At 75.0% G+C, this 112905-nt stretch carries 97 protein-coding genes and 1 pseudogene (1 of these 98 only partly in view); 50 read left to right on the top strand and 48 right to left on the bottom strand.

Annotated elements, in window-relative coordinates; all coding sequences use genetic code 11:
- Positions 1-115: 115 nt before the first annotated feature.
- The 4 genes from ACFY61_RS11620 to ACFY61_RS11635 all read right to left on the bottom strand — a co-directional run bounded on the left by ACFY61_RS11620 (position 116) and on the right by ACFY61_RS11635 (position 7265).
- On the bottom strand, positions 116-1897 hold the full coding sequence (locus tag ACFY61_RS11620) for an ABC transporter ATP-binding protein (protein ID WP_389470123.1): 1782 nt from the start codon (positions 1895-1897) through the stop codon (positions 116-118).
- Positions 1894-3735: an ABC transporter transmembrane domain-containing protein gene (locus ACFY61_RS11625; protein ID WP_389470125.1), complete on the bottom strand. Its 1842-nt coding sequence runs from the start codon at positions 3733-3735 to the stop codon at positions 1894-1896. Before ACFY61_RS11625 ends, ACFY61_RS11620 begins: the two co-directional genes overlap by 4 nt.
- A 122-nt stretch (positions 3736-3857) precedes the next feature.
- Positions 3858-6794, bottom strand: a complete 2937-nt coding sequence (locus ACFY61_RS11630; RefSeq protein WP_389470127.1) for an FAD-binding and (Fe-S)-binding domain-containing protein — start codon at positions 6792-6794, stop codon at positions 3858-3860.
- Positions 6795-6812: 18 nt separating this feature from the next.
- Positions 6813-7265, bottom strand: coding sequence for a MarR family winged helix-turn-helix transcriptional regulator (locus tag ACFY61_RS11635; RefSeq protein ID WP_389470130.1), 453 nt, complete (start codon positions 7263-7265; stop codon positions 6813-6815).
- Between the two features lie 129 nt (positions 7266-7394).
- On the opposite strand from ACFY61_RS11635, the gene ACFY61_RS11640 reads away from it, so the two are divergent.
- Entirely contained in the window at positions 7395-9233 is a 1839-nt protein-coding gene (locus ACFY61_RS11640) for an ABC transporter ATP-binding protein (RefSeq protein ID WP_389470131.1), read from the top strand.
- Positions 9234-9304: 71 nt separating this feature from the next.
- Complete coding sequence (gene mltG, locus ACFY61_RS11645) at positions 9305-10141, top strand: endolytic transglycosylase MltG (protein WP_389470133.1); 837 nt, start codon at positions 9305-9307, stop codon at positions 10139-10141.
- A gap of 15 nt (positions 10142-10156) precedes the next feature.
- Here mltG and ACFY61_RS11650 read toward each other — a convergent pair whose 3' ends face one another.
- The 3 genes from ACFY61_RS11650 to ACFY61_RS11660 are packed head-to-tail and all read right to left on the bottom strand — an operon-like array spanning position 10157 to position 12505.
- Positions 10157-11254: an FAD-dependent oxidoreductase gene (locus tag ACFY61_RS11650; protein ID WP_389470136.1), complete on the bottom strand. Its 1098-nt coding sequence runs from the start codon at positions 11252-11254 to the stop codon at positions 10157-10159.
- 47 nt (positions 11255-11301) lie between these two features.
- Positions 11302-11979 (bottom strand): HAD family hydrolase, encoded by a 678-nt coding sequence (locus ACFY61_RS11655; protein ID WP_389470138.1) that lies wholly within the window; start codon positions 11977-11979, stop codon positions 11302-11304.
- A 46-nt stretch (positions 11980-12025) separates the two neighbouring features.
- The gene (locus tag ACFY61_RS11660; RefSeq protein ID WP_389470429.1) at positions 12026-12505 is read right to left on the bottom strand and encodes an Lrp/AsnC family transcriptional regulator; all 480 of its coding nucleotides are present in this window, start codon (positions 12503-12505) and stop codon (positions 12026-12028) included.
- Between the two features lie 383 nt (positions 12506-12888).
- Here ACFY61_RS11660 and ACFY61_RS11665 point away from each other — a divergent pair, with 383 nt between their 5' ends.
- From ACFY61_RS11665 to ACFY61_RS11685, 5 genes are all read left to right on the top strand, one after another.
- Entirely contained in the window at positions 12889-14709 is a 1821-nt protein-coding gene (locus ACFY61_RS11665) for a S8 family serine peptidase (protein WP_389470141.1), read from the top strand.
- 229 nt (positions 14710-14938) lie between these two features.
- Positions 14939-17695, top strand: coding sequence for an AAA family ATPase (locus tag ACFY61_RS11670; RefSeq protein WP_389470143.1), 2757 nt, complete (start codon positions 14939-14941; stop codon positions 17693-17695).
- A gap of 270 nt (positions 17696-17965) precedes the next feature.
- Positions 17966-19816 (top strand): galactose oxidase-like domain-containing protein, encoded by a 1851-nt coding sequence (locus ACFY61_RS11675; protein WP_389470144.1) that lies wholly within the window; start codon positions 17966-17968, stop codon positions 19814-19816.
- Between the two features lie 29 nt (positions 19817-19845).
- Entirely contained in the window at positions 19846-20142 is a 297-nt protein-coding gene (locus tag ACFY61_RS11680; protein ID WP_389470146.1) for an EF-hand domain-containing protein, read from the top strand.
- A 36-nt stretch (positions 20143-20178) separates the two neighbouring features.
- The gene (locus tag ACFY61_RS11685) at positions 20179-20334 is read left to right on the top strand and encodes a DUF6131 family protein (protein ID WP_389470148.1); all 156 of its coding nucleotides are present in this window, start codon (positions 20179-20181) and stop codon (positions 20332-20334) included.
- 43 nt (positions 20335-20377) lie between these two features.
- On the opposite strand, the gene ACFY61_RS11690 is transcribed toward ACFY61_RS11685, so the two are convergent.
- Complete coding sequence (locus ACFY61_RS11690; protein ID WP_389470150.1) at positions 20378-21799, bottom strand: MFS transporter; 1422 nt, start codon at positions 21797-21799, stop codon at positions 20378-20380.
- Positions 21800-22041: 242 nt separating this feature from the next.
- Positions 22042-23268: a cytochrome P450 gene (locus ACFY61_RS11695; protein ID WP_389470154.1), complete on the bottom strand. Its 1227-nt coding sequence runs from the start codon at positions 23266-23268 to the stop codon at positions 22042-22044.
- A 399-nt stretch (positions 23269-23667) separates the two neighbouring features.
- On the opposite strand from ACFY61_RS11695, the gene ACFY61_RS11700 reads away from it, so the two are divergent.
- On the top strand, positions 23668-25164 hold the full coding sequence (locus ACFY61_RS11700) for an FUSC family protein (RefSeq protein WP_389470155.1): 1497 nt from the start codon (positions 23668-23670) through the stop codon (positions 25162-25164).
- A 22-nt stretch (positions 25165-25186) separates the two neighbouring features.
- On the opposite strand, the gene ACFY61_RS11705 is transcribed toward ACFY61_RS11700, so the two are convergent.
- Both ACFY61_RS11705 and ACFY61_RS11710 read right to left on the bottom strand, forming a co-directional pair.
- Positions 25187-26314, bottom strand: coding sequence for an agmatine deiminase family protein (locus tag ACFY61_RS11705; protein WP_389470157.1), 1128 nt, complete (start codon positions 26312-26314; stop codon positions 25187-25189).
- A 126-nt stretch (positions 26315-26440) separates the two neighbouring features.
- Positions 26441-28003 (bottom strand): APC family permease, encoded by a 1563-nt coding sequence (locus tag ACFY61_RS11710; protein WP_389470159.1) that lies wholly within the window; start codon positions 28001-28003, stop codon positions 26441-26443.
- 157 nt (positions 28004-28160) lie between these two features.
- Here ACFY61_RS11710 and ACFY61_RS11715 point away from each other — a divergent pair, with 157 nt between their 5' ends.
- Positions 28161-28823, top strand: coding sequence for a TetR/AcrR family transcriptional regulator (locus ACFY61_RS11715; RefSeq protein WP_389470161.1), 663 nt, complete (start codon positions 28161-28163; stop codon positions 28821-28823).
- 43 nt (positions 28824-28866) lie between these two features.
- Here ACFY61_RS11715 and ACFY61_RS11720 read toward each other — a convergent pair whose 3' ends face one another.
- A complete protein-coding gene (locus tag ACFY61_RS11720) occupies positions 28867-30909 on the bottom strand; it encodes a HelD family protein (RefSeq protein ID WP_389470163.1) in 2043 nt (680 codons plus the stop codon).
- Between the two features lie 54 nt (positions 30910-30963).
- Between ACFY61_RS11720 and ACFY61_RS11725 the strand changes: the two genes are divergently transcribed.
- From ACFY61_RS11725 to ACFY61_RS11740, 4 genes are all read left to right on the top strand, one after another.
- Positions 30964-31125, top strand: a complete 162-nt coding sequence (locus ACFY61_RS11725) for a hypothetical protein (protein ID WP_389470165.1) — start codon at positions 30964-30966, stop codon at positions 31123-31125.
- Between the two features lie 182 nt (positions 31126-31307).
- Positions 31308-31868 (top strand): GNAT family N-acetyltransferase, encoded by a 561-nt coding sequence (locus ACFY61_RS11730; RefSeq protein ID WP_389470168.1) that lies wholly within the window; start codon positions 31308-31310, stop codon positions 31866-31868.
- Between the two features lie 148 nt (positions 31869-32016).
- Positions 32017-33153, top strand: coding sequence for a nitric oxide synthase oxygenase (locus tag ACFY61_RS11735; protein WP_389470170.1), 1137 nt, complete (start codon positions 32017-32019; stop codon positions 33151-33153).
- 56 nt (positions 33154-33209) lie between these two features.
- A complete protein-coding gene (locus ACFY61_RS11740) occupies positions 33210-34259 on the top strand; it encodes a lactonase family protein (protein WP_389470172.1) in 1050 nt (349 codons plus the stop codon).
- An 84-nt stretch (positions 34260-34343) separates the two neighbouring features.
- Here the strand turns inward: ACFY61_RS11740 and ACFY61_RS11745 are convergent, their stop codons facing one another.
- The 3 genes from ACFY61_RS11745 to ACFY61_RS11755 all read right to left on the bottom strand — a co-directional run bounded on the left by ACFY61_RS11745 (position 34344) and on the right by ACFY61_RS11755 (position 37159).
- On the bottom strand, positions 34344-35273 hold the full coding sequence (locus tag ACFY61_RS11745; RefSeq protein ID WP_389470174.1) for a hypothetical protein: 930 nt from the start codon (positions 35271-35273) through the stop codon (positions 34344-34346).
- A 96-nt stretch (positions 35274-35369) separates the two neighbouring features.
- Positions 35370-36056, bottom strand: coding sequence for a uracil-DNA glycosylase (locus ACFY61_RS11750; protein WP_389470177.1), 687 nt, complete (start codon positions 36054-36056; stop codon positions 35370-35372).
- Between the two features lie 11 nt (positions 36057-36067).
- Complete coding sequence (locus tag ACFY61_RS11755) at positions 36068-37159, bottom strand: WD40/YVTN/BNR-like repeat-containing protein (protein ID WP_389470178.1); 1092 nt, start codon at positions 37157-37159, stop codon at positions 36068-36070.
- A 184-nt stretch (positions 37160-37343) separates the two neighbouring features.
- On the opposite strand from ACFY61_RS11755, the gene ACFY61_RS11760 reads away from it, so the two are divergent.
- Together ACFY61_RS11760 and ACFY61_RS11765 are read left to right on the top strand one after the other, a co-directional pair.
- Positions 37344-38423 (top strand): NADH:flavin oxidoreductase/NADH oxidase, encoded by a 1080-nt coding sequence (locus ACFY61_RS11760; RefSeq protein ID WP_389470180.1) that lies wholly within the window; start codon positions 37344-37346, stop codon positions 38421-38423.
- A gap of 171 nt (positions 38424-38594) precedes the next feature.
- Positions 38595-38942 (top strand): ArsR/SmtB family transcription factor, encoded by a 348-nt coding sequence (locus ACFY61_RS11765; protein WP_389470182.1) that lies wholly within the window; start codon positions 38595-38597, stop codon positions 38940-38942.
- Here ACFY61_RS11765 and ACFY61_RS11770 read toward each other — a convergent pair.
- On the bottom strand, positions 38932-40296 hold the full coding sequence (locus ACFY61_RS11770) for an FAD-dependent oxidoreductase (RefSeq protein WP_389470184.1): 1365 nt from the start codon (positions 40294-40296) through the stop codon (positions 38932-38934). The genes ACFY61_RS11765 and ACFY61_RS11770 overlap by 11 nt on opposite strands.
- A 54-nt stretch (positions 40297-40350) precedes the next feature.
- Positions 40351-41031 carry a DUF305 domain-containing protein gene (locus tag ACFY61_RS11775; protein ID WP_389470187.1) on the bottom strand — a complete coding sequence of 227 codons (681 nt, stop codon included), beginning with the start codon at positions 41029-41031 and terminating at the stop codon, positions 40351-40353.
- Positions 41032-41106: 75 nt separating this feature from the next.
- Between ACFY61_RS11775 and ACFY61_RS11780 the strand changes: the two genes are divergently transcribed.
- Complete coding sequence (locus ACFY61_RS11780; RefSeq protein WP_389470188.1) at positions 41107-42585, top strand: LVIVD repeat-containing protein; 1479 nt, start codon at positions 41107-41109, stop codon at positions 42583-42585.
- Positions 42586-42589: 4 nt separating this feature from the next.
- On the opposite strand, the gene ACFY61_RS11785 is transcribed toward ACFY61_RS11780, so the two are convergent.
- The 4 genes from ACFY61_RS11785 to ACFY61_RS11800 all read right to left on the bottom strand — a co-directional run bounded on the left by ACFY61_RS11785 (position 42590) and on the right by ACFY61_RS11800 (position 45607).
- Positions 42590-43225: a TetR/AcrR family transcriptional regulator gene (locus tag ACFY61_RS11785; protein ID WP_389470191.1), complete on the bottom strand. Its 636-nt coding sequence runs from the start codon at positions 43223-43225 to the stop codon at positions 42590-42592.
- Between the two features lie 128 nt (positions 43226-43353).
- A complete protein-coding gene (locus tag ACFY61_RS11790; RefSeq protein ID WP_389470193.1) occupies positions 43354-44088 on the bottom strand; it encodes a phosphatase PAP2 family protein in 735 nt (244 codons plus the stop codon).
- Positions 44089-44133: 45 nt separating this feature from the next.
- Positions 44134-45069 (bottom strand): M56 family metallopeptidase, encoded by a 936-nt coding sequence (locus ACFY61_RS11795; protein ID WP_389470196.1) that lies wholly within the window; start codon positions 45067-45069, stop codon positions 44134-44136.
- A gap of 85 nt (positions 45070-45154) precedes the next feature.
- Complete coding sequence (locus tag ACFY61_RS11800; protein ID WP_389470198.1) at positions 45155-45607, bottom strand: DUF5134 domain-containing protein; 453 nt, start codon at positions 45605-45607, stop codon at positions 45155-45157.
- A gap of 116 nt (positions 45608-45723) precedes the next feature.
- On the opposite strand from ACFY61_RS11800, the gene ACFY61_RS11805 reads away from it, so the two are divergent.
- Positions 45724-46257 carry a GNAT family N-acetyltransferase gene (locus ACFY61_RS11805; protein ID WP_389470200.1) on the top strand — a complete coding sequence of 178 codons (534 nt, stop codon included), beginning with the start codon at positions 45724-45726 and terminating at the stop codon, positions 46255-46257.
- Between the two features lie 43 nt (positions 46258-46300).
- Here the strand turns inward: ACFY61_RS11805 and ACFY61_RS11810 are convergent, their stop codons facing one another.
- Positions 46301-46984 carry a glycerophosphodiester phosphodiesterase gene (locus tag ACFY61_RS11810; RefSeq protein WP_389470202.1) on the bottom strand — a complete coding sequence of 228 codons (684 nt, stop codon included), beginning with the start codon at positions 46982-46984 and terminating at the stop codon, positions 46301-46303.
- Positions 46985-47163: 179 nt separating this feature from the next.
- Entirely contained in the window at positions 47164-47838 is a 675-nt protein-coding gene (locus tag ACFY61_RS11815) for a PadR family transcriptional regulator (RefSeq protein WP_389470205.1), read from the bottom strand.
- 49 nt (positions 47839-47887) lie between these two features.
- Between ACFY61_RS11815 and ACFY61_RS11820 the strand changes: the two genes are divergently transcribed.
- The 6 genes from ACFY61_RS11820 (at position 47888) to ACFY61_RS11845 (ending at position 54117) form a co-directional block, all read left to right on the top strand.
- On the top strand, positions 47888-49018 hold the full coding sequence (locus ACFY61_RS11820) for an LLM class flavin-dependent oxidoreductase (RefSeq protein ID WP_389470208.1): 1131 nt from the start codon (positions 47888-47890) through the stop codon (positions 49016-49018).
- A complete protein-coding gene (locus ACFY61_RS11825; RefSeq protein ID WP_389470211.1) occupies positions 49015-50064 on the top strand; it encodes an alpha/beta hydrolase in 1050 nt (349 codons plus the stop codon). Before ACFY61_RS11820 ends, ACFY61_RS11825 begins: the two co-directional genes overlap by 4 nt.
- A gap of 81 nt (positions 50065-50145) precedes the next feature.
- Complete coding sequence (locus ACFY61_RS11830; protein ID WP_389470214.1) at positions 50146-51549, top strand: DUF6421 family protein; 1404 nt, start codon at positions 50146-50148, stop codon at positions 51547-51549.
- 26 nt (positions 51550-51575) lie between these two features.
- On the top strand, positions 51576-52343 hold the full coding sequence (locus ACFY61_RS11835) for an SDR family NAD(P)-dependent oxidoreductase (protein WP_389470216.1): 768 nt from the start codon (positions 51576-51578) through the stop codon (positions 52341-52343).
- On the top strand, positions 52322-53401 hold the full coding sequence (locus ACFY61_RS11840; protein WP_389470218.1) for a threonine aldolase family protein: 1080 nt from the start codon (positions 52322-52324) through the stop codon (positions 53399-53401). The genes ACFY61_RS11835 and ACFY61_RS11840 overlap by 22 nt, the downstream gene beginning before the upstream one ends.
- Positions 53402-53517: 116 nt before the next feature.
- Complete coding sequence (locus tag ACFY61_RS11845) at positions 53518-54117, top strand: transglutaminase family protein (RefSeq protein WP_389470221.1); 600 nt, start codon at positions 53518-53520, stop codon at positions 54115-54117.
- Here ACFY61_RS11845 and ACFY61_RS11850 read toward each other — a convergent pair.
- Positions 54001-55299 carry an MFS transporter gene (locus ACFY61_RS11850; RefSeq protein ID WP_389470222.1) on the bottom strand — a complete coding sequence of 433 codons (1299 nt, stop codon included), beginning with the start codon at positions 55297-55299 and terminating at the stop codon, positions 54001-54003. The genes ACFY61_RS11845 and ACFY61_RS11850 overlap by 117 nt on opposite strands.
- A gap of 24 nt (positions 55300-55323) precedes the next feature.
- Between ACFY61_RS11850 and ACFY61_RS11855 the strand changes: the two genes are divergently transcribed.
- Complete coding sequence (locus ACFY61_RS11855; RefSeq protein WP_389470225.1) at positions 55324-55878, top strand: CGNR zinc finger domain-containing protein; 555 nt, start codon at positions 55324-55326, stop codon at positions 55876-55878.
- A 124-nt stretch (positions 55879-56002) separates the two neighbouring features.
- Here ACFY61_RS11855 and ACFY61_RS11860 read toward each other — a convergent pair whose 3' ends face one another.
- The gene (locus ACFY61_RS11860; protein ID WP_389470227.1) at positions 56003-56731 is read right to left on the bottom strand and encodes a lysophospholipid acyltransferase family protein; all 729 of its coding nucleotides are present in this window, start codon (positions 56729-56731) and stop codon (positions 56003-56005) included.
- A 205-nt stretch (positions 56732-56936) separates the two neighbouring features.
- Here ACFY61_RS11860 and ACFY61_RS11865 point away from each other — a divergent pair, with 205 nt between their 5' ends.
- From ACFY61_RS11865 to ACFY61_RS11890, 6 genes are all read left to right on the top strand, one after another.
- Entirely contained in the window at positions 56937-57263 is a 327-nt protein-coding gene (locus ACFY61_RS11865; protein WP_389470229.1) for a TlpA family protein disulfide reductase, read from the top strand.
- A gap of 161 nt (positions 57264-57424) precedes the next feature.
- Positions 57425-57934 (top strand): flavin reductase family protein, encoded by a 510-nt coding sequence (locus tag ACFY61_RS11870; RefSeq protein WP_389470232.1) that lies wholly within the window; start codon positions 57425-57427, stop codon positions 57932-57934.
- Positions 57935-58123: 189 nt separating this feature from the next.
- The gene (locus ACFY61_RS11875; protein WP_389470235.1) at positions 58124-58912 is read left to right on the top strand and encodes an electron transfer flavoprotein subunit beta/FixA family protein; all 789 of its coding nucleotides are present in this window, start codon (positions 58124-58126) and stop codon (positions 58910-58912) included.
- A 57-nt stretch (positions 58913-58969) separates the two neighbouring features.
- Positions 58970-59932, top strand: coding sequence for an electron transfer flavoprotein subunit alpha/FixB family protein (locus ACFY61_RS11880; protein ID WP_389470238.1), 963 nt, complete (start codon positions 58970-58972; stop codon positions 59930-59932).
- A 172-nt stretch (positions 59933-60104) separates the two neighbouring features.
- Entirely contained in the window at positions 60105-61403 is a 1299-nt protein-coding gene (locus ACFY61_RS11885) for a DUF6986 family protein (protein ID WP_389470239.1), read from the top strand.
- Between the two features lie 85 nt (positions 61404-61488).
- Positions 61489-61686, top strand: a complete 198-nt coding sequence (locus tag ACFY61_RS11890; protein WP_389470242.1) for a hypothetical protein — start codon at positions 61489-61491, stop codon at positions 61684-61686.
- A 4-nt stretch (positions 61687-61690) separates the two neighbouring features.
- Here the strand turns inward: ACFY61_RS11890 and ACFY61_RS11895 are convergent, their stop codons facing one another.
- Positions 61691-62782 (bottom strand): LacI family DNA-binding transcriptional regulator, encoded by a 1092-nt coding sequence (locus tag ACFY61_RS11895; protein ID WP_389470243.1) that lies wholly within the window; start codon positions 62780-62782, stop codon positions 61691-61693.
- A gap of 77 nt (positions 62783-62859) precedes the next feature.
- On the opposite strand from ACFY61_RS11895, the gene ACFY61_RS11900 reads away from it, so the two are divergent.
- Positions 62860-63900 (top strand): NUDIX domain-containing protein, encoded by a 1041-nt coding sequence (locus tag ACFY61_RS11900; protein ID WP_389470246.1) that lies wholly within the window; start codon positions 62860-62862, stop codon positions 63898-63900.
- Positions 63901-64247: 347 nt separating this feature from the next.
- On the opposite strand, the gene ACFY61_RS11905 is transcribed toward ACFY61_RS11900, so the two are convergent.
- The 3 genes from ACFY61_RS11905 to ACFY61_RS11915 all read right to left on the bottom strand — a co-directional run bounded on the left by ACFY61_RS11905 (position 64248) and on the right by ACFY61_RS11915 (position 67556).
- The gene (locus tag ACFY61_RS11905) at positions 64248-65237 is read right to left on the bottom strand and encodes an NAD(P)H-dependent oxidoreductase (RefSeq protein WP_389470248.1); all 990 of its coding nucleotides are present in this window, start codon (positions 65235-65237) and stop codon (positions 64248-64250) included.
- A 134-nt stretch (positions 65238-65371) separates the two neighbouring features.
- Positions 65372-66088 carry an MBL fold metallo-hydrolase gene (locus ACFY61_RS11910; RefSeq protein WP_389470250.1) on the bottom strand — a complete coding sequence of 239 codons (717 nt, stop codon included), beginning with the start codon at positions 66086-66088 and terminating at the stop codon, positions 65372-65374.
- A gap of 103 nt (positions 66089-66191) precedes the next feature.
- Positions 66192-67556, bottom strand: a complete 1365-nt coding sequence (locus ACFY61_RS11915) for a dipeptidase (RefSeq protein WP_389470251.1) — start codon at positions 67554-67556, stop codon at positions 66192-66194.
- Positions 67557-67816: 260 nt separating this feature from the next.
- Between ACFY61_RS11915 and ACFY61_RS11920 the strand changes: the two genes are divergently transcribed.
- Positions 67817-69199, top strand: coding sequence for a geranylgeranyl reductase family protein (locus ACFY61_RS11920; RefSeq protein WP_389470432.1), 1383 nt, complete (start codon positions 67817-67819; stop codon positions 69197-69199).
- Here the strand turns inward: ACFY61_RS11920 and ACFY61_RS11925 are convergent.
- A complete protein-coding gene (locus ACFY61_RS11925) occupies positions 69183-69644 on the bottom strand; it encodes a nitroreductase family deazaflavin-dependent oxidoreductase (protein WP_389470254.1) in 462 nt (153 codons plus the stop codon). The two genes, ACFY61_RS11920 and ACFY61_RS11925, sit on opposite strands and share 17 nt — an antisense overlap.
- A 147-nt stretch (positions 69645-69791) precedes the next feature.
- Here ACFY61_RS11925 and ACFY61_RS11930 point away from each other — a divergent pair, with 147 nt between their 5' ends.
- Genes ACFY61_RS11930 through ACFY61_RS11940 form a run of 3 tightly spaced genes read left to right on the top strand, consistent with a single transcriptional unit; the run spans position 69792 to position 72863 of the window.
- Entirely contained in the window at positions 69792-70502 is a 711-nt protein-coding gene (locus ACFY61_RS11930) for a TetR/AcrR family transcriptional regulator (RefSeq protein ID WP_389470256.1), read from the top strand.
- A 46-nt stretch (positions 70503-70548) separates the two neighbouring features.
- Positions 70549-72138, top strand: a complete 1590-nt coding sequence (locus ACFY61_RS11935) for a sensor histidine kinase (RefSeq protein WP_389470258.1) — start codon at positions 70549-70551, stop codon at positions 72136-72138.
- Positions 72135-72863 carry a response regulator gene (locus tag ACFY61_RS11940; RefSeq protein WP_389470261.1) on the top strand — a complete coding sequence of 243 codons (729 nt, stop codon included), beginning with the start codon at positions 72135-72137 and terminating at the stop codon, positions 72861-72863. Before ACFY61_RS11935 ends, ACFY61_RS11940 begins: the two co-directional genes overlap by 4 nt.
- 9 nt (positions 72864-72872) lie before the next feature.
- Here ACFY61_RS11940 and ACFY61_RS11945 read toward each other — a convergent pair.
- Both ACFY61_RS11945 and ACFY61_RS11950 read right to left on the bottom strand, forming a co-directional pair.
- Positions 72873-73475: pseudogene (locus tag ACFY61_RS11945) on the bottom strand (phosphatase PAP2 family protein); the annotation flags it as partial.
- Between the two features lie 355 nt (positions 73476-73830).
- Positions 73831-74568 carry a maleylpyruvate isomerase family mycothiol-dependent enzyme gene (locus ACFY61_RS11950; protein WP_389470262.1) on the bottom strand — a complete coding sequence of 246 codons (738 nt, stop codon included), beginning with the start codon at positions 74566-74568 and terminating at the stop codon, positions 73831-73833.
- Between the two features lie 30 nt (positions 74569-74598).
- On the opposite strand from ACFY61_RS11950, the gene ACFY61_RS11955 reads away from it, so the two are divergent.
- Together ACFY61_RS11955 and ACFY61_RS11960 are read left to right on the top strand one after the other, a co-directional pair.
- Complete coding sequence (locus ACFY61_RS11955) at positions 74599-75312, top strand: alpha-ketoglutarate-dependent dioxygenase AlkB family protein (protein WP_389470264.1); 714 nt, start codon at positions 74599-74601, stop codon at positions 75310-75312.
- Positions 75313-75363: 51 nt separating this feature from the next.
- Positions 75364-76611 carry an ROK family protein gene (locus ACFY61_RS11960; RefSeq protein ID WP_389470266.1) on the top strand — a complete coding sequence of 416 codons (1248 nt, stop codon included), beginning with the start codon at positions 75364-75366 and terminating at the stop codon, positions 76609-76611.
- A gap of 40 nt (positions 76612-76651) precedes the next feature.
- On the opposite strand, the gene ACFY61_RS11965 is transcribed toward ACFY61_RS11960, so the two are convergent.
- On the bottom strand, positions 76652-77137 hold the full coding sequence (locus tag ACFY61_RS11965) for an ATP-binding protein (protein ID WP_389470269.1): 486 nt from the start codon (positions 77135-77137) through the stop codon (positions 76652-76654).
- 240 nt (positions 77138-77377) lie between these two features.
- On the opposite strand from ACFY61_RS11965, the gene ACFY61_RS11970 reads away from it, so the two are divergent.
- Positions 77378-78496 (top strand): PLP-dependent cysteine synthase family protein, encoded by a 1119-nt coding sequence (locus ACFY61_RS11970; RefSeq protein ID WP_389470270.1) that lies wholly within the window; start codon positions 77378-77380, stop codon positions 78494-78496.
- A 42-nt stretch (positions 78497-78538) separates the two neighbouring features.
- On the opposite strand, the gene ACFY61_RS11975 is transcribed toward ACFY61_RS11970, so the two are convergent.
- From ACFY61_RS11975 to ACFY61_RS12000, 6 genes are all read right to left on the bottom strand, one after another.
- A complete protein-coding gene (locus ACFY61_RS11975; RefSeq protein WP_389470272.1) occupies positions 78539-79033 on the bottom strand; it encodes an SRPBCC family protein in 495 nt (164 codons plus the stop codon).
- 324 nt (positions 79034-79357) lie between these two features.
- Positions 79358-81937 carry a right-handed parallel beta-helix repeat-containing protein gene (locus tag ACFY61_RS11980; RefSeq protein WP_389470274.1) on the bottom strand — a complete coding sequence of 860 codons (2580 nt, stop codon included), beginning with the start codon at positions 81935-81937 and terminating at the stop codon, positions 79358-79360.
- 113 nt (positions 81938-82050) lie between these two features.
- On the bottom strand, positions 82051-82662 hold the full coding sequence (locus ACFY61_RS11985) for a hypothetical protein (RefSeq protein ID WP_389470276.1): 612 nt from the start codon (positions 82660-82662) through the stop codon (positions 82051-82053).
- Positions 82663-83042: 380 nt separating this feature from the next.
- Complete coding sequence (locus ACFY61_RS11990; protein ID WP_389470278.1) at positions 83043-83888, bottom strand: MOSC domain-containing protein; 846 nt, start codon at positions 83886-83888, stop codon at positions 83043-83045.
- A gap of 57 nt (positions 83889-83945) precedes the next feature.
- Entirely contained in the window at positions 83946-84485 is a 540-nt protein-coding gene (locus ACFY61_RS11995; RefSeq protein ID WP_389470279.1) for a DUF6643 family protein, read from the bottom strand.
- Between the two features lie 254 nt (positions 84486-84739).
- Positions 84740-85930 (bottom strand): glycosyltransferase, encoded by a 1191-nt coding sequence (locus ACFY61_RS12000; RefSeq protein WP_389470282.1) that lies wholly within the window; start codon positions 85928-85930, stop codon positions 84740-84742.
- Between the two features lie 179 nt (positions 85931-86109).
- Here ACFY61_RS12000 and ACFY61_RS12005 point away from each other — a divergent pair, with 179 nt between their 5' ends.
- From ACFY61_RS12005 to ACFY61_RS12035, 7 genes are all read left to right on the top strand, one after another.
- Positions 86110-87591 carry a 3' terminal RNA ribose 2'-O-methyltransferase Hen1 gene (locus tag ACFY61_RS12005; RefSeq protein WP_389470284.1) on the top strand — a complete coding sequence of 494 codons (1482 nt, stop codon included), beginning with the start codon at positions 86110-86112 and terminating at the stop codon, positions 87589-87591.
- 14 nt (positions 87592-87605) lie between these two features.
- A complete protein-coding gene (locus ACFY61_RS12010; protein WP_389470435.1) occupies positions 87606-90188 on the top strand; it encodes a polynucleotide kinase-phosphatase in 2583 nt (860 codons plus the stop codon).
- A 276-nt stretch (positions 90189-90464) separates the two neighbouring features.
- Positions 90465-91262, top strand: coding sequence for a glutamate racemase (locus tag ACFY61_RS12015; RefSeq protein WP_389470287.1), 798 nt, complete (start codon positions 90465-90467; stop codon positions 91260-91262).
- A gap of 629 nt (positions 91263-91891) precedes the next feature.
- Positions 91892-93043, top strand: a complete 1152-nt coding sequence (locus ACFY61_RS12020; RefSeq protein ID WP_389470290.1) for a YncE family protein — start codon at positions 91892-91894, stop codon at positions 93041-93043.
- A gap of 147 nt (positions 93044-93190) precedes the next feature.
- Positions 93191-93706 (top strand): hypothetical protein, encoded by a 516-nt coding sequence (locus ACFY61_RS12025; protein WP_389470292.1) that lies wholly within the window; start codon positions 93191-93193, stop codon positions 93704-93706.
- 523 nt (positions 93707-94229) lie between these two features.
- The gene (gene lnt / locus ACFY61_RS12030; protein WP_389470295.1) at positions 94230-95921 is read left to right on the top strand and encodes an apolipoprotein N-acyltransferase; all 1692 of its coding nucleotides are present in this window, start codon (positions 94230-94232) and stop codon (positions 95919-95921) included.
- The gene (locus ACFY61_RS12035; RefSeq protein WP_389470298.1) at positions 95918-96394 is read left to right on the top strand and encodes an NUDIX domain-containing protein; all 477 of its coding nucleotides are present in this window, start codon (positions 95918-95920) and stop codon (positions 96392-96394) included. The genes lnt and ACFY61_RS12035 overlap by 4 nt, the downstream gene beginning before the upstream one ends.
- 533 nt (positions 96395-96927) lie before the next feature.
- Here ACFY61_RS12035 and ACFY61_RS12040 read toward each other — a convergent pair.
- A complete protein-coding gene (locus tag ACFY61_RS12040; protein WP_389470299.1) occupies positions 96928-98436 on the bottom strand; it encodes a hypothetical protein in 1509 nt (502 codons plus the stop codon).
- A gap of 175 nt (positions 98437-98611) precedes the next feature.
- On the opposite strand from ACFY61_RS12040, the gene ACFY61_RS12045 reads away from it, so the two are divergent.
- Complete coding sequence (locus ACFY61_RS12045; protein WP_389470302.1) at positions 98612-99901, top strand: ATP-binding protein; 1290 nt, start codon at positions 98612-98614, stop codon at positions 99899-99901.
- A 304-nt stretch (positions 99902-100205) separates the two neighbouring features.
- Positions 100206-100370: a DUF6191 domain-containing protein gene (locus ACFY61_RS12050; protein WP_389470303.1), complete on the top strand. Its 165-nt coding sequence runs from the start codon at positions 100206-100208 to the stop codon at positions 100368-100370.
- Here the strand turns inward: ACFY61_RS12050 and ACFY61_RS12055 are convergent.
- The 5 genes from ACFY61_RS12055 to ACFY61_RS12075 form a co-directional block, all read right to left on the bottom strand.
- Positions 100367-101074, bottom strand: a complete 708-nt coding sequence (locus ACFY61_RS12055; RefSeq protein ID WP_389470306.1) for a hypothetical protein — start codon at positions 101072-101074, stop codon at positions 100367-100369. The genes ACFY61_RS12050 and ACFY61_RS12055 overlap by 4 nt on opposite strands.
- Positions 101071-102699 carry a serine/threonine-protein kinase gene (locus ACFY61_RS12060; RefSeq protein ID WP_389470309.1) on the bottom strand — a complete coding sequence of 543 codons (1629 nt, stop codon included), beginning with the start codon at positions 102697-102699 and terminating at the stop codon, positions 101071-101073. The genes ACFY61_RS12055 and ACFY61_RS12060 overlap by 4 nt, the downstream gene beginning before the upstream one ends.
- A 92-nt stretch (positions 102700-102791) precedes the next feature.
- Positions 102792-104051, bottom strand: coding sequence for a Tm-1-like ATP-binding domain-containing protein (locus tag ACFY61_RS12065; protein ID WP_389470311.1), 1260 nt, complete (start codon positions 104049-104051; stop codon positions 102792-102794).
- 57 nt (positions 104052-104108) lie between these two features.
- A complete protein-coding gene (locus tag ACFY61_RS12070; protein ID WP_389470314.1) occupies positions 104109-104585 on the bottom strand; it encodes an NUDIX domain-containing protein in 477 nt (158 codons plus the stop codon).
- A gap of 29 nt (positions 104586-104614) precedes the next feature.
- On the bottom strand, positions 104615-105703 hold the full coding sequence (locus ACFY61_RS12075) for a cation diffusion facilitator family transporter (RefSeq protein WP_389470316.1): 1089 nt from the start codon (positions 105701-105703) through the stop codon (positions 104615-104617).
- 152 nt (positions 105704-105855) lie between these two features.
- Between ACFY61_RS12075 and ACFY61_RS12080 the strand changes: the two genes are divergently transcribed.
- The gene (locus tag ACFY61_RS12080) at positions 105856-108417 is read left to right on the top strand and encodes an FHA domain-containing protein (protein WP_389470319.1); all 2562 of its coding nucleotides are present in this window, start codon (positions 105856-105858) and stop codon (positions 108415-108417) included.
- Positions 108418-108426: 9 nt separating this feature from the next.
- Positions 108427-109029 carry a hypothetical protein gene (locus tag ACFY61_RS12085; protein ID WP_389470321.1) on the top strand — a complete coding sequence of 201 codons (603 nt, stop codon included), beginning with the start codon at positions 108427-108429 and terminating at the stop codon, positions 109027-109029.
- Between the two features lie 402 nt (positions 109030-109431).
- On the opposite strand, the gene ACFY61_RS12090 is transcribed toward ACFY61_RS12085, so the two are convergent.
- Positions 109432-109632, bottom strand: a complete 201-nt coding sequence (locus ACFY61_RS12090) for a DUF5988 family protein (protein WP_389470324.1) — start codon at positions 109630-109632, stop codon at positions 109432-109434.
- Between the two features lie 50 nt (positions 109633-109682).
- The gene (locus ACFY61_RS12095) at positions 109683-110918 is read right to left on the bottom strand and encodes a streptophobe family protein (protein WP_389470327.1); all 1236 of its coding nucleotides are present in this window, start codon (positions 110916-110918) and stop codon (positions 109683-109685) included.
- A 440-nt stretch (positions 110919-111358) separates the two neighbouring features.
- Here ACFY61_RS12095 and ACFY61_RS12100 point away from each other — a divergent pair, with 440 nt between their 5' ends.
- Positions 111359-112558, top strand: coding sequence for a DUF6777 domain-containing protein (locus tag ACFY61_RS12100; RefSeq protein ID WP_389470330.1), 1200 nt, complete (start codon positions 111359-111361; stop codon positions 112556-112558).
- A 42-nt stretch (positions 112559-112600) separates the two neighbouring features.
- Here the strand turns inward: ACFY61_RS12100 and ACFY61_RS12105 are convergent, their stop codons facing one another.
- Positions 112601-112905, bottom strand: the 3' portion of a protein-coding gene (locus tag ACFY61_RS12105) for an SRPBCC family protein (protein ID WP_389470333.1). Its footprint extends 175 nt past the window's final position; 305 of the gene's 480 nt are visible here — the last part of the coding sequence; the start codon falls outside the window, past its right edge; the stop codon is at positions 112601-112603.

Below are 112905 nucleotides of genomic sequence, written 5' to 3' on the forward strand. Positions count from 1 at the left end.
GCCGGTTCTGGTCCAGCGCCCCCCCGGCCCCGCCCACCCCCCCCCCCCCGGGCCGGGCGGGGGCCGGGGCCCGGGGGGGGCCCCGGGCCCCCCACGGCCGCCGGCCGACGACGGCTCAGCCGTGCCAGGACCGCCAGAGCGCCGCGTACGCGCCGTCCGCCGCGACCAGTTCGTCATGGCTCCCCAGCTCGCTGATGCGGCCGTTCTCGACCACCGCGATCACGTCCGCGTCGTGCGCGGTGTGCAGCCGGTGCGCGATCGCGATGACCGTGCGGCCGTCCAGCACCCGGGCCAGCGACCGCTCCAGGTTGCGCGCGGCCCGCGGGTCCAGCAGCGAGGTCGCCTCGTCGAGCACCAGCGTGTGCGGGTCCGCCAGGACCAGCCGGGCCAGCGCGATCTGCTGGGCCTGCGCCGGGGTCAGCGCCGTACCGCCCGAACCGACCTCCGTGTCCAGGCCGTTCTCCAGAGCCCGGGCCCAGCCGTCCGCGTCCACCGCGCTGAGCGCCGCCCACAGCTCCGTGTCACCGGCGCCCGTCCGGGCCAGCCGCAGGTTGTCCCGCAGCGAGCCCACGAACACGTGGTGCTCCTGGTTGACCAGGGCCACGTGCTCGCGCACCCGCTCGGCCGTCATCTCCGACAGCCGCGCACCGCCCAGGGTGACCTCGCCGGCCCGCGGGGCGTAGACCCCCGCGAGCAGCCGCCCGAGCGTGGACTTCCCCGCACCGGACGGCCCCACCAGGGCCATCCGCGTACCCGGCGGCACCGCCATCGACACCCGGTGCAGCACGTCCACGCCCTCCCGGTAGCCGAACCGGACCTCCTGCGCCCGCACGTCCCGGCCGTCCGGCGAGACCGCCGCGTCACCGGCGTCCGGTTCGATCTCCCGCACGCCCACCAGCCGGGCCAGCGACACCTGGGCGATCTGCAGCTCGTCGTACCAGCGCAGGATGATCCCGATCGGGTCGACCATCATCTGCGCCAGCAGCGCCCCCGTGGTCAGCTGGCCCACCGTCAGCCAGCCCTGGAGCACGCACCAGCCGCCGATCAGCAGCACCGACCCGAGGATCGTCACGAAGGTGACGTTCAGCACCGGGAACAACACCGACCGGAGGAACAGCGTGTACCGCTCCCAGGCCGTCCACTCCTTGATCCGCTGCTCGGACAGGGCGATCCGGCGGTGCCCCAGCCGGTGCGCCTCGACGGTGCGGCCCGCGTCCACCGTCTCGGTGAGCGCCGCCGCGACCGCCGCGTAACCGGCGGCCTCCGAGCGGTACGCCGACGGAGCCCGCCGGAAGTACCAGCGGCAGCCGATCACCAGCACGGGCAGGGCGACCAGCGCCGCCAGCGCCAGTGGCGGAGCCGTCACCGCGAGCGCGCCGAACAGCAGGCCCGCCCACACCACGCCGACGCACAGCTGGGGCACGGCCTCCCGCATCGCGTTGGCCAGCCGGTCCACGTCGGTGGTGATCCGCGACAGCAGGTCGCCGGTCCCGGCGCGCTCCAGCACCCCCGGCGGCAGACCCACCGACCGCACCAGGAAGTCCTCGCGCAGGTCGGCCAGCATCTGCTCGCCCAGCATCGCCCCGCGCAGCCTGACCAGCCGCACGAACACCGTCTGCACCACCAGGGCCGCCGCGAACAACAGCCCCGTGCGCCACAGGTGCAGCTCCCGGGCGCCCGCGGCGAGGTCGTCCACCACCCGGCCCAGCAGCGTCGGCCCCACCATGGAGGCCACCACCGCCACGGCGTTGACGGTCACGAGCAGTACGAAGGCACGGCGGTGCCGCCGCAACAGCCCTCCCACGTACCCCCGCACCGTCGCGGACGAACCCACCGGCAGCGTGGCGGCGGTCTCCGGGGCCGCCGGGTCGTGCTCCGGCGCGGCCACCCCGATCATGCGGACTCCTCGATTTCCGTGAGTTCTTCTTCCAGGCGGGCGATCCGCTGTTCCTCGTCGGTCTCCCGGGTGACGACCGCCCGGTACCGCGGCTCGTCACGCAGCAGTTCGCGGTGCGTGCCGGTCGCCGCCACGGTGCCGTCGTGGACCAGCACCACCCGGTCGGCCCGGTCCAGCAGCAGCGGCGAGGCGGACAGCACCACCGTGGTGCGGCCGGCCCGCAGCCGGGCCAGACCGTCGGCGATCCGCGCCTCGGTGTGCGAGTCGACCGCCGAGGTCGGCTCGTCCAGGACCAGCACCCCGGGGTCCGTGACCAGCGAGCGGGCCAGCGCCAGGCGCTGCCGCTGGCCGCCCGACAGCGACCGCCCCCGCTCGGTGATGCGGGCGTCCATCGCGTCGTCCACCCCGTCCGGGGCCGACTGGAGCAGGGCCTCCAGCACGTCCCCGCACTGGGCCGCCGCCAGCGCCGCCGCGGCCGTCACGGCCCGCGAGGCCGGTACGTCCAGCAGCTCGCGCAGGGTCCCCGACAGCAGCACCGGGTCCTTGTCCTGAACGAGCACCAGCGTCCGCGCGGTCTCCAGCGGGAGCCCGTCCAGCGCCACCCCGCCCAGCAGCACCGAGGGGCCGCCCCCCGCGTCCTCCGCGGGATGGCCGCCCAACCGCTCGGCGAGCCGGCCCGCCAGGTCCGGGTCCCCGCACACCACGGCGGTGAACCGGCCGGCCGGGGCGAGCAGTCCGGTCCGCGGGTCGTACAGGTCGCCACCGGCGGCAGCGGCCTCGTCGGCGCCCTCCGGCCCGGCGCCCTCCGGCCCGGTCCCGTCCCGACCGTCCGGACCGGACCCGGTCCGGGACAGCGACAGCACCCGCGCCGCCCGCTTGGCCGAGGGACGGGAGAAGGAGTACGCCATCGCGATCTCCTCGAAGTGCCGCAGCGGGTACAGCATGGTGGCGACCGCGCTGAACACGGCGACCAGTTCGCCCACCGCGATGCGCCCGTCCAGCACCAGCGCGGCCCCGTACCAGACCACGACCACCATCAGGAGTCCCGGCAACAGCACCTGGACGGCCGAGATCAGGGCCCACATCCGGGCGCTGCGCACCGCGGCCCTGCGGACCTCCTGGGAGGCCTCCCGGTAGCGGCCCAGGAACAGTTCCTCGCCGCCGATGCCGCGCAGCACCCGCAGGCCGGCGACGGTGTCGGAGGCCAGCTCGGTGGCCTTGCCGGCCATCTCGCGCTGCACGTCGGCGCGTTTGGTGGCCCGGGGGAGCAGCGGCAGCACGGCCAGCGCCAGTACCGGCACCCCGACGGCGACGACCAGGCCTAGCGCGGGGGTGTACACCAGCAGCCCGACGCAGATCGCCAGCACCGCGAAGGCCGCGGCGAGGAACCGGGACACGGCCTCCACGAACCAGCCGATCTTCTCCACGTCACCGGTGGACACGGCCACGACCTCGCCGGCGGCCACCCGCCGGGTCAGAGCCGCGCCCAGTTCCGCGGTCTTCCGGGCGAGCAGCTGCTGCACCCGGGCGGCCGCGGTGATCCAGTTCGTGACGGCGGTGCGGTGCAGCATCGTGTCACCGAGGGCGATGGCGGTGCCGATGACCAGCAGCAGGCCGCCCACCAGCAGCAGCCCGGTGCCGTCGCGGTCCACCACGGCCTCGACGCCCAGCCCCACCGCGAACGGCAGCCCCGCGATGCCGCAGAAGTGCAGCAACCCCCAGCACAGGCTTCTGACCTGACCGGCCAGCTGGTTCCGTCCGAGCCACAGCAGGAACCTGGGGCCGGAACGCGTGTCCGGTACCCCGGGGTCCGGATACGGAAGGTCGCTGATCTGCATGACGCCCCATGACTCGGTGAGTGCTTCAAACCGTGCAAGGTTCGCCTTCCGGACCAGCCCCGGGCAACGGGTTTTCCGCGCTCACCGACCGTTTCCGGCCAGGCCTTCCGGTCGCCCCCGCGTCAGGGGCGGGTGGCGCGCTCCAGTTCCAGCAGCACCGAGCGGTAGCGGCGGCCGGTCGCCCGGTCCATGCCCACCTCGCACATCCGGTTCGCCGACAGGTGGACGTCGAACTCCCGCGCGCGTACCTCGGCCGCCTCCCGGGCGGTGGCCGAGGCGGTCAGTTCCGGGTGCAGCAGCCCCCGGTCCCCGGCGAACGCGCAGCAGCCAGCGTCGGCCGGGACGACCACCTCCTCGGCACAGGCCGAGGCGAGGGCGGCGAACCGGTCGGCCGTGCCCATCCGCAGCATCGAGCAGGTGGGGTGCAGCACCGCCGAGCCGACCGTACGGAACACCTCCAGCCGCGGCAGCAGCTCCTCGGCCGCCCACACCACCGCGTCCAGCACGGTCAGCGCGGCGTGCAACTCCCGGTTCGCGGCGGTCAGGTGGGGGACCACCTCGTGCGCCATGCCGAGCGCGCACGAGGAGGCGTCCACCACCAGCGGGATGCGGCCCCCGGCCGTCCAGCCCCAGGCGGCCTCCACGATCCGGTTGGCCATCAGCCGGTTGCCGGCCTCGTACCCCTTCGAGTGCCAGATGGTCGCGCAGCAGGTGCCGGCCGTGTCGCGCGGGATCCACACGGGTCTGCCGGCCCGCGCCGAGACGGCCACCACCGCCTCCGGCAGCGAGGGGCCCGTCCATCCGTCCGGTCCGGCGAAGACCCGGTTCACGCAGGCCGGGTAGTACACGGCCGCCGCTCCCGCACGCCGGGTGACCGGCAGCCGCCGTGCGGCCGCGCCGGGGATCTGCGGCAGCCATTCGGGCACCAGGTCCGGACGGACCGCCCTGCGCGCGGCGCGGGTCAGGGCGCGCAGCGGCCGGTCCCCGGTCAGGCCGGTGATGCGGTGCGCGGCGGCGACCGCCAGCCGGGCGGCCCGCTCCACCGGGGCGAACCCGCGGGCCGCCAGCTCCGCGGTCCGTTCCTCCAGCGGGCCGTGCCGGCGGTGCCGGAACTCCCTCATCAACGCGCCCGTGTCGATGCCGACCGGGCAGGCCAGCGCGCAGCCCGAGTCGGCCGCGCAGGTGTCGACGGCGTCGTGGCCGTAGGAGTCCAGCAGGCCTTCGAGCACCGCCGAACCCGGCTCCTGCCGCACCATCTCGCGGCGCAGCAGGATCCGCTGGCGCGGAGTGGTGGTCAGGTCCGCGCTGGGGCACACGGGTTCGCAGAAGCCGCACTCGATGCACGGGTCGGCGACCGGCTCGATCCGCGGGACGGTCTTCAGCCCGCGCAGGTGGGCCCGCGGGTCGCGGTCCAGGACCACGCGCGGCGCGAGCACCCCGCCCGGGTCGACGATCCGTTTGGTGCGCCACATCAGTTCGGTGGCGCGGGGCCCCCATTCGAGTTCCAGGAAGGGAGCGACGTTGCGGCCGGTGGCGTGCTCGGCCTTCAGGGAGCCGTCGAAGCGCTCCACGACGAGCCGGCAGAAGGCGTCCATGAAGGCGGCGTAGCGGGCGACGTCGGCGGGCCGCGCCGCATCGAACGCCAGGAGGAAGTGCAGGTTGCCGTGGGCGGCGTGGCCGGCGACCGCGGCGTCGAAACCGTGCTCGGCCTGGAGCTCCAGCAGGGCCGCGCAGGCCTCGGCGAGCCGGTCCGGGGGCACCGCGAAGTCCTCGGTGATCAGGGTGGTGCCGGCGGAGCGGGCGCCGCCGACGGCGGTGACGAACGCCTTGCGGGCCCTCCAGTACCCCGAGATGGCGGCGGGGTCCCGGGTGAAGGCGTTGGTGACGGAGGGCACCGGCGCCACGAGGTCCAGCCGGCCCAGCACCCCGGCGGCGCGCCGCTCGTACTCCGCCCGGCCGGCCTCGTCGGGGGCGCGGAACTCGACGAGCAGCGCGGTGGTGTCCCGGGGCAGGTCCGCCCAGTCCTGCGGCACCCCGGCCACGGCCACCGAGGCCCGCAGGGTGTTGCCGTCCATCAGCTCCACGGCGAGCGCCCCGGCCTCGTTGAACAGCGGCACGGCGGCGGCCGCGGCGGGCAGGCAGGGGAAGAAGAGCAGGGCTGTGCTGGGCAGGCGGTCCAGCGGCAGGGTGTCGAACACCGTCTCCGCGATGAAGCCGAGCGTGCCCTGGGACCCGACCATCAGCCCGCGCAGGATCTCCACCGGGGTCCCGCCGTCGAGGTAGGCGTCCAGCCGGTAGCCGTTGGTGTTCTTGATCCGGTGCTTGGCGCGGATCCGGGCCACCAGCTCGGGGTCGGACTCGATCTCCGCCTTGACGGCCAGCAGCGCGCGGCACAGCGCCGGTTCGGCGCGCAGGAGCTCCTCGTCGGCGAGCGGGTCGGCGGTGTCCACCACGGTGCCGCCGGGCAGCACGAACGTGAGGGAGGACAGGGTGCGGTAGGAGTTGCGGGTGGTGCCGGCCGTCATCCCCGAGGCGTTGTTGGCGACGACGCCCCCCAGGGTGCAGGCGACGGCGCTGGCCGGGTCGGGGCCGAGCACCCGGCCGTGCCGGGCGAGCGCCGCGTTGGCCCGGGCGACGGTGGTGCCCGGGCGGATCCGGGCCCGGCGGCCCCCGTCCAGGACCTCGACGCCGGCCCAGTGCCGGCGTACGTCCACGAGGATGTCCTCGCCCTGCGCCTGCCCGCCGAGGGAGGTGCCGGCCGCCCGGAAGACGACCTCCCGCCGCCTGCCGCGGGCGTAGGAGAGGACCGCCGAGACGTCGTCGAGGTCCTCGGCGACCACGACCACCTGGGGAACGAAGCGGTAGGGGGAGGCGTCGGAGGCGTACCGGACCAGGTCGGACACCCTCCACAGCACCTTGTCGGCGCCGAGCAGCGCCGTCAGTTCCGAGCGGAGCGGCCCGGGCGTGCCCGCCGCACGGTGGTCCGGGACCCGGTCGGGTGCGGGGCCGCCTGGGGAGAGGGGGCGCAGCGCTCCCGGGTCCGGCTCCAGCAGCGGCATGCGCCACACCTCGTTCCGTCAGCAGCCGGGCTCCGGGGGGACGTCCGACAGGGCACTCAGCAGACCGCCGAGCACCTCGCGCTGCTCCGGGGTCAGTGGGGCCAGGATCTCCTCCGCGGCGTCCGTGCGCGCGTTCCTCAGCCGCCTCAGCGTGGCGCGTCCCGTGTCGGTGAGCTCGATGCGGGTGACCCGCCGGTTGGCGGGGTCGGGCACCCGGCGGACGCAGTCCGCGGCCTCCAGCCCGTCCACCAGGGTGGTCACCGCCCGCGGGACCACTTCCAGACGGGCGGCGAGGTCCGCCATCCGCGGCGGCCGCTCCGGCTCGTAGTGCGCCACCACGCGCAGCAGCCGGCTCTGGGCCGGGGTGATTCCGACGGGCTCCATGTGCCGCTTCTGGATGCGGTGGAGCCGGCGGGTCAGACGGAGCAACTGCTCGGCGAGGAGGCGGTCGGTGTCGGAAGCGGTGCTCATGCCGGGAACGATATCAGGACCACGTTCATTGTGAGTATAGGTAACAATGAGCTATGCTCCACTGGACACAGTGGCCCGAACCGTCAGCCCGTGCCCTCAGCCTTCAGCCCCTACCTTCAGAGGGAGCCCATGCACCCGGAGGAACCCGACTGGACGCCCTCGAAGCGTCCCCTCGACCCCACCCGCCCCGAGCCCGCCGAGCAGCCGCGCGAGCTGCGGCGCATCGTGCGCCTCTTCCACCCCTACCGCGCCCGGCTCGCCGTGGTCGGCCTGCTGGTCTGCGCCTCCTCCCTGGTGGGAGTGGCCTCGCCCTTCCTGCTCAGGGAAATACTCGACACCGCGATCCCGCAGGGCCGGACCGGACTGCTCAGCCTGCTCGCCCTCGGCATGATCCTCATCGCCGTGGTCACCAGCGTCTTCGGCGTCCTCCAGACCCTCATCTCCACCACCGTGGGCCAGCGCGTCATGCACGACCTGCGCACCGCCGTCTACGCGCGGCTGCAGCGGATGCCGCTCGCCTTCTTCACCCGGACCAGGACCGGCGAGGTGCAGTCCCGCATCGCCAACGACATCGGCGGCATGCAGGCCACGGTCACGTCCACCGCGACCTCGCTGGTCTCCAACCTCACCGCGGTCATCGCGACCGTCGTCGCCATGCTCGCGCTGGACTGGCGGCTGACCGTGGTCTCCCTGCTCCTGCTGCCGGTCTTCGTGTGGATCAGCCGCCGGGTCGGCCGGGAACGCAAGAGGATCACCACGCAGCGGCAGAAGCAGATGGCGGCCATGGCGGCCACCGTCACCGAGTCGCTGTCCGTCAGCGGCATCCTGCTGGGCCGGACGATGGGCCGCTCCGACTCGCTCACCCGCTCCTTCGCCGAGGAGTCCGAACGGCTCGTCGGGCTGGAGGTCCGCTCCAGCATGGCCGGACGCTGGCGGATGTCCACCATCGGCATTGTCATGGCCGCCATGCCCGCCCTGATCTACTGGGCCGCCGGCCTCGCCCTCCAGTGGGGCTCGCCCTCGCTGTCCGTCGGCACCCTGGTCGCCTTCGTCACCCTCCAGCAGGGCCTGTTCCGCCCCGCCGTCAGCCTGCTGTCCACCGGGGTGCAGATCCAGACCTCGCTGGCGCTGTTCGCCCGCATCTTCGAGTACCTCGACCTGCCGGTGGACATCACCGAGCGGCCCGACCCCGTGCGGCTGGACCGGGCCAAGGGGGAGATCCGGCTGGAGGCGGTCGACTTCTCCTACGAGCCCCGCGCGGCGGGAGCCGGAGCCGGCACCCTCTCCGGCATCGACATCACCGTGCCGGCCGGAGGCTCCCTCGCGGTCGTCGGCCCCACCGGCTCGGGCAAGAGCACGCTCAGCTACCTGGTTCCCCGGCTCTACGACGTCACGGCCGGCCGGGTCACCCTCGACGGCATCGACGTACGCGACCTGGACTTCGACTCGCTGGCACGCTCGATCGGCGTGGTCTCCCAGGAGACCTACCTCTTCCACGCCTCCGTCGCCGAGAACCTCCGCTTCGCCAAGCCCGAGGCCACCGACGAGGAGATCGAGGAAGCGGCCCGCGCCGCCCAGATCCACGACCACATCGCCTCCCTCCCCGAGGGCTACGACACCGTGGTCGGCGAACGGGGCTACCGCTTCTCCGGCGGCGAGAAGCAGCGGCTCGCCATCGCCCGGACCATCCTGCGCGACCCGCCCGTGCTGATCCTGGACGAGGCGACCAGCGCCCTCGACACCCGCACGGAGCACGCCGTGCAACAGGCCATCGACGCCCTCTCCGCCGGCCGCACCACCATCACCATCGCGCACCGCCTGTCCACCGTGCGCGACGCCGACCAGATCGTGGTGCTGGACGGCGGCAGGGTGGCCGAACGCGGCACCCACGAGGAACTGCTGGCAGCCGAAGGACGGTACGCGGCCCTGGTCCGGCGGGATGCCGAGCTGGCACCCATCGCCCCTTGAAGTGTGATCGTATGACTGACATGCCGGTGCAATGTCCCGATATGGGTACCTCGTGGCGCTAGCGTGCCCTCATGCGTCCCGAGAACCGGAAGCCCCGAGGCCGCACCCGGCTCACCCGCCGCGGCCGGCTGACCGTCCTCATCGGCCTGCTCCTCGCGACCGTCGCGGCGCTCCTGGTGCCCTCCCTGCTGCCGGAGCCCCAGCCGGAGAGGGCACGCCTCCTGGTGATCCCGGAGGGCTGGCGGGCCTCCCAGGTCTACGCCGCCATCGACCGCGAACTCAAGGTGCCGCCCGGCACCGCGAAGGCGGCCGCGGCGTCCGCCCCCCTCGCCCTCCCGGCCGAGGCGAAGGGCAACCCCGAGGGCTACCTCTTCCCCGCCACGTACCCGGTGACCTCGAAGACCACAGCGGCCGACCTGCTCACCGCCATGGTCAGGACCGCCGGGGAGAAGCTCGCCACCCGCGCCGTGGCCGACGGCGGCCGCACCCACGGCATGACGCCGTACCAGACCGCCACCCTCGCCAGCATCGTCCAGGCCGAGGCGGCGACCCCCGCGGACATGGGCAAGGTGGCGCGCGTGGTCCACAACCGGCTGGCCCGCTCGATGCCGCTGCAGATGGACTCCACCATCAACTACGCCCTCGACCGCAGCACCGTGGACACCACCCTCGCCGACATCCGGATCGACAGCCCCTTCAACACCTACGTCCGCCAGGGCCTGCCGCCCACGCCCATCGCCGGGGCCGGCCTGCACGCCATGGCCGCCGCGGTCGCCCCGACCCCCGGCGACTGGCTCTTCTTCGTCACCGTGAAACCGGGGGACACCCGTTTCTCGGCGACCTACGAGGAACACAAGAGGCACGTGGCCGAGTTCAACCGCCACCGCGCGGCCGCCCGCGCCGCCTGACCCCCGGCCCGGCCGCTACGCCGTGGCCGGGGCGGCTGCCGGGACGCGCTCCGCGGGCGGGGGCGTGGCGAGGAGCCGGCGGAGGTCCCGTACCGCGGCGCGGCCGGCGCGGTTGGCGCCGATCGTGCTGGCCGAGGGCCCGTACCCGACGAGGTGCAGCCGGGGGTCGCGCACCGCGCGGGTGCCCTCGACGCGTATCCCGCCGCCCGGCTCGCGCAGCCGCAGCGGGGCCAGATGGTCGATCGCCGCCCGGAAGCCCGTGGCCCACAGGATCACGTCGGCGTCCACGGAGCCGCCGTCCGCCCAGGCCACGCCGGTCGGGGTGATCCGGTCGAACATCGGGCGCCTGGCCAGCACCCCCGACTCCAGTCCCGCCCGGACGGCCCCGGTCATCGGGAGCCCGGTCACCCGGACCACGCTCTGCGGCGGCAGCCCCTGCCGGACCCGTTCGTCGACCCGCGCCACCGCGGCCCGTCGCTCGTCCTCCCCGAACGGCCCCTCGCGGAACTCGGGCGGACGCCTGGTCACCCAGACCGTCTCCGCCGCCACCGGGGCGATCTCCAGCAGGTGCTGCACCCCGCTGGTCCCGCCGCCCACCACGACCACCCTCGCCCCGGCGAACGCCGCCGGCCCCGGATAGCCCGAGGTGTGCAACTGCCGTCCCCGGAAGGTCTCCTGCCCCGGGTAGCGGGGCCAGAAGGGCCGGTCCCAGGTGCCGGTGGCGTTGATCAGGGCCCGCGCCGACCAGTTCCCGGCCGAGGACTCGACCAGCAGCCGGCCGCCCTCGCCCTCGCGCACCGCCGTCACCGCCACCGGCCGGCGGACGTCCAGGCCGAAGGTCCGCTCGTACGCGTCGAAGTACTCGCCGATCACCTCGGACGAGGGCCGGGCGGGGTCCGCCCCGGTGAGCTCCATGCCCGGCAGCGCGTGCATCCCGTGCACCCGGCCGTAGGTCAGCGTGGGCCACCGGAACTGCCAGGCCCCGCCGGGCCGCGGCGCACGGTCCAGCACCACGTGGCCCAGGCCCGCACGCCCCAGGTGGTAGGCGCTCGACAGGCCGGCCTGCCCGGCGCCGACCACGACGACGTCCACGTCCCGCTCGAATTCGTTCACGGTTCTACCAACCGGGGCGGGCCGGGAGATCTTCCCGGGCGGCGGGCTCAGGCCGCGCGCAGCGCCGTCAGCCAGTCCCAGGCCGCTTCGGCGGTGAAGTCCTCCTGCCCGGCGGGGAAGAGCAGGCCCGCGGTGGCGAAGGCCGGGTCCCAGGCGGAGGCCCCCGCGTGCGGGACGGCCAGGCAGCTCATGCCCGCCGCGTGCGCGGCCCGGGCGCCCGGGGCTGCGTCCTCCATCACCACGCACTCGCCCGGCTCGGCGCCCAGCCGGCGGGCGGCCTCCAGGAAGACGTCCGGGGCGGGCTTGCCGTGCGGCACCTCCTCGGCCGAGACCACGGTGGTCAGCATGGCGTCCAGGCCGGTGCCCGCCAGCACCGCGTCGATCGCCTCCAGGGAGGAGCCCGAGGCCACCGCCATCGGCACGCCCTCCGCGTGCAGCCGCTCCACGAACCGCCGCATCTCCGGATAGGCCTCCGTGCGCGCCCGTGCGAGCTCCAGATACGCCGCGTTCTGCTCCGCCAGCAGCTGTTCCACCGGCGCCCCGATCCCGTACCGCCCCCGCAGGATCTCCAGCGTCTCCAGGGTGCCGATCCCGATGAACTCGGCGTGCTGCTCCCAGGTGAAGCCCACCACCCCGTGCCGCTCAAGGGTGCGGCGCCCCGACTCGTAGTAGTTCGGCTCGCTGTCGACGAGGGTGCCGTCGAGATCGAATATGACGGAGATCATCCGTTCTGCCCGTTCTGCCGGTCGTGCGGGTGTCGCCCCCATCCTGTCAGGGTTTACGGACGGACCGCCCCACCGACTCCACGAGCGGCAGCAGCCGGTGCGGCACCCGCTCGCGCAGGGCCACCTCGGTCCGGGTCCGCACCACCCCGGGCAGCCGGATGAGCTGCTGGATCACGTCCTCCAGGTGTGCGTTGTCGCGGGCCGCCACCCGGGTCAGCAGATCGCCGCCGCCGGTGATCGAGAACGCCTCGATGATCTCCGGTACACCGGCCAGCGCGTCCCCGACCTCGTCCAGCCGGCCCTGGGTCACCTCGATGTGCACGAAGGCGAGCACCGGGTGCCCGAGTGCCGCGGGGGAGAGGGCGGGGCCCGTCCCCGTGATCACCCCGGTCCGCTCCAGCCGGTCCAGGCGGGCCTGGAGGGTGCCGCGCGCGACGCCCAGCAGCCGGGCGTACTCGCGCACGCTGGTGCGCGGCCGTTCGATCAGCAGCCGCAGGATCCGGGTGTCGAGCTCGTCCACCGTCATGCCGGCCATGATGACAGCGCCGCCGGGGAAAGTGTCCGCATTGCGGACACGTGTGTCGTCCATGTGAACTCCTCACGGCGGGCGCTGCGGCCTCCATGATCGTCAACTCCTCTGTGCAACTAGGACAGTTGAGGGGACTCTGATGCCTTCCCGACCAGGTCCGAGGGGTGGACGCAGGGGCCGGACAAGGGTTTTCCCCGTATCGCGTTCATTCCGGGTTTGCCTACTGTCTGCCCACCGGCGATCACTTCCCGGCCGCCGTGACCGCCCCGCCTCCCCCACAGGTGGGGCGGTCACGGCGACGTATCGCCGGTACACCTCCCACACCGCACCAACCGGCTGCTCCGGTCCGTCCGGAGTCCGCCGCGAAGGGGAACACACACGTGCACGCACCCAAGCGAAGGCTGATATCCGTGGTGGCCGTCTCGGCCGCCCTGCTCGGCGGCACCGCCACCTCCGCGCTCGCGCTCGGCAACCCGGCCGCCCTCCCCGGCCAGGCCCCGCAGGCCGCCCCGGCCGCGGTCGCCGCCCAGCCGACCGCCCCGGTCGAGAACCTGATCGTCGGCTACAAGTCGTCCGCCTCCGAGGCCAGCTCCAACACCGCGGCCGCGGACGACGCCAAGGCCAAGGGCAAGAAGGCCGGCGAGAGCGTGGCGTTCGAGCGCCGCCTCGGCACCGGCGCCGCCCTCGTCGACCTCGGCGGCGCCCTGGCGCCGGCCGAAGCGGCCGACGTCATGGCGCAGTTCCGCGCCGACCCGGACGTGGCCTACGTCGAGCCCGACTCCCGCGCCTACGCGCTGGCCACCCCGAACGACACCGACTACGCCAAGCAGTGGGACCTCTTCGAGGCCACCGCCGGCATGAACGTTCCGGCGGCCTGGGACAAGACCACCGGCTCCGGCGTCACCGTCGCGGTCCTCGACACCGGCTACGTCGCGCACTCCGACCTCGCCTCCAACGTGGTCTCCGGCTACGACTTCATCACCAGCTCCAGCGCCGCCCGCGACGGCAACGGCCGCGACGCCAACCCGGCCGACGAGGGCGACTGGAGCGCCGCCGGCGAGTGCGGCACCGGCTCCAAGGCCTCCACCTCGTCCTGGCACGGCACCCACGTGGCCGGCACCATCGGCGCCTCCACCAACAACGCCAAGGGCATCGCCGGCATCTCGTACGGCGCCAAGATCCAGCCCGTGCGCGTGCTCGGCAAGTGCGGCGGCGCCACCTCGGACATCGTCGACGCCATCACCTGGGCCTCCGGCGGCTCCGTCCCGGGCGTCCCGGCCAACCCCACCCCCGCCAAGGTCATCAACATGAGCCTCGGCGGCTCGGGCACCTGCGGCACCAGCTACCAGAACGCCATCAACGCGGCCGTGGGCCGCGGCACCACCGTCGTGGTCGCCGCCGGCAACAGCAACGCCGACGCCGCCGGCTTCTCCCCGGCCAGCTGCAACAACGTCATCAACGTCGCGGCGAGCAACCGCACCGGTGACCGCTCCTACTACTCCAACTACGGTGCGATCATCGACATCGCCGCCCCGGGCGGTGAGACCCGCCGCGCCACCGACACGCCCGGCACCGTCACCACCCCCGAGAACGGCATCCTCTCCACCCTGAACGCCGGCACCAGCGTCCCGGCCGCGGAGAACTACAAGCCCTACCAGGGCACCAGCATGGCCGCCCCGCACGTCGCCGGTCTCGCCGCGCTGATGAAGTCCGCGAACTCCGCGCTGACCCCGGCCCAGATCGAGTCCGCGATCAAGGCCAACGCCCGCCCGCTGGCCGGCACCTGCACCGGCGGCTGCGGCGCCGGTCTCGCCGACGCGGCCAAGACGATCGACGCCGTCACCTCCGGCCCGGTCCCCGCGCCCTACGCGAACGCCACCGACGTCGCCATCCCGGACAACGGCGGCGCCGTCTCCTCCTCGATCACCGTCTCCGGCCGCACCGGCAACGCCCCGGCCGCCCTCAAGGTGAACGTGGACATCAAGCACAGCTACCGCGGTGACCTGGTCATCGACCTGGTCGGCCCGAACGGTGCCGTCAAGCGGCTGCAGAACTCCTCGGGCGACAGCGCCGACAACGTGATCACCACGTACACCGTCGACGCCTCCGCCTGGCCGGCCAACGGCACCTGGCAGCTGCGCGTCCAGGACGTCGCCGCCGCCGACACCGGCTACATCGACTCCTGGAGCCTCGGCTTCTAGTCGCACCGAACCGCCACCCCCCACAAAGGTCCGGACCAACCGACCGAGAAGTCCGGACCAACTCCGCCCGCGGGCCAGCCGATACGTCCCATACCGGCAGGCCCGCGGGTCTTTCCGTGCCCCGCCGCTGATTCATGCGTCACAATCGGGGTCCGCCGCGCGACAGTCCTCGTATCCTCGCGCTCACAGGTGAGGCACAGGTACGGGTGCGAGAGGCTGGTGGCTGTGCGTGGCGGCGACGGGGAACGCTGACGCGACCGTCGGACACGGCGAACTGATCGAGGCGGTCGACCGCGCGCTGACCACGCACGGCCGGGCCGTCCTCACCGGACCGGCCGGCGCCGGCAAGACCGCGCTGGCCACGGCCGTCGCGGCCGCCGCCGAGTCCCGCGGCGAGACCGTCCTCCGGCTCGCCCCCGAGGCCTGCGACCGGTTGCTGCCCGAGGCCGGCGCCGCTGCGCTGCTCGCCCTCGTCCCCTGCCGGGTCGTGGAAGGCCTGGCCGGACCCCAGCGCACGGCCGTCGCCCTGCTGCGCCGGGAGGCGGACGCCCCCCGCGCCGGCCGTGACCACGTCGCCCTCCGCCTCGCGCTCGTCGAGGTCCTGCGCGCCCTCGCCACCACCGAACCCGTACTCGTCGTCCTCGACAACGCCCAGTGGCTCGACCCGGAGAGCGCCGACCTGCTGCGCTTCGCCCTCCGCCTGACCCCGCCCGAGGTACGTCTGCTCGCCGCCGAACGCGTCCAGGGCGCGGCCCCCGCCGCCGAGTCCCTCTGCGGACCCGGCGCCCCGGCCGTCCGGGTCCCCCCGCTCGGCGCCGACGAACTCGCCGAACTCCTCGTCCGGCACGGCTTGCCCGCCCGGCTCGCCGGCCGCATCCACCAGGCCAGCGGCGGCAACCCCCGGCTCGCCCTCGCCCTCGGCCACTCCCTCGCCGACGCCCGCGAAGGCGCCGCCCACCACGCCGACAGCCTGCCCGTGCGCGGCCAGGCCCGCGACGTCGCCCGGCGGCTGCTCGCCGAAGCCCCCGGACACACCCGGCCCACCCTGCTGCTGGCCGCCCTCGCCGAACGCCCCACCACCGCCCTGCTGCGCCGGGCGGGCCGCCCCGACGCCGAAGCCGACCTCGCCGACGCGGAGCGGGCCGCGGTGGTCACCGTCGGCGACGACGGCACCGTGACGTTCACCGCCGGCGCCCTGCCCGCCGTACTCGCCGCCGACGCCGGCTGGGCCGAACGCGCCGCCGGCCACGCCGCCCTGGCCGGAGCCGTGGACGACCCCGTCCACGCCGTACGGCACCGGGCGCTGGCCGTGGACACCCCCGACGAGGCCCTCGCCCGCGAGATATCCGACGCGGCCGCCGCCTGCCGCCGCCGCGGCCGCCGCGACCTCGCCGCCGAGCTCGGCCTCCTCGCGGCCGAACGCACCCCCCTGGACCGGCCCGCCGACGGCACCGCCCGGCTCGTCGCGGCCGCCGAGGACGCCGGCTGGTCCGGCCGCGCCGACCTCGCCCGCCGCGCCGCCCGGGCCGTCCTCGCCCGCGACGCCACGCCCCGGGACCGGGTACGGGCCCGGCTCGCGGTCATCGACGCCGCCGGTCAGGCCCTCGCCGACCTCGACGAGACCTTCGCGCACGCCGCGCACGACGCCGCCGGCGACCCCGCCCTCCAGGCCGCCGTCCAGCTGCGGGTCGCCTGGAAGCTCAACCTCAGCGACGGCGACCCGGTGCGCTCCCGCGACGCCGCCGCCGAAGCCGGGGCCCTCGCCGCGGCCGGCGGCGACCCCGTCGCCGAAGCCATGGCCCTCACCGTGCGGGCCCGGATGGGGCGCATCCTGGGCGACCCCCGGGCCGAGGAGATCCTGGCCGAGGCGCTGGCCCTGCCCGCCCCCGAGATACCCCTGGGCATGCGCAACGCCCCCCAGTACCTCGCCGTCCGCCACGCCCTGTTCGACGACCGGCTCACCGACGCCCACACCCAGGCCCTCGCCCTGCTCCCCGCCGTCGAACGCACCGGCTCCGCCGAGGACGTCTTCGAGGTGCTGCGGAGCCTCACCGAAGTCGAACTCCGCCGCGGCCGCTGCGCCGCCGGATCCGCCCGCGCCCGGCGCGCCCTCGACCTCACCATCGACGCCGGCCTGTCACCCGGCCCCGCCTGGTACCTCGCCGCCACCGCCGAGGCCATGGGCGGCAGCTTCGCCCGCGCCGCCGGCTACGCCCGGCGCGGCGTCCGCGCCTCCGAGGAGGAACGCGACCAGGTCTTCCTCTCCCGCAGCCTGCACGCCCTGGGCCTGGTCGAACTCGCCACGGGCGAGACCGGCAAGGCCCTGGCCACCCTCCGCCGGGTGGCCGAACTGGAAGCCGCCCAGCGGGTGGCCGACCCGTCGATCCTGCGCTGGCACGGCGACCTGGCCGAGGCCCTGGTGGCCGCGGACGCGCACGACGCCGCCGAGACGCTGATCGACGAGGTGCGCGCCGCCGCGCGCGACCTCGGCCGCTCCGGGGTGGTCGCAGCGCTGGACCGGGCCCGGGGCCTGCTGCTGTCCGCCACCGGAGACGCCGACGCGGCGGTCGACCTGCTCCGGGCCACCTCGGACCGGTTCGCCGTCCTGGGCCTGCCGCTCGAACGGGGGCGGACGCTGCTGGCGCTGGCCCGGGTCGAACGCCGCCGGCGTCGGCGGGCCCCGGCCCGTACGGCCCTGGGGCAGGCGGCCGAGGTGTTCACCCGGGCCGGCGCGAAGCCCTGGGCGGAACTGGCCCGGGACCTGCCGGCGGGGGCGGCCCAGGCGGCGGTGGAGGACGGACCGGGTCTGCTCACGGAGGCCGAGACCCGGCTGGCGCTGCTGGTCAGCTCCGGTGCCAGCAACCAGGAGGCGGCGGCCAAGCTCTTCCTGAGCGTCAAGACGGTGGAAGCGCGGCTGACCCGGATCTACCAGAAGCTCGACGTGCGCTCCCGGGCGCAGCTGGCCACGGCGCTGCGGCGGCGCTGACCCGGGGCCCGCGCGCCGGCCGGCCGGGCAGCCGGGCGTTCCGAGCCGCGGCCGTCAGCCCCGCGGGCGTCCATGCCGGGCGTCCATGCCGGGCGTCCGGGCCGGGCGTCCGGGCCGGGCGTTCAGGCGTTCAGGTGCGGCGCCCCGGTGCGTCGCTGGGCCGTACGGCTGGGCCTGGGACGGCGACGGGCGGGGTACGGGACACCGGCGCACGCCGTGCCTATCTTCGGACCGTCCGATCATCCCCGTGTGTTCGTGCGAGGTGCGGCGGTGCGTGCAGAGCGGTGTCTGTGGAGCCTGGCGGCGGTACTCACGGCGATGGCCGCGCTGGCCCCTCCCGCCCTCGCCGCGGCCCCCCGCCATGCCGACGGCGGGACCGTCGCCGCCCCGGCCCGGCCGGGGGAGCCCGCCGCCCCCGCCGATCCGGGGGAGGCGGCCGTACTCGGCACCGCCCACGCCCGCGCGCACGCCGGCCTCCGGGCCGCCACCCGGGACGCCCGCGGCTACCCGCAGGACCGCCGCACCGACAGCCTGCTGCGCCTCACCGCCTCCCAGGCACGGGACAACACCGCCCACGACCCGGCGCTGACGGGCCGGTTCACCGAGTTCTTCCCCTCCCCGGACTTCGGGGTGCACACCGCCCTGCTGCCCACCGGCAAGGTGCTGCTGTTCTCCTTCGAGCGGGTGCAGACCGACCCCACCAAGGAGACCGGACCCACCGACGTCCTGGGACGCAACAACGCCGGCCGCGCCTACCTGTGGGACCCGGCCGCCGGCACCGGTGCCACCGCCTTCAAGAAGGTCGAACCACCGCACGTGCTGGTCGCAGACGGCACCGGGCTCCTCCGCCCCGCCCCCTTCTTCTGCGCCGGGCACGCCTTCCTGCCCAACGGGATGCTCGCCGTCTTCGGCGGCAACGCGGGGGGCAAGGGCGGCAGCGGCGCCCGGCTGTCCTTCGTCTTCGACCCGTGGACGGAGACCTGGTACCGCAACCGCGACATGGCCGTCGGCCGCTGGTACCCCTCCGTGGTCACCGGGGCGGACGGCCGCCAGCTGATCATGTCCGGCCAGTCCGAGCGCGGCACCGGAACGCCCACCCCCGTGGTGGAGCGCTTCCCGGCCCTGGGGTTGCCCGTCCCCCGCGAGCGGGACGAGGTCCCCTGGAACCTGCCCACCGACCGCTTCTGGTCGGCGGCGCCCTTCCGCAACGACTACCCGCACCTGTTCTCGCTGCGCGACGGCCGGATCTACGGCCTCGGCCGCGACGCCGACCAGCAGTGGGTCTTCGACACCTTCACCGAACTCCGCCACACGCTGCCCCGGCGCCCCGGGGACTTCCGGGGGTACGGCTCCGCGGTGCCGCTGCCCGCCGGGTTCCGCGGCCCTGACTCCGTCCTCGTCCTCGGCGGCGACCCCCACGACCCGCACACGTACCGGCTCTCCCGGCGCACCTGGACCACCGAGCAGCCGCGCGCCTTCGGCCGGACCCAGGACGACACGCTGATCCTCCCCGACGCCACGCTGCTCACCGTCAACGGCGCCCTGGACACCCGCGACTACGGCCACGGCCCCTTCAACCCGGCCGCCGACCTCAAGTACCGGCAGACGGAGCTGCGCGACGCGCGCGGCTGCTGGCGCCTGGGACCGGCCCAGCGGCTGCCACGCGGCTACCACTCCAACGCCCTGGTACTGCCCGACGGCCGGGTCATGGTCACCGGCGACGAGCTCCAGCAGATCGCCAACGACCCGGACATCGACGACGGCATGGACGGCAGCATCGAGCTGTACGAGCCGCCCTACCTGCACCGCGGCGGACCCCGGCCCGAGCTGGGGCCGTTGCCCGACCGGCCGGTCCGCTACGGCACCCGGCTGCGGGTGACCACCTCCACCCCGGGGTCCGCCGCCAGGGCGGTGCTGCTGGCCCCCACCACGGCCACCCACTCGGTGAACACGAGCCAGCGCCACCTGGAGCTCCGGATCGCCTCGCGCAGCGCGGACGGGACCACCCTGGACCTGGTGGCCCCGCCCGGCCCGGCCGACGCCCCGCCCGGGTACCACATGCTCTTCCTGCTCGACGGCCGCGGCGTGCCGAGCGTGGCACGATGGGTCCGGCTCGGCTGAAGCCCCCGCCCCGCCCGGAGGAGTATGCGATGAGCGAGCAGGCCAGACGGCTCTTCGACGCCCTCGACCTCGACCACGACGGGACCCTCACCCGCTTCGAGGTGATCAGCGCGCTCCGCTCGAAGGGACCGACGCTGGTGGCACAGGGCGTCATCCCGGCCTGGGCGGTGGGCGGTCCCGAGGAGTCCTCGGCCCTGTTCGACGCCGCCGACGCCGACGGGGACAGCGTGCTGACCTACGAGGAGTTCGCCCGTGTGGTCGACCGGCGCTTCGGCTGGCAGCCGCACGCAGAGCGGGAGCCGCCGACCGGACCTACCCTGGAGTGAGAGATCCTCAACCACTCCGCCGGAGCGGAGGAGAACATGATCATTCTCGGCATCATCCTGCTGGTCATCGGATACGTGGCGGGCATCTCCATCCTCTGGACCATCGGGATCATCCTCGTCGTCATCGGCGCGATCCTGTGGATCCTGGGGTCGATGGGCCACGCCCTGGGCGGCCGGAAGCACTACTGGTAACCCCCCGCGCCCACGCCCACCACCCCCACCGGGGCGGCTCGGGTCAGGCGCGGGCCGGTGCGGTCCCGCGACCGCCCGTGGCGGCACGCGGGGCCGGCACCGGGCGCCGTGCCAGTTCCGCGGCCAGCGCCTCCGCCTCGGCCACCGTGGAGACGGACGGCCCCGAGCCCGGCAGCGGCCGGCCCGCGGTCTCCGCCATCAGCACCGCCGCGACGAGCCCGACCAGGCCCGCCAGCATCGTGTAGTAGGCGGGCATGAGGTCGTTCCCGGTCGCGTCCACCAGCGCGGCCACCACCAGCGGGGTGGTGCCGCCGAACAGCGAGACCGAGACGTTGAACCCGAAGGAGAGCGAGGCGTAGCGGGTCCGCGTCGGGAAGAGCGCGGGCAGCGCCGAGGACATGGCGCCGAGGTAGGTGACCAGCGCCAGGCCCAGGACGAGCAGGCCGGTGAAGACCGCGACCGGGCCGCCCTGCCGGATCAGCAGGAAGCACGGCAGGGCCAGCACGACGAACGCGGCCGAACCGCCGATCAGCACCGGCCGTCGCCCGACCCGGTCGGAGAGCCGTCCCACCGCGTTCACCAGCGCCAGCAGCACCAGCATGACCAGGACGATCGCCATCAGGCCGCCGGTCTCGTCGAAGCCGATCGTCGACAGGTACGTCGGCATGTACGACAGCAGCATGTAGTCGGTGATGTTGAAGGCGGCGACCAGGGCCACGCACAGGCCCAGTGCCCGCGGGTCGGCGAACAGCGTCCTGCGCAGCGGCACCCGCTCGGCCGGCGCGTCGGCGGACCGTTCCTCCAGCGCGCGGAAGGCCGGCGACTCGTCCAGCTTGAGCCGCAGGTAGAGCCCGGCCAGGCCGAGCGGGCCCGCGATCAGGAACGGCAGCCGCCAGCCCCACTCCAGCATGGCGGTCTCGCCGAGCAGCAGGGTCAGTCCGGTGACCAGGCTCGCCGCGGCGATGTAGCCGACGAGCGTGCCGAACTCCAGGAAGCTGCCCCAGAAGCCGCGGCGCCGGTCGGGCGCGTACTCGGCGATGAAGGTCGCGGCGCCGCCGTACTCGCCGCCCGTGGAGAAGCCCTGCACCATGCGGCAGAGCACCAGCAGGGCCGGCGCCCACAGGCCGATCGTGGCGTAACCGGGGATGAGGCCGATGGCGAGGGTCGCCGCCGCCATCATGATCATCGTCAGGGCGAGGATCTTCTTCCGGCCGACACGGTCACCCAGCGGGCCGAAGAACATGCCGCCCAGCGGGCGCACCAGGAACGCCGCCGCGAAGGCGGCCAGCGAGGCGAGGATCTGCGCGGCCTCGTTCCCGGACGGGAAGAAGACCTTGCCGATGGTGACGGCGAGGTAGCTGTAGACCCCGAAGTCGAACCACTCCATCGCGTTCCCCAGGGCCGTGGCCTTGACGGCGCGCTTCACCGCCCGTTCGTCGGTCACCGTGATGTCGGCGCGTTGCACGAGGTTACCTTTCGTGACGACTGCAAAGCTTGCGTCGTACACCAAAGCCTCTCCGGAACGTCCTCCCGTGCGCCGAAGGTCCCGGATGGCGGGACTTCGGTCCCGGTCGTCCACAGGGCCGGAAGTCCCGCTCCGGACATCGCGGACATCGCACGTGACGACCGCCGCCGACCCGGGTACCCTCCCGCCTCCCCGACCCGCGACCCGCCCGCCCGTCACGCACCGTGACGGCGGCGGGGCCCTCACCAGGTGACGTACAGCGCCTCCGGCGAGCGGTGGAGCAGGGTCGGACGCATCGCCGGAACCGGGCGCGCCGGGTCCAGGCGCAGGTCCGGCAGCTCGCGCGCGAAGAGGTGCAGGGTCAGGCGCAGCTGCTCCCGGGCCAGCTGCGAACCCGGGCAGCCGTGGGGTCCGGCGCCGAACGCGAGGTGGCGCCGGCCCTCCGGCCGGGTGATGTCGAACTCCGCGGGCCGCTCGTACCGCTCCTCGTCCCGGTTGGCCGAGCCGTACGCCACCAGCACGTGCGCCCCGGCGGGCAGCTCCGTGCCGGCGAGGGTCACCGGCCGGGTGGTGGTCCGCCGGAACGCCTGTACGGACGGGTCGTGCCGCGCGGCCTCCTCCACCGCGGCCGGCACCAGCCCCGGGTCGGCGCAGAGGGTCCGCCACTGCCGGGGATCCCGCAGCAGGTGCAGCAAGGTGGTGGCGATCATCGCACTGGTGGTGAGGAATCCGGCTATCAGCACGTTCTGCAGTCCGGCCACCGCCTCGTGCCGCTGCTCCAGGGTGAGCTCGCCGTGGCCGGGCGCCAGCGCGGCCACCAGCGCCGAACACAGGTCGTCCCGGGGCCGCGCCCGCCGGTCCCGTACGTACCCGTCGAGCAGGTGCTGGAGCGCGACCACGTCCTCGGCGGCCGCCGCCTGCCCGGCCGGCGACAGCGGCCGGAACATCAGCTCCTCCGCCCGGTAACCGCCGTGCACGGCCGCGGGCACGTCCGCCGGATCGAGACCGATCAGCCCTCCGACCACCTGCCCCGGCAGGCGCCGCGCGTACGCGCCCACCAGCTCCGCCGAGCCGTCCGCCGCGAAGCGGTCCAGCAGCTCCTGCGCACACCCGCGGGCGTACGGCACCAGCGCGGCCACCCGCGCCGCGGACAGGCCCCGGTTCAGCGGGGCCCGGTGCCGCCGGTGGGCCGCGCCGTCCGTGTTGACCACGGTCGGCCGGGGCCCGAACCCCCGCGGCAGCACCCCCAGGGCCGCCTCGGACAGCGCGACGTCCGGCAGCAGGGCGTTCACGGACGAGAACTCCTCCGTCCGCAGCAGCACCTCGCGCACGTCCCGGTCGCGCGCCACCAGCCAGGCGCCGAACTCGGGCACGTACGTCAGCCCGCCGGCCCGGCGGGCACGGGCGTACAGCGGGTAGGGGTCGGCGTACAGCTCGTCGCGCCCCGCCTGGTCGTGCTCGTGCGCCACACGCGCCTCCGGATCGTGTCGGGACCGGGCACGGCCATGCTGCCCGAGCCCCGCCGCACCCGGAAGGGCGCCCGGGGGGAGCGCGGGGGCGGACGGACCCCGCCGGGCGAAAGGGGCGGGTGAGGCTTCGGGACGCTGAGCCGTTGGCAACACGTGGCCCACAAAAGCGGCGGCTGACCGGGCCACTGGCTCATTGCCGCTGACCCGGGTTGAGCCAGGGGCCCGGTGCCGGTTAATCTGTGCACTATCCAATTACTTTCGGCGCCGCAGCGCCGGACCGGCGACGGAGCCGGCCCGGACCGCGGTGCCTTCGTCGTGCCCGTCGGCCGCCCACCACCCCCGGGCGGCCCGCCGGACCCGACGCGCACCACTGAGGGGGCGGTCACCACCGTGAAGAGGATGTTCGTGGCTCCGGACCCGGGGCGCATGCGGTTGCGGAACTCGCTGCGCGCCGTCCTCGGCGTCGGCCTCGCCGTCGCCGTCGCCGAACTGTGCGGTCTCTCGCTGACCGCCTCCATCACCGGCGGCCTCGCGGCCCTGCTGGCCCTCTTCACCGTCACCGACGCCACCGTCCGGGCCCAGGTGGCCACCACGGCCCTGCTGCCCGCTGCCGGTTTCCCGGTCCTGGCCCTGGCCACCACCCTGCACGGGGTCCCGGCGGCCCGTGACGCGGTCTTCCTGGCCGTGGTCTTCTGTGGGGTCTACGCCCGCCGCTGGGGGCCGCGCGGACACGCCCTCGGCATCTTCGCCTTCATGCAGTTCTTCGTGACCCAGTTCCTGCACGCCGCCCCGGGTCAGCTCCCCGAGCTGTACGCCGCGGTCACCGTGGCCCTGCTCGCCTCCGGCGCGGTCCGCTTCCTGCTGTGGCCCATCGAGCGCCGCACCCCGCCGGCCCCCGCGCCCCCGCCGCTGCCCGGCACCGGGCTGGCCCGCGCCACCACCCGGCAGGCCGTCCAGGCCACGGCCGCCTGCGGCTTCGCCCTTGCCGTCGGCCAGGTCCTGTCCGAGGAGCGCTGGTACTGGGCCGTCGGCACCGCGTGGTGGATCTTCGTGAACACCGCCTCGCGGGGCGAGACCCTGGTCCGCGGCTTCCGGCGGGTCCTCGGCACGGTCGTGGGCGTGGCCGCCGGCGTACTGATCGCCGTACCGCTCGAGGGGGCCGCGCTGCCCACGGCGGCCCTGGTGGCCGTCTGCGTCTTCGCGATCTTCTACACGGCCCCCGTGTCCTACTCGTGGATGATCCTCGCGGTGACGCTCATGGCCGGTCTGCTCTACGGCCTGCTGGGCGTCCTCGACCACGGCCTGCTGGTGCTGCGCCTCGCCGAGACCGGCGTCGGAGCGCTGGCCGCCGCCCTCGCCGTGGTCCTGGTGCTGCCGGTCACCACGCACGCGACCAACGAGGCGTGGATCCAGCGCGCCCTGCGGTGCGTGCACGCCGCCACTGCCGAGTCCGCCGCGCGCCTCGCCGGTTCCCCGACGGCGGACCCGGCGCCGCACGTGACCGAGCTGGAGCTGCTGCTGGCCCGGGTCCGGCTGGCCCTGGCACCCCTGGTGCACCCGCTCAGCCCCTTCGCCGCGCGCAAGGCCAGGGCCCGCCGGGTGATCGCCCTGCTGGACGACTGCTCCCGCGAGGTGCGGGCGCTCGCGGCCGTCGCCGCCGACCCCGACGCCTCCCACGACGCCCGGCTGGCCGCCGCCTGCTGGCGCGTGGAGGCCGCGGTGGAGGGCCTCACCGCCGGCGGGCGGGCGCGGCCGGCGCCGCAGCCCGCCCCGGCCGCGGACCGGGACCAGCCCGCCGCTGCGCCGCTGGTCCACCTCCACGGCCTGGAGCGGGCCCTGGCCGATCTCGCCGGCCCGCTGCACGGCTCCCCGCGCGGCCCCCTCGTCAACGCCTGACGGGGCGGCCGGCCCGCGTCGTTCAGCCGGTCGTCGCCGGCACGTGCTGGGTGACGCAGTGGATGCCGCCGCCGCCCCAGGCGAGGGTGGTGGTGGGCACCCCGACGACCTCCCGCCCCGGGAACAGCCCCGCGAACCGGCTCAGCACGGCGGCGTCGTCCGCGGTCTGCGAGGTGGGGACGAGCACACTGCCGCGGGTCAGGTAGTAGTTCGTGTAGCTGAAGGTCTCCACCGTCGCGCCGTTGACCGTGAAGTGCGGCTGCTGGTGCAGCTCGACCAGCTCGAACCTGCGCCCGGCCGCGTCCGTGGAGGCCTGGAGCACCGCCTTGTTGGCGGCCATGCGGGCGTGGTTGGGGCTCGTGGTGTCCGGCTGGGTGTGCAGCAGGAGCCTGCCCGGGCCCAGGTAGGCGGCCACCAGGTCCACGTGCCCGTCGGTGATGGTGTCGTTGTGCAGCCCGTAGGGCAGCCAGACCACCTTGCTCGCCCCGTAGGCGGCGAGCAGCGCGGCCTCGATCTGCGCACGGGTCATCCCCGGGTTCCGGTTCGGGTTGAGCAGGCACTCCTCCGTGGTGATCACCGTGCCCTGGCCGTCGGTGATGACGGCGCCGCCCTCCAGGACGAGGTCGACGGCCCGGCGGGGCACCGACAGCGCCGCGCAGACCCCCACCGGCAGCAGGTCGTCCTTGTCGAACGGGTACTTGTTGCCCCAGCCGTTGAACCGGAAGTCGAGCCCGGTGATCCGGCTCCGGTCGGCGCTGCGGGTGAAGACGGGCCCGGTGTCGCGGGTCCAGCAGTCGTTGACCGGGTGCTCGATCACGGTGACCGAACTGCCGCACGCCTGCCGGGCCTCGGCGGCGGTGCCCGGCTCCGCCACCATCAGCACCGGCTCGAACCGGGCGATGCCGCGGGCGATCGCGGAGACCTCCCGCTGCACGTTCTTCAGCAGGCCGCCCCAGCCGACGTTCCGGTCCCAGGGCCAGGCCATGACGCAGCCGGCGTGCGCCTCCCACTCGGCGGGGACGGCGTCCGGTGCCGTCTGCCCGGCGGGCAGGGGTGCGGCGGTGGCCGTCCGGCCGCCCAGGAAGGCGGCCGCGGTGGCGGCGAGAGCGGTGGTGCAGAAGGTGCGGCGGGTACTGCGGGGGCGGTGCATGGCGGTGTCCCTTTCGTATCGCTGTGTCGCTGTGTCGCTGTGTGGCTTTGTGGCTGAGGCGCTGACGTCGCTGTGTCGCCGGAGCCCGTGTCGCCGGACCGGCCGGCCCGCGGGGGTGTGCCGCGGCTACTCCTGCTCCGGCCCCGCGGCCGGCCCGGCCCCGGCCCGGCGCAGCAGGTGGTGCGGGCGCTTGACGAGCAGGTAGACCAGTCCGCTCCCCAGGACCACGGCGATGCCCAGGACGGCGGCCCACACCTGGTACCAGGGGGCGCCGGGCGGGGCGAGGACCGCGCGCGGCCAGCACACGTTGACCACCTGGAAGCCGGTCCAGAGGACGGCCAGGACGTTCAGCACGGTGCCCTTGCGACCCAGCCGGATGTGCCCGGCGGGCACCCAGCTGCCCCGCACCCGGGCGATCAGCGCGGCCAGCGAGACCAGGAAGAACGGCAGGTACGTGGCGGCGGTGCCGAAGGTGATCAGGCTGCCGATGGCGGTGGCGTTCAGGCCCAGCGCGAGGGCGCTGCCGCTGATCAGGGTCGAGGCGACGAGCCCGCCGATGGGGGCCTTGCGCCCGTTGACCTTGCGCACCTGGCGGGAGAACGGGAACACCCCGTCCCGGGCCAGCGAGTACAGGCCGCGGGCCGCGCCGCCCTGGGAGGCCATCGCGCACGCCAGGAAGCCGATCAGGACCACGACCACGAACGGCTTGTCCGACCATGATCCGAACGAGTGCACCACGGCCGTGGTCACCGGGTCGATGTCCTCGCCGGCCACGACCGACGCCGGGTCGGGGTGGGCCATGGCGACCGCGATCGCGTTCAGGATGACCACGACGCCCACGCTCAGCAGCGCCCACCACATCGCCCGCGGCACCTGCCGGCCGGCGTCCTTGGTCTCCTCGGCGGTGGACACGCAGGCGTCGAACCCGATGAAGGCCCACCCGGCGACGGCGACGGCGGCGAGGAAGCCCGCGGCCACCGATCCGCCCGACAGCGCCTCCGCGCCCAGGGTCGCTGTGAACAGCGGGAAGCCGTGCTCCCGGAAGAAGAGCAGCAGCGCCAGGCCGACCAGCACGGAGGCGACGGCCTCGGCGGCGATGCCGAGGGAGACGAACCAGCGCAGCATGGTGATGCCGTACGCGTTGACCAGCATGCAGAGCAGCAGGATGCCGACGGCGACGGCCACCAGGCCGCCGGGGGTCGGGGTGGCGCCGAACAGCGCGTACACCCAGGGCGCGGCGAGGTACGCCACGGTCGTGTTGCCGAACATCACGGCGAACTGCCAGACCCAGCCGCCCAGCCAGCCGAAGGCCGGGCCGAGCAGGCGCCGGCCCCACTGGTACGGCCCGCCGGCCAGCGGCCACTGGGAGGTCAGCTCGGAGTAGACGTTGACCACCAGACACTGGCCGGCCAGCACCAGCGGCAGGGCCCACACCCAGAGCGGCCCGGCCACGGTGGTGCCCACCATCGAGACCGCGTACAGGGCGACGACCGGCGAGACCACGGCGAAGCCCATGGAGATGTTGCCGACGACGCCCAGGCTGCGGCGGAGCTCCTGCCGGTAGCCGAGGTCCTTCAGGCGGGCCGCGTCCGCGTCCGCGTCCGCAGCAGCGTCCGCGCCGGCGCCGGGGCCGGCGGGCACCGGGGGTGTTTCGTCCGTGACCGGGGTCCGGTCGGGCGCACTGTTCATGATCACCTCATCGAGGGGCGGCCCCGGGTGGGCCGGCGTCGAGCAATACCTAACCGTGTTAGGTAAACGGGTGGCGTGAATGTAGCCCCAAGACGGCCTGATTGTGAAGCGTTCCTGACAGGTAACCTTCGATTCCGACCGTCGAAGGAGCCGCGCGATGCCCCGCCCGAGTCAGTCCGTCCTCAGCCGTCCGGTGATCGCCCGGGCGGCCCTGGAGCTGCTGGAAGAGCAGGGGGTGGACGGCCTGAAGATGCGCACCATCGCCGACCGCCTCGGCGTCCGCGGGGCCTCCCTCTACCACCACGTCGCCTCGAAGGACGACCTGCTCGACGCGGCCGCGGAACTCGTCAACGACGAGATCGAACTGGGCCCCCTCGCCGAGCCCGGCGGACCGGCCGGCATCGCCCTGTACGCCCGCGGCTACCGCCGCGTCTACCTGCGCTACCCGCACATGATCCCGCTGGTCGCCCGCCACCGGGTCACCAGCCCCAAGGCGCTGCGCGGCTACGACGCCCTGCTGGAGGCCCTGACCGCGGCCGGCCACACCCCGGCCGGAGCGGCGGAGACCGCCGCCGCCCTCGACAACCTCGTCCTCGGCTCGGCCCTGGAGACCTTCACGGCCGGCTTCGACCGCACCCCCGCCGAGTACGCCCCCGACTACCCGCACCTCGCCGCGGGCCTGGACGCCTCCGCCCGGGCCGGGGGCGGCCTGGCCGGCCTCGACGAACGCGGCTTCGAGCGCGGCCTCCGGCTGCTCCTCGCCGGCCCGCGCCCCGACGACGCCCCTGCCGGTGCCGGTGCCGGGGCCGGACCGGCCTGAGCCGCCACCGGAGCCGGACCCGGCCCCTGGCGCCGGGCCCGGCTCAGCCCAGGCCCGCGGGCAGCCGCCCGGTGTGCAGCACCCCCAGCCGCTGGGTCGCCCGGGTGAGGGCCACGTACAGGTCGCTCGGCAGCTGGTCGGCCGGCTCGACCACCAGCACCGTGTCGAACTCCAGGCCCTTGGCCTGGCGCGGGTCCAGCAGCACCACCCGCCGCGTCAGGTCCACTTCCCCTCCCGCCGGTACGCCGCCGGGCAGCGCCCCGCCCAGTACGCCGTGCAGCGCCCGCGGCGCGATCACCGCGAGCCGGCCCTCCGCCGGCAGCTCCTCCGCCACCGCGGCGGCCACCGCCGACGGCAGGTCCTCCGCCCGCCGCACCCACGGCCGCACACCGGTGGAACGCACCGAGCGCGGCGGCTCGAACCCCGGCCGCCGGGCCCGCATCACACCCGCCGCCAGCTCCATCACCTCCGCGGGCGTGCGGTAGTTCACCCCCAGCCGGACCAACTCCCAGCGGTTCCCGACGAACGGTTCGAGGATCGCCTCCCAGGTACCCAGCCCGGCCTCGTCACCGGTCTGCGCCGGATCGCCGACCAGCGTCATGGACCGGGTCGGGCAGCGCCGCATCAGCAGCCGCCACGCCATCGCCGACAACTCCTGCGCCTCGTCCACGATCACGTGCCCGAAGGCCCAGGTGCGGTCCGCCGCCGCCCGCTCGGCGGTGCTCCGGTGGTCGGCCTCCTCGTGCCGCTCCGCCATCCGCTCGGCGTCGATGATGTCGTGCGCCGCCAGGTACTCGCTCTCCATGTCCTCGAACTCGTACGACTTCGAGCCCTCCGACAGGTCCAGCACGCCCTGCGCGTAGGCGATCCGCTCCTGCCGCTCCCGCTCGGCCGCGGCCCGTTCCGCGCTGTCGTCGTACCCCAGAAGCTCCGCCGCCTCGTCCAGCAGGGGCACGTCCGCCGGGGTCCACTCGCCCGCCGCGCGCCGGATCAGCGCGGCGTCCTCCGCCGGCACGTGGGTCGGGTCGGCGAGGAAGTCCGCGACCAGCCGCTGCGGCGTCAGCGGGGGCCACAGGTCGTCGATCGCGGCGTGCACCTCCGCGCTGGTGGCGATCTCCTTGCCCAGCTGGGCGACGTCGTCGGGCCCCAGCAGGTTGGGGCCGCCGTACGGGTCGGCACCCAGCCGGTCCGCGAGCTGTTCGGTGAGGGCGTCGATGATCCGGAAGGCGAAGTAGGGCCGGGCCAGGTTGTGCGGCAGCCCGGTGGCCCGCGCCCGGTCCCGCGCCTCGTACGCCATGGTCCGGTCCAGCAGCAGCGTGCCGTAGTCCTCGTGGTCGATCTCCAGCGCGGGTTCCGGCAGCACCTCGCTGTCCTCACCGGCACCCGCGGGCACCGTCTCCGGCAGCCGCTGCCGGTCCCGCACCACCGCCGCCAGCACCTCGGCCATCCCGGCGCGGCCCTTGACCGCGGCGGCCCCCGGCCGGTCCGTGCCGGTGGCCCGCACCCCCGGGAACAGCTCCGCGGGCGTGGCCAGCAGGACGCCCGTCTCGCCCAGGGACGGCAGCACCTCGCCGATGTAGCCGAGGAAGGCCGGGTTGGGGCCCACGATCAGCACGCCCCGCCGGGACAGCTGCTCCCGGTACGCGTACAGCAGGTAGGCCGCCCGGTGCAGGGCCACCGCGGTCTTGCCGGTCCCCGGACCGCCCTCCACCACCAGCACCCCGCGGTGCGGCGAGCGGATGATGCCGTCCTGCTCCGCCTGGATGGTCCGCACGATGTCGTGCATCCGGCCGGTGCGCGCCGCATCCAGGGCGGCCAGCAGCACGGCGTCCGCGTCGGCGCCCTCGTGGCCGGTGCGTTCGGCGTCGCTCAGGTCCAGGATCTCGTCGTGCAGGGCGGTGACCTCGCGGCCGCGCGTGGTCAGGTGGCGGCGCCGGCGCAGCCCCATGGGGGAGTAGCCGGTGGCGAGGTAGAACGGGCGCGCCACCTCCGCCCGCCAGTCCACGACGAGCGGGGTCCGCTCCGCGTCGTCCCGGCGGACACCGATCCGCCCGATGTGGTGGTCACGGCCGTCCGAATAGGTCACCCGGCCGAAACAGAGACCGTTTTCCCCCGCGTTCAGCGCCGAAAGCAGACCGGATTGCTCGGCGACCAGCACATCCCGTTCCAGGCGCGCCTGAAACCCCTCGCCCTCGCTCCGCAGAGCCTCCCGCACCGCGCGTTCTGCCTGGTCACGCAGGTCGTCGAGGCGTGCGTAGAGATCCGTGACGAACCGTTGTTCATTACGGAATTCCTCGGTTGACAATTCCACTCCCGCCGCGATACAGTGTCCTCGTGAGGTTTTCTCGCGACCGTCTCTCGGAGAAGTCGCGAAACAACCAATATACGCGGAACAATGCCCCGGTCGTCAAATGTCCCGGGGTTTTTTCATGCCGTCACCCGGCTTCCGTGGTGATCGCCCGCGGCGCCGCGTACGGTCGTACCGTGACCACCGCACCCGAAGGCATCACCATCCGCCTCGCCCGGCCCGGGGACGCGCCCGCCATCGAGGCGCTCGACGGCTCGTTCACCACCCCGACCGTGTTCGAGGCCGCCGCCACCGACGCCGGCTTCACCCTCCGCGAGGTCCCGGTCGACCCGCCCCTGCGCAAGTCGTTCCCGCCCGAGGAGCACGACGAGCAGGAGATCGGCGAGGACAACGAGGCCGACCACCGCACCTTCGTCGCCCTCGACGGCGAGGGGCTGTGCGGATTCGCCGCCGTCGCCTACGCCCCCTGGAACCGGCGGCTCACCGTCGAGGACATCGAGGTCGCCCCCGGCCACCGCGGCCGGGGCATCGGCCGGGCCCTGATGGAGCGTGCCGCCGGGTTCGGCCGCGAACGCGGCGCCCGCCACCTCTGGCTGGAAGTCTCCAGCGTCAACGCCCCCGCCGTCCACGCCTACCGGCGGATGGGCTTCGCTCTCTGCGGGCTCGACACCACCCTTTACGACGGGACCCCGGCCGCCGGGGAGCAGGCCCTCTACATGGCGCGCCCGCTGCACTGAAGAACGCCCGGACATCACTCGGACGGGTGTTCCGGGCGCCCACGACCAGCCGCACTGACCTGCGGCATGTACAACGGGTGATTGTTCGGTGCACATTCATCCGGCACGTACACGGTGGATCAGGCAGGACAGGGGGTAACGGCCCGGAATGGAAATACTGCAACGGCTTTTGACGGCCACTCAGGTGTGGGAGGAGGCCGCCCGGTTCATCCGGCTCTTCCACCGGGAGAACCCGCAGGCGGGTGACCCCGGCGAGCGGCTGGCCGCCGTGCGCGAGGAGCTCGCGGAGACCGGCACCTACCGGCACACCGCCGAGGAGCTCGCCCACGGCGCCCGCGTCGCCTGGCGCAACAGCAACCGCTGCATAGGCCGGCTCTACTGGAACTCGCTGCGGGTCCGCGACCGCAGGGAACTCACCTCCGGCGAGGACATAGCCGCGGAATGCTTCGAGCACCTGCGCGAGGCCACCAACGGCGGCCGCATCCGTCCCACCATCACCGTCTTCGCCCCCGACGCCCCGGACCGCCCCGGCCCGGTCGTCTGGAGCGAGCAGCTCATCCGCTACGCAGGCTACGGCGACCACCCCTCGGTCACCGTCGGCGACCCGCGCAACCGCGAACTCACCGGAGCCCTGCGCGAACGCGGCTGGCCCGGCGGCCCCGGCACCCCCTTCGACCTGCTCCCGCTGGTGGTGCAGGGCAGCGACGACAAGCCCCGCTGGTTCGACGTGCCGCCCGACGCGGTCCTCGAAGTGCCCATCGAGCACCCGGACCACGACCACTGGTCGGACTGGGGCCTGCGCTGGCACGCCGTGCCCGCCATCTCCAACATGTGCCTGGAGATCGGCGGCATCCACTACCCGGCCGCCCCGTTCAACGGCTGGTACATGGGCACCGAGATCGGCGCCCGCAACCTCGGCGACACCGACCGCTACAACCTGCTGCCCGTCGTGGCCCGCCGGATGGGCCTGGACACCTCCAGCGACCGCTCCCTGTGGAAGGACCGCGCCCTGGTCGAACTCAACCGCGCCGTCCTGCACTCCTTCGACCGGGCCGGGGTCACCATCGCCGACCACCACACCGAGTCCCGCCGCTTCCTCAGCCACATGGAGCGCGAGGAGCGCAGGGGACGGCAGGTCGGCGCCGACTGGTCCTGGATCGTGCCCCCGATCTCCGGCTCGGCCTGCCCGGTCTTCCACCGCACCTACCAGGACCGGCAGGAAAGCCCGGCCTACGTGCACCACCCCGGCGCGGGCGACCGCGCCCGCGGCCGCAACCTGGTCTAGACCTTCTGTTACCGTCGCCTGGCAGGCCGGGCAGCGGTGGAGAAGGGAACCGAGAAGTGACGCATACCCGTGAACTCCGGGTCAGGATCGGCTCGTTCACGTCGGCGGGCGGCCGCGGCATCACCACCGCGGCCGTCGACGGGCACACCGGGGAGCTGACCGTCCTCGGCCACACCGACGTCCTCGCCGACCCCTCCTACCTGGCCGCCGCCCCGGACGGCTCGGTGGTCTACGCCGTCAGCGAGGGCGAGCGCGGACTGGCCATGGCCTTCCGGCCCGACCCCCGCGGACTCGTGCCGCTCGGCGCCCCCGTGGAGACCGGCGGTGCCGGCCCCACCCACCTCGCCGTGGCCGGCCGGCTGCTGCTGACCGCCCACTACACCTCCGGCGGCATCGGCGCGCTGCCCCTCGGCCCCGACGGGGCCCCGCACGCCCCCGCCGCCGTACTGGCCCACCACGGCTCCGGACCCGACCCCGACCGCCAGCGCGGACCGCACGCCCACCAGGTGCTGCCCGACCCGTCCGGCCGCTGGGTGCTCGCCGTGGACCTCGGCACCGACTCCGTCCGGGTCTGCGCCGCCCCGGCCCCGGACGGCGCGGCGCCGGTCCCGCACGGCGAGACCGCGCTCCGCCCCGGCAGCGGCCCGCGCCACCTGGCCTTCCACCCCGCAGGCGGGCTGCTGTACGTACTGCACGAGCTGCGGCCGCAGCTGACCGTCTGCCGGTGGGACGGGGAGGCGGGGGAGGTGCGACCGGCCCGGGAGGTTCCGGCGCCCGCAGAGGGCGCCACAGGGGCCGTGCGGGCCTATCCCTCCGCGGTGGCGGTCTCACCCGACGGGCGGTTCCTCTGGGCGGCCGTGCGCGGCACCGACACCATCGCGGCGTACTCCCTCGCCGACCCGGCCGCTCCCGCACTCGCCGGCACCGTGGCCTGCGGCGGCCGCTGGCCCCGCGACCTGGTCCTCGACCCCTCGGGCCGCCGGCTGTACGCGGCCAACGAGCGCTCCGGCGACGTCACCTGGTTCGACGTGGACCCCGCGACCGGCGTCCCGCGCCGCGCGGGATCCGTGCCCGTCCCGGCCGCGACCTGCGTCCTCTTCGCCTGACGGGCACCCGCCCCGCCCGCGTACGGACGCGCCGGGGCCCGCCTCCCCGTGGAAGGCGGGCCCCGGTGGTGGAACGGACGGGCGTCAGCGCGCGGAGGCGCCCTGCGGGATGCCCAGGGCGGCCGCGTACTGGGCCACCGCCAGCTTGCCGAGCGCCGGGTAGGCCCCGAGCACCTCGGCCGCGGCGCAGTCGGCCTCCTTGGCGGCGGTGTCCAGCAGGCCGTCGGTGGCCTCCGGCCCGATCAGGTACGGGGCCAGCGCCAGCTGCGCCGAACCCGCGCCGCGCAGCTGCTCGGCGACCGCGGCCACCGAACCCTCCTGGTCCAGCGCGGCCGCGATCACCGGAACGGCGAGGCGCGCCGCCAGCAGCATGCCGGTGATGCCGGCCGCCTGCACGGCCTCCTCGCCACCGGTGGTGGCCAGGATGATGCCGTCGGCGGCGGTGGCCACGGTGAACAGCCGCGCCCGGTCCGCGCGGGCCAGCCCGGCCTCGGACAGGCGCACGTGCAGGGCCTCGGCGAGCAGCGGGTGCGGACCGAGCACGTCGGTCAGCTCGGCGGCGGCGGCCGAGTCCATCAGCGCCTGCCGAGTCCGGCGCAGCAGGTCGCCGTCGGGGCCGGCGAGCAGCGGCACCACCACGGCGTCCGGGCCGGTCGGCTCGGGCACCTCCTGCCCGGCTGCCCGGGCGAACTCGGCGCGCGCGGCCCGCTCGGCCACGACGGCGTCCAGGACGGTGGTCAGCGACGGGAACTCCGGGTTCCCCTCCTCGTCCGGCACCCCGCCGTCGAGGTAGCCGACCCGGGCGTCCAGACCGGGCAGCTCCGAGCGCCCGATGCTGAGGACTTCCTCCGCCAGCGCGCGCGAGGCGGACGACGGGACCCCGGGTACGGCGAGCACCAGCGCGGGCGCGTTCTCGGGCGCCACCGCGGGCTCAGGACGGCGGTGCCGTCCGCTCGGGCGGGGTCGCGGCATTCGTACGGGCAGGCCGTTCGCAGGCCCAGTGGGGGTGCTCATGCGGCCGCATGCTACTGGTTGTACCGGCCCGGCGGTTCGGCCAGGGTGAAGGCCGGAGGCATCTGTCCGTATTTATCCGGTGAATTTCAGATACGTTCAACTGACGCTGGGCAGCCGCCAGTCCACGGGCCGTGCCCCCTGCCGGGCGAGCAGGTCGTTGGTGCGGCTGAACGGCCGCGACCCGAAGAACCCGTAGTCGGCGGACTTGGGGGAGGGGTGGGAGGACTCCACCACGGGGAGCTCGCCGAGCAGCGGCCGCAGGTTGCGGGCGGCGCGCCCCCAGAGGATGGAGACCAGCGGCTTGCCGCGGGCGGCCAGCGCCCGGATGGCCTGCTCGGTGACGGCTTCCCAGCCCTTGCCCTGGTGGGCGTTGGAGCGGCGCGGGGCCGTGGTCAGCGAGCGGTTCAGCAGCAGCACCCCCTGCCGGGTCCAGGGGGTGAGGTCACCGTTGAGCGGGCGACCGGTGCCCAGGTCGCGGTGCATCTCCAGGAAGATGTTGTCCAGGCTGGGCGGGATCGGGTCCACCTCGGGCGCCACCGAGAAGGAAAGCCCCACCGCGTGCCCGGGCGTGGGGTAGGGGTCCTGTCCGACGATGAGGACCTTCACCTCGTCGAAGGGCTGCTGGAAGGCGCGCAGCACGTCGGCGCCGGCGGGGACGTACCGGCGGCCGGCCGCGATCTCGGCGCGCAGGAAGTCGCCCATCGCGGCGATGTGCCCGGCCACCGGTTCGAGGGCCTTGGCCCAGCCGGGTTCTACGATCTCGTGCAAGGGTCGTGGTGCCACGGACCGTCACTCTAGTGGCCGATCACCGCCGCCCGTACGCAGAGGACGTCCGGCAGGTGTTCGGCGAGCAGTCGCCAGCTGTCCCCGTCGTCCGCGCTGGCGTAGAGCTCGCCGTTGCGGTTGCCGAAGTACACGCCCGCCGGGTCGGCGTCGTCGGTGCACATGGCGTCGCGCAGCACGGTGCCGTAGTGGTCGCCGGAGGGCAGCCCCGAGGTCAGCGGTTCCCAGGTGGCGCCGGCGTCGGAGGTGCGGAAGACGCGGCAGCGGTGCCCGGCCGGCACCCGGTCGGAGTCGGCGTTGAGCGGGAAGACGTAGGCGGTGTCCGGGCGGTGGGGGTGGGCGGCCACGGCGAAGCCGAAGTCGGAGGGGAGCCCCGCGCCGATGTCGGTCCATGCGCGGCCGCCGTCGTCGCTGCGGTAGACGCCCCAGTGGTTCTGCAGGTAGAGCCGGCGGGGGTCGCCGGCGTCCCGGGCGAGCTTGTGCACGCACTGGCCGAACTCGGGCTGCGGGTCGGGCAGGAAGACCGCGGACACCCCGCTGTTGGACGGGGACCAGGCGGCCCCGCCGTCGGTGCTGCGGAACACCCCGGCCGCGGAGACCGCCACGGTCAGGGCGCCGGGGTCGGCCGGGTCGGTGAGCACCGTGTGCAGGCCCTCGCCGCCCCCGCCGGGCGCCCAGTCCCGGCGGCTGGGGTGCTCCCACAGCGGCCGGACCAGTTCGAAGGACTCGCCGCGGTCGGCCGAGCGGAACAGCGCGGCCGGCTCGGTGCCCGCGTACACGACGTCCGGGGCCTCCGGGCCGGCCGGGTGCAGCTGCCAGACCCGCTCCAGGGAGGCGCCGGTGTCCCCGGGGAACCGCACCGCGGGCCGGGCGGGCTCCTGCCAGGTCGCGCCGAGGTCGTCGGAGGTGAACACCGAAGGGCCCCAGTGCGAGCTGTCCCCGCCGACCAGGATCCGCGGGACGGGGCCGCGCCGGTCGACGGCGGCCGCGTAGACCGCCTGGGCGTTGAAGTGCGGACCGCCGAACTCCCACGGCCCGCCGTTGTTCCGGCGGCCGATGAAGAGGCCCTTGCGCGTGCCCACGAGCAGCAGCAGTTCGGTCATGGCGGCACCTCCGGGTGGCGAGTCCTCCTGGCATGGTGGTCCGGACGCCATTGGTACGAGAACTCTCGTACTACGATTGATTTCGTAGTACGGTGATCCTCGTACGAGCCGGGGACCGGTCCGGTCCTGCGGCATTCCGCAGCACGCTTCCGCGGCACCGACCCAGACCAGGGAGAGCCCGAACATGAGTGCCACCCTCTTCGAGCCGTACCGGCTGCGTTCGGTCACCGCACCCAACCGGGTGTGGATGGCCCCGATGTGCCAGTACTGCGCCGAACCCGCCGGAGAAGCGGCGGGAGTCGCCCACGACTGGCACTTCGCCCACTACGCGGCCCGCGCTGCCGGCGGCACCGGCCTGATCCTCCAGGAGGCCACCGCGGTCTCGCCGGAAGGCCGGATCTCGCCCTACGACCTGGGCCTGTGGAACGACACCCAGCTGCGGGCGCTCCGCCGGATCACCGGCTTCCTCAAGGAACAGGGCACCGTCCCGGGCATCCAGCTCGGCCACGCCGGCCGCAAGGCCTCCACCGGCCGCCTCTGGGAGGGCGGGGGACCGGTCGGCCCCGGGGAGCACGGCTGGCGCCCGGTCGCCCCCAGCCCGCTGGCGTTCGGCCCCGGCCACCAGGTGCCCCGCGAGCTGACGCCCGCCGAGATCCGCACGGTGGTGGGGGACTTCGCGGCCGCCGCCCGGCGGGCCCTGGCGGCCGGCTACGAGGTGGTGGAGATCCACGGCGCCCACGGCTACCTGATCGGCGAGTTCCTCTCCCCGCGCAGCAACCGACGCACCGACGCCTACGGCGGCTCCTTCGAGAACCGCACCCGTTTCGCCCTGGAGGTCGTCGACGCGGTCCGCGAGGTCTGGCCCGCCGGACTCCCCCTCTTCTTCCGCGTCTCCGCCACCGACTGGCTGGGCGCGGAGGGCTGGACGGCCGACGACACCGTCCGGCTGGCAGGGTTGCTCAAGGACCACGGCGTGGACCTGCTCGACGTCTCCAGCGGTGGCCTGGCACCCGATGCCCGGATCGAGACCGGACCCGGCTACCAGGTGCCGTTCGCCGCCCGTGTCCGGGCCGAGGCGGGCCTGGCCACCGCCGCCGTGGGCCTGATCACCGAGCCCGTCCAGGCCGAGAAGGTCCTGGCCGGGGGCGAGGCCGACGCCGTCCTGCTCGGCCGGGAGCTGCTGCGCGACCCGTACTGGGCCCGGCGCGCCGCCCGTGAGCTGGGCGCCGCGATCCGCACCCCCGGGCAGTACGCCCGGGCCTGACCGCGGGCGGCGCGGGCTCGGGGCCCCGGGCCCGCGGCTCCGGGTCCGCGGCTCCGGGTCCGGGCTCGGGGTCCGGGGCTCGGGGCTCCGGGGCCGGGGCTCGGGGCCCGGTTGGGCGCCTCGTAGGATGGACGGGCAGCAGTGGCGACGACCGAACGGAGTTGACGGGACATGACCGACCGCGACACCGGCCGTGCGCTCGCCCATCCCGAGCCGGGACAGATCCGCCTCGAAGAGGTGCTGCACGCCCTCTCCGACCCGGTGCGGCTGTCGATCGTGCGCGAACTGGCCACCGCCGCGTCGGAACTCGCCTGCTCCGACTTCGAGGTGCCCGTCACCAAGTCGACCACCACCCACCACTTCCGGGTGCTGCGCGAGAGCGGCGTGGTCCGGCAGGCCTACCGGGGCACCGCCAAGCTCAACGGCCTCCGCCGGGACGAGCTGGACGCCCTCTTCCCCGGCCTGCTGGACAGCGTGCTGTCCGCCGCCGACGCCGAACAGGGCCGCCTCACCGGCTGACCGGCACCCCGGCCGCGCCCAGCAGCCCCGGCCAGTCCGGGATCTTGACCGAACGGCGGCCCAGCGAACCGCCCAGCTCCTGTTCCGCCCGCTCGATCGCCTGCCAGCCCGTCCACTCCACCGGGTGCAGCAGCCCGGCCGCCCGCATGGCCGTCAGCGGATCGCCGGGGAGCTCCCGGCGGGCCAGGGCCGGCGCGTCCTGCAGCAGGGCCGACGCCGTCTCCTTGGCGCAGGGCCGGTTCGTGCCGATCACCCCGGTCGGGCCGCGCTTGATCCAGCCCGCCACGTACTCGCCCACCGAGGCCCGGCCCGCGCGCAGCACCCGGCCCGCGGCGTGCGGCACGGTGCCGCGGGCCGCGTCGAACGGCAGCCCCGGGAGCGCGACCCCCCGGTACCCCACCGAGCGGAGCACCAGCTGTGCCTCGACGTCCTCGTACGCGCCGGTGCCGGTGACGCCGCCGCGGCCGTCCGGCAGGGTCCGCTCGAACCGCACCCCGGCCGCCCGCCCGTCCGGCCCGGCCAGTACCTCCACCGGGCGCAGGAAGAACCGCAGCGCGATCCGCCGGCCGCCGCCCCCGGCGGGGGCGGCGGCCCAGCTCCGCAGCACCTCGACGTTGCGCCGGTTCACGGCGGGCAGGGGGGCCCGCGGATCGGCGTAGGCGGGGTCCAGGGCCAGCTCCGCCGGGTCGACCACCGGGTCCACGCCGGGCAGCGTGCCCAGCTCGCGCAGCTCCTTGGTGGTGAACTTGCCCTGTGAGGGCCCGCGCCGGGCCACCATCGCCACCTCGCGCACCCCGCTGCCGGCCAGCGCCCCCAGCGCCGGCTGCGGCATGTCGGTGGCCCGCAGCTCGGCCTCGCCCCGGGCCAGCATCCGGGTCACGTCCACCGCCACGTTGCCCGCTCCGACCACCACCGCCGAGCGGACCCCGGCCAGCGCGAAGTCCTCCGCCTCGGCGTCGGGGTGAGCGCTGTACCAGTTCACGAAGGCGGTGGCCGAGTGCACCCCGGGCAGATCCTCCCCGGGGACGTCCAGCATCCGGTCCCGGGCGGCGCCCACGCAGTAGACCACCGCGTGGTACAGCTCCAGCAGCCGGCCGGTCGGCAGCGCCGGCCCGCCGACCTCCACGTTGCCCAGGAAGCGGATCCGCTCGTCCTCCAGCACCGCGCGGAGGTTGCCCTGGAGGGACTTGATCTTCTCGTGGTCGGGGGCCACCCCGTATCTGACCAGGCCGTACGGTGCGGGCAGCCGGTCCAGTACGTCGACCAGCACGCCCGGTACCTCGCGCTGCTGGACCAGGGTCTGGGCGGCGTAGACCCCGCTCGGGCCGGAACCGACGACGGCGACTCGAAGCACGGCGGAACTCCTTTTCGGAGGTGAATCCCAGGATGCCACCGACGCCCCGGCGCGTCAGCCCGTCGACACGGCCCCGCCGGCGGCCGCCAGCGCCCGCATCCGCTCGATCTCGGAGGTCTGCTGGGCCACCACCTCGTTCGCCATCTCCTCCACGGCCACGTTGTTCCCACCGGAGAGGGCCTCGCCGGCCATGGTCACCGCCCCTTGGTGGTGGGCGGTCATCAGGCTCAGGAAGAGCCGGTCGAAGTCCGCGCCACGGGCCGCCCGGAGCTGGTCCAGCTGCGCCCCGGTGGCCATGCCGGGCATCGACGCGTGGTCGTGGCCGTGCCCGGCGCCGTGGCCGCCGCCGGGCGCGGGGTGACGGGCCAGCCAGGCCTCCATCGCCGCGATCTCCGGCCGCTGGGCCGCCGCGATCCGCTGCGCGAGCCGCTTCACCGGTTCGGCCGAGGCCCGGTCGGGGGCCAGCGCGCTCATGGTCAGCGCCTGCCGGTGGTGCTCGATCATCCGCTGCACGTAGGCGAAGTCGGCGCCGTTGGGGCTGTCGTCCGGACGCTCCCTGGCGGCCTGTTCGGGGGAGAGGGTGCGGTTGGGCTCGCCGGGCCTGCCGGGGGCGACGACCCGGGGTCCGCCGGCGTCGCTCCGCTCCTCCTCCTGGCACCCGGCGAGGACGAGGACGCACGCGGTGGCGACGGCCGCCCACCCGGAACGGCGATGAGACCCCTTTGCCATGTCCATGGAAAGGACGATACTGCCCGCGTCCAGGTTCCGTTCCCACCAGGAACGGCTGAACGGACCCATAGGGAGGGCAAGTTGACCTCGACGCACCACACCCGTGTGCGACCAGGGAGCCCGAGGGCGGTGGCAGCGGCAGCCGCCGCGGCAGTCGGCCTCCTCGCCGCGCTCCTGGCCGCCGGCCCGGCGGCCGCCACCCCGGACCCCGGAGACCTGCAACGATCCCCGGGCGCGCGGACCGCCGGCAGCGGCGCGCCCGCTGTCCCGGGCCAGGACGGGATCGTCCACAGCCCCAACATCAGGCACCTCGCGAACGTCCCCAGCACCAACCCCGACGGCATCGAGACCGACATCGCCTTCCAGGGCCGGTACGCCTACGCGGGCAGCTACGACGGCTTCACCATCTACGACATCGCCGACCCGGCGGCGCCCAGGACCGTCACCCAGGTCCGCTGCCCGGGCGGCCAGAACGACATCTCGGTCTCCGGCGACCTGCTCTTCCTCTCCACCGACTCCTCGCGCAGCGACGACTCGTGCAACAGCGTCTCGCAGCCCGCCACCGAGAAGTCCTCGTGGGAGGGCGTCAAGATCTTCGACATCAGCGACAAGGAGAACCCCAGGTACGTCAAGTCCGTGGAGACGGCCTGCGGTTCGCACACCCACACGCTGGTGCCGGGCGGCCGCGACATCTACGTGTACGTCTCCTCGTACTCGCCCAACGACGCATTCCCGGACTGCAAGCCGCCGCACGACGGCATCTCCGTGATCAAGGTCCCCAAGAAGGAACCCACCCGGGCCGCCGTGGTCGGCTTCCCCGTCCTCTTCCCGGACGGCGGCAACCCGGGCGCGCCCACCAACCCCGGGGTCACCCGGACCAGCGGCTGCCACGACATCACCGTGCTGCCCTCGAAGGACCTGGCGGCCGGCGCCTGCATGGGTGACGGCATCCTCTTCGACATCAGCCGGCCGGAGCGGCCGCGGGTCATCGACCGGGTCCAGGACAACGTCAACTTCGCGTTCTGGCACTCGGCCACCTTCAACGAGCGCGCGAACAAGGTGGTGTTCACCGACGAGCTCGGCGGTGGCGTCGGTGCCACCTGCAACGCGGCCACCGGCCCCGACCGCGGTGCCAACGGCATCTACGACATCACCGGCCGGGGCGACCAGCGCGAGCTGGTCTTCCGCAGCTACTTCAAGATCCCGCGGCACCAGGCCGACACCGAGAACTGCGTGGCCCACAACGGCTCGCTGATCCCCGTCGGCGGCGGCCGCGACATCATGGTCCAGGCCTGGTACCAGGGCGGCCTGTCGGTCTGGGACTTCACCGACTCCACCCGGCCCCACGAGATCGCCTTCTTCGAGCGCGGCCCGGTCGACCCGGCCGCACTCGACTTCGGCGGCGCCTGGTCCACCTACTACTACAACGGGCACATCTACTCGAACGACATCACCAAGGGCCTCGACGTGCTGCGGATCGACGACCGCCGCACCGACAGCGCCGCGCGGGTCCGGCTGGACCGGCTGAACGTCCAGACCCAGCCCGAGTACGACCGGTAGGGCGTCAGTCCCCGCTCAGGGGAACCGATCCGCCGGGCGGGCCCGCCCCGTCCGGCGGCACACCCATCCCCGGTTCCAGCCCGTAGCGCTGGAACAGCTCCTCCCGCAGCCGGGCGGCCGGCATCGGCGCCCCCGGCAGAAGCACCGCGAACACCGCGCCCATCAGCAGCGCCCGCAGCATCGGGTAGTCCGACTCCGGATCCGGCGACCCGTACCGCGCGACCGTGTCCCGCAGCAGCTCCGCCAGCCGCTGCTGCTCCGGGCACTGCACGAACCCCTCGGCCTGCAGGATGCCCGCCATGTGCGTGCGCATCAGCACGGGCTGGTCCCGGGCCAGCCCGAGGATCGCGTCGATCGCCCGGGCCAGCCGCTCCCGCCCGTCCTCCGTGCGCGGCTCGCGCTCCAGCGCCTCCTGCAGGGTCCGGTGCATCAGGCGGTGCACCGCGGACTGGAGCAGCTGCCGCTTGCCGGGGAAGTAGTACGAGATCAGCCCGCGGGCCGCGCCCGCCCGGTCGGCGATGGCGCCGAGGGTCGTCGCCTCGTACCCGCGTTCGGCCACGAGTTCGACCGTGGCCTGGAGCAAGCGCTCTTTGGAGCGTCTCCGCAATTCTTCATTGACCGATGCGCTGCGCGGGGACATGCTTGCTCCTGCGTTGACTGGCTCTGAGCCAATATACTCAGCGCACCGGCCCACCGGTGCTCGGCGACGCGGGGGATCGCCGAGCGCCGGTGCGCGCCGCCCTGCCCGCCGGCGCGTCCGGTCCCGGTTCAGCGGACCCGGCTCCGCTCCTGGCTGCGGCTCCGATCCTGGTCGCGCGCGGGCTCCGCGACCGGCGCCCGCCGGCTCGCCGCCAGCGCCACGAACGCGACCAGCACCGCGCCCAGCAGCCAGCCCGCGACCACGTCGGACGGCCAGTGCACACCCAGCAGCACCCGGGTGAACCCGACGCCGAGCACCGAGACCGCGGCCACCGCCCAGGCCGCCCCGGTCACCCAGCCCGCCCGGCCCGACCGGCCGGCCCGGCCCGCCCCCGACCCGCTCGCCAGCCACAGCAGCAGCCCGCAGACCACGGTCGCGGTCAGCGCGTGCCCGGAGGGGTAGGCGGCGTAGGACGCCGTGTCCACCGGGTCCGCCCACACCGGCCGCTCCCGGCCCACCGCGGCCTTCACCCCCTGGCTCACCACCGCCGCGGCCGCCACGGCCAGCAGGAACCATCCGGCGAGTCTCCGCTCGCCCCGCCACCACAGCCAGCCGCACGCCACCGCCAGCAGCGCCCGCATCGTCCACGGGTCCCACACCCAGTCGCTGAGCAGCCGGTTCAGCGCCGTCAGCTCCGGATGGGCGTGGGCCTGCGCGTGCAGGGCGCGGGCCACCAGACCGTCGTAGCGGAGCACCGGATGCCACCGGAGCGCCACCAGTACCGTCAGCAGGGCGGCCAGCAGCGCGCAGCCCACGCCGGCCCGCCACCACCGCCCTCCGTTCCGCAGATTCCGGATTTCCATACTCCGGATCCTTGCACCGATCGGCCGCCGTAACCGCCCGGACCCTCAGGACAGCGCCGACAGCCCGGGTACGAGGGCCACCAGCACGGGCACCGCCGGCACCAGCGCGGCCGTGGCCGTCAGGCCCAGCCGGCGGGTGGCGGGCAGCCGCGGCGTGGCCGCCAGCAGCCGCTGCACCCGCTGCGGTACGTGCGCCTGCGGGGCGGCGCCGGGCCCGAACACCCCGCGGTCCTCGTTCAGCCCGACCAGCGCCAGCGCGGTCGTCAGCCGCCCGAACCGGCGCGAGGCCACGTCGTCCGCGGCCAGCTCCACCAGATGGTGCATGCCGTCCCGGAACGCCGCGAACACCGGCACCCGGGGGAACGCCCCCGACAGGGCCGCCGAGAACTGCAGCAGCCAGTCGTGCCGGGCCGCCGCGTGCCCCTGCTCGTGCGCCAGCACGGCGTCCAGCTGCCGGCCCTTCAGGCGGCGCAGCGCGGCCGTGGTCACCACCAGCCGCGGCGCGGACCCGGGCAGCCACCACGCGTCGGGCCGCTCCCCCTCCAGCAGCACCAGCCGCACCCCGGCCGGATCCTCCCCGGGCAACAGCGGTGCCCGCAGCAGCAGTTCACCGTCCTGGGCCCGCCGCCGGGCGCGCGCCCGCAGCACCTCCCGGCCCAGCACCGCCGCCGTCCACAGCGCGCCGCCCGCCAGCAGCAGGGCCGTCACGGCGGCCCACGGGCCGCTGCCGCCCAGCGCGTACGCCTCCACCACCCCGCTCGGCGCGGGCGCGAACAGCCGCCCCCGCACCGCCTGCCAGGCGGCCGCGGCACTCAACACCATCGACAGGGCCAGGCACAGCAGCACCGAGGCCACCGCGCACTGCCACACCCACAAGGCCACCACGGGCTCGCGCTCGGACCATTCGGCCCGCCCCAGCAGACGCGGCGCCAGGACCGCGATGAGGGCGCCGAGCAGCAGCAGAACGGCGGGGACCATCATGGACGCCACCCTATGAGCGAGCGGCTACCTGCCGGTACGTCCCGGCCGTTTTGGTGACGCAGCCCACGTCCGCAGGACGCCCCCCTCACAGCAGCAGCATCGAGAACATCCCCAGCCCCATCGCCAGCCGGCACGCCCGCGTCAGCGCCGCCGGGCCCTCGGCCAGCCGCGCCCCGCCCCGCAGCACGTACCCGGCGTAGTACAGCAGCAGCGCCCCGGTCAGCCACGGCACCCCCGTCCACAGCGCCATGTACACCATGGCCAGCGAGCCCACCAGGTGGTGGGCGTGCCCCGGGCCGTCCCGCAGCAGCCACACCGCGTGCAGCGAGGCCGCCGCGAACACCACGCCCAGCACCGGCGCCAGCCGGTGCCCGCCCCCGGCGAGCGGCAGCGCCATCACCGCCATTCCCAGACCCATCACCGCGTCGGCCCGCCCCGCCGAGCCCCGCACTCTCAGCAGGCAGTACCCGCCGCTCACCGCGCACAACGCGACCAGGAGCCAGGGGAGCAGGGGCGTGACGGTGCCGGAGTGGTGCACGAGCGGACCTCCCGGTGCGACGGCGTCTGTCCGAAGAGATGCCCGTCCCGCCGGGCGGGCACGCCGCCCGGGTTAGGCTGCGGTCAGCCGTGCCGAACGCCCGAACGGAGCCGCCCATGTCCGCGCCCGCCGCACTCACCTTCCGCAACGCCGTCGAGGCGGACGTCCCGGCCCTGGTGGAGCTGGTGGAGTCGGCCTACCGCGGCGACGCCAGCCGGGCCGGCTGGACCACCGAGGCGGACTACCTCGACGGGCAGCGGACCGACCCCCAGGGCGTCCGCCAGGTGATCGGCACGCCCGACTCCGTGCTGCTGGTGGTGGAGCGGGAGGGCGAACTCGTCGCCTGCTGCCAGCTCGAACACCGCGGCGACCACGCCTACTTCGGCATGTTCGCCGTCCGGCCCGGACTCCAGGGCGCCGGCCTCGGCAAGGAGATCCTGGCCGAGGCCGAGCGCCGGGCCGGCGCCGACTGGGGCGCCAAGGAGATGCGGATGACCGTGATCAACGTCCGCGACGAGCTCATCGCCTACTACGAGCGGCGGGGCTACCGCCGCACCGGCGAACTCAGTCCCTTCCCGTACGGCGACGAGCGGTTCGGCAAGCCGCGCCGTGACGACCTGGCCTTCGAACTGCTCGTCAAGGACCTGTGAGCCGCCCCGGCGGAGCGCTCCGCCGGAGCGCCCCCGCTCCGGCTCAGGCCGTGAACCGGCCGGTGATCCGGATCTCGGGGAAGTCCGTGGCCGCCCCGTCCAGTTCGAGCGCGCGGACCAGCCGCAGCTGTTCCTGCGTGTTCACCGTCCAGCCGGTCACCCGCAGACCCGCGGTGTGCGCGGACTCCACCGTCTCCAGCGTCAGCCGGCGGATGTCCAGAGCGACCGTTTCCGCACCGACGGCCAGCGCCCGGTCCACGACGTCCTCGCCGTAACGGCCCGCGGTCAGCACGGTCCGCAGCCCCGGGGCCAGCCGGGCGGTCTCCGCGAGCACCGCGTCGTGGGCGGAGGCCACCTCCACCCGCCCGGTGAGGTCGCGGCGCAGCAGGAACCCGGTCAGCACCTCGGCGGTGGCCCGGTCCTGGATGCCGATCTGCAAGGGGGCCCGGACCGCGTCCAGTACCTCCTCCAGGACCGGCACGCGCTCTCCGAGCCCCGCGTCGAGCTCGCGGAGCTCGGCCAGGGTGAGGTCGGCGACCGCGCCCGATCCGTCCGTGGTGCGGTCCACCTCCGGGTCGTGCAGGACGACGAGCGCGCCGTCCTTGCTGAGCTGCGCGTCCAGCGCGATGACGTCCATGCCGGAACGTTCCGCGCGGACGAACGACCGGAGCGTGTTCTCCGGTTCGACACCCATGACCCCGCGGTGACCGATGGTGAGGAAAGTCAAGGTTCTCTCGCTTCCGTCGACGGCGGCTCCCGGCGACGGCCCGGTGTCCCGACCGAACCGCGCGGGTGAGGACGCATCGTAGTGCGCCGACCGCGCGATGTGACCGGTCGTGCAGGGCCCCGGAGGCCGTACGGCCGGTTCCCGCCGCGGCCCCGCGCGCCCCGGCGGCCTCCGCCGTGTCACCCGGGGGTGGGCGCGTCCCCACGGCCTTGACCCGCCCGTCCGCCGCCGCCCTCGACCTCGACCTCCGGTCCAGGGTGGTCCTTCGCGTCCGCGCCCACCGGCCCCAGGGCGTCGAGGTCCGCCAGCAGGGCCTCGGCCAGCTCCAGCTCCGCCAGGTGCTGACGTTCGCTCCAGCGCAGCGCCAGCGCGGGGAAGGCCCACTCCTCCACCGCGGCCGCCTGCGCCGAGGCCTCCCGTACGGCGGCCAGTTCGGCCCGGGTGCGCTGCTGGTGCTCCCGCACCATCTCCCGCAGCCGCTCCGGTTCGGCCAGGTGCCCCATCCAGACCCGGAGCAGCAGCCCGTGCTTGAGCACGACCGGCCCGGCGTCCGCTGTGCCCGCCGCCCACTCGGCCAGGGCCGCGCGGCCCTCGGCGGTGATGGAGTACCGCCGCTTGGCCCGCGCCTCCTCGGATCCGGACCGCTCGGAGCCGGCGTAGCCGAGCGCCTCCAGGCGGCGCAGTTCCGAGTAGATCTGGCTGATCGCCGGCGACCAGTAGAAGAAGCGGAGCGAGGAGTCCGCCCACTTCTTCAGCTCGTAACCGGTGCGGGCCCCGGGGAACGAGAGCAGGCCGAGCACCGCCCACGCGGTCGGCGGAAGGTCTTGCTTCTTCGGCATGTGACGACTAGTCATATTTCGAATTGAAGTGAGACCGGACCCGGGACGCAACCCTGGAGGCACCGTGAAATTCTCCGTGATCTTCGAGGCCCAGCTGGCCGACCCCACCGTCGAGCGCGAACACCAGGTCATCCGAGACTGCGTCGAGCAGGCCGTGCTGGCCGAGCGCATGGGCTTCGACCGCATCTGGGCCGTCGAACACCACTCGCTGAAGTGGTACAGCCACATGAGCGCCCCGGAAGTGTTCCTCAGCTTCGTGGCGGCCAGGACCACGACCATACGCATCGGCCACGGCGTCGTGTGCATGCCGTTCAACTTCAACCACCCCGTCCGCGTCGCCGAACGCGCAGCCATGCTCGACCTGCTCTCCGGCGGCCGGCTCGACCTCGGCGCCGGCCGCGGCGGCACCGAGCAGGAGACCTCCCTGTGCGGGGTGGACCGGGAACGCACCGCCCAGGAGGTCGAGGAGGCCCTGCGGATCATCGGCAGGGCCTGGCAGGAGGAGGAGCTGGAGCACCACGGAGAGCTCCTCGACATCGACCCGCACCCGATCCTTCCCCGGCCCGCCCAGACCCCGCACCCGCCGCTGTTCCTCGCCTGCAGCCGCGCCGAGACCCTCGTGCAGGCCGCCGAGTTCGGCATCGGCGCGCTCGTGATGGGCTTCGCCGGGCCCGAGTCCGTCGCCTCGATGCGGTCCGTCTACGACGCGGCGGTGGCCGGCCGGGACGGCAGCCGCTTCGTCTCCACCGCGGTCAACGACCACTTCTCGGTGCTCTGCCCCACCGTCGTCCTCGACGACCCGGAGGAGGCCCGCCGGATCGGCGTACGCGGCCAGCGCTTCTTCGCGCAGTCGATCGGCCACTGGTACGGGGGAGCGGGCGTCCCCGACGAGGCGGTGGTCGCCGGCGCCGACGAGGCGGCCGAGATGCGCCGCGCCGCCGAACAGGTGGTGGCCCGGCTGAACGAGCAGGCCATCCCGGTCCGGCCCACCTCCACCGCCACCTTCAACGCCGACCACGCCTACGGCGGCGCCGACGACGCGATCGCCCACGTCGAACGGCTCCGCGCGGCCGGCGCCGACGAGGTCATGTGCCTGGTCCAGATGGGCACCGTGCCCCAGGAGGCCTGCCTGGAGACGCTCCGGCAGTGGGGCGAGAAGGTCATCCCGCACTTCCGGGGCGGGGGCCCGTCGTGACCGCGGCCCACCCGGAGCGGGCGGGGACCGGCCCCCGCCGCCCCCTCGGCGAGGACCGCCTCCACCCCGCCGCACGGCTCTTCGCGGACGGCCTCGCCGCCGTCTTCCCCGACGTCGGCGGCAGCGTCACCGACGCCGCCGAGGCCCGGCGCATCCTGGCGGCCGCGCCCCGCACGCCGGGGGAGCCGCCCCCGGTCGGGGCGGTGGCGGACCGGACCGTGCCCGGCCCGCCGGGGGCGGCCCCGGTCCCGGTGCGGATCTACCGGCCCGACCCGGCGCGGTGGCCCGGCCCGCGGCCCACGGTGGTGTACTGCCACGGCGGCGGCTTCGTCCTCTGCGACCTCGACACCCACGACACCACCGTCCGCCACCTCGTGCGGGCCTCCGGCTCCGTCGCGGTGTCGGTGGACTACCGGCGGGCCCCGGAGCACCCCTTCCCCGCCGCCGTCGAGGACACGTACGCCGTACTGCGCTGGGCCGCGGCGCACGCGGGCGGCCTGGGCGGCGACCCCGGCGCGCTGGTCCTGGCCGGCGACAGCTCCGGCGGCAACCTCGCCGCGGCCGCCGCGCTGCTGGCCGTGCGGCGCGGGGGGCCGCGGGCCGCCCTCCAGGCGCTGGTCTACCCCGCGCTGAGCGCCGCCGCGGACTCCGCCTCGTACCGGCTGTACGCCGAGGGCTACTACCTCACCGCCGCCCACATGCGCTGGTTCTGGCGGCAGTACCTCGGCCCGTCGGGGGACGGCGCCGACCCGCTGGCCTCGCCGCCGAACGCCGCCAGGGAGGAGCTGGCACTGCTGCCGCCGGCCCATGTGGTGGTCGCCGGGTGCGACCCGCTGCACGACGAGGGCCGGGCGTACCACCTGCTGCTGCGGGCGTGCGGGGTCCCCTCCACCCTCGACGCGCACCCGGACGTCCCCCACGGGTTCCTCGCCGCCTCCCGGGCGCTGCCGCAGGCGCGGGCCGCACTGGCGCGACTGGGCGGAGCCATCGCTTCCACCGTGTCCGACGGGAAGAATTCCGGTGGACCGGGGGGTGTCGCAGGATAATTTCCTGACTCTCCTCTTGAGCAGGAGAGCCTCGCACGCATACGCTGTCTTGACGTGAGGTTCTCCTGTGGAGGAAGTGACATGACGGAAACTCTTGTGCCGGGCGTCGGCGGAACCGCAATAACCGCCGGGTCGCGGGTGGTGGACCACCCGGCGTGGCCCGCGCTCAAGGCCGCCGTGGAGGAGATCCGCGTCTGGCAGTCCGCCGACGGCTCGATCGACTTCGAGGCCGAGGGCGCCCCCGCGCGCACCGACGCCGCGGACGCCGTCCGGCGCGTGATCGACGCGGTCGAGGAGCTCTCCCCGCTGCTCCCGCACGCCACCGCCTACCACCAGGCCCTCGTCGGCGACCTGCGCAAGTGGGCCGAGGGCGGCTTCCAGGTGCCCGACTTCCTCGACTCCCTGCTGGCCTTCCAGCCCGCCGCGCAGCGCGAGGACGGCCTCCAGCACCTCGTCGTGTTCCCCATGTACACGCAGAACGGCAACCCGGACCGCAACCTGGAGGCCGTCGCCCTGCGCATGGTGTGGCCCGAGTGGCTCGCCGAGCTGGAGCGCACCCGCTACGACAACCCGCTGTTCCTGGGCATCACCTTCGAGGACTTCACCGCGGGCTACGACACCAACTCCGCGGTGCTCTTCCCGGAGACCATCGCCGTCCGCGAGGCCCCCGAGCGCTTCACCTGGGGCGGCATCTTCTGCGACCGCGAGGCCGCCCGCTTCCGCAAGGTCACCGAGGCCGCCGTGGAGACCCTGGGCATGCAGCTGCCCGAGGACATCGCCGCGATGATCACCGACCAGGACCGCTGCGAGAAGGCCTTCGTCCTGTGGGACATGGTCCACGACCGCACCCACAGCCACGGCGACCTGCCGTTCGACCCGTTCATGATCAAGCAGCGCCAGCCGTTCTGGATGTACGGCCTGGAGGAGCTCCGCTGCGACCTCACCGCCTTCAAGGAGGCCGTGAAGCTGGAGGCCGAGGGCAACGTCCACGGCCGCGACGTGCAGTACGCGGTGCTCTTCGACCGGATGTTCCGCTTCCCGCTCTCCGGCGACCGGGTCCGCAACTACGACGGCCTCGGCGGCCAGCTGCTCTTCGCCTACCTGCACAAGCACGACGTGGTGCGGTGGACCGACAACAAGCTGAAGATCGACTGGCAGCGCGCCCCGGAGATCACCAACCAGCTGTGCGCCGAGATCGAGAAGCTGTACCGCGACGGCATCGACCGCCCCAAGCTGGTCCACTGGTTCAAGGCCTACGAGCTGGTCTCCACCTACCTCGCCCCGCACCCGGGCTCCAAGTGGGCGAAGGGCCCCGACGCCCTCGACCTGACGCAGCCGCCGCGCAAGCTCGTGGACGACGTGCTTCCCGACGAGTTTCCGCTCAGCATGTTCTTTGAGGCGCTCGCCAAGAAGCTCAAGGGAGTGATCGCCTCCACCAAGGGGATCACCGCGCAGAACGCCGACACCGAGCGGGCTGCCGCGTGAGCCCTCGCCCTCAGGAGGCTTACGAGATGAACGGCTCCGGGAACGGCAACGGGAACGGGAACCTCAGCGGAGCGGTGGTGGCGGTGGCCGGGGCCGGAGGCCCGGCCGGCCACGCCACCCTGCTCCGCCTCGCGGAGGCGGGCGCCACCGTGGTCGCCGCGGACGCGGACCCGGCCCGGCTCGCCGAGGCCGTGGACGCGGCCCGCTACGCCCACGGCGGCGCGACCGTCACCGGCGACACCGTGGACCTGCTCGACCTGGACGCCACCAAGGAGTGGGCGGCCCGGACCGAGAAGGAGTACGGCCGCATCGACGGCCTGGTCCACCTGGTCGGCGGCTGGCGGGGCAGCAACTCCTTCACCGAGACCGACCTCGCGGACTGGGACTTCCTGGAGAAGCTGCTGATCCGTACGGTCCAGCACACCTCGATCGCCTTCCACGACGCCCTGATGCGCAGCGCCAACGGCCGCTACGTGCTGATCAGCCAGTCCGGCGCGCACAAGCCGGTGGCGAACAACGCCGCGTACAACGCCGGCAAGGCGGCCGCCGAGGCGTGGACGCTGGCGATGGCCGACTCCTTCCGCAAGGCCGGGGGCGAGGAGGGCCCCAGGGCCGCGGCTGCGATCATGGTCATCAAGGCACTGGTGCACGACGCCATGCGCGCCGAGCGTCCCAATGCGAAGTTCGCGGGCTTCACCGACGTCAAGGAGCTGGCCGAGGCCATCGCCGGCGTCTGGGAGCGGTCCGCCTCGGAAGTGAACGGAACGCGTCTGTGGCTCACCCCGCAACCGTAAGGACCGACGCCCGCCGGCACCACGATCCGGCGGTGCGCGGTTTCGCGAGCGACAACTACGCGGGAGCGCATCCGGAGGTCCTCGAAGCGATCGCCCTCGCCAACGGCGGCCACCAGGTCGCCTACGGCGAGGACGAGTACACCGAGCACCTGCAGAAGGTCATCCGCAGCCACTTCGGCCCGTACGCGGAGGCCTTCCCGGTGTTCAACGGCACCGGCGCGAACGTCACCGCCCTCCAGGCGATGACCGACCGCTGGGGCGCGGTGATCTGCGCGAAGACCGCCCACATCAACGTGGACGAGGGCGGCGCCCCGGAGCGCATGGCCGGCATCAAGCTGCTGGCCGTGCCTACCCCGGACGGCAAGCTCACCCCCGAGCTGATCGACCAGGAGGCCTGGGGCTTCGAGGACGAGCACCGGGCCATGCCCCAGGTCGTGTCGATCACCCAGAACACCGAGCTGGGCACGGTCTACACGGCGGACGAGATCCGGGCGATCTGCGAGCACGCCCACGGCCTCGGCATGAAGGTGCACCTCGACGGTGCCCGGATAGCCAACGCCGCGGCCTCCCTGGACGTGCCGATGCGGTCGTTCACCAACACGGTGGGCGTGGACGTGCTGTCGTACGGCGGCACCAAGAACGGCATGCTCTTCGGCGAGGCCGTGGTGGTCCTCAACCCGGACGCCGTCCGGCAGATGAAGCACGTCCGCAAGATGTCCATGCAGCTCGCCTCGAAGATGCGCTTCGTCTCGGTGCAGCTGGAGGCCCTGCTGGCCAAGGACCTGTGGCTGCGCAACGCCCGGCACGCCAACGAGATGGCGCAGCGGCTCGCGGCCGGCGTCCGTGAGGTCGACGGGGTGGAGATCCTCTACCCGGTCCAGGCGAACGCCGTCTTCGCGCGGCTGCCGCACGAGGTCTCCCGCCGCCTGCAGCAGCGCTACCGCTTCTACTTCTGGGACGAGGCGGCCGGCGACGTGCGCTGGATGTGCGGCTTCGACACGCAGATCGAGGACGTGGACGGCTTCCTCCAGGCGCTGAAGGAAGAGATCGCCCGCTGAGCCGGCCGGGTCGGTCCGGGTCGGTCCGAGTCGGTCCGAGTCGGTCCGAGTCGTGCGGTCGTGACTCCGCCAACTCGATAGTCATGCGTTAGGTCGCATAGGTATGCTCCTGGATCATGGAACTGATCCAGGAGCATTCCGACCTGTCCGCGTACCTCGCCGCCGACGAGGCCGTGGACCACGCGCACCCCCTGGTCCGCGAGACCGCCGAAGCCCTGTGGTTCGCCACCGGCGACGCGTACGCGTACGCCGAGGCCGCGTTCGAGTACGTCCGCGACACCGTCCGGCACTCCGCCGACACCGGCGACCCGCGGGTCAGCTGGCGCGCCTCCGACGTCCTCGCCACCCGCAACGGCATCTGCTACGCCAAGTCCCACGCCCTCGCCGCCCTGCTGCGGGCCCGCGGCATCCCCACCGCCCTGTGCTACCAGCGGCTCACCGAGGACGACGGCAGCGACCCCGCCGTCCACGGCCTGGTCGCCGTACTCCTGCCCGGCCGATCGGACTGGGCCCGGCTCGACCCCCGCGGCAACAAGCCCGGCGTCGACGCCCGATTCTCCCTCGACCGGGAACACCTGGCCTTCCCGGTGCGCCCCGAACTAGGAGAGGTCGACTACCCCGTCCTCCACGCCGCCCCGCACCCGGCCGCGCTCACCGCCCTCCAGCGGTCCGCGGACCGGGCCGAGCTCTGGCGGAACCTCCCCACCCGGCTCTGACCGCACCGCTGCGTACCCCGGGCGCACGGACAGGTGCAGCACGGCCGCCAGCAACTGGAGCACGGCCACGGCCAGCAGCAGCAGCCGGGGAGGGGCCTGCGCGGCCACACCCACCAGCGCCGCCCCGGCCGAGGCCGCCGTCAGCTTCAGGCCCGCCCCGAGCGTGAACACCTGGGCCCGCACCCGCTCCGGCGCGTAACCGGCGCGGATCCGCAGGGTCGCCGTCAGCAGCGGCCCGTCGCACAGCCCGGCCAGCGCGAACGCGGCCGCCGCCACGGGCAGCGCCGGGGCGGCCGCGGCCCCGGCCAGCGCCAGCCCCGTCGCCGCGAGCGACCAGCGCGCCAGCCGCCCCGGGTCGAACGCCCGGGTCCGCGAGAGCCGGGCCAGGCCCAGCGAGCCGCACAGCGCGCCGAGGGCGAAGGCGGTCATCAGCAGGCCGCCGGCGCCGGGGCTGCCCAGCCGCGTCGCGAACAGCACGGCCACCGTCGTCAACGCCCCGATCCCGGCGAAGGCCACCGTGGTGGCCCCGGTGATGGCACGGAGTTCCGGCACCCGCCACAGCGCCGCCAGCCCCGCGCCCAGCCCCGCGCCCCCGGACCGCCCCGGACCGGTCCGCGGGGCGGCGTACGGCAGGGTGGCCGCCAGTACGGCCCCCAGCGCGCCCGCGCCGGCCAGCAGGACCATGCCGGGCGCCGCCGAACCCGTGGCGGCGACCAGGCTGACGATGCCGGGGGCCGTCACCGCGGCGGCGTTGTACGTCGACGCGTCCCAGGCGTACGCCCGGTCGAGCCGGGGACCGGCCGGCACCAGGCCGGCCAGCAGGCTGGACATCCCGCCCGTCACCATCGGCCCGCAGCACCCGCCGGCCACCGCCACCGCCAGCACCACCGGCGTCGGGGCCCGGCCGGTCAGCACGCCCAGCGCGGCCACCGCGGCCGCGAAACCGGCCAGCGAACCGACGTGGAGGAGCCGCGGCCGCCGCACCCGGCCCGCGAGGGCGCCGGCCGCCGGAGCGGCCAGCACGTGCGGGGCCAGCCACGCGGTGAGCACGAACGCCCCGTAGGCGGCGTCCCCCGTGCGCTCCAGCGCGAGCAGCACCAGCGCGATACCGACGCCCTCCGAGGCGAACCGTCCGGCGAGCGCCGCCGCCAGGTAACGGCCGAGTCCATGTAACGCCATCATGACGAAAGACGTTACATTAGCGGGGTGAACGGTTTCCACCCCGCGGCCCGGCTGGTCGACCTCGCCGAGGCCGTCCGTAACGACCCCGAGGCCCCGCGCGACACGTTGGCCGCCCTGCTCGCCCGGCACGGGGAGCACCCCGGTGACCTCGGGGAGGGGGCCTTCACCGAGGCTGACGCCGCCGAACTGCGGGCGGCGGCGCGGCGGATGGGCGCCGTGCTCGCGGAGACGGACACCGACCGCGCCGCCCTCGCGCTGAACGCCGTCTTCGACGAATGCGCCGCCCGCCCCCGCCTCAGCAGTCACGACGGTCACCCCTGGCACCTGCACGCCGACCGCGAGGGCTCCGGGTGGGGCGACTGGTTCCTGGCGGCCGGCGCCCTCGCCCTGGCCGAACTCCTCAGCGCGCACGGCCGGGTGGCCTGGGGGGCCTGCCCGGCCGCGGGCTGCGGCCGCTACTTCCTCGGCACCGGCCCGGGCAGCCCCCGCCGCTACTGCTCCACGTCCTGCGCCACCCGCGCGAGGGTCGCCGCCCACCGCCGCCGGGCCGCCGCGGACGCGCCGCGGGACGGCGGCTGAGGTCCGCGCCGCCGGACGGATGGCACAGCCGCGCCGCCGGACGACGGCACAGGCCCGCCCCGCCGACGGCGGGACGGGCCTGTGCTCGGTGCTGTGGTTCGGCCTGGGGCGGGCGCCGTGGGGCTCAGGAGGCGCCGGCCTCCTTCACCTGCTGCGGGGTGGGCGCCGTACCGCCCAGGTGCGCCGGGAGCCACCAGGAGTCCTCGGTCCCCTTGGGGCGGTGCGGGTAGGCGCGCTGCGCCGAGTCCAGGAGCTCCTGCACCCGCCCGCGCAGCCGCCGGGTGATCGCGCCCGCGTACTGGTCGGTCGGCGCCTCGATCGGCTCGCCCACCCGCATCGTCACCGGGATGTGGCTGCGGCGCAGGTTCTTCGGCCGGCCCTTGGTCCACAGCCGCTGGGTACCCCACAGCGCCACGGGGATCAGCGGGACGCCGGCCTCCTGGGCCATCCGCGCCGCGCCCGACTTGAAGCTCTTGAGGGTGAACGACTGCGAGATCGTGGCCTCCGGGAACACGCCGATGATCTCCCCGCCGCGCAGTGCGTCCAGCGCCTGCTGGTAGGCGGCCTCACCTTGCTTGCGGTCCACCGGGATGTGCTTCATCGCGCGCATCAGGGGGCCCGACACCTTGTGCCGGAACACCGACTCCTTGGCCATGAACCGCACCAGGCGCTTCGAGGGCCGCGCGGTCAGCCCCGCGAAGATGAAGTCCAGGTACCCGATGTGGTTCGAGACCAGCACCGCCCCGCCCTGCCTCGGGATGTGCTCCGTGCCCTTCATGTCGATCCGGATGTCCAGCGTCTTGAAGAGCGTGTGGGCGGCGCCGATCACCGGCGGGTAGACGAGCTCAGCCATCGTGCGAAGGTCCCTTTGTCGAACAAGTTACGCCGACGTAGGTTACGTGGCATGGGGGATCGTGCCCCAAACCTGCCCATCTGGCCAGCCCGGACGCCCCCGGCGGGCGAGATTCTCGTCACGCCGGGAATGCCGTGCGCCCCCGCAGGCGCTCGCACCACCGTGGGCAACAGCCGTACACCTGCGGGACAGAGGGGGAGCACACGTGCGGACGGACGAGCCGGGGCCGGCGCTGGGCGCGGCGGAACTCGGGGCGCGGCCCGGGGAGCGGGCCACCCTGGTGCAGTTCTCCAGTGCCTTCTGCCGGCCCTGCGTGGCCACCCGACGGATCCTCGCCGAGGTCGCCGGGATGGTCCAGGGCGTCGCCCACGTGGAGATCGACGCCGAGCAGCGGCTGGACCTGACCCGGGCCCTCGGGGTCGAGCAGACCCCGACCGTACTGGTCCTGGACTCCGCCGGCCGGATCGTCCGCCGAGCCGTCGGCATGCCCCGCAAGGCCGACGTGATCGCGGCGCTGGGCGCGGCCGTATGAGCGGCCGCCGCCCGGCCGCGCGGACCGGAGGGGAAGCGCACGAGCCGGTGCGCACACCGGTACCGGGAGTGATGCCGCTGACATCTGGCGGCACCCGCTTGACGCGGCACTCGGGTGATCGCCAGGCTGGCGGAACGCGGTACGAAGAGAAGGACATCCAGATGACGGCGCCGCCCGTACTCGGCACCACCCAGCAGGGCTCGCCCGAACTGCTCCGCTCGGTCTTCCGGCAGCACGCCGCCGGAGTCGCGGTGATCACCGCCGCGGACGGCGGCCGGCCCGCCGGCTTCACCGCGACCTCGCTCAACTCCGTCTCCGCCGACCCGCCGCTGCTCTCCTTCTCCATCGGCACCGGCTCCTCCAGCTGGCCGGCCCTCGCCGCCTCCGACCACGTGGGCGTGCACGTCCTGGGCGAGCACCAGCGGGAGCTCGCCGGGCTCTTCGCCCGCAGCGGGGCCGACCGGTTCGGGGCCGGGACCCGGTGGCGGACCGGGCCGCACGGAGTGCCCCTGCTGGACGGGGTGCTGGCCTGGCTGGTGTGCCGGGTGGTCGCCCGGGTGCCGGCGGGCGCGCACCGGGTGGTGATCGCGGAAGCGGTTGCGGGCGACCCGAGCGGGGAAGGACGGCCACTGCTGTACCACCAGGGTCGCTTCAACGCGCTGCGCGACTGAATCGTCCCGTCCGTCCCCGTTGGCAAGGTCACAGTCGAACAGCCTTGCAACCTGGTGAAACGCACGCTGTACTGACGAGTAACATTTCGGTCGGAGCGCGGGCCGCCCCGACCGGGAGACGGCCGACAAGGCGCCTATGCTGCCTGCATAAGGCAGCACCTGAAAAGACGATGCAGTAGGAGAGCCGGCGTGAGCCTGAGGATCGTTGTCTGTGTGAAGTACGTGCCCGACGCCACCGGCGACCGGCACTTCGCCGATGACCTGACGGTCGACCGCGAAGATGTGGACGGCCTGCTGTCGGAGCTCGACGAGTACGCCGTCGAGCAGGCGCTGCAGATCTCCGAGGAGTCGGACGACGACGTCGAGATCACCGTCCTGACCGTCGGTCCGGAGGACGCCAAGGACGCCCTGCGCAAGGCGCTCTCCATGGGTGCCGACAAGGCGGTCCACGTCGAGGACGACGACCTGCACGGCACCGACGTCATGGGCACCTCGCTGGTCCTGGCCAAGGCCGTCGAGAAGGCCGGCTACGACCTGGTCATCACCGGTATGGCCTCCACCGACGGCACCATGGGCGTGCTCCCCGCGATCCTCGCCGAGCGCCTGGGCGTCCCGCAGGTCACCCTGCTCTCCGAGCTCAAGGTCGAGGACGGCACCGTCAGCGGCCGCCGCGACGGCGACTCCGCGAGCGAGCAGCTCCAGGCCTCCCTCCCCGCGGTGGTCTCCGTGACCGACCAGTCCGGCGAGGCCCGCTACCCGTCCTTCAAGGGCATCATGGCCGCCAAGAAGAAGCCGGTGGAGTCCTGGGACCTGTCCGACCTCGGCATCGAGGCGGAAGAGGTCGGCCTGGAGGGCGCCTGGACCGCGGTGGACTCCGCCGCGCAGCGTCCGGCCCGCACCGCCGGCACGATCGTCAAGGACGAGGGCGAGGGCGGCAAGCAGCTGGCCGAGTTCCTGGCCGGCCAGAAGTTCATCTAGAACTCCAGCCCCTTCCGTCGCCCCCTTCTCACTTCGCAATAGCAGGAGATCAGTCCCATGGCTGAAGTTCTCGTCTACGTCGACCACGTGGACGGCGCCGTCCGCAAGCCCACCCTGGAGCTGCTGACGCTGGCCCGCCGCATCGGCGAGCCCGTCGCCGTCGCCCTGGGTGCCGGTGCCGCCGACACCGCCGCCACGCTCGCCGAGCACGGCGCGGTCAAGGTCCTGACCGCCGACGCCCCCGAGTTCGCCGAGTACCTCGTCGTCCCGAAGGTGGACGCGCTGCAGGCCGCGTACGAGGCCGTGTCCCCGGCCGCCGTGCTCGTCCCGTCCTCCGCCGAGGGCAAGGAGATCGCCGCCCGCCTCGCCGTCCGCATCGGCTCCGGCATCATCACCGACGCCGTGGACCTGGAGGCCGGTGACGAGGGCCCGGTCGCGACCCAGTCCGCGTTCGCCGCCTCCTTCACCACCAAGTCCCGCGTGTCCAAGGGCACCCCGGTCATCACCGTCAAGCCGAACTCGGCCCCGGTCGAGGCCGCCCCGGCCGCCGGCGCCGTCGAGGCGCTCGCCGTCACCTTCGGCGCCCTGGCCACCGGCACCAAGGTCGTCTCCCGCACCCCGCGCGAGTCGACCGGCCGCCCCGAGCTGACCGAGGCCGCGATCGTGGTCTCCGGCGGCCGCGGCGTCAACGGTGCCGAGAACTTCCACATCATCGAGGAGCTCGCGGACTCCCTCGGTGCCGCCGTCGGCGCCTCCCGCGCCGCCGTCGACGCCGGCTGGTACCCGCACTCCAACCAGGTCGGCCAGACCGGCAAGTCGGTCTCCCCGCAGCTGTACATCGCCTCCGGCATCTCCGGCGCGATCCAGCACCGGGCCGGCATGCAGACCTCGAAGACCATCGTGGCCATCAACAAGGACGCCGAGGCCCCGATCTTCGACCTGGTCGACTACGGCGTGGTCGGCGACCTCTTCCAGGTCGTCCCGCAGCTGACCACCGAGATCAAGGCGCGCAAGGGCTGACCGCCTGGCGAATCGCCTGACCTGCACAGACAGACGGTCCCGGGGCCGCGTGGTGATACTCGCCACGCGGCCCCGGGCCGTTTCCTGCAACCATTGACTGAGCGGAACCCCCTGACTAAATTCTGCTATGCGGATCAATGCTTCCGTGAAGCGGAAAAGAGGAGAGTGCAGGATGGGTCAGCAGGAGAAGGTGGCGACGAGCCTCGCCGGCGCGGTCAGCGAGGGCATCAGCGCCTCCCTCGCGCCGGTGGACGCGGAACTCGCGCGCCGCTACCCGGGCGACCCCGGCACCCGCCAGCCGATCCACACCGTCTACGTACCCGGTGACGTCTTCGCCGCCGACACCATCCGCAAGTGGGGCGACCAGGCACTGGCCGCCCTCGACGAGCACGCCCCGGACGCCGCCACCTTCGGCAAGGTCCTCGGCATCGACGACGCGCTCGCCGGCACCGTCTACGAACGCGTCCGCGCCAAGCTGGCCTCCGAGCCCGTCGAGGACCTCCGCATCGACTTCGAGGACGGCTTCGGCGTCCGCTCCGACGACGAGGAGGACCAGGCCGCCGCCCGCGCCGCCCGCCTCGTCTCCGAGGCCTACTCCAACGGCACCAACGCGCCGTACATGGGCATCCGGATGAAGTGCATGGAGTCCAACGTCCGCGACCGCGGCATCCGCACCACCGACATCTTCCTCTCCGGCCTCCTCGCCCACGGCGGCCTCCCGGACAACCTGGTCCTCACCCTCCCCAAGGTCACCTACGCCGAGCAGGTGTCCGCGTTCGTCAAGCTGCTGGAGGCCTTCGAATCCGCCCGCGGCCTGCGCCCGGGCCGCATCGGCTTCGAGATCCAGATCGAGACCAGCCAGTCCATCCTGGCCTCTGACGGCACCGCCACCGTCGCCCGCATGATCGACGCCGCCAAGGGACGCGCCACCGGCCTGCACTACGGCACCTTCGACTACAGCGCCTGCGTCGGCGTGTCCGCCGCCTACCAGGCCAGCGACCACCCGGCCGCCGACCACGCCAAGGCGATCATGCAGGTCGCCGCCGCCGGCACCGGCGTACGCGTCTCCGACGGCTCCACCAACGTGCTGCCGATCGGCACCACCGAGAAGGTCCACGAGGCCTGGAAGCTGCACTACGGGCTGACCCGCCGCGCCCTGGCCCGCGCCTACTACCAGGGCTGGGACATGCACCCGGGCCACCTCCCGACCCGCTACGCCGCCGTGTTCACCTTCTACCGCGAGGGCCTGGAGGCCGCCGCCGCGCGCCTGAAGGCCTACGTCGCCAAGATCGAGGGCGACGTGATGGACGAGCCGGCCACCGCCAAGGCCCTGGCCGGCTACCTGGTCCGCGGCCTGGACTGCGGCGCCGTCGGCACCGACGAGGTCACCGCCCTGACCGGCCTCACCCGCGCCGAACTCGACGCCTTCGCCATCCCGCGCCGCTCGGCGACCCTGACGGCGACCGCCTGAGTCCTCCCCGTCCCGCCCCGCGGCCCGGCCCGGTCCCTCCGGCCGGGCCGCCGGCCCCGGCCGCCCGGTCCGCTGCGATCGGGCCATGACCACACCCCACCGGTCCGAAGGCCGGCCGTTCCTGTCCCTGCACACCCCCGTCGTGCTGATCTGCGCCGTGCTCGCCGGCGCCACGGCCGGCGGTCTGACGTTCCTCGGCGGGACGGGCGCGGCCCTCTCCGTCCTGGCCGGATTGACGGCCGCCGCCGTGGCCGTGCCCGCACTGCGCGCCCTGATCGGGTGAACGCTCAGTCCGGCGGCGGGAGTTCGCCCGAGCCGCGCGGGATCAGGCGGGTCGGGAGCTCGATCCGGGACGGAGGGAGGCCGGCTCCCGCCAGGCGCTGGAAGAGGCGGTCGGTGGCGACCCGGCCCAGGGCCGCCGCGTCCTGGGCGACCACGGTGACGCCCGGGCGGAGCAGGTCGGCGAGCTCGAAGTCGTCGAAGCCGACCAGGGCGGTGGGGCGGCCGCCGGCCGCCAGGACGCGGACCAGGGTCACGGTCACGCGGTTGTTGCCCGCGAAGAAGGCCGTCACCGGGGCCGGGCCGCCCAGCATGGCCCCGGCCGCGGCCGTGACCCGCGCCGGGTCGGTGGAACCCAGCGCCACCCAGGAGTCCGCCACCGGCAGACCAGCCTCCGCCATCGCCGCGCGGTAGCCGCGCAGCCGCTCGGTCGCGGTGTGGATCCGCGGGTGGTCCCCGACGAAGCCGATGCGGCGGTGGCCGTGCGCGATCAGGTGGGCGACGCCGTCGCGGGCCCCGCCGAAGCTGTCGGACAGCACCACGTCCGCCTCGATCCGCCCGGCCGGCCGGTCCACGAACACCGTGGCCATACCGGCCCGCATCTCCGGCTCCAGGTAGCGGTGGTCGTCCCCGGCCGGGATGACCACCAGCCCGTCCACCCGGCGGGCGCACAGCGCCAGCGCCAACTCCCGCTCCCGGTCCGGGTCCTCGGCGCTGGACCCGTTGATCAGCAACGCGCCGTGGGCCCGGGCCACCTCCTCCACGGCCCGGTTGAGGGGCCCGTAGAAGGGGTCGGCGAGGTCCTCCAGCACCAGGCCGACGGTGGCCGTACGGCCCTTGCGGAGCACGCGGGCGCTGTCGTTGCGGCGGAAGCCGAGCGCTTCGATGGCCTCCCGGACGCGCCGCTCGGTGTCCGAGGTGACCCCCGGCTCGCCGTTGACCACGCGGGAGACGGTCTTCAGACCCACACCGGCGCGGGCCGCCACGTCCTTCATCGTCGGCCGGCTGCCGTAGCGGGGCTCGGACGGGCGGCGGGTCTGGGGCACGATGCGGGAACCTCCGGCGGGCGGTGGAAGGGCAAGGGCTCGGAGGTCGAGCATAAGCAGTCCGCCGCGGGCCGGTTTCCGTGACAGGGTGTTCCGGGCAAGCCACCGGTGGTATCTGAAGAGGGGTAATCTTGATTGTCTGGATCAACGGCGCCTTCAGCGCCGGGAAGACCAGCACGGCGCGCGAGCTGGCCGGCCTCCTGCCGGAGGCTTCGCTGTACGACCCCGAGCTGATCGGCGACGCGCTGCGGGTGATGCTGCCGCGCAAGCGGCTCGACGAGGTGACCGACTACCAGGACCTGCCGATCTGGCGGCGGCTGGTGGTGGACACGGCGGCGGCGATGCTCGCGGAGCTGGGCGGGGTGCTGGTGGTCCCCATGACCCTGCTGCGGCAGGAGTACCGGGACGAGATCTTCGGCGGTCTGGCGGCCAGGCGGATCCCGGTGCGGCACGTGGTGCTCGACCCCGGGGAAACGATCCTGCGGGAGCGGATAGCCGCGCGGCGGGAGCCGGGGCTGACCGAGGCGGAGAACGAGGTCCGGGTCCGGCGCTGGGCCTACGACCACATCCCCGCGACCCTTCAGGCGCTGGACGGCTGGCTCGGCGCGGACGCGCACCGCGTCGACAACGGCGCGCTGACGCCGCGGGAGACGGCGGAGCGGATCGCCGAGGCCGTGCGGACGGGGGCGGCGGGGGTCTGCGAGATCGTGCAGACGCCCGAACCGCGGGCGGAGACGGTGGCGGCGGGGGTCCTGCTCTTCGACGACCTGGACCGGGTGCTGCTGGTGGACCCGACGTACAAGCCGGGCTGGGAGTTCCCGGGCGGCGTGGTCGAGCGCGGCGAGGCGCCCGCGCGGGCGGGGGTGCGGGAGGTCGCCGAGGAACTCGGCCTGACGCTGGACCGGGCGCCGGGGCTGCTGCTGATCGACTGGGAGCCGCCGGAGCCGCCGGCGTACGGGGGGCTGCGGTTCCTCTTCGACGGGGGGCGGCTGCCGGCGTCGGCCGTCGCGGGACTGCGGCTGCCGGGGCCGGAGTTGCGGGAGTGGCGGTTCGTGACCGAGGCGGAGGCGGCGGAACTGCTGCCGCGGCAGCGCTTCGACCGCCTCCGCTGGGCCCTCCGCGCACGCGAACGCGGCACGGTACTCAACCTCGAAGCGGGCACCCCGGTCTGACCCGGCCCCACCGCCGCCCCGCTCGCCGGCGGGGCGGAGCCGCGGCCGTGGGCCCGGGCCGGGGCGGGCTCTTGAGCCCGGGCGGCGTTCGAGCGGGCCTGGCGGGGGCGTGGCCCGGACTTCGGGGCTCTGCCCCGTGCCCCGCGCCTCAAGCGCCGGCGGGGCTGGGGTGGTGGGGCGGAGCTGTGGCTGTGGGCCCGGGGTGGGGGGTATTGAGCCCGAGCGGCGTTTGAGCGGGTCCGGCGGGGGCTCTGCCCCGTGCCCCGCGCCTCGATCGCCGGCGGGGCTGGGGGTGGCGGGGCGGAGCCGTGGTCGTACGGGCAGGGCTTCGCCCGGGTGGGCCGGCGTCACGGTTCGAGGGTGACGAAGCCCGTGCCGCCCAGCACGTCCAGGGGCACGGACACCTGATCGTGCGTGACCAGCCATTCGCCGTCGATCTTCCGGAAGCAGAAGGTGACCCGGACCCACGTGCCGCCCGTCACCGCCCCGCCGGGCAACGTGCCGCCGAGGCGACCGAAGCCGTGCGCGAACGCCACGTCCTCGCCGACCGTGGCCTTCAGGTCCCGCACCTCGTAGGTCACCTCCCGGAACGACGTGAACACCCTCGCCCAGTTCTTGAGCTTCGCGTCCGCGCCCACGTGCTGGAGCGGCGGATCGATGTCGAAGGACACGACGTCCGTCGAGTACATCCGCCCCAGGCCTTCGAGGTCCCCGGCCCTGACCGCGTCGACGATCGCGTCGACGCGGCGGAGGACCGCGGCTTCGTCCGTCCCGCGCCGCGCCGGCGTGGCCGTCCGTACTCCCGTGCGGCGGGCGACGACGTGGTCCAGCAACGTGTCCAGCGCGCCGACCTGGTGGGGGCGCGGTTCGAGCGTCACGTGGTCCTCGAAGTCGGTGTGCAGGGAAAGCGACACCTCCGGAGCCACCGCACGCATCCGGAGGAGCTCGCACAGCGCCCGCAGCTGCCTGGCCGCATGGGCACCGCCGTCGACGCCGTAGGAGACGACACCGACGGCCTTGTCCGTCCACTCCGCGTACAGGTAGTCGATCGCGTTCTTGAGCACACCGGGGATGGACGCGTTGTACTCGGGGGTGACCATGACGAACCCGTCGAAGCGGCCGATGGTTTCCGCCCACGCCCGGGTGTGGTCGTGCCGGTACTGCCCGGCGAGCGCGGGCAGCGGCTCGTCCAGATGCGGCAGCGGGTGGTCGAGCAGGTCGACCACCTCGAACTCCGCGTCGTCGCGGTGGGCCCCCCGCTCGTGGACCCACCGCGCGACCTGGTCGCCCTTGCGGGTGGGCCGGGTGCTGCCGACGAGTATTCCGATCCTGGGCATCGCTCTCTCCTGACGTGTCACCCGGGTCCTCCGGGCCGATGGCGTCCTTCGAGAGGTACGACGAGACGGCCCCCCGGAACGTCAGGGGACTGCGAGGGGGAGCGGACAGGGCGCCGCCGGGCGCGGGGCGGTGGCTACGCCGGGAGTGCGGTGAGGGCCGCCGCGTGGAGGGTGGCCGCCGTGGACTCCGTCAGGGGGTCGCCGTGGCCGAAGCAGGCCACCGCCGGCTCGAGCGCAGCCAGCTTCGCGAAGGAGGCGATCGCCGCCGCCCGGTCCACGTTGAACACGCCCGGCATCACCCGGCCCACCCCGGCCACGCAGTCCCCGGTGAACAGCACCCCGTGCTCCGGCAGGTGGATGCCGATGCTGCCGTCGGTGTGGCCCGGCGCGTGGACCACCCGCGCGCCGCCGCCGAAGGGCAGCTCGTCGCCGTCCTCCAGCTCCCGGTCCACCCGGGTCGGCGGGGCCTCGGGGACGGTGAGCCCGTGCTCGTACAGCGGGAGCTCCCAGTCCAGCAGGACGGGCTCGGGCACCGGGGCCTCGCCCCGGATGACGGGGGCGTCCAGGCGGTGCGCCAGCACCTCCGCACCCCACCGCGCGGCCAGTTCGCCGGCCGCGCCGACGTGGTCGCGGTGACAGTGCGTCAGGACGATCCGCTCCAGCCGCTCGGGCCGCAGCCCGAGCGATCGGATCGCCCCCTCGATCTCCCCGGCGGAGCCGGCATGGCCGGAGTCGATCAGGGTCAGCGCCCCGCCGTCCTGCCAGAGACAGGCCTGGCCGATCGGAAAGCGGAGCATGTGGAGTCGCAGTCGGAGTCGGTTCTGGCTCGGTAGTACCTCGACGAGATCCATACGGGGAACGTACGTGTGGACTCGCGCCCGGCCGGGCGGAGTTCGCCGGGGGCGGAGTACGCTCACCGCGCACTACGCCCCCGGCGGAACCGGAAGGGGCCGGTCAGCCGCGCTTCGACGCCGCGTAGTTGACCAGGAACAGCGCTTCCGCCACCGACAGCCGCTCCAGCTCGTCCGGCGACACGCTCTCGTTGACCGCGTGGATCTGCGCCTCCGGCTCGCTCAGGCCGATCAGCAGCATCTCCGCCTCCGGGTACAGCGAGGTCAGCGTGTTGCACAGCGGGATGGACCCGCCCATGCCGCTGATCTGCATCTCCTGGCCGGGGTACGCCGCCTCCAGCGCCGCCCGCATCGACGCGTACGCCGGGCTCTCGGTGTCCGCCTGGAACGGCTGGCCCTGGCCGACCACCTCGACCTGCAGGCGCGCCCGCCACGGCGTGTGCGCGACCAGGTGGGCCTCCAGCAGCTTGATCGCCTCCGCCGTGTCCACGCCCGGCGGCACCCGCAGGCTGATCAGCGCGCCCGCGCTCGCCTGCACGGACGGCGTCGCGCCGACCACCGGCGGGCAGTCGATGCCCAGCACCGTCACCGCCGGCCGCGCCCACAGCCGGTCGGCGACGGTGCCCGCGCCGATCAGCTCCACCCCGTCCAACACCTTGGCGTCCGCCCGGAAGTCCGCCTCCGGGTACTGGAGCCCCTCCCAGACGGCGTCCGACGCCAGGCCGTCCACGGTCGTCGAACCGTCCGCCGCGCGCAGCGAGTCCAGGACGCGGATCAGGGCGGCCAGCGCGTCCGGGGCAGCCCCGCCGAACATGCCCGAGTGCAGGTTCCCCGCCAGCGTGTCCACCTTGACCTTCAGCAGGCACATGCCGCGCAGGGTCGCCGTCACCGTCGGCAGGCCCGGCCGGAAGTTCCCCGCGTCGCCGATGACGATGGTGTCGGCGGCCAGCAGCTCCGGGTGCGCCTCGGCGTACTGCTGGAGGCCGCCGGTGCCCTGCTCCTCCGAGCCCTCGGCGATCACCTTCACGTTCACCGGCACCCCGCCGTTGGCCTTCAGCGCGCGCAGCGCGAGCAGGTGCATGATGAACCCGCCCTTGCAGTCGGCGGCACCGCGCCCGTACCAGCGTCCGTCGCGCTCGGTCAGCTCGAACGCCGGGGAGATCCAGGCCGCGTCGTCCAGCGGCGGCTGCACGTCGTAGTGGGCGTACAGCAGCACGGTCGGCGCGCCGGCCGGGCCGGGCAGGAAGCCGTACACCGACTGCGTGCCGTCGGGGGTGTCCAGCAGGGCCACGTCCTCGAAGCCCTCCGCGCGCAGCGCGTCCGCCACCCAGTTCGCGGCGGCCTCGCTCTCGCTCTTCGGGAACTGCGCCCAGTCCGCCACCGACTGGAAGGCCACCAGCTCGGCCAGCTCCGACTTGGCACGGGGCATCAGCGAGGCGACGGTCTCGGCGATCGGGTTGGGCGTCATGGGCACGCTCCTCGTGGGTGCGACGTTGTACGTAGTGCCGGGTACGGCGAAGACAGTCCCGATCCTCGCACAACGGGGTGAGGTGATCTCTCGCCGTAGGATTTGCCCGGCATCGGCAACCGGGCGATCAGGAGCAGCAACACATCGTGAGCAGCGACGACGTGCACGACGCAGCAGGGCGGGACGCGGCAGGGCTGGACGCGGGAGGGCTGGAGGCCGAGGGGGCGCGCGGGACGGCCGGCAGCGGTGGCACCGGCGAGGTGTGGGACGTCGTGGTGGTCGGAGCCGGCCCGGCCGGCGCTTCGGCCGCCCACGCGGCGGCCTCGGCCGGCCGCCGGGTCCTGCTGCTGGAGAAGGCCGAGCTGCCCCGCTACAAGACCTGTGGCGGCGGCATCATCGGCCCTTCGCGGGACTCCCTGCCGCCGGGCTTCGTCCTCCCCTTGCAGGACCGGATCCACGCGGTCACCTTCACGCTCGACGGGAAGCTGGCCCGCACCCGCCGCGCGAAGCACATGCTCTTCGGGCTGGTCAACCGGCCGGAGTTCGACGCCGGGCTGGTGGCCGCCGCCGAGGAGGCGGGCGCCCGGGTGCGCACCGGTGCGGCGGTGGCGCGGGTCGAGCAGCACGGGCCGGCGGTACCGGACCGGCGCACGGTCGCGGTGGTCCTCGCCGACGGGGAGACGGTGCTGGCGCGGGCCGTGGTCGGGGCGGACGGCAGCGCCGGCCGCATCGGCGCCCACGTCGGCGTGGAGATGGACCAGGTGGACCTGGGCCTGGAGTCGGAGATCCCGGTACCGCCGACGGTCGCGGAGGACTGGAAGGGCCGGGTCCTGATCGACTGGGGCCCCCTGCCGGGGAGTTACGGATGGGTCTTCCCCAAGGGCGACACCCTCACGGTCGGCGTGATCTCGGCCCGCGGTGACGGCGCCGCCACCAAGCGGTACCTGGAGGACTTCGTCGCCCGCCTGGGCCTGGCCGGGTTCGAGCCGGCCGTCTCCTCCGGGCATCTGACCCGCTGCCGCAAGCCGGACTCACCGCTGTCCCGCGGCCGGGTGCTCGTCGCGGGTGACGCGGCCGGGCTGCTGGAGCCGTGGACGCGGGAGGGCATCTCCTTCGCGTTGCGTTCCGGCCGGCTGGCGGGGGAGTGGGCGGTGCGGATCGCCGAGGCGCAGGACGCGGTGGACGCGCGCCGGCAGGCCCTCAACTACGCCTTCGCCATCAAGGCGGGGCTGGGCGTGGAGATGGAGGTCGGCAAGCGGATGCTCGCGGTCTTCGAAGCCAAGCCGTGGCTGCTGCACGTCGCGATCACCGGACTGCGGCCGGCCTGGCGGGCCTTCGCGCGGATCACCCGGGGAGCCACGACGCTCGCCGAGCTGGTGCGGACGTCCCCCCTGGCGAACAAGGCGCTGCACGTGGTGGACGGCCGGCTGGCGCGGGACGCCGGGCGGTCCGCGGACCCGGCGCGCGGCGGGGAGCAGGGGCGGGCCCCGGAGGGGCCGGGCACCGGCGGGCGCCAGGCCGACGTAACGGAGGCGGACGGGCCGGAGGCGGACGGGCCGGGGGTCGGCGGGCACGGGGCCGGCGGGCCGGGCGCGGGGCCGGGCCGGGGCGCGGCGGCCGGGGAGGTCAGCGGGACACCGTGATGCGGAAGACGGGGTGGTCACCGGCCGCCGCGAGCAGTTCCTCCTCGGAGGACGCGGCGGTCACCCCGCGGAAGAACCGGTCCACCTCCCAGCCCCACTTCGCGAGGTAGCCGCGCAGTACGGCGGCCTGCTCGGCGGGGTCGGTGATCTCGACGGCGGTGAACGTCCGGACCCTGCGGCCCACCCGCAGCTCGCCGCAGCCGGCGGCCCGCATGTTGCGCACCCACTGGGAGTGGCCCCGGGCCGAGACCAGGTACCGCGCCCCCTCGTGGGTGTACGGGTTGACCGGGATGCGCTGCATGGCGCCGGACTTGCGGCCGCGCACCGAGAGCTCGGCGCTGCCGGCCAGGCTCACGCCGAACCGGGCCAGCAGACCGATCAGGGTGTTCAGGCCGCGGTCGAAGCGGTTGGCGCGGGCGTAGTACGCGGGGCCGGCGGGGGTCATGGTCTGCTCCTGACACGTTTGGAGAGCGGTGCTCTCGCTTGAGATCAGTGTGCACGGATTGGTGCGCTACGGCAAGAGCGCTGCTCTCGTTTTAGTGCGACGCACTCGTTTTTGGGCGCTGCTCCGTGCACGTGGCACACTGCGACCATGAACACCGTGCGAGGAGCCAGGGAACGGGCCCGGATCGAGGTCACCGCGGCCATCAAGGACGAGGCGCGCCGCCAGCTCGCGGCCGAAGGCGCAGCCAAGCTCTCCCTTCGCGCCGTGGCCCGCCAGCTCGGCATGGTCTCGTCCGCGCTGTACCGCTACTTCCCCAGCCGCGACGAGCTGCTGACCGCGCTGATCGTCGACGCGTACGACAGCGCGGGCGCCGCCGTCGAGACCGCGTCCGCCGACGCCGCCGGTGCGCCTCCGCGCACCCGCTGGCTCGCCGCCGCCACCGCCCTCCGCGCCTGGGCCCTGGCCCACCCCCACGAGTACGCCCTGATCTACGGTTCCCCCGTCCCCGGATACCGCGCCCCGCAGGACACCGTCGGTCCGGCCGCCCGGGTCGCCGACGTGTTCATCGCCGTCATTCGCGAAGCCCACACCGGCCCCGGTCTGGCCCTCCCCCCGCTCCCCGCCGGGCTGCGCGCCGAGGCGGAACGGATGACGGAGGACTTCGCCCGCGGACTGCCGCCCGCGGTCACCGCCGCCCTGGTCGGCGTCTGGGCGCAGCTCGTCGGCCTGATCTCCTTCGAAGTCTTCGGCCACTTCCAGAACGTGGTGACCGAATCCGAGCGGGACCGGTTCTTCGCCCACCACGCGGACCGCCTCGCCCGCGAGGTGGGCCTGCCCGGGCCCGCTCCCGCCGCATGACTTTCGGCAGTGCCGCGGCCCCGCCGTGCTCCGTAGGGTCGCGCACGTGAGTCACGAGATCCGCTCCGCCCGCCCGTTCCACCGCCCCTCCCGCAGCCTCCGGCCCCCGCCGTGGGCGGCCCGGCTCGCCCGGATGCCGGGACCGGTGTTCACGGCGGTGTCGGCGGCCGCCGCCGGCCTGAGCGCCACCAGCCTGTGGTGGGCCCCGCCCGCGCTGGCCGCGGGCTTCCTCGCCGGGAGCCGGCCGGGCCGCGCCCGCGGCATCGCGTTCGCGCTGGTCACCGTGGCCGCGGCCGCCGTCGTCGCCACCGTCCTGGTTCCGGCGTGGATGAGCGGCGCGAGCCGCTTCGTGGCCGTGCTCGTGGGGTTCGCGCTGGTGCCCTGGTTCGCGGGACGGTTCCACCGGCAGTACCGGGAACTCGTCCGGGCCGGATGGGAACGGGCCGAACGGATGGAACGGGAACAGCGACTCGTCGCCGAGCGCGCCCGGTTGCGCGAACGGGCCCGGATCGCCCAGGACATGCACGACGCCCTCGGCCACGAACTCAGCCTGATCGCCCTGTCGGCCGGCGCGCTCCAGCTCGCCCCCGGCCTCCCGGACGCCCTGCGGCCCGCCGCCCGGGACGTCCGGGCCAGGGCGGGCGCCGCGGCCGAGCGGCTCGGCGAAGTCGTCGGCCTCCTGCGCCAGGACCCCGCGGAACTGCCGGCCCGCCCCGCCGGCGCGGGCATCGCCGACCTGGTCGCCCAGGCGGCGGCCTCCGGGCTCGACGTACGGCTGCGCACCGAAGGCGAACCGGACCCGGACACCCCCGGGGTGACCGAGCAGGCGGCGTACCGGGTGGTGCAGGAGGCGCTCACCAACGTCGCCAAGCACGCGCCCGGCACCCGGACGGTCGTGGAACTCCGCTACGGCGCGCGGCACACCGGGGTCCGCGTGGCCAACGGGCCCGCGCCGGCGCCGGCCCGGCCGGCCGCTCGACCGGCCGGCACCGGTTCGGGGCTGGTCGGGCTGGACGAGCGGGTCCGGCTGGCCGGAGGCCGCTTCACAGCCGGTCCGGCGACCGGCTCAGCGGACGGTTCCGCGGACGGCGCTCCGAACGGCACCCCGAGCGGCACCCCGAGCGGCACCCCGAACGGTTCCGCCCCGACCGGCTTCGTGGTGCGCGCCGAGCTCCCGCACCGGCCGCCACCGCCCGGCGGCGCGCAGGCTCCGGCACGGTCCGCGCCGTACGGCACCCCCGCTACCGGGCTGCCGCCCGAGCACCGCACCGCCAGCCGCCGGCTCCGCCGTACCGCACTGGCCGCGGTGATGGTGCCGCTGCTGACCACCGCGCTGCTCGTCGTCGGAGTACGGGTGTGGGACACCGCGACGGCACGCCAGTCCGTGCTCGACCCGCGGGACTTCGCCGCGCTTCGCCCCGGCACGTCGCGGGCCGCCCTGGCGCCCGTACTGCCGGAACGGCAGACGACCCTGCGCCCGGCCCGTCCGCGGCCGGTGCCGCCCGGCGCCGAGTGCGCGTACTACGTCCAGACCGCCGACCCGTTCGACGACCGGTCCGGCGACCTGTTCCGGCTGTGCTTCCGGGACGGCCTGCTCCTCTCCACCGACACGTACTCCGGGAAGGACGTCCGATGACCCAGCCCCCCACCGCCGTCCGCGTCCTGATCGCCGACGACGAGCCGATGATCCGCGCCGGGGTCCGGGCCGTGCTCGCCGCCGACCCCGGCCTGGAGGTGGTCGCCGAGGCCGCCGACGGGCACCAGGCCGTGGACCTGGTCCTCCGTCACCGCCCCGACGTCGCCGTCCTCGACATCCGCATGCCCGGACTGGGCGGCATCGAGGCGGCCGCCGAGATCCGCCGGGCCGCCCCCGCCACGGGGGTGGTCATGCTGACCACGTTCGGCGAGGACGACTACATCCTGCGGGCCCTGAGCGGCGGCGCGGCCGGCTTCCTCATCAAGTCCGGCGAGCCCGAGGAACTGATCGCGGGGATCCGCGCGGTGGCCGACGGGGCGGCGTACCTCTCACCGAAGGTGGCCGCCAGGGTCGTCGCCCACCTCGCGGCCGGCGGCGCCGGCGCCGCGGCCGCCCGCCGGACCGCCGCCCGGGAACGGGTCCAGGCGCTGACCGCCCGCGAACGGGACGTGCTGGCGCACCTCGGCGGCGGCCTGTCGAACGGCCGGATCGCGCGGCGGCTGCGGGTCGCGGAAGGGACGGTGAAGGGTCACGTCAGCTCGATCCTCGCGCGGCTGGGGGTGGAGAACCGTGCCGCCGCGGCGGTGGTGGCGCACGAGGCGGGCATCGTCGGCGGCGTCAGCGGCGCGGGCGTCGTTCCAAAACGGCCGGGCGGCGCGTCCTAGCAGCGCCAGGACGGCGGCCGTCCCGGCCCCGAGCACCGCGCCGGCCAGCACGTCGTGCGGATAGTGCACCCCTACGGCGACCCGCGACAGGGCGCCCGCGGCGGCGAGCGGCAGCACCACGGCGGCCAGCCGCGGCCGGGCGGAGGCGAGGCCCACGGCGAGGGCGGCCGCCAGGGTGGCGTGGTTGCTGGGGAAGGACCAGTCGCCGGGCGCCGGGCACTCCGCGACCGCCTCGGCGGCCGCGCGCACCGCCCGGCACGGCCGCTCCTGCTCCACCAGCAGCTTCAGTCCCTCGCTCAGCGCGTACGCGAGCACGGTGCCGGCGGCGGTGGTCAGGGCGCCCGCGCCCAGGGCGGGGTCGCGGCGCCGCCAGGCGGTCCACGCGTGCGCGAGCAGCAGCGCGCCGAGGAGCAGCAGGACTCCCTCGGTGGCGACTTCGAGGGCGGTGCCGGCCCAGGCGGGGGCCTCGGCTATCCGGCTGGTCAGGGCGCGGTAGCCGGCGGCGGAGGGGCCGTCGGCCGCGGGCGCGGTTCGGCCTGGGGCGAGCCACAGGACGGCGCCGGCGGTGGCGGCGGCCGTGCAGGCGGCTGCGGTGGTCGTGTGCCTGTTCATGCCCCGACGGTAGGAAGCGCCGGGGCGGCCCGCCCCCGCCGAACCGCCGGACCCCACCCCCACGAAAGTCGGGCTTGACACCCCCGCCCGTGCTCCGGGGCTCCGCCCCGCGCCCCGCGCCTGAAGCGCCGGCGCGGCTGGATGGGCCCGGGCTGCTGCCCCGGCGGCGTGGGCTTTCAAGCCCGAGCGGCGTTTGAGCGGGTCCGGCGGGGGCGTGGCCCGGGCTTAGGGGCTCTGCCCCGTGCCCCGCGCCTCAAGCGCCGGCGCAGCTGGATGGGCCCGGCGGTACTGGGCTGTCGCCCCGGGGGCCGTGGCGTGGCCTCTGAGCGGGCCGGGGGGCGGCCGGCGCGGGGGGTCAGATGTGGGCCGTCTGGGTCCAGTGGTGGGCCAGGGACGCGTCGCCGTGGACCGCCGGGCCCGTCAGCGGGACGCGGTTCCACAGTGCCGCGTACAACCACGCCGCCTCCGCCGTCACCTCGCAGTCCGCCGCACCCGTGTCGTTCCGTACCGTCCGCGGCGGCTCCGCCGACAGGTGGACCGTCCAGACCGCGCCCGTGTCCGCCGCCCGGATCCGCAGGACGCGCGGCCGGTCCGTGCGGGCGCGGCTCTTCGCGCGCGCGTGGAAGCCGGTGAGCAGCTCGTCCACGCCGTCCTCCGCGAACTCCGGGTCCACCGGCCCGAAACGCCGCCCCAGCGCCGATTCCGCGTCCATGCGGTGCACCGTCGTCTCGTGGGCCTGCCGGCGCGACCAGAAGCCCCGCGGGGTGGTGGCCGTCGGCAGGAACGTCCAGCACTGCGCGTCCGCCGGCGCCCCCGCCAGGATCCGCACCAGCTCGGCGTGCCCCTCGCGGTACCAGGCCAGCAGCTCCGCGCCGGTGAACTCCGGCCCCTCGGGGAACGGCTCCGGCTCCAGCAGGCCCTCCGCCACGTAGGCGCCCGCCCAGCGGTGCACCGCCCCGGTGTGCCGCAGCAGGTCGGACGTCCGCCAGCCGGGGCAGGTCGGCACCGGCGCGTCCAGCCCGGCCCGTTCGGCGGCCTCGGCCAGCAGTCCGCCCTCGCGTTCGAGGACCTCGAGGTATGCGTCGATCTCCATGCCGGGCAGTCTGTCACGCACCATGGAGGGGTGACCGATGGATTGTTCGAGCTTCCTCCGCGGGAGCGGAGCGAGGTCGTGCCCGGTGCGGTGCACGTGCCGGACTGGCTCGGCCCCGAGCGGCAGCGGCGGCTCGTCGAGGCCTGCCGGGAGTGGTCGCGGCCGCCCGCAGGGCTGCGGACCGTGCGGACCCCGGGCGGCGGCACGATGACCGCCCGCCAGGTCTGCCTCGGGCTGCACTGGTACCCGTACGGTTACGCCCCCACCGCCGTGGACGGCGACGGTGCCCCGGTGAAGCCGCTGCCCGGCTGGCTGGCCGCGCTGGCCGTCGAGGCCGTCGAGGTCGTGGAGGCCGTCGGTTCCGCGGGCGTCGCCTATGACCCGGAGCGGGACGGTCCGTACGACATCGCGCTGGTCAACTTCTACGACGCCGGCGCCCGCATGGGCATGCACCGTGACGCCGAGGAGCGGTCCGGGGCGCCCGTGGTCTCCCTCAGCCTCGGTGACAGCTGCGTGTTCCGGTTCGGCAACACGGCCTCGCGGGGCCGCCCGTACCAGGACGTCGAGCTGCGCAGCGGCGACCTGTTCGTGTTCGGCGGGCCGGCCCGCCGCGCCTACCACGGGGTGCCGAAGGTGTACCCGGGGACCGCCCCGGCCGCGCTCGGGCTGTCCGGGCGGCTGAACGTCACCCTCCGGGCCGGCGGCTTCGGCCCCGGGGGAGGTCCGTGGCCCGGGCCCGGGTGAGCGCGGCACGCGGCTGCGGCTCCGTCCGCCGATCATGCGAGGATCGCCTCTATGAACGGCAACGGCAACGGCGGCACCGCGTCGACGCGCACCAAGCTGGAGCGGGGCAGGGGCGCCCTCGGGCCCGCGCTGGAACTGGTGCACACCGGGCGCGCCCCCACCCGTGCCGTGCTCACCGCGGAGCTCGGGGTCACCCGCGCCACCGCCGGAGCCGTCGCCGCCGAACTGGAGGCCCTCGGGCTGATCCGCGTCGACTCCCGGCCGGGCGGCGCCGGCGGCGGCGCCCAGGGCCGGCCCTCGCACCGGCTCTCGGTGGACGAGAACGGGCCCGTGGCGCTGGCCGCGCAGATCCACCCCGACGGTTTCCGCGCGGCCCTGGTCGGGCTCGGCGGCCGGATCGTCGCCACCGCACCCGGGCGCACCGTGTCCGAGGACCCGGCCACCGTGCTCGCCGCGGTCGTCGCGGCCGGCGCGGAACTCCTCGCCGACAGCGGCCGTCGCTGCGTCGGCGCCGGGCTGGCGGTGCCGTCCGCCGTCGCCGAGCCGGACGGCACGGCGCTGAACCCGCTGCACCTGTCCTGGCCGCCCGGCTCCCCGGTGCGCGCGGTGTTCGCGCGGTGCGTGAAGGACGCGGGCATCGACGGCCCCGCCCTCACCGGCAACGACGTGAACCTGGCGGCGCTCGCCGAGCACCGGCACGGCGCCGGCCGCAGCGCCCAGCACCTGCTGTGCGTGGCCACCGGCCACCGCGGCGTGGGCGGCGCCCTGGTCCTCGACGGGCGCCTGCACAGCGGCAGCTCGGGCCTGGCCCTGGAGGTGGGGCACCTCACCGTGAACCCGGAGGGCCGCCCCTGCCACTGCGGCAGCCGCGGCTGCCTGGACGTGGAGGCCGACCCGCTGGCCTTCCTCACCGCGGCCGGCCGTACGCCCGGCCCGGAGGTGTCGCTGCTCCAGCAGGCCCGTGACCTGCTGCACGCCGAGTACGACGACCCGGCGGTGCGTGCGGCCGCCGAGGAGATCGTGGACCGGCTCGGGCTGGGCCTGGCCGGGCTGGTGAACATCCTCAACCCGGACCGGATCATCCTGGGCGGTCTGCACCGGGAGCTGCTGCACGCCGACCCGGAGCGGCTGCGGGCGGTGGTGGCCGACCGCAGTCTGTGGGGCCGCAGCGGGGGCGTGCCGATCCTGCCGTGCACCCTGGACCACAACAGCCTGGTGGGCGCGGCCGAACTGGCCTGGCAGCCGGTGCTCGACGACCCGCTGGCGGCCCTGGGGACCGCGGCGACCGGGCAGCTCTGAAGGCCGAGCGCCCCGCCCGCCGCCGAGGCGGGCGCCCGCCTCAGGCGAGGCGGGCCGCCACGACGGTCGGCTGCCGGAGCGCCGGTGCCGCGTGCAGCACCACCGGGTGCGTCGGCGGTCCGGGCGGGTCCGCGGCGTACAGGGAGAACCAGACCGTCTTCCCCTCGATGCCGGCCAGGTGCTGCGCGCCCCAGTTCTCGCTGACGGCCTCCACCAGCGCGAGGCCGCGGCCGCAGGTTTCCATCGGGTCGGCCGCCTTGAGGACGGGCAGCCTGGGGTCGTTGTCCTGGACCGCCACGGTGAGCCGGCCGAGGCGCAGCTCCATCTCGACGGTGCAGGCCTTGTCGGGCTCCGCGTGACGGTGGACGTTGCTCAGGAGCTCCGTCACGCCCAGCGCGGCGCGTTCGATCAGCGGGTCCAGCTGCCAGTAGCGCAGCTGTGCGGAGACGATGCGGCGGACCTGGCCGATCCGCGGTGGCACGGCCTGCAGCCGGACGGTGCAGTGCCTGCGCGAAGGACTTATCACGGCTGCGACTCCCGACATGAGTGTTACGGGTGCTGCACCCTCAGTGACGCGTCACCAGGGTCGCCCGGAGTGGCCGCCGGTGCAACCGATGGCGCACGGCGCGCAGGCCGCCGGCGGCCCGGGACGCGCACACGCCGGCCGCCCCCAAGCCATCCGTATGGATCCCCAAAGTGACTGTTTGTGCAGGTGGGAGAGGTACATTGCGAAGGCGGGGGGTATCGCACGCAAGGAGCAGCGCACATGAGTACGACCGGCACCACCGTGGACGTCGACCGGAGCGACGCCGAGTACCGGGCCTGGCTGAAGGAGGCCGTCCGCAAGGTCCAGGCGGACGCGAACAGGTCGGCCGACACGCACCTGCTGCGCTTCCCGCTGCCCGAGGCCTGGGGCATCGACCTGTACCTCAAGGACGAGTCCACCCACCCCACCGGCTCGCTGAAGCACCGGCTCGCGCGGTCGCTGTTCCTGTACGCGCTGTGCAACGGCTGGGTGCGTCCGGACCGTCCGGTGATCGAGGCCTCCTCCGGCTCCACCGCCGTGTCCGAGGCCTACTTCGCCAAGCTGATCGGCGTGCCGTTCGTCGCGGTGATGCCGCGGACGACCAGCCCGGAGAAGTGCCGGCTGATCGAGTTCCACGGCGGCGAGTGCCACTTCGTGGACGACCCGATGAAGATGTACGAGGAGTCCGCGGACCTCGCCCGCCGCACCGGCGGCCACTACATGGACCAGTTCACCTACGCCGAACGGGCCACGGACTGGCGGGGGAACAACAACATCGCCGAGTCGATGTACCAGCAGCTGCGGCTTGAGCGGTACCCGGAGCCGGCCTGGATCGTGGCGACCGCCGGCACGGGAGGCACCTCGGCGACCATCGCCCGCTACGTGCGCTACATGCAGTTCGACACCCGGATCTGCGTGCCGGACCCGGAGAACTCCGTGTTCTTCGACGGGTGGACCAAGGGCGACCCGGACGTCACCGCCGACTGCGGGTCCCGCATCGAGGGCATCGGGCGGCCGCGGATGGAGCCCAGCTTCGTGCCGGGCGCGGTCGACCGGATGATGAAGGTGCCGGACGCGGCCAGCGTCGCCGCGTGCCGGGCACTGGAGGGGGTCATAGGCCGGAAGGCGGGCGGTTCCACCGGCACGGGCCTGTGGAGCGCGCTGAAGATAGTCTCGGAGATGGTGGCGGAGGGCCGCACCGGCAGCGTGGTGGCGCTGCTGTGCGACCCGGGCGACCGGTACCTGGACAAGTACTACTCGGACGACTGGCTGGCCGGGCAGGGCCTGGACATCGCGCCCTACGCCAAGACCATCGAGACCCTGCTGAGCACGGGCGTGTGGCGCGAGCCGGGGGCCTGACGCGCTTGCCGGAGCCCTGACGCGCGGCCGGCCGCCGTGACGTCAGGGGCGGCCGGAGCCCGACGCCCCGGCGGTGAGCCTCTGGTCCAGCGAGCGGACCGCGGTGCGGAACGAACAGCCGAGGCCGGGCCGGGCCGCGACCAGGGCGAACCGGAACCCGGCCGGGCCGTCGGCGGCGAAGGTCCAGCGCACCCGGGTGCCGGAGCCGGCCGCGGTGAGCCGCCAGTCCTCGAGCAGCGCCCGGACGCCGGGCGCGTTCGTCTCGTCCACCCGGTAGGCGTACCGCCGCTCCGGGTCGGCCGCCATGATCGTCTCCTGGAAGCGGACCCCGCCCACCAGTCGTATCTCGCGGCCCGCCCCGCCGTGGGTCGGCCGGGCCAGGGTCACCGCGCGGAACCAGGACGGCCAGCCGGCCACCTCCTCCGCCAGGGCCCGGTAGACGGCCTCGGGAGGGGCTGCCGCCTCCGCCGTGAACACCAGGCGGACGGGGGCGGAGGCGGCGAAGTCGAGTCCGACGGGGCGGAGGGCACGGGCCATGCGGATGCTCCTCGGGGTCGTGGTGGCGGTCACGGCGTGACAGCCGCGGCAGGAGCCGCGGCCGGAGCCGGGACACCCTGACATCTGGCGCAGCGTCAGATGTCCGTAGCGTACGGCCCGCCGCCCCGGCGGATCGTCAATCCGTTCGACGCGGTCGCTTCCCCGTCAGCAGAATCCCATCCGCGGCTCCCGCACGAGGCGGTTACGACGCCGACTACATCGCCCGGCGGTTCGCCAACATCGTCGCCGCCGCGGTGCGGGCCGAGGCCGAGGGCGGCAGGATCGGCGTCTGGTGACGGGGGGTCGGTCCTCCCCGGCGCGTGATCACGGCAGGCCGGTGCCGGGGAGGTCCTCCGGGAACAGCAGGGTGAGCTCGTCGGTGCCCGCCTCGGTCAGCTGTGCCACCCGCCCGGCGTGCCGTTCCACCATCGACTCGAAGGTCTGCCGGGCGGTGCGGCCGTTGCCGAAGGCCGGGCCCTTGGGCAGCTCCGCGAAGTACTTCAGCAACGCCTCCGCCGTGCCGCCGCCGAGGCGGTACTCGTGCTCCTCGGCCTGCTGCTCGACGATCCGCAGGAGGTCCTCCGGACCGTAGTCGCCGAAGGTGATGGTCCGGGAGAAGCGCGACGCCACACCGGGGTTGACCGTGAGGAAACGCTCCATCTCCGCCGTGTACCCGGCGACGATCACCACCACGGCGTCCCGGTGGTCCTCCATCAGCTTCACCAGGGTGTCGATGGCCTCGCGGCCGAAGTCCCGCCCGGAGTCCTCCGGCGCCAGCGCGTAGGCCTCGTCGATGAACAGGACGCCGCCACGGGCCCGTTCGAAGGCCTCCTGGGTGCGGATCGCGGTGGAGCCGATGTGCTCGCCGACCAGGTCGACCCGGGACACCTCCACCAGGTGGCCGCGCTCCAGCACGCCGAGCGACGCCAGGATCTCCCCGTACAGCCGGGCCACGGTGGTCTTGCCGGTGCCCGGGGAGCCGGTGAAGACGAGGTGGCGGCGGACCGACGCGGCCTTCAGGCCCGCCTCACGGCGGCGCCGGCCCACCTCGATCATGTCGGTGAGCGCGCGGACCTCCCGCTTGACGCTCTCCAGCCCCACCAGCGCGTCGAGTTGCCCGAGCACCTCCTGGGACCGGCGGCCACCGGCCTCCGCCGCCTGCCCGGAGCCACCGCCGGAGGCCGCCCCGGTCCGCACGCCCGGTCCCTGCCCCGGTACGACCGCCTCCGCGGCGGTACGGGCACCGGCGAGCGCCGGCACCGCCGCTGCCGGGCCCCGCGGAGCCGCACCCGGCCCGGACGGCACGCCGGGGCCGGCCACGCCCGTCCCGCCCGGTCCGCCCGTCCCGCCCGTCCCGCCCGGTCCGCCCGGTCCCGGGACGGGTCCCGCGGCCGGTGCCGTCGAGGCGGCTCCGCCGAGCACGCCGGGGCGCCGCGGCGCCTCGTCGCTCGTGCAGTCCCGGGCGAGCGGTCCCTCCTCGGCGAACTCGTAGCCCCCGCGGGCGCACCGCTCCGTCCGGCAGTGCGACAGGGTCGAGGCGCAGCCGTCGATGATGTGGAACCCGAACCCGTCGCTGCCGGTGACCCGGCACTCGGTGAAGCTGCCCCGGCCGCCGGCCGACACGTAGAACCCGGCCTCGACCGCCGAGCCGACCACGCACCGCTCGAGTTCCGGGTCGGCGCCCTTGGTCACGATCACCCCGGTCTGCACGGAGTCCACGGAACATCCGACCAGCGCACCGCCGCTGCCGTGGTCGCGGAACCAGGCCCCCGTGGCCGCCTCGCGGATCCGGCAGTCCTCGAGCCGCGCGACGGCCCCGTCGCTGACCGAGACGGCGGTCCGGGCGACCTGGCTGAGGTCGCTGTCGAGCACGTCCACCCGGGAGCCCCGGTCCAGTACGAAGAGCGCGTCCGGCACGTCGCGGACCCGGCAGGAGGCGAGGGAGGCGGTGGCCCCGTCGCTGACCCAGACCGCGGGGTAGTCGCCGGTGCTGTCGTGGATCTCGCAGGCCTCGGCGTCCACCCGGGTGCCGGGGTCCCAGACCGACAGCCCGTTGCGCCCGAACCTGCGGACGCTGGTCCGGCTGAGCGTGAGCACCGAACGGGAGCGCAGGTCCACCGCGTTCTCGGGGACGTCGTGGATGTCGCAGTCCGCGAGGGCCAGGACCGCGTCGCTGTCCAGGGTGACGCCGTCGCCCGAAGTGCGGTGCACCGAACAGTCGGTGAGCCGGGCCGCGGCACGCGAGGTGACCTGCACCCCGGTACCCCGCACCTCGTACACCTCGCAGCCCAGCGCCTCCAGCCCGGAACCCTCGCCGGTGACGGCGATGCCCGCACCCGTGCTGTGGTGGATCCGGCAGCGTTCGAGCCGGGGGTGGCCGCCGCCGCGGACGGAGACGCCGGCCTGGCCCGCCGCCACCACCTCGCATTCCTCGAACACCCCGCCTCCGCCGTCGAGTACGGCGATGCCCACCCCGGCGGGGTTGTCGACGGTGCACCGCCGGACCACCGGCCGCGCCGCGCCGCGGACCTCGATGCCGGCCGCCGAACGCGTACTCACCCGCAGGTCGCTCAGCTCGGGAGCACCGTCCTCGACGAGCAGGGCGGGCGCGGCCCGGTCCTGCCCCTCCAGATGAAGGTCCTGTACCACCGCGGAGGCGTGCACGGTCAGCGCCACACCGTCGGCCGGGGCGATCCGCACCGAGCCGGGGACACCGCCCTCCGGGCCGCGCAGGGTGACCGCATGACGCAGCACCAGGTTCTCCCGGTACGTGCCGGCCGCGATGCAGAGGACGTCGCCGTCTCCCGCCGCGGCCAGGGCCGCGCTCAGCGTCGGGTACTCACCGGAGCGGCGCCGCCACCGCGAGGACCCGCCGTGCGTCACCTGGACCGTGCCCTGAGCCATGGTGCTGTCGTGCCCCCGCCCTCTTGCTCGCGTTGCCGAAGCGACCCTGGCGACCCCTGGGCCGCCGTCCGCCCGGTCCACGGTAGCGCGCGCGGGGCCGGGGAGTTGCCAGGTCAGCTGCCCGCGCCCGCACGGCCCCAGTCCGGCCCGACGGCGGCCCAGGCCCGGTCCAGCCGTATGTACCGCCGATGCATGAGCCGGCGTACGACGATCCGCCGGACCGTCTCCACCAGCAAGGCGGTGCCCAGGGCTGCCGCCAGCCCGGCCACGCCCGCGTGCACGGCGGCCGTGGACGGGTCCAGCGGACGGCCCACCAACCGCCCCTCGGTGTCCGTCCAGACCCGGAACCGCTCGCCGGCCCGCGGCGGTTCCTCGGCGGCCGGCACCGTGCCCTGGTGGACGCTGCCGTCGGGGGCGGTCCAGGTGGCCACGATCGGGGTGCGGTGGGGCACCTGCCGCTGCGCGGCCGGATCGGCGACCGCGCCCGCAGGCGCGGTCGCGGCCGGTCGCACCACGACGGCCGGCACCAGGTAGCGCTCCTGCCGCTGCTGGTGGACGGCCTGCTGGAGCGTGGAATCCACCCGCAGCCCGGATATCCAGCCGATGGCCGGGGCCACGACGAGCACGCAGATCAGGGCCGCGCACGCCACCCAGGCCTCGATGAGATCGGTCGGCCGGCGCAGCGGGTTGTGCCGCCACCGCCAGACCCCCATTGCCGTCCGCATCGTCCGGCACCCCCTTCGCCTCCGTCTGCCTGCGCGCCCGGACAGGCTTGGCATCCAGCCTCCCCCAAGCCCGGCGGGCGCGCATTCCGGGACCGGCGAGACGCGCGTCACCACCTGGTGCGAGCAGGTCACCGGCAGTCACCGCCCGTCTCGAACCGGTCAACGCGGTTGCGGGGCAGGGTGGTTCCCGACGGCGCGGAGGACACCCCGAAGGGGTCATTCCGCCCGTGCGGGGGAGTGGACGGCCCGGAAGGGGGCAGGAGGCGCCGAACGCGGAGGAGCCGACGGGAGCAGAGACGGAGAAGCGGAGAAGCGGAGAGGTGTCTGCCGGAGCGGAGCAGGGCCCGCCGGAGTGGAGGGGGCCTGCCGGAGCGGACGGGCTACGCCAGGACGCGGACCGGGTCGCCGACCCGGATCGTGCCGAGCCGGACCGGCACCAGCTGCCGGCCGAACGCCAGGGACTTCCCGATGCGGTGGTGCCGCGCCAGGCTGCGCAGCGGCTCGCGCCCGCGTTCCGCGGTGGCCTGGTCGGTGGTGGTGACGACACAGCGCCCGCACTCGCGCACGCCGCGGAACTCGGCCTCGCCGACGGCGATCCGCAGCCATCGGTCCTCGGCCCAGGCCTCCGCTCCCGCGACGACGAGGTTCGGCCGGAACCGGTTCATCGGCAGGGGCCCCTCCGCCGCGTCCTCCCCGTCGGCGATCAGGGCGTTGAGGGCGTCGAGCGAGGCCTGGGTGGTGACCAGCAGCGGGTACGCGTCGGCCAGGCTGACGGTCTCACCGGGCAGGGCGTACTGCGGGTCCACCGGCCGCCGGACCGCGGGGTCGTCCAGGTGCACCAGCCGCGCCGGCAGACCCAGGTAGTCGCTGACCCAGGCGTGCGCGCCGGGGTCCTGGGCGAGGACCGTCTCCCACTTCTTCCCGAACAGCAGCACCGGTTCGAGCACGCCCGGACGCGGCTCCGCCACGGTGATGCCGGGCATGCCCGGTGCCGCCAGCGCTATCCCGCCGCCCGCCAGCGGCCGGGCCGACGCCAGCGCCAGCCGCGGCTGCTGACGCTGGGTGATGACGTTCCCGTCGGAGTCGACCACGGCCCACCGACGGTCCCCGGACAGTCCCCAGGGCTCCACGGCCACCTCCTCGGGGGAGGTGCCCGCCATCGACTTGACGGGGTGGACGTGGAGCTCTTGGACGTGCATCTGCGACTCGCGGGACTCGTTCGACATGAGTGCATCCTGCCAGTCGCGCCGGCCGGCCGGGATACGCGTCGAACAGTCCTCGACTCAGTACCCCCGGCCCGGACCCTGGCCCTGGTACGGGCGGCCGTACTGGTCCTGGTAGGAGGGGGCGGGCGCGGGCGCCGCCACCTGGACCGGGCGCGGCGCGGCCGGACGCATCGCCTCGTAGCCGTTGGTCGCCATCGGCCGCGGCGGCTGCGGCTGCGGGGCGTACCCGCGGGCCGGGGCCGCCTGTTGCGGGATGTACGGGGCCGGCGCCTGCTGAAGCGGAACCGGCTGCGGGGCCTGGTGCTGGTACGGGTAGCCGTAGCCCGGGGCGTTCTGCGGGGACGGCGCGGGGGCCGCGGGCAGGGCCGGGAGGGCGGACGGCAGGGCGGGCAGGTAGCTGCCGGGACCACTCGGGGCGGCGGTGCCGGCAACCCCCGGGTAGCCACTGCTCAGCGCCGGTTCGTAGGCGGCGGGCACGCGGATCGGGGCGATCTGCGGAGTGCCGCGTTCGGCGACGAGCGAGTCGTAGATGGGGGTGTCCGGGAAGGCGGGCGCGGAGTAGTAACCGCCGCCATAAGTGGAGCGGGGGGAGGTCATGGGAGACAAGTTAAGCCCACGACTTCACGGGGTCCATAGCCGGGCGTAACCAACCCCGGCCTGACCTGCATATTCGCAGGTCAGGACCCCACCTTTCACTTCACGTTCACGTGCACGATTCGTCACTTGCGTCCCTGATTGCCACTTCTCGTACTCCTGGCCGCCCGGAATGCTGAGGAAGTGTCAAGAACGTGTATGGCCTGCGGGGACACACCCGGGGCGTCCGGAAGGCGCTCCCGGTCCCGCCCCGCGCGTCACTCCTGTGTCACGCGAGCGCCCTCCGGCCGCGGATAGGTGCGCCCCTTCCACGCGGCTCCGCGCCCGCGGTAGTGCTGCACCGCCGAGTCGACGGTCATCAGCAGGTAGAGCAGCGCGGTCAGCGGGAGCAGCGGTGCCAGCGCGGCGGGCTGCCCGAAGTACCGGAGCAGGGGCAGGTAACTCCCGGTCATCACCAGCCAGGCCAGGCCGCCGGCCCAGGCCGCCGCCGGCCGGTCCCCGGCGAGCCCCGCCACCAGGGCGAGTGGGGGCACCAGGTAGACGAGGACCAGCCCGGCCACCGTCAGGGCCAGCAGCGCCGGCTGGTGGCGCAGCTGCGCGTACGCGCTCCGCGAGACCATCCGCCACAGGTCGGCCAGGCGCGGATAGGGGCGCACGCTGTCCACGCGATCCGCGAGCCCCAGCCAGATCCGTCCGCCGGACCGCCGCACCGCCCGCGCGAGGGAGACGTCGTCGATCACCGCCTGCCGGACGGAGTCCGGTACGCCGGCCCGCACGGCTGCCGAGGTGCGCAGGAGCACGCACCCGCCGGCCGCGGCGGCGGTCCGGCCGCCCGCGCGGTTGACCCACCGGAACGGGTACAGCTGGGCGAAGAAGTAGACGAAGGCGGGGACGACGAGCCGCTCCCAGAACGTCGCCACCCTCAGCCGCGCCATCTGGGACACCAGGTCGAGGCCGTTGGACTCGGCGGCGGCGACCAGCTCCCGGAGGCTGTCGGGCTCGTGCGCGATGTCCGCGTCGGTCAGCAGCAGGTAGACGGGGCCGGGGCCCGAGCCGCCGTCGGCGCGGGCGCGTTCGATGCCGTGGCGCAGGGCCCACAGCTTGCCCGTCCAGCCGGGCGGCGGCTCGCCGGGCGAGGTGACGGTGAGCGGCAGGCCGGCCTGTTCGCAGGCCAGCCGGCGCGCCACGGCGGCGGTGCCGTCGCTGCTCGCGTCGTCGACGAGTACGACCCGGGCCTCGCCGGGGTAGTCCTGCGCGAGCAGCGACGGCAGGCTCAGGGGCAGTACGCCGGCCTCGTCCCGGGCGGGCACGACCACCGCCACGGGCGGCCAGTGGCGGGGCGGGGTCCGGGGAGGCAGCCGGACGTCGGTCCGCCAGAACATGCCCTGGCCGAGCAGCAGCCAGAGCCAGACGAGGAGCGAGGCGACGGCGGCGAGGAGCAGGGCCATGCCGGCAGTCTGCCGCACCACCCCGGCCCACCCGGGCCCGCCACACGGGCCGCCACACGGCCCGCCACACGGGCCGCCGCACGGGCCCCGGCCGGTGCGTGCCGCCACCCTGCCGTCACCCCGGTGCGGCCCCGAAATCCGCTGGCCGGCGCATTGCGGGCCGCAACATACTCACACGCATGTTCCTGACCGTCGGCACGACCGGCACTCCCGAGAAACCCGCCACCGACCTGGGCTTCCTCCTGCACAAGCATCCCGGCAGGGCCCAGTCGTTCAGTACCTCCCACGGCACCGCGCACGTCCTGTACCCCGAGGCCACGGCCGAACGGTGCACGGCCGCGCTGCTGCTCGAGGTCGACCCGGTGGCGCTGGTCCGGCGGGGTCAGGGCAAGGGCCGCGGCGGAGCCCCCGACGCGGCCCTCGCGCAGTACGTCAACGACCGCCCGTACGCCGCGTCCTCGCTGCTCGCCGTCGCCCTCGGCAGCGTCTTCCGCACGGCTCTCAAGGGGCAGTGCGCCGCCCGGCCCGAGCTGCCGGAGCAGCCGCTGCCGTTGCGCGTCGAGATCCCCGCGCTGCCCGCGCGCGGCGGCTCGGAACTGGTGCACCGGCTGTTCGGTCCGCTCGGCTGGGCCTCGGTGACGGCCGAGCCGGTACCCCTCGACGGGCAGTTCCCGGAGTGGGGCGACTCCCGCTACGTACGGCTGGTACTGGAGGGCGAGGTGCGGCTGGCCGACGCCCTGCGGCAGCTCTACGTCCTGCTGCCCGTGCTCGACGACGCCAAGCACTACTGGGTGGCGCCCGACGAGGTCGACAAGCTGCTCCGGGCCGGCGACGGCTGGCTGGCCGGACACCCCGAGCACCGGCTGATCACCGCCCGCTACCTGTCCCGCCGCTGGGGCCTGACCCGCGACGCCATGGAGCGTCTGGAGCTGGTCCGGCTCGCCGAGGCCGACGGCAGCGACGTCGAGGACATCGACAACGCCGTCGACGACGGGCCGGAAGGCGCCGACGGTACGGCGAAGCCGGTTCCGCTGGCCGCGCAGCGACGCGAGGCGGTCCTCGCCGCCCTGCACGAGGCCGGCGCGCAGCGGGTGCTGGACCTCGGATGCGGCCAGGGCCAGCTCGTCCAGGCACTGCTGGCGGACCCCGTCTTCACCGAGATCGTGGGCGTGGACGTGTCCGTGAAGGCCCTGACCGTCGCCGCGCGGCGGCTGCGGCTCGACCGCATGGGAGAGCGCCAGAGCTCGCGCGTACGGCTCCTCCAGGGCTCGCTCGCCTACACCGACAAGCGGCTCGCCGGATACGACGCGGCCGTGCTCAGCGAGGTCATCGAGCACCTGGACCTGCCCCGGCTGCCGGCCCTGGAGTACGCCGTGTTCGGCTCGGCCCGCCCCCGGACGGTGGTGGTGACCACGCCGAACGTCGAGTACAACGTGCGCTGGGAGTCCCTGCCGGCCGGACACGTCCGGCACCGCGACCACCGCTTCGAATGGACCCGCGAGGAGTTCCGGACCTGGTCGGCGGGGATCGCCGGGCGGTACGGGTACTCCGTCGCGTACGTGCCCGTCGGCGAGGACGACCCCGAGGTCGGCCCGCCCACCCAGATGGCCGTCTTCACGCACCCGGCCACCGGCACCCCGAAGGAGGGAAAGGCCGCATGAACACCATCAACCCCATGAACCCCATGGACACCGTGGACACCACCGACCCCGGCGCCCGCACGGACAAGCGGGTGCTCCCCGTCACCGACCTGTCCCTCGTCGTCCTGATCGGGGCCACCGGATCGGGCAAGTCCACCTTCGCCCGCAAGCACTTCGCACCGACCGAGGTGCTGTCCTCCGACTACTGCCGGGGCCTGGTCGCCGACGACGAGAACGACCAGAGCGCCAGCAAGGACGCCTTCGACGTCCTCCACTACATCGCCGGCAAGCGACTGGCCGCCGGCCGGCTCACCGTCGTCGACGCCACCAGCGTCCAGCAGGAGGCCCGCCGGCAACTGGTCCAGCTCGCCCGCGCGCACGACGTGCTGCCCATCGCCATCGTCCTGGACATGCCGGAGGAGGTCTGCGCCGCCCGCAACGCCGCCCGGCCCGACCGGGCCGGGCTGCCCCGCGCCGTCATCCAGCGGCACCGCCGCGAGCTCCGCCGCTCACTGCGCGGGCTGGAACGCGAGGGCTTCCGCAAGGTGCACGTGCTGCGCGGCGTCGCGGAGGCCGACGCCGCCGAGGTGGTGCGGGAGAAGCGCTTCAACGACCTGAGGCACCTCACCGGCCCGTTCGACATCGTCGGTGACGTCCACGGCTGCTCCTCCGAGCTGGAGGCCCTGCTCGCCGAGCTCGGATACGAGGACGGCGTGCACCCCGAGGGCCGCACCGCAGTGTTCGTCGGCGACCTCGTGGACCGCGGGCCGGACAGCCCGGGCGTGCTCCGCCGGGTCATGGGCATGGTCGCGTCGGGCAACGCGCTGTGCGTGCCCGGCAACCACGAGAACAAGCTCGGCCGCTACCTGAAGGGCCGCAAGGTCCAGATCACCCACGGCCTCGCCGAGACCGTCGAGCAGCTGGAGCGGGAGGACGAGGAGTTCGTCGCCGAGGTCCGCGCATTCATCGACGGGCTGGTCAGCCACTACCTGCTGGACGGCGGCAAGCTGGTCGTCTGCCACGCCGGACTCCCGGAGAAGTACCACGGCCGCACCTCGGGCCGGGTCCGCTCGCACGCGCTGTACGGCGACACCACCGGGGAGACCGACGAGTTCGGGCTGCCCGTGCGGTACCCGTGGGCGGAGGAGTACCGGGGCAAGGCCACCGTCGTCTACGGCCACACCCCGGTCCCGAACACCTCCTGGATCAACAACACCATCTGCCTCGACACCGGCGCGGTGTTCGGCGGGCGGATGACCGCGCTGCGCTGGCCGGAGCGCGAGCTGGTCGACGTGCCGGCGGAGAAGGTCTGGTACGAGCCGGTCAAGCCGCTGGCCACCGAGGCGCCCGGCGGCCACGAGGGCCGGCCGCTGGACCTGGCCGACGTGCACGGGCGGCGCACCGTCGAGACCCGGCACCTCGGGAACGTGGCCGTGCGCGAGGAGAACGCGGCCGCGGCCCTGGAGGTCATGAGCCGGTTCGCCGCCGACCCGCGCCTGGTGCCGTACCTGCCGCCGACCATGGCCCCGACCGGCACGTCCGGGGAACAGGGCTACCTGGAACACCCGGCCGAGGCGTTCGCGCAGTACCGCAAGGACGGCATCCAGCGGGTGGTCTGCGAGGAGAAGCACATGGGCTCCCGGGCCGTGGTGCTGCTCTGCAAGGACTCCGAGGCGGCTGCCGCGCGGTTCGGGGTGCGGGGGCCGTCCGGTTCCGTGTACACCCGCACCGGGCGACCGTTCTTCGACGACCCGGGCATCACCGAGGAGGTCCTCGCCCGGCTCCGGGACGCGGTCTCCACGGCCGGACTGTGGGAGGAGTTCGAGACGGACTGGCTGCTGCTGGACGGCGAGCTGCTGCCCTGGTCGCTGAAGTCGGCCGGCCTGCTGCGCAACCAGTACGCGGCGGTGGGCGCGGCCGCCGGCGCGGTGTTCCCGGCGGCGCTCGCCGCCCTGGAGGCGGCCGCGGCCCGCGGCGTGGACACCGCCGGGCTGCTCGCCCGCCAGCGGGACCGGGCGGCCGACGCGGCGGCGTTCACCGACGCCTACCGCCGCTACTGCTGGCCCACCGACGGGCTGGACGGGGTGCGGTTCGCGCCGTTCCAGCTGCTCGCGGTCCAGGGGCGCAGCCTCGCGGCGGTGCCCCACGACCGGCAGCTGGCCTGGCTGGACCGGCTGGTCGAGGCCGACGCGGAGGCCGGCACGGGACTGCTCCGCCGCACCGGGCGGATCGTGGTCGACACCGGCGACGCCGACTCCGTGCGGGCGGGCACCGACTGGTGGCTGGAGCTGACGGAGGCGGGCGGCGAGGGCATGGTCGTCAAGCCGCTCCGGGCGTACGCGCGCGACGCCGGCGGACGCCTGGTCCAGCCCGGGATCAAGGTGCGCGGACGGGAGTACCTGCGGATCATCTACGGTCCGGAGTACACCCGCCCGGAGAACCTGGAGCGGCTGCGGCAGCGCTTCCTCGGCCACAAACGGTCGCTCGCGCTGCGGGAGTACGCGCTGGGGCTGGAGGGGCTGGACCGGCTGGCCGCCGGCGAGCCGCTGTGGCGGGTGCACGAGACGGTGTTCGCGGTGCTCGCCCTGGAGTCCGAGCCGGTGGACCCCCGGCTCTAGGCCGTTGCGTCGGCGCATCACGCCGGGCCGGGCCCGGCGTGATGACGAACGCCAGAGGCCTACGGCGGCCGGCCGCGGCCCTGCGCGGCGGTGCACGGTGGCGCGCGGCCGTGCGCGGCCCTGTGCCGCGGCGCGCGGGGGTGCGGGCGGAGGGGCTGGGGGCGGGATGGGCCGGCACCGGGCTGGCGGCTTCGGGTGGCGGCTTTCGGGTGGGGGCGTGCCGTGGGCCGGGCCGGTGGGAGCGGGTCGCGCGGGGCCGTCGATTAAAGTGACCGGGTGAAGATCGCCCTGATGGACTCCGGAATCGGCCTCCTCGCGGCGGCAGCCATGACGCGGAGGCTGCGGCCCGACGCCGACCTCGTGCTGTCCTCCGACCCCGACGGCATGCCCTGGGGCCCGCGTACCCCCGAGGACCTGACCGCGCGGGCCCTCTCCGTGGCCCGGGCCGCCGCCGCGCACCGGCCGGACGCGCTGGTCGTCGCGTGCAACACCGCCAGCGTGCACGCCCTGCCCGCGCTCCGTGCCGCACTGGAGCCGGCCATCCCGGTCATCGGTACGGTCCCCGCGATCAAGCCGGCCGCCGCGGGCGGCGGCCGGGTGGCCATCTGGGCCACCCCGGCCACCACCGGCAGCCCCTACCAGCACGGCCTCATCCGTGACTTCGCCACCGGCGCCCGGGTCACCGAGGTGCCGTGTCCCGGCCTCGCCGACGCCGTGGAACGGGCGGACGCGGAGGCGGTCGCGCGGACCGTGGCGGCCGCCGCGGCGCTCACTCCGGCCGACGTCACCGACGTCGTACTGGGCTGCACCCACTACGAGCTGGTGGAGGAGGCGATCCGGGCCGCCCTCGCCGAACGTACCGGCGGCACCCGGCTGACCTTCCACGGCTCCGCCCGCCCCGTCGCCCTGCAGGCCCTTCGCCGCGCGGGTGCGGAACCAGCGCCCGAGCTCCCGGCCACCGGCCGCCTGACGGTCCTGTCCAGCGGACGCCCCGGGCGGCTGCCGGAAGCCGCGCTGACCTATGCCGAGGGGCGCCTGCTGGCGGCGGGGGAGTACGCGCCGGTCGCCGGCTGAACCCTGCGGAAGTAGACGAGACGGACCGTCTTGCGCTGGAGCGCGGGGTCGTCTGTCTTTGGGTCCGTGATCGAGACGGGACGTCTCGTCTTAACACTCCGTCGACTGACAAGGACCCGCCCCTGGCCGCAGCAACCGGTACGCCACCGTTCCCGAGGCCGCGCGGCCCGAAGACCTGCCGGGGTTCCACCGAGGCCGGCACGACCCCGCCCCCGGATCCTCACCGGAACCGACCCGGCGAGGCCCGGCTGGATCCGGTACGAGACGTGCGTGCCACCTTCTCCCCGCCCTGCGCTCCTTCGGCCGCGCACCCCGGGTCGCACGGGTCGGCGACGCCGCCCACGCCGTGACGCCCGATCCCGGCCAGAGGGCTCGTACTCCCGTCCTCGACGCCGAGGCCCCGCCCGCCCGGTCGCGCGCCACCCGCGGGCCGGTCCGCCCGTGGCCGGCGCCGCGTACGACGCCGAACGGCGGCGCAGCGCGCGCCCAGCGGGTCGCACCCTCGCGGAACCTGCACCGCTTCGTCACCGCTGCCCGGCGGCCGGGCGGGGCGCATCCGCCGATCGGATGACACCGGAGTCGGCCGGCGGGCCGCCCGGGGGCCGTCGCCGCCGGACCAGGATGGAGCCATGACCACGCCGAACCGCCACCGCCGCCGCCACCGGAACCCCCGCCGTCCTCGTGGCGCGGCCGCCGTCGCCGCGGCCGCCGCCGTTCTGGTCCTCGGCGGCTGCGCCACCGGAGCCGCGGAGCCCACGGCCGGCACGGCGGCACCGGCGCCCTCCGGTACACCGCTGCCCGGCGGCTCGCGCACGCCGGCCGGCACCCTGCTGGTCGCCGACTTCGGCGCCGACACCGTCACCTTCGTGGACCCGCGCCGCGGCGCCGTCGGCACGGTCCGGGTCGGCACCGCACCGTACGGGCTGGCCGTCGGCGCGGACGGACTCGCCTGGGTCGCCACGGCCGAGGGCGTCGCCGTCGTGGACACCCGCACCCGGGAACGGGTCGCCCGGATCCCGTACCGGACCGCCACCGGCCCCGTGACCACGGGCGAGTACCGCGGCGGCGGCATGGGCATGGCACTGTCCCCCGACGGGACCCGCGCCTACGTCGGGGTGAACGTACCGGACGGCCCCGGCGTCCTGGAGGTCGTGGACACCGCCGCCCGCCGCGTCACCGGCACCGTGCCGGTGGGCCGCCGGCCCTTCGACGTGGACGTGGCCCGGGACGGCCGCGAGGTCTACGTCACCAACCACGACTCCTTCGACGTCACCGTCGTCACCGCCGCCACCGGAGCCGCCCGCCGAGTCGAGGTCGCCCCCTACGGCACCGAAGGCGGACCGGGCTCCTGGCTGAAGCCGCACTACGCCGTCGTACGCCCCTCCGACGGCCGGCTGCTGCTGCCGTTCGAAGGGGAACGCCTCGCCGTGGTCGACCCCGCCACCGGCCGCACCACCATCGAGCCGATGACCGCCGACACCCACCAGCACGGAGTGGCCCTCACCCCCGACGGCGGCCTGCTGGTCGTCGGTACCGGCGCCGTCCTGGAGGGTGACGGGCCCTCCCTCACCCTGCGCGCCCCTGACGGCGGCGAGCGGCTGTACCCGCTGGACGGGCCGCACGAGGACGTCGCCGTATCCGCGGACGGGCGCACCGCGTACGTCACCGGTGGCCACACCCGCGACGGCTACTGGAACGGCCTGACCGTCGTCGACCTCGCCACCGGCGACACCCGCCGCCTCCCCGCCGGATCCCGCCCCCTCGGCATCGCCGTCCTCTGACCCGGGCGGCCCACACCGCCCCCGCGGCCCGCCGTGCCCCCACCGGACCCCTGGCGCCGCGGTACTCGGGGCCGGCGACGAACCCGGGCCGGGCACCGGCGCCGAGGGGCGGTGGCGCGCGTGCGGAAGCTGAGTACGCTGCGAAACATGACGGGTCACCCACCGGGTCCGCTCTGGGCCGGACGTGCCTCCAACCGCATGCAGTGGCTGTTCGCGGCGGCCGGCGTCGCCTGCATCGTCCTAGGCGTCCACCTCGCCGTCGGCCCCAACCGGACCGCCGGGACCGTCGCCCTGGTCATGTCGGTCGTCGGCTGTCTCGCGGCCGGGCTGCTGATCCTCTACGGCACCCTCGCCTTCGTCCAGGTGCAGGTCACCGTCGACGCCGAGGTACTGGAGGTCCGCTGCGGCCACGTCGGCCTGCCGCGCCGCCGGATCAAGCTCTCCGAGATAACCTCCGCCGAGTACCGGCCCGACGTCACCCCCCACACCTGGGGCGGGTGGGGAATGCGCTGGCGGCCCGAGAAGGGCACCGCCGTCGTCGTCCGCCGCGGCGAGGGGCTCGAGCTGACGCTGGACGACGGCAGGCTGTTCACCGTGACGGTGGACGACGCGGAGAACGCCGTCCGGGTCATCCGCGCCCACCTCCGCGCCCTCGCCCGCTAGCGCCGCCGCCCGACTCGGCCGCCGCACGGCCCGCCACGGACGGGGCCCTGCCCGCCCGCGCGGCTCCGGCTGCGCCGGGGCCCGCTCAAGCGCCGCTCGGGCTTGATGCTGCGGCCCGGCTCCGCCAGGTGCTGCGGGCTCTGCTCGGGCTGGAGTGGCTCGGCGAGGTGTGGTCGTGCGGGCAGGTGCCGGGTGGGCATATCCAGCCCCTCCGGCGTTTGAGGAGCGGGGTGCGGGGCGGAGCCCCGCGTGCCCGGGCGGAGCGTTGGCTGCGCGGCCTTGGCTGCGCCGGTGCCCGCTCAAGCGCCGCTCGGGCTGGGTGTGCGGCCCGGCTCCGTCAGGTGCTGCGGGGGCTTCCCCCGCGCCCGCTCAAGCGCCGCTCGGGCTGGATGGTGCGGCCCGGCTCCGCCGCGCGCTGCGGGGGCTTCGTCCGGGCCCGCTCGAACGGCGCTGGGCGCGGCGCCTGCCTGGCCCGCAGGCCGTGGCTTAGTGGGGCACAGCCCGGGGACGTACACTCCGCCAGATGAGCAGCAGCACCACGCCCGTGGTCGGTCACGAGCCCCCGTCCCGCCCCGCCGGGCCCGTCCCGCGCCCGCGCGCCAGCCGGCCGGCCCTGGTGGCCCGGTCCGCCGGAGCGGTGGCCTCCGGCGTGCTGCTCTACGCCGGCTTCCCGCCCCGCACCCTGTGGTGGCTCGCACCGATCGCCCTCGCCCTGCTGGCCGCCTGCCTCCACGGCCGGCGCGCCCGGGCCGGCTTCGGACTCGGCCTGCTCGCCGGGCTTGGCTACCTGCTGCCCCTGCTGTCCTGGACCGGCGAGGAGGTCGGCCCCGTCCCGTGGCTGGCGCTGGCCGCCGTCGAGGCCCTGTTCGTCGCCCTCACCGGCCTCGGCATCGCGGTGGTCTCCCGGCTCCCCGCCTGGCCGCTGTGGGCCGCCGCCGTGTGGACCGCCGGCGAGGCCCTGCGCGCCCGGTTCCCGTTCGGCGGGTTCCCCTGGGGCAAGCTCGCCTACGGTCAGGCCGACGGCTTGTTCCTGCCGCTCGCCGCCGTCGGCGGAACCCCGCTGCTGTCCTTCGCCGTCGCCCTGTCCGGGTTCGGCTTGTACGCCACCCTGCTCGCCGCCCGCCGTCAGCCCCGCCGCACCGCCGCAGCCGTCGCCGCCCGCCGTCAGCCCCGCCGCACCGCCGCAGCCGTCGCCGCCCTGACGGTGGCCGCCCCGCTCGCCGCCGCACTGGCCGCCCGGCCCCTCGTCTCCGACGGCGCGCAGGCCGGCACCGCCACCGCCGCCGTCGTCCAGGGCAACGTCCCGCGCCTCGGCCTCGACTTCAACGCCCAGCGCCGCGCCGTCCTGGACAACCACGCCAGGCGCACCGTCCAGCTCGCCGAGGACGTCAAGGCCGGCAAGGTGCCCGCTCCCGACTTCGTGGTCTGGCCGGAGAACTCCTCCGACCTCGACCCGTTCGCCGAGCCCGACGCCTACCGCGTCATCGACCAGGCGGTGAAGGCGATCGGCGTGCCCGTCGCCATCGGGTCCGTCCTGGCGCCGGAGGACCGCCCCACCCTCCGCAACACCATGATCCTCTGGGACCCGGTCAAGGGCCCCACCACCACCTACGACAAGCGGAAGATCCAGCCCTTCGGCGAGCGCATCCCGATGCGGTCCTTCGTCCGCCTGTTCAGTTCCGACGTGGACCGGGTCCGCCGCGACTTCGGCCCGGGGAAGGACCCCGGCGTCTTCGACATGGCCGGAAGCCGCGTCGGCATGGTCACCTGCTTCGAAGCCGCCTTCGACGACGCGGTCCGCTCCACCGTCCGGGCCGGCGCCCAGGTCATCGCCGTCCCCAGCAACAACGCCACCTTCGGCCGCAGCAACATGACCTACCAGCAGCTCGCCATGGACCGGGTGCGGGCCGTCGAGCACAGCCGCACCGTCCTGGTCCCCGTCACGAGCGGCGTCAGCGCCGTGATCGAGCCCGACGGGACCGTGGTCCAGCAGACCCGCATGTTCACCCCCGACGCCCTGGTCGCGCGGATCCCGCTGCGGACCGGCGAGACCCCCGCCACCCGCTTCGGCCCGCTCGTCGAGTACGTCCTGCTCGCCGTCGCGGCCGGCGGCCTCGGCTGGGCCGCAGCCGCCCGGCGGGTCCGTGCGCGGTCCGGCTCCACGGACGCGGGCGCGGAGGTGGCGGGCGCGGGCGCGGGCGTGGAAGCCCGATGAGCACTCCGCAGTACATCCGTGAGCTCCGCCGTTCCATCGGCACCCAGCGGCTCCTGCTGCCCGGCGTGACCGCCATCGTCTTCGACGAGCACGGTCGCGTCCTCCTCGGCCGCCGCGCCGACACCGGCCGCTGGTCGGTCGTCGGCGGGATCGTCGAACCGGGGGAGCAGCCCGCGTTGACCGCGGTCCGCGAGGTCGAGGAGGAGACGGCCGTCCGCTGCGTCGCCGAACGCGTGGTCCTCGTCGAGATGCTGGAACCGGTCACCTACCCGAACGGGGACGTCTGCCAGTTCCTCGACACCACCTTCCGCTGCCGCGCCACTGGCGGCGAGGCCCGCGTCAACGACGCCGAGTCCCTGGAAGTGGGCTGGTTCGCGGCGGATGCGCTGCCGCCGCTGGAGCCGTTCGCCCTGCGCCGGATCGAGCTGGCCCGCGGGGCCGGCCCCACCTGGTTCGCCCCGGCCGGCCTCTGACGCGGCGCGTCGCCGTAGCGGCGGCTCCGCCCGGGCACGTGGGGCGCTGCCCCACACCCCGCGCCTCAATCGCCGGCGGGGCTGGATCGGCCCGGCGGGCCGCGCAACCCCTGGCGGTGTCCGGGCAGGCGTTGCCCGCGCGGCCGGGTCCGGGCGGGGTATCAAGCCCGAGCGGCGTTTGAGCGGGACCGGTCGGGGCTCCGCCCGGGCACGTGGGGCGCTGCCCCCCACCCCGCGCCTCAATCGCCGGCGAGGCTTGATGTGCCGGCCGGGCTGCATGAGGCGGCGGGGCTGGGTGTGCCGGCGTTGGTGGATTGGCTGGGCGGGGGCGCTGCCCCGCGACCTGGTCCGGGCGGCGTATCAAGCCCGAGCGGCGTTTGAGCGGGCCGGGCCGGGGCTTCGCCCGGGCTCTTGGGGTGCTGCCCCGCGCCCCGCGTCTCGAGCGCCGACGGGGCTGGATGCGCCGCGCCGCGGCGCGGAGCCGGGGCCGTGTCTGACCGACGCGCCGGCCGCGGCCCCGGCCGGCGCCCGTCTCAGGCGCGTCGCTCCCATACCGTCACGCGGCGTCCCCGGACCTGCTCGTCCACCACCGGCGTGAACCGCTCCCGCAGTACCGCCAGCTTCGTGCGGTCCCGTTCCGCCGACGCCGGTTTCGCCACCCGCGCCGCGTCCGTCACCAGCAGTATCCGCCGCTGCCCCAGCATCGCCGCGCGGATCCGGGCCGGGTCGGCCTCCTCGCCCTTGAGGGTCGCCGAGTCGACCGGTGTCCGGGCCAGCGCCACGTCGTCCAGCCCCGCGAACCTCCCGGGGGAGACCAGCGCGGTGTCCCGGCGGGCGGCCGGGACGAAAACCACCGCGTCCCCGGCCCGCTTCAGCCGGGCCACCTCCCGGGACACCGCCAGCACGTCGTCCACCCGGCTGGACGGCGCACGCTTGCCCAGTTCCACCGGGAGCAGCGCCAGCACCGCCGCCGCCACCACGACCGGCACCAGCAGCCCGGCCGCCCGGGCCGTCCGCGGCCGCCGCGCCAGTTCCCGGACGCCCGCCCCCAGGGCCGCCCCGATCAGCAGTGCCAGCCCCAGCAGGCTGAACAGCACGTACCGGTCCAGGAACAGCGGCTGCACCAGCGACAGCCCCACCAGCGCCAGCTGCGGCACCGCCAGCAGCGGCAGCCCGACCGCCGCCACCGACGGCCGCCGCCCGCGCGGACGGTCCAGCAGAGCCCCCACCCCGCCGATCGCCAGCAGCACCGCCGGGCCGATGAGCATGTGCCAGGTCAGCGGCGGTATCCACGACACCTGGTCGGACTGGCCGCGGCTGAACAGCACCAGCGGCAGCGCCCCCGCCACCGCGGCCGCCGAGGCCGCCGCCCACCGGGTCCACACCGCCCGTCCGGCCCGCACCCACCACAGCGTGGCCGCGTGGGCGGGCAGGAGCAGCAGCGACAGCCAGTTCAGCAGCGCGCACACGAGCACCAGCCCCCCGTACGCCGCCCAGCGCGGCCACCCCCGGCGCAGCCACCCCCAGCGCGGCCACCCCCCGCGCAGCCACCCCGGCCGGCCGCCCGGCAGCGCCCCCACCAGCAGCAGCGTCGACAGCCCCGCCCCCGCCGCGACCAGCGCGTACGGGCGGCCTTCCTGGAGGTGGAACTGCACGGCCGGCAGCAGCCCGAGGGCCAGCCCCCCGCCCAGCCCGGCCCACGGCCCGGCCAGCCGCCGTCCGATCACCGCCACGCAGCCCGCGGCCACCGCCACGCCCAGCACCGACGGCAGCCGCAGGCTGGCCGTGCTCGCACCGAACACCTCGAAGACCCCGTGCATCAGCAGGTAGTACAGGCCGTGCACGGCGTCCACGTTCCCCAGCATCCGCCCTATGTCGGCCACCGACCGGCCCGCGACCTGCCAGGTCGCCGCCTCGTCCCGCCACACGCTGTCCTGCCGGGACAGCCCCCACAGGCCGAGCGCCAGCGTCCACAGGACCGGGACGAGCCACACCGCCCGCGCCGGCAGGGGAAAGTGCGGGCGGGATATGTCGGAAGTCATGAAACGTGGGTCCTCGGCGCGGCGGCGGTCTGGGCGGGCGGAAGCGACCAGTCTATGGACGCCACGGAGGGGTTCCGGACCCCTGTTGTGCACCGCGGCGCGTGATCGCGGCGCCCGGCCGCACCTAGCCTCGCCCCAGGAGCGGCTCGTACGACACGACGAGGGGCGGTACCCGGTGAACTGGCTCATCCACGACTACCGCGAGAGCGATCTCGCGGCCGTCGTCCACCTGATCGACACGACGGCCGAGCTGGGCCAGGAGTCCGTCTTCTCGCTCGCCGAGTGCATCAGCGCCCTCACCGACCGGCAGCCGGCCGTGGTCGCCGTCCACCAGGGCGTCCCGATCGGCGCGGCCCTGGCCACCGTCTCCGGCGAACGGGCCTGGGTGATGCGGATCGCCATCGCCTCCGGTTGGCGCGGCCGCGGACTGGCCAGCGCGCTCCTGGTCGAGCTGGAGCGGCGGCTGATCGCCGCCCGCGTCGGCCGGATCGCGTACGTCCTGCCGGAGGAGGACCTCCTCGGCGAGGGACTGCTCAACGCCGGATACACCCGGCAGCCGGCCGTCGCCTACTTCGAGAAGAGCGAACCGCTGCACGGACCGGCGGCCGGCCTGCTCGACGACCTCGGCGGCCGCTTCCTGCCCAACGACCTGTGGACGAAGGTCGCCGGTATGGAAGCGGAGAAGGACCTGATCGAACGGCGGGTGGTGCTGCCGCTGGCCGAACCCGAGCGGGCCGCCCAGCACGGGGTGCAGCCGCCGCGCGCGATCACCCTGTTCGGGCCGCCGGGCACCGGCAAGACCACCTTCGCCCGGGCCATCGCCTCCCGGCTGGGCTGGCCGTTCGTGGAACTGCTGCCCTCCCGGCTCGCCGACGAGGGCAACCTGGCGGCGGCACTGCGCTCCGCGTTCTCCCGGATCGCCGAGCTCGAACGGGTGCTGGTCTTCATCGACGAGGTCGAGGAGATAGCCCCGGTCCGCACCGAACCCGCCCGGCCGGGCGGGATCCACGGGGTGACGAACGAGCTGCTGAAGCTGATCCCCGGTTTCAGGGAGGGCGGTGAGCGACTGCTGGTGTGCGCCACGAACTCCATCCGCTCGCTCGACCCGGCGTTCCTGCGGCCCGGCCGCTTCGACTACCTGATCCCGATCGGCACGCCCGACGGCGGGGCGCGGGCCGCGATCTGGTCCCGCTACACGGCGGGCCGTACGGACGTGGACGTGACCGCCCTGGTGGACGCCACCGAGCTGTTCACCCCGGCGGACATCGAGCACGCGGCGCGGATCGCGGCCCAGGTGTCCTTCGAACGGGACCTGGAGGCGGTCGGCACGAGGGGCGGCTCCGCCGTGGCCCCCGGTGCGACCACGGCGGACTACCTGGCGGCGGTGTCCCAGTGCCGGCCGACCGTGACGCCCGCCATGACCGGCGAGTTCGCGGCGGACATCACGGCCCACGCCCGGGTCTGAGACGGGGCCGCCCGCGTCCGCCCCCAGCGGGGGACGGCCCGCGGCCGCTCCCCAAAGCGCCGCGGGCCCTCCGCGCGGACTGGTGGTCGCGCGGAGCGCCACGCCCCGGTTGGGGTGGTTCGCCGGCTGGGACGTGGCTGTTCCCGAGTCAACCAGCGCGACCGGGCCGGCCGCTTCGGCCGTACGGCCGGACCGAACCCGGCCGTCCGGCCGGTCCCGGCCCGGGGGAACCCGGCCGTCCGGCCGAGCCGGGTCGGGTCCAGGCCCGGGGCCCGGTTCGGCCCCCGGCCCTGTCTCCCGGACCGTGCCCCGCGTTGCGGGCGGGGCACGGTCCGGAGGAGAGGGCCGGGGGCATCGACCGTCCCGGGAACGGCAGAGCGCCCTGGTCATGCGCGACGACGAGCAGGACGGCGCCCCGCCGCGCACCCGAGTGGACCTCGGCGCGGGCACCGTCGTGGTCCGGCTCTAGCCTCGGCAGCGGTAGGTGAACGCCACGGAGTCCGTGAGCGGCCGGGGTTCCAGCAGGCGCAGTTCGGCGCGGGCCGGGTAGGTGCCCTCGCCGGTGAACGTCCACAGGAGCCGCAGCCGGGCCTCGGTACGGCCGCGGGGGACGCGTTCGGAGAGGCGTTCGGAGCTGGTGCCGTCGCTGCGCACCCACTGGTAGACGAGCGTTCCGGGACGGCCGTCCGTGGTGACCACGGCCGTGACCGCCGCCGCCGAGTCGCAGCCGGGCGCCCCCGGTTCGGCGGCCACCGCCAGCGCCCGCACCTCCATGGCGGGACCGAACCGGTACCAGCCCAGGTAGGCGAGTACGGCGGCCAGCACGACCGCGGCCAGCGCGTACCGGCGCAGCCCGCGCCCCCGCCCCGGCCGGCGCGCTTCCGCCACGGCGGGGCCCGCCACCGGGAACGGCGGCGCGTGGTACGCCGTCACCCCCGGCCCGAACCGGAGCACGGACCCCTCGACCCGGTCCGGGAGGACCGCGGGCAGCGGCAGGGTCCGCGCGGGACCGGTGTCGGCGGGCACCGTCGGCCCGTGGGAGTGCGGTCCGCCGGGGAAGTCCTCGCGCAGGGTCTCCTCGCGCCGGGTCGGCGCCGGGGGGCCGCTGAACCAGTGGCTGCCCAGTACCGTCGCGCTGTACTCGTCCTCGTCGCGAGGGTCACGGCCGTTCACGAGGGCACGCACCGCGGCAGGACGAAGGTGTCGCCGGCCGGGCCGTTCTCCGCGGCCGGTGTGGTGGTCACGCGCACCGCCACCGAGCAGGTGCTCCGGCTCACCGGGTGGCTGACCGGCGGCAGTTCGGCGCCCTGGTAGGTGAGGGTGTCGGTGCCGTCGGGGACCGTGGGATCCGTCCCGTCGCCGGTGAACCACTGCACCGTCACCTTCACCGGCCCCGTGCCGGAGGCCTTGACGCTCACCGCCGCCTGCACCCGCAGCGCCGCCTCACCCCGGCTGAGCCGCGCGCCCACCGCGTACACCCGCACGGTCGGCGAAGGAGGCGCCGTGGTCGTCGGCGGCGGCGTGACCGTCGGGGTGACCCGTGTCGGCGTGGGGCTCGGCGACGCCCAGCCCGTCACGGACGGCGACGGGGAGGGGGACGGCGACCAGGACGGGGACCACGAAGGCGAGGCCTGAGCCGACGCGGAAGGGGAGGGGGACGCCGACGGCGTGGCCGACGGCGAAGCGGTCGGGGGACGGCTCGCCGTCGGTCCCGGAGCCGGCCGGGACGCACCGCCACCGGTGCCGGTCGTCGCGAACGCGCTGACCGCCGCACCCCCGCCCGGCTCGTTCCCGGACGCCTGGGTGGCCAGCACCAGCAGCGCCCCCACCACCAGCGCCACCCCCGCCGCGAACAGCCCGCTCCGGCCGGGCGCCCACCCCGACCCCAGCGAGGTGTCCGCCAACGCCGTGGTGCCCACCGCCGGTTCGGCCGCCGCCGGGAACAGCAGCGGCAGCAGTGCCGCCAGCGCGGCCAGCTTCCGCTGCCCGCGCTCCTCCCAGTCGTCCCCGTAGGCACCCCGGGCCAGCGCCTCCAGCTCGGCCACGAACGCCTCGGCGTCCTCGGGCCGCTGCTCCGGCCGCTTCGCCAGGCCGCGCCGCAGCAGCGGACGCACCGGCTCCGGGGCCTCGGCGTCCGGTACCGGCGCCTCGACGTGCTGGAGCGCCAGCTCGGCGAAGTTCTGCCCGGTGTACGGCTTGCGGCCGGTCAGGCACTCGAAGAACACCGCGGTCGCCGCGTACACGTCGGCCGCCGGCGAGGCGGGGCCGCCCTGCCACTGCTCGGGCGCCATGTACGCCGGGGTCCCGGCGACCCCCGGCGTGCTGCCCCGGCCCGCGGCGATCCCGAAGTCCACCAGCTTCGACGAACCGTCCGCCGCGACCAGCACGTTCTCCGGCTTGTAGTCCCGGTGCACCACCCCCGCCCGGTGCGCGGCGGCCAAGCCGAGCAGCGACCCCTTCAGCAGCGCCAGCGCGGCCTCCGGCTCGGTGCGCCCGTCCGGGCCGAGCAGGGCCCGCAGCGCCACCCCGTCGACCAGCTCCATCACGATGGCGGCGCCGCCGGGCGCCTCCACGTACTCGTAGAAGCCCACCACGTAGGGGGAGCGGAGCCCGCCCAGCAGGCGGGCCTCCGCCCGGAACTCGGACAGGAACGCCGGATCGGCCAGGAAACGGGCGCTGAGGTACTTCACCGCCACCGGGGTACCGGTCGCCTCGTGCACCGCGAGTACCACGCGGCCGCTGCCGCCCGAGCCGAGCTCCCGCGTCTCCCGGTATCCGGGGACCGTCCACGCGTTCATCCGCCCACCCCCTGCCGTGTTCCGCGGGCACCGTGCTCCGACCACCCCCATGGACACGGTTTCCGCCACGGCCGGTTCCCAACCCCGCGAACTCAGGCCGCGTCGCGCTCCTTCGCGGCTCCGATCAGGGCGTGCAGCCGGTCGGCGGCCGCCCGCCCGAAGGACGGGTCGTTGATGTGGGTGTCGTACTCGAACACCTGGGCGGCGCTGCCGGCCAGGCCCTCCCGCAGCGACGCGAACAGCGCCGCGTCGGCGGTCGGATCGTGGTACGGGCCGTCCGGCGCGCCCAGGGTGGACAGGCCGCGCAGCGGAACGCAGACGGCGGTGGGGCCGGCGGCGTCCCGCAGCTTCCCGGCGACCAGCCGGCCCAGCTCCGCGCACTCCTCCCCGGTCGTGCGGATCACCGTGATGGACGGGTTGTGCACCCGCACCCGCCGGTAGCGGGCCTGCTCGGGCAGGGTGTCCAGCGGCCCGAACTTCACCATGTCCAGCGCCCCCAGGCTGACCACCTGGGGGACGCCCGCCCGCCCGGCGGCGCTCAGCCGGTCCGGGCCCGCGGTGAGGATCCCGCCGCAGAGCTCGTCCGCCAGCTCGCTCAGGGTCAGGTCGAGCACCCCCGCGAACACGCCCTGCCCGGCCAGGGCCTCCAGGGTGCGGCCGCCCGTCCCGCTGACGTGGAACACGAGTACCTCGTACCCGAGTTCGGTGAGCCGCTCGCGGGCCGCGTCCACGCCCACCGTGGTGACCCCGGCCATGCTGGCGGCCACCAGCGGTCGCCCTCCCGCGCCCAGCCGGTCCGTACGCACCTCGCGGGAGCCCCGGGCGAAGCCCTTGGCCATGCCGGCGGCCGCGTCGGCCGCGTTGGCGAGCACCGGCGCCGAGACGCTGTTGATCCCGGCGATGTCCACCACGCTGTACATCATGGTGATGTCACAGGAGCCGACGTAGCGGGCCACGTCCCCCGAGGCCATGGACGAGACCATCAGCTTCGGCACGCCCAGCGGCAGCGCGCGCATGGCCCGGGTCGCGATGGAGGTGCCGCCGCTGCCGCCGATCGCGAGGACCGCGTGCAGCCGGCCCTCCGCGTGCAGGCGTAAGACGGTGGCCTCGGCGCCGGCCGCCATGGCGGTGACGGCGGCGCCCCGGTCGCCGTCCGCCCGCAGCCGTTCCAGGTCGGCCCCCGCCGCCCGGGCCACCGCCTCGCGGGGGACGTCGGCGGGCACCTTCGGTTCGCCCATCACCCCCGTGTCGACCAGTACGACGTCGACGCCGGCGCGCAACAGCCGTTCGCGCAGCCAGCCGTACTCCACACCCTTGGTGTCCAGGGTTCCCACCAGCACGACATTGGTCATACGTGCAATGTCCATGCGATCGGCACGGTTGGCAACGGGGCCCGGACCCATCCGGGATCATTCGGCCAGCAGCCCCGACAGCCTCTCCAGGAAAGGGACTTGGGAGGCGACGATCAGCTCCCGGGCCCGGGCGGGGCTGAACCACGCCACCCGGTCCAGCTCGGGGAACTCCTCGTACCGGCCCGAGCCGTGCGGCCACTCCATCGTGAAGGTCCCCGGCACCATCAGCGCCGGATCCAGGTCCGCCTCCACCGCCCAGACGGTCACCAGCTTGCCGCCCACCTGCCGCACCTCGCCCAGCGGGAGGTACGGCCCGTCCGGCGGCGGCAGGCCGATCTCCTCGGTGAACTCCCGGCGGGCGGCGTCGCGCGGGTTCTCGTCGTACGGCTCGTACTCGCCCTTGGGGATGGCCCAGGCGCCCGCCTGCCGCCGCTCCCAGTAGGGACCGCCCATGTGGCCGAGCAGGACCTCCGCCCCGCCGTCACCGTCGGTGCGGCGGAACAGCAGCAGCCCGGCGCTGTACTTCTGCGTCATGCACCGACCCTTCCCCGCGCGGGGCGGTCTCAGTGGTGGTGGGGGCCCTCGCGGTGCACCGGCCCGTGCGGGTCCGCGCAGTGCCGACCGCCGGACTGGTCGCCGGCCCGCTCACCGGCCCGCCCGACGCTGAGCAGCGCGTCCTGGACGTGGTCGACCTGGAGGGTGGTGTGGGTGATGCCGTACTCGGTGCCGAGCATCCGTTCCAGTTCGCGGCGCACCGCGTGGCAGTCGCCGGCCGGCTCCACGAGCACGTGCGCGGACAGCGCCGCCTCACCCGAGGTGATCGTCCAGATGTGCAGGTCGTGGACCTCGGTGACCTGGCGGTGCGCGACCAGCCGGTCGCCGACGGCGTCGGGGTCCACGTGGGCGGGCGCGGCTTCCAGGAAGATCCGTCCCGACTCGTGGACCAGGCCGTAGCCGGCCTTCACCATCAGCGCCACCACGACCAGCGTGGCGATGGCGTCGGCCTGCACGAACCCGGTGGTGACCACGATCAGGCCGGCCACCGCGGTGCCGATGAACGCGAACAGGTCGTTGAGGATGTGCTGGTAGGCGCCCTCCACGTTGAGCGAGGTCCGGTTGGCCTTGGAGATGCACCAGGCCGCGCCGATGTTCACCGCGATGCCCGCCAGCGCCGTCACCAGCACCAGCCCGCCCTCGACCTCCGGCGGGTCGATCAGCCGCCGCACCGCCTCGTACGCCAGCCAGACCGCCAGCAGCAGCAGGGTCAGCCCGTTCGCCTGGGCGGAGAGTATCTCCGCGCGCTTGAGCCCGTACGTGAACCCGCCCCGGGCCGGCCGGGCGGCCAGCCGCATGGCGATGAGGGCCAGCACGATCGAGACCGCGTCGGTCAGCATGTGCGCGGCGTCGGAGATCAGCGCCAGCGACTGCGCCACGATGCCGATGACCACCTCGACGGCCATGAACCCGCAGATCAGCGACAGGGCGATGGCCAGCCAGCGGCGGTCGGCACCGGCGCTGACGCCGTGGGAGTGCCCCGCGTGTCCGCCCCCGTGTCCGTCCGCGTGTCCGTCCGCGTGGCGGACCGCCTGCCCGGGCGCGTGGTCGTGCCCGTGGCCGTGCGCCTGATCGTGCGCGTGATCGTGTGCACCCATGGGTTCCCCCGTTTGTTCGGTTCCCGACGCGTGAAGTGAAGCGCACCTTTCGGATATCGGCAAAGGCTGCAACGGGGACCGTTGTCATTACCCTTAAGGACCCTCTGACCTGCGGTGATGCCCGGCCGGGGGGCTCGTGGGAAAATCTGTCCATGGTCCAGCGCACCGGTGTGCCGAACGCGCCCGAGCTTGTACTGGAAACCGACCGGGGCTCCACCGTGATGAGCCCGGGCCGGACCTACCACGTGGGCCGGGACCCGGACAGCGAGATCTTCCTCGACGACGCCCGCGTCTCCTGGCACCACGCCAACCTGCACGTCGACGGCGACCACTGGACCGTCGAGGACGAGGACAGCACCAACGGCACCTGGGCCGACGGCCACCGGATCCACGCCTGGGACGTCGGCGCCGGCAGCGAGCTCCGCTTCGGCAGCGGGCTCGACGGACCGCGCGCCGTCCTCCTCGAACGCGCCGCGGCCCCGCCCCCGCCGCCGTCCCCGCCCCCGCCGCCGCACGCGGCCCCGCCGCCGCACGCGGCCCCGCCCCCGTACGCGGCCCCGCCGCCGTCCCGGCCCGCCCCGCCGGCCGCACTCGACGCGCCGGGGCCCACCGGAGTCGCCACCCCGTCCCTGACCGGCACCTTCCGCCGGCCCACCAGCATCCGCCCGCTGCCCCCCTCCCGCGCCGTCGTACGGATCGGACGGGCCCCGGACAACGACCTCGTCATCGACGACCTCGTCGTCTCCCGCCGGCACGCGGAGCTGCGCCCCCGCCCCGACGGCGGTTACGAGATCGCCGACCTCGGCAGCCACAACGGCACCTTCCTCAACGGCGCCCAGGTCGGCGCCGCGCCCGTCGCCGAGGGCGACATCATCGGCATCGGGCACTCCGCCTTCTGCCTGGCCGGCGACCGCCTGGTCGAGTACGTCGACACCGGGGAGATCTCCCTCGACGTCCAGGACCTCACCGTCACCGTCGACCGCGGCCGCAAGGTGCTGCTCGACCACGTCTCCTTCCCGGCCGGCGCCCGGTGCCTGCTCGCCGTCGTCGGCCCCAGCGGCTCCGGCAAGTCCACCCTGCTGGGCGCGCTCACCGGACTGCGCCCCGCGGACGGCGGCACCGTCCTCTACGACGGCCGCGACCTCTACCGCGACTACGCGGAACTGCGCCGCCGCATCGGCCTCGTACCGCAGGACGACATCCTGCACGCCCAGCTCACCGTCCGCCGCGCCCTCGGCTACGCCGCCGAGCTCCGCTTCCCGCAGGACACCGCCAGGGCCGAACGCAGGGCCCGGGTCGACGAGGTGATCGGCGAACTGGGCCTGGAGCAGCGGGCCGACCAGCCGATCCACAGCCTCTCCGGCGGCCAGCGCAAACGCGTCTCGGTGGCCCTGGAGCTGCTCACCAAGCCCTCCCTGCTGTTCCTGGACGAGCCCACCTCCGGACTCGACCCCGGCATGGACCGGTCCGTCATGCACATGCTGCGAGGTCTCGCCGACGACGGGCGCACGGTCGTGGTGGTCACCCACAGCGTCCTCAGCCTCGACGTCTGCGACCGGCTGCTGGTCCTCGCGCCCGGCGGGCGGACCGCCTACTACGGGCCCCCGGACCGCACCCTCGACTTCTTCGGCCACAGCCAGTGGCCAGAGGCGTTCGAGGCCTTCGAGACCCAGCGGGACCGCGACTGGGCCGGGGAGTACCGGGCGTCCGCCCTGCGACGCCAGTACGTCGACGGAGCCGCCCGGCAGCCGCTCCGGCCCCAGCAGCCCGAGGGATCCCGGCAGTCCGGGCGACCCGAGCAGGCCGAGCGGCCCCGGCAGCCCGGGCCGGCCCCGGCGCCCCGCGGGGCCGCCCGCCCCGGCCGCCCGGCCGGCGGCGCCGTCCCGCCTCCGCCCGCCGCGCGGAGCTGGACCGGCCAGCTCCTCACCCTGACCCGCCGTTACGCCGCCGTCCTCGCCGCCGACCGCACCTTCATCGCCATCATGATCGCCCTGCCGTTCGTGATGGGAGCCATGGTCCGTGCCCTGGCCGGCCCCCGGCTCACCGCCGCGTCCGCCGTGAACGCCCTGCTCGTGCTGTGCGTCGGCGGGGTGCTCACGGGAGCCGCCAACGCGGTCCGCGAACTCGTCAAGGAACGGCCCGTCTACCGGCGGGAACGGGCGGTCGGGCTGTCGCGTTCGGCCTACCTGATGTCCAAGGTGATCGTCCTCGGCACGGTGACCGTCGCCCAGTCCCTCGTCCTCACCCTGGTCGGCCTGGCCGGGGTCGAGCTTTCCGCCCCGGGCGGGGAGGGCGTCCTGCTGCCCCCGCTCGCCGAGCTCGCGCTGGCCGTCGCCCTGCTCTCCTTCGCCGCGATGACGATGGGTCTGGTGGTCTCCGCGCTGGTCCGCAAGGAGGAGGTCACCATGCCCCTGCTGGTCCTCCTCGCCCTGGTCCAGGTCGTGTTCTGCGGCGCCCTGCTGAAGGTCGCCGGCGCCCCCGTCGTCGAGCAGCTGGCCTGGATCGTGCCGGCCCGGTGGGCGTTCGCCGCGATGGCCGGCACCGTCGACCTGGCCGCGATCGTCCCCGGCGGCTTCACCGCCGACCCGCTGTTCGCCCACCGGCCCGGCGCCTGGCTCACCGCCCTCGGCGTGCTCCTCGCCCTCTCCGTCCTGTTCGTGGTTCTGGTGGCCCGGCTGTTGCGCCGCCACGAACCGGCCGTCATGCGGAAGTAGGGTCCGCCCATGACCCAACCCGACGCGGCGGCAGGCTCCGGTTTCCGCCCCACCCACGTGGTGCCGTACGGCGGTCTGCCGGCCTGGGAGGCCCCTGACGCATCCCGGCCCACCGCCACCCTCGACCCCCTGCTGCCGGTGCAGCTGCTCTCCCGCCGCGGCGACTGGGGCGAGATCCTCTGCGGCAACGGCTGGTCCGCGTGGGTGGACGGCCGCCTCCTCGTCACCGTGCCGCAGCCGCCGGACACCGCGGACCGCCCGATCACCCGGGGCGGGGACCCGCGGCCGCTGCTGGCCCGCGCCGCCGGGGCCCTGGACCGCTACCGGGCCGCCGCGGCGGACCTCGCCGCCGGCACCTCGGACGCGGCGGCCTTCCGGGACGCGACCCGGGGGCTGCGCGCCGGCGTGGTCGTCGACGGCGAGCGGGTGTGGCTGTACGACGAGGCCACCGACCAGTGGTCGTACGGCGACGGGACCGGCCTCACCACCTTCGCGGCCGGCACCGCGCCCTCCCCCGAACAGCCGCCGGCCGCCGGCCCGGACCCCGCGGCCGCCACCGGCCGCGCCCCGACCCGCGTCACACCCCCCACGGACCCCGCCGGGGCGCGGTGAGGCCGGTGCGCTCGGGCGGGGCGCCGGCTGCGCGGCTTGGCTCCGGCCGGTGTCCGCTCAATCGCCGCTCGGGCTGGGTGGTGCGGCCCGGCTCCGCCAGGTGCTGCGGGGCTGCGCCCGGGCCCGCTCGATCGCCGCTCGGGCTGGAGTGGCCGGGCGGGGTGGGGCCGTGCGGGCCGGTGCGGGGGCGCATGTCCAGCCCCTCCGGCGTTTGAGGAGCGGGGTGCGGGGCGGAGCCCTGTGTGTCCGGGCGGGGCGCCGGCTGCGGGGCGTTGGCTTCGCCGGGGCTCGCTCAAGCGCCGCTCGGGCTGGGTGTGCGGCCCGGCTCCGCCAGGGTGGCCCCGGGGGTTCCGCCCGGGCCCGCTCAAGCCGCTCGGGTTGGGGCGGGCGGCCTGGCGGCAGTCACTCCGCGATCTCCGTGCGTTCCCACCACTCGTACACCGGCATCGGGCCCTCCGGACCCGGCTTGGCCCGCTTCGTGGCCCGGAAGTGCTCGTACCCGCCGCGGTGCCTGACCTTCACGTCCTCACCGTGGGCCGGGGTCTCGACGATGCGTTCCGGCAGGTCGTCGGGCCCGCCTTCGAGTGCAGCCTTGTGTGCCATGGCACCACTCTCGCCCCCGGCCGGGACGCCCGCACCTCGGCGCCCGCCCGTCAGGGCGACGGCCCGACCTCCCCGCGCCGGTGCACCGGCCGCGCCGCCAGCGCCCCCGTGAACCCGCCCACCGCGCCCCACACCAGCGCCAGTCCCACCGTGCGCGGCAGTTCCGGCAGCAGCTCCAGCCGGCCTCCCAGCCCGACGGCCTCGCCGATGCCGAACAGCGCCAGCCCGAACCGCGCCTGGACGGGCGCCAGCAGGCACACCGCCAGTACCCCCAGCGCCAGTGCCACCCCCAGGTGCAGGGCGTGCCGCCACGGGCCCACCCGGGCGGGGGAGCGCACCGCGGTCAGGCACCCGGCGGCGAACACCGCCAGCGCGGCCACGACGACCAGCCACCAGGCCCGCGGATCGCGCGCGGCCAGCGTCCCCACGTCCACCGCGCCCGGCCCGGGCGCCCGCAGGACCCCGTCCAGCGCCGTCGGCACCGGCAGCCCGAACGGCCGCTCCACCGCGCCGTGCCACGCCCCGCCCAGCCCCACCGTGAACGCCGGCCACACCAGGTTCGGCAAGCACAGCAGCAGTACCCCCAGCGTCTGGGCGGTCTGGCCCCGCGTCACCGCGACCACCAGGCCCACCACCGCGCCCAGGGCGACGTAACCCAGGAGCAGGACGACCACCGCGTACGCCGCCGGACGCACCGCTTCCTGGAAGCGCACCAACGCGGCCGGCAGCGGCGCGCGCCGCGACACCAGCAGGACCACCAGCAAGAGGCCCAGGATCCACAGCAGTCCGAACAGCAGCCCGGCCGCGAGGTCCGCCCGGAACCCCACGGTCGGGGCGGCGTCGACCACTTCCGCCAGCCGGCCGAGCGGGGAGTCCTCGGTGGACACGCCGAAGGTGTGGCGAGCGACCGCACCCAACCCCGTCAGCACCGCCAGCCACGACACCACCAGGGGTCCCGCGCGGCGCAGGAGTTCGCCCGGCCCGGTCACCGCCCGGCCGCGCAGCGGCCGCAGGAAGCACCACGCGACCGCCAGCGCCCCGGCCAGGGACACCGACAGCGGCATCACCGTCAGCGGGGCGTCGTCCCCCGTGAGGAACAAGGCCCCGCCGGACACCTCGACCACGCCGCCGGCCGCCAACACGACCACCGCGGCCACCACCCGGGGGAACGCCCCGTCGGGCAGACCGCCGGCGCCCGCGAACGCCAGTCCGGCGGAGGCGACCAGCAGCATCGCCGCATAGCCCGCCAGCACCGCGACCACGGCGTCGCGCCAGTACCGGATCACACCGCCACCCTAGGCAGCCCCGTCGCCGGGCCACCACCTGAACGGCCCACCGAATGGTGCGGGGGAGTGACGGTTGTCCGGAGACTGCCAGCAGGGCATGCGGCTCCGCACGCGCATGCCGGGGACACGTCCGGGGCGCGCCGCCCCGCCCCCGACGGCGACACGGCACCGCGCCGCGCCGCGGCGGGACTTCTCCCCACCGGAGGCCAACCGTGACGACGCAGCCCTCGGGCACTCCGCCGGCCGGGCGTCCCGCCGGGCCGCCCCCCGGACCCCTCTCGGGCGGCGGCCGGGGGCTCCCGCCGGCACCGCCACCCCCGCCTCCGCCCAGCCCCCCGGGCGGACCCCTCGGCCCGGGCGGCGCGGGCGGCCCGGCGGAGCCGGAGGGCCCGCGGCGCGGCCGGCGGGCCTGGTGGAGGTCCTGGCCCGGTCTGGCCGCCGTGACCGGCGCGCTCGCGATCGCCGTCGCCCTCTCGTTCGTGCTGACCCGGCCCGACGGCGGGCCGACCACCGGCGGCGAGCTCTACCTCCAACCGGCCTCGGCGGCCGGCCGCGACCCGTTCACCGAGTCCACCGCGACCGCCCCCGGCGAGCCGGAGCCCCGGCCGACCCCCAGCGGGCCGGCGACCCGCCTGCCCACCGGACCCGTCGCCACCCGCCCGGTGACCGGGGACCGGCCCGGCATCTACGGCGGCACCAGGGACACGGCCAGTTGCGACGTGGAGAAGCAGATACGGGTGCTCACCGCCCGGCCCCCGCTGAACCGCGCCTTCGCCGGGGCCCTGGGCATCGCCCCCGGCGCCGTCCCCGCCCACCTGCGCTCCCTCACCCCGGTACGGCTGCGGATGGACACCCGCGTCACCAACCACGGCTACCGGGACGGCCGCGCCGTCCCCTACCAGGCCGTGCTCGAAGCCGGAACGGCGGTCCTGGTCGACGACCGCGGCGTCCCCCGCGTGCGCTGCGCCTGCGGCAACCCGCTCGGCGAGCCGGTGCCGGTGCGACCCGGCTCGAAGCGCCGGGGGCAGCCCTGGCCGGCGTACCACCCGCAGGGCGTGGTGGTGATCGCCCCCGCCGGCAGGACCATCGACAAGCTGGTGATCTACGACCACCGGGAAGGGCGCTGGTTCGAGCGCGAGCACGGCGCGGCCCGGGGCCGCGAACCGGACCGTCCCGTACCGCCGCCGACGGGGCCGGTGACCCCGCAGACCCCGCAGGCGCCCGCACAGCCCCGATCCCCGCTGCCCCCACCCCCGCAGCCCCCGCCCCCGCTCACCCGCGAGCCTCGGACGCCCCAGCCGGTGACCACCCTGCCGGAGGTCGTACCCCCGTCCGACGCGGCGCCGTGGACACGGACCCCGTCGGGCCCGGAGGGTCCCCCGTCCGCCGCCTCCGCGGACGAGTCCACCCCACGGCCCGCCACCACCTCCGCCGCGGGCACGCCGACGCCGTCGTCCGCGGCCGGACGCACGGCCGGGCCGGGCCTCCTCGATCCCCGCGGCACCCCGCAGGCCCCGGCGCAGGCCCCATCGCCGTCCACATCCACGTCCACATCCACGTCCACATCCACGTCCACATCGACGTCCGCACCCGTGACCCCGCCGCCGGGTCCGCCGACGGCCGCCGACGGAGCCGGGTGACGGCCCTGGGAGCCTCAGGCGCCGGGGAGCCTCAGGCGCCCGTCAGGCGCCGCCGTCCCGCCGGGTACGTTCCAGCGAGGCGGCCACGTCCGCCAGGTCCTTCTCGATCGCCTTGGCCACCGCCCTGGCCCCCACCCCGCCGAGCAGCCGGGCCAGCAGCGGCAGCTTGCGGCCTTCCAGCGGGCGGGCCGCGAACGTCATCCGGACCGCCGTCCGCCCCGGCCCCCGCCCGGCCAGCCGGAACTCGGACTCGTAGCGCATGCCGGCGTTCTCGGCCTCGGTGACGTACCGCGAGGGGGCCTCGCACGCCGTCACCCACATCTCCTCGGTGGCGCTCTTCCCGAACA

Origin of the sequence: Streptomyces sp. NPDC012888, from assembly GCF_042900645.1 — a bacterium.
Taxonomy (GTDB): Bacteria; Actinomycetota; Actinomycetes; order Streptomycetales; family Streptomycetaceae; genus Streptomyces.

Excerpts from the sequence above, each read along its gene's own strand:
- ACFY61_RS11755 (WP_389470178.1), bottom strand. The coding sequence starts at position 37,159 with ATGACCGAACTGCTGCTGCTCGTGGGCACGCGCAAGGGCCTCTTCATC.
- ACFY61_RS12010 (WP_389470435.1), top strand. The coding sequence starts at position 87,606 with ATGAACCCCATGGACACCGTGGACACCACCGACCCCGGCGCCCGCACG.
- ACFY61_RS11685 (WP_389470148.1), top strand. The coding sequence starts at position 20,179 with ATGATCATTCTCGGCATCATCCTGCTGGTCATCGGATACGTGGCGGGC.
- ACFY61_RS12060 (WP_389470309.1), bottom strand. The coding sequence starts at position 102,699 with ATGAACGCGTGGACGGTCCCCGGATACCGGGAGACGCGGGAGCTCGGC.
- ACFY61_RS11845 (WP_389470221.1), top strand. The coding sequence starts at position 53,518 with ATGGAACTGATCCAGGAGCATTCCGACCTGTCCGCGTACCTCGCCGCC.
- ACFY61_RS11640 (WP_389470131.1), top strand. The coding sequence starts at position 7,395 with ATGCACCCGGAGGAACCCGACTGGACGCCCTCGAAGCGTCCCCTCGAC.
- ACFY61_RS11835 (WP_389470216.1), top strand. The coding sequence starts at position 51,576 with ATGAACGGCTCCGGGAACGGCAACGGGAACGGGAACCTCAGCGGAGCG.
- ACFY61_RS11760 (WP_389470180.1), top strand. The coding sequence starts at position 37,344 with ATGAGTGCCACCCTCTTCGAGCCGTACCGGCTGCGTTCGGTCACCGCA.
- ACFY61_RS11805 (WP_389470200.1), top strand. The coding sequence starts at position 45,724 with ATGTCCGCGCCCGCCGCACTCACCTTCCGCAACGCCGTCGAGGCGGAC.
- ACFY61_RS11915 (WP_389470251.1), bottom strand. The coding sequence starts at position 67,556 with ATGACGCCCAACCCGATCGCCGAGACCGTCGCCTCGCTGATGCCCCGT.
- ACFY61_RS11995 (WP_389470279.1), bottom strand. The coding sequence starts at position 84,485 with ATGACCTCCCCCCGCTCCACTTATGGCGGCGGTTACTACTCCGCGCCC.
- ACFY61_RS12085 (WP_389470321.1), top strand. The coding sequence starts at position 108,427 with ATGACCCAACCCGACGCGGCGGCAGGCTCCGGTTTCCGCCCCACCCAC.
- ACFY61_RS11950 (WP_389470262.1), bottom strand. The coding sequence starts at position 74,568 with ATGGAGATCGACGCATACCTCGAGGTCCTCGAACGCGAGGGCGGACTG.
- ACFY61_RS11895 (WP_389470243.1), bottom strand. The coding sequence starts at position 62,782 with ATGCTCGACCTCCGAGCCCTTGCCCTTCCACCGCCCGCCGGAGGTTCC.
- ACFY61_RS11625 (WP_389470125.1), bottom strand. The coding sequence starts at position 3,735 with ATGCAGATCAGCGACCTTCCGTATCCGGACCCCGGGGTACCGGACACG.
- ACFY61_RS11795 (WP_389470196.1), bottom strand. The coding sequence starts at position 45,069 with ATGATGGTCCCCGCCGTTCTGCTGCTGCTCGGCGCCCTCATCGCGGTC.
- ACFY61_RS11710 (WP_389470159.1), bottom strand. The coding sequence starts at position 28,003 with ATGAACAGTGCGCCCGACCGGACCCCGGTCACGGACGAAACACCCCCG.
- ACFY61_RS11975 (WP_389470272.1), bottom strand. The coding sequence starts at position 79,033 with ATGGCCCGTGCCCTCCGCCCCGTCGGACTCGACTTCGCCGCCTCCGCC.
- ACFY61_RS11890 (WP_389470242.1), top strand. The coding sequence starts at position 61,489 with ATGACCACACCCCACCGGTCCGAAGGCCGGCCGTTCCTGTCCCTGCAC.
- ACFY61_RS11850 (WP_389470222.1), bottom strand. The coding sequence starts at position 55,299 with ATGATGGCGTTACATGGACTCGGCCGTTACCTGGCGGCGGCGCTCGCC.
- lnt (WP_389470295.1), top strand. The coding sequence starts at position 94,230 with ATGAGCAGCAGCACCACGCCCGTGGTCGGTCACGAGCCCCCGTCCCGC.
- ACFY61_RS11785 (WP_389470191.1), bottom strand. The coding sequence starts at position 43,225 with ATGTCCCCGCGCAGCGCATCGGTCAATGAAGAATTGCGGAGACGCTCC.
- ACFY61_RS12070 (WP_389470314.1), bottom strand. The coding sequence starts at position 104,585 with ATGACGCAGAAGTACAGCGCCGGGCTGCTGCTGTTCCGCCGCACCGAC.
- ACFY61_RS11765 (WP_389470182.1), top strand. The coding sequence starts at position 38,595 with ATGACCGACCGCGACACCGGCCGTGCGCTCGCCCATCCCGAGCCGGGA.
- ACFY61_RS11790 (WP_389470193.1), bottom strand. The coding sequence starts at position 44,088 with ATGGAAATCCGGAATCTGCGGAACGGAGGGCGGTGGTGGCGGGCCGGC.
- ACFY61_RS12040 (WP_389470299.1), bottom strand. The coding sequence starts at position 98,436 with ATGACTTCCGACATATCCCGCCCGCACTTTCCCCTGCCGGCGCGGGCG.
- ACFY61_RS11680 (WP_389470146.1), top strand. The coding sequence starts at position 19,846 with ATGAGCGAGCAGGCCAGACGGCTCTTCGACGCCCTCGACCTCGACCAC.
- ACFY61_RS12080 (WP_389470319.1), top strand. The coding sequence starts at position 105,856 with ATGGTCCAGCGCACCGGTGTGCCGAACGCGCCCGAGCTTGTACTGGAA.
- ACFY61_RS11655 (WP_389470138.1), bottom strand. The coding sequence starts at position 11,979 with ATGATCTCCGTCATATTCGATCTCGACGGCACCCTCGTCGACAGCGAG.
- ACFY61_RS11705 (WP_389470157.1), bottom strand. The coding sequence starts at position 26,314 with ATGCACCGCCCCCGCAGTACCCGCCGCACCTTCTGCACCACCGCTCTC.
- ACFY61_RS11635 (WP_389470130.1), bottom strand. The coding sequence starts at position 7,265 with ATGAGCACCGCTTCCGACACCGACCGCCTCCTCGCCGAGCAGTTGCTC.
- ACFY61_RS12075 (WP_389470316.1), bottom strand. The coding sequence starts at position 105,703 with ATGGGTGCACACGATCACGCGCACGATCAGGCGCACGGCCACGGGCAC.
- ACFY61_RS11775 (WP_389470187.1), bottom strand. The coding sequence starts at position 41,031 with ATGGACATGGCAAAGGGGTCTCATCGCCGTTCCGGGTGGGCGGCCGTC.
- ACFY61_RS11700 (WP_389470155.1), top strand. The coding sequence starts at position 23,668 with ATGTTCGTGGCTCCGGACCCGGGGCGCATGCGGTTGCGGAACTCGCTG.
- ACFY61_RS11905 (WP_389470248.1), bottom strand. The coding sequence starts at position 65,237 with ATGCCCAGGATCGGAATACTCGTCGGCAGCACCCGGCCCACCCGCAAG.
- ACFY61_RS11925 (WP_389470254.1), bottom strand. The coding sequence starts at position 69,644 with ATGACCCCCGCCGGCCCCGCGTACTACGCCCGCGCCAACCGCTTCGAC.
- ACFY61_RS12025 (WP_389470292.1), top strand. The coding sequence starts at position 93,191 with ATGACGGGTCACCCACCGGGTCCGCTCTGGGCCGGACGTGCCTCCAAC.
- ACFY61_RS12065 (WP_389470311.1), bottom strand. The coding sequence starts at position 104,051 with ATGACCAATGTCGTGCTGGTGGGAACCCTGGACACCAAGGGTGTGGAG.
- ACFY61_RS11830 (WP_389470214.1), top strand. The coding sequence starts at position 50,146 with ATGACGGAAACTCTTGTGCCGGGCGTCGGCGGAACCGCAATAACCGCC.
- ACFY61_RS12035 (WP_389470298.1), top strand. The coding sequence starts at position 95,918 with ATGAGCACTCCGCAGTACATCCGTGAGCTCCGCCGTTCCATCGGCACC.
- ACFY61_RS11860 (WP_389470227.1), bottom strand. The coding sequence starts at position 56,731 with ATGGCTGAGCTCGTCTACCCGCCGGTGATCGGCGCCGCCCACACGCTC.
- ACFY61_RS12090 (WP_389470324.1), bottom strand. The coding sequence starts at position 109,632 with ATGGCACACAAGGCTGCACTCGAAGGCGGGCCCGACGACCTGCCGGAA.
- ACFY61_RS11620 (WP_389470123.1), bottom strand. The coding sequence starts at position 1,897 with ATGATCGGGGTGGCCGCGCCGGAGCACGACCCGGCGGCCCCGGAGACC.
- ACFY61_RS11715 (WP_389470161.1), top strand. The coding sequence starts at position 28,161 with ATGCCCCGCCCGAGTCAGTCCGTCCTCAGCCGTCCGGTGATCGCCCGG.
- ACFY61_RS11985 (WP_389470276.1), bottom strand. The coding sequence starts at position 82,662 with ATGCGGACGGCAATGGGGGTCTGGCGGTGGCGGCACAACCCGCTGCGC.
- ACFY61_RS11880 (WP_389470238.1), top strand. The coding sequence starts at position 58,970 with ATGGCTGAAGTTCTCGTCTACGTCGACCACGTGGACGGCGCCGTCCGC.
- ACFY61_RS11910 (WP_389470250.1), bottom strand. The coding sequence starts at position 66,088 with ATGGATCTCGTCGAGGTACTACCGAGCCAGAACCGACTCCGACTGCGA.
- ACFY61_RS11885 (WP_389470239.1), top strand. The coding sequence starts at position 60,105 with ATGGGTCAGCAGGAGAAGGTGGCGACGAGCCTCGCCGGCGCGGTCAGC.
- ACFY61_RS11815 (WP_389470205.1), bottom strand. The coding sequence starts at position 47,838 with ATGACTAGTCGTCACATGCCGAAGAAGCAAGACCTTCCGCCGACCGCG.
- ACFY61_RS12020 (WP_389470290.1), top strand. The coding sequence starts at position 91,892 with ATGACCACGCCGAACCGCCACCGCCGCCGCCACCGGAACCCCCGCCGT.
- ACFY61_RS11940 (WP_389470261.1), top strand. The coding sequence starts at position 72,135 with ATGACCCAGCCCCCCACCGCCGTCCGCGTCCTGATCGCCGACGACGAG.
- ACFY61_RS12005 (WP_389470284.1), top strand. The coding sequence starts at position 86,110 with ATGTTCCTGACCGTCGGCACGACCGGCACTCCCGAGAAACCCGCCACC.
- ACFY61_RS11745 (WP_389470174.1), bottom strand. The coding sequence starts at position 35,273 with ATGAGCACCCCCACTGGGCCTGCGAACGGCCTGCCCGTACGAATGCCG.
- ACFY61_RS12000 (WP_389470282.1), bottom strand. The coding sequence starts at position 85,930 with ATGGCCCTGCTCCTCGCCGCCGTCGCCTCGCTCCTCGTCTGGCTCTGG.
- ACFY61_RS11930 (WP_389470256.1), top strand. The coding sequence starts at position 69,792 with ATGAACACCGTGCGAGGAGCCAGGGAACGGGCCCGGATCGAGGTCACC.
- ACFY61_RS11870 (WP_389470232.1), top strand. The coding sequence starts at position 57,425 with ATGACGGCGCCGCCCGTACTCGGCACCACCCAGCAGGGCTCGCCCGAA.
- ACFY61_RS11990 (WP_389470278.1), bottom strand. The coding sequence starts at position 83,888 with ATGTCGAACGAGTCCCGCGAGTCGCAGATGCACGTCCAAGAGCTCCAC.
- ACFY61_RS11970 (WP_389470270.1), top strand. The coding sequence starts at position 77,378 with ATGAGTACGACCGGCACCACCGTGGACGTCGACCGGAGCGACGCCGAG.
- mltG (WP_389470133.1), top strand. The coding sequence starts at position 9,305 with ATGCGTCCCGAGAACCGGAAGCCCCGAGGCCGCACCCGGCTCACCCGC.
- ACFY61_RS11980 (WP_389470274.1), bottom strand. The coding sequence starts at position 81,937 with ATGGCTCAGGGCACGGTCCAGGTGACGCACGGCGGGTCCTCGCGGTGG.
- ACFY61_RS11735 (WP_389470170.1), top strand. The coding sequence starts at position 32,017 with ATGGAAATACTGCAACGGCTTTTGACGGCCACTCAGGTGTGGGAGGAG.
- ACFY61_RS11960 (WP_389470266.1), top strand. The coding sequence starts at position 75,364 with ATGAACGGCAACGGCAACGGCGGCACCGCGTCGACGCGCACCAAGCTG.
- ACFY61_RS11630 (WP_389470127.1), bottom strand. The coding sequence starts at position 6,794 with ATGCCGCTGCTGGAGCCGGACCCGGGAGCGCTGCGCCCCCTCTCCCCA.
- ACFY61_RS11660 (WP_389470429.1), bottom strand. The coding sequence starts at position 12,505 with ATGACGGTGGACGAGCTCGACACCCGGATCCTGCGGCTGCTGATCGAA.